This is a genomic window from Streptomyces sp. NPDC006529 (genome assembly GCF_040611795.1).
Classification (GTDB): Bacteria; Actinomycetota; Actinomycetes; order Streptomycetales; family Streptomycetaceae; genus Streptomyces.
The window spans coordinates 1-82,456 of sequence record NZ_JBEXPB010000030.1; the positions used below are offsets into that span (position 1 = coordinate 1).

Annotated in this window: 72 protein-coding genes, 1 tRNA gene, 2 pseudogenes and 2 riboswitches; of the genes and pseudogenes, 43 read left to right on the forward strand and 32 right to left on the reverse strand. The window is 74.2% G+C overall.

Annotated elements, in window-relative coordinates; translation table 11 throughout:
• Positions 1-225 precede the first annotated feature (225 nt).
• The 3 genes from ABZY31_RS20725 (at position 226) to ABZY31_RS20735 (ending at position 3,728) form a co-directional block, all read left to right on the forward strand.
• Entirely contained in the window at positions 226-1,833 is a 1,608-nt protein-coding gene (locus ABZY31_RS20725; protein ID WP_356412566.1) for a peptide-N4-asparagine amidase, read from the forward strand.
• Positions 1,834-1,981: 148 nt separating this feature from the next.
• Positions 1,982-3,112, forward strand: coding sequence for a sensor histidine kinase (locus tag ABZY31_RS20730; RefSeq protein WP_356412449.1), 1,131 nt, complete (start codon positions 1,982-1,984; stop codon positions 3,110-3,112).
• 10 nt (positions 3,113-3,122) lie between these two features.
• Positions 3,123-3,728, forward strand: a complete 606-nt coding sequence (locus ABZY31_RS20735; protein ID WP_356412451.1) for a response regulator transcription factor — start codon at positions 3,123-3,125, stop codon at positions 3,726-3,728.
• A 21-nt stretch (positions 3,729-3,749) separates the two neighbouring features.
• On the opposite strand, the gene ABZY31_RS20740 is transcribed toward ABZY31_RS20735, so the two are convergent.
• Both ABZY31_RS20740 and ABZY31_RS20745 read right to left on the reverse strand, forming a co-directional pair.
• Positions 3,750-4,532, reverse strand: coding sequence for a crotonase/enoyl-CoA hydratase family protein (locus ABZY31_RS20740; RefSeq protein ID WP_356412453.1), 783 nt, complete (start codon positions 4,530-4,532; stop codon positions 3,750-3,752).
• Positions 4,533-4,548: 16 nt separating this feature from the next.
• Positions 4,549-5,529 (reverse strand): EamA family transporter, encoded by a 981-nt coding sequence (locus tag ABZY31_RS20745; RefSeq protein WP_356412455.1) that lies wholly within the window; start codon positions 5,527-5,529, stop codon positions 4,549-4,551.
• A gap of 29 nt (positions 5,530-5,558) precedes the next feature.
• Between ABZY31_RS20745 and ABZY31_RS20750 the strand changes: the two genes are divergently transcribed.
• The 4 genes from ABZY31_RS20750 (at position 5,559) to ABZY31_RS20765 (ending at position 9,422) form a co-directional block, all read left to right on the forward strand.
• The gene (locus ABZY31_RS20750; RefSeq protein WP_356412457.1) at positions 5,559-7,196 is read left to right on the forward strand and encodes a PLP-dependent aminotransferase family protein; all 1,638 of its coding nucleotides are present in this window, start codon (positions 5,559-5,561) and stop codon (positions 7,194-7,196) included.
• 153 nt (positions 7,197-7,349) lie between these two features.
• The gene (locus tag ABZY31_RS20755; RefSeq protein WP_356412459.1) at positions 7,350-7,826 is read left to right on the forward strand and encodes an LAETG motif-containing sortase-dependent surface protein; all 477 of its coding nucleotides are present in this window, start codon (positions 7,350-7,352) and stop codon (positions 7,824-7,826) included.
• A 28-nt stretch (positions 7,827-7,854) separates the two neighbouring features.
• The gene (locus ABZY31_RS20760; protein WP_356412461.1) at positions 7,855-8,598 is read left to right on the forward strand and encodes a SigE family RNA polymerase sigma factor; all 744 of its coding nucleotides are present in this window, start codon (positions 7,855-7,857) and stop codon (positions 8,596-8,598) included.
• Positions 8,595-9,422, forward strand: coding sequence for a hypothetical protein (locus tag ABZY31_RS20765; RefSeq protein ID WP_356412463.1), 828 nt, complete (start codon positions 8,595-8,597; stop codon positions 9,420-9,422). Before ABZY31_RS20760 ends, ABZY31_RS20765 begins: the two co-directional genes overlap by 4 nt.
• On the opposite strand, the gene ABZY31_RS20770 is transcribed toward ABZY31_RS20765, so the two are convergent.
• Positions 9,400-9,855, reverse strand: a complete 456-nt coding sequence (locus ABZY31_RS20770; protein WP_356412465.1) for a MarR family transcriptional regulator — start codon at positions 9,853-9,855, stop codon at positions 9,400-9,402. The two genes, ABZY31_RS20765 and ABZY31_RS20770, sit on opposite strands and share 23 nt — an antisense overlap.
• Before the next feature lie 206 nt (positions 9,856-10,061).
• Between ABZY31_RS20770 and ABZY31_RS20775 the strand changes: the two genes are divergently transcribed.
• Together ABZY31_RS20775 and ABZY31_RS20780 are read left to right on the forward strand one after the other, a co-directional pair.
• Positions 10,062-11,279 (forward strand): MFS transporter, encoded by a 1,218-nt coding sequence (locus ABZY31_RS20775; RefSeq protein ID WP_356412467.1) that lies wholly within the window; start codon positions 10,062-10,064, stop codon positions 11,277-11,279.
• A 42-nt stretch (positions 11,280-11,321) separates the two neighbouring features.
• Complete coding sequence (locus tag ABZY31_RS20780; protein WP_356412568.1) at positions 11,322-12,965, forward strand: glycoside hydrolase family 20 protein; 1,644 nt, start codon at positions 11,322-11,324, stop codon at positions 12,963-12,965.
• 49 nt (positions 12,966-13,014) lie between these two features.
• Here the strand turns inward: ABZY31_RS20780 and ABZY31_RS20785 are convergent, their stop codons facing one another.
• Entirely contained in the window at positions 13,015-13,797 is a 783-nt protein-coding gene (locus tag ABZY31_RS20785; RefSeq protein WP_356412469.1) for a LysM peptidoglycan-binding domain-containing protein, read from the reverse strand.
• 4 nt (positions 13,798-13,801) lie between these two features.
• A riboswitch (cyclic di-AMP (ydaO/yuaA leader) is annotated at positions 13,802-14,047 on the reverse strand.
• A 455-nt stretch (positions 14,048-14,502) separates the two neighbouring features.
• On the opposite strand from ABZY31_RS20785, the gene ABZY31_RS20790 reads away from it, so the two are divergent.
• From ABZY31_RS20790 to ABZY31_RS20805, 4 genes are all read left to right on the forward strand, one after another.
• Positions 14,503-15,588: an S-(hydroxymethyl)mycothiol dehydrogenase gene (locus tag ABZY31_RS20790; protein ID WP_356412470.1), complete on the forward strand. Its 1,086-nt coding sequence runs from the start codon at positions 14,503-14,505 to the stop codon at positions 15,586-15,588.
• A gap of 200 nt (positions 15,589-15,788) precedes the next feature.
• Positions 15,789-17,105 (forward strand): alpha/beta fold hydrolase, encoded by a 1,317-nt coding sequence (locus ABZY31_RS20795; protein ID WP_356412472.1) that lies wholly within the window; start codon positions 15,789-15,791, stop codon positions 17,103-17,105.
• Between the two features lie 102 nt (positions 17,106-17,207).
• Entirely contained in the window at positions 17,208-17,963 is a 756-nt protein-coding gene (locus ABZY31_RS20800; protein WP_356412474.1) for a PIG-L deacetylase family protein, read from the forward strand.
• Positions 17,964-18,026: 63 nt separating this feature from the next.
• Complete coding sequence (locus ABZY31_RS20805; protein ID WP_356412476.1) at positions 18,027-18,860, forward strand: enoyl-CoA hydratase/isomerase family protein; 834 nt, start codon at positions 18,027-18,029, stop codon at positions 18,858-18,860.
• Between the two features lie 43 nt (positions 18,861-18,903).
• On the opposite strand, the gene ABZY31_RS20810 is transcribed toward ABZY31_RS20805, so the two are convergent.
• On the reverse strand, positions 18,904-19,899 hold the full coding sequence (locus ABZY31_RS20810; RefSeq protein WP_356412478.1) for an SDR family oxidoreductase: 996 nt from the start codon (positions 19,897-19,899) through the stop codon (positions 18,904-18,906).
• 166 nt (positions 19,900-20,065) lie between these two features.
• On the opposite strand from ABZY31_RS20810, the gene ABZY31_RS20815 reads away from it, so the two are divergent.
• Genes ABZY31_RS20815 through ABZY31_RS20825 form a run of 3 tightly spaced genes read left to right on the forward strand, consistent with a single transcriptional unit; the run spans position 20,066 to position 23,324 of the window.
• Positions 20,066-21,040: an NADPH:quinone oxidoreductase family protein gene (locus tag ABZY31_RS20815; RefSeq protein ID WP_356412480.1), complete on the forward strand. Its 975-nt coding sequence runs from the start codon at positions 20,066-20,068 to the stop codon at positions 21,038-21,040.
• A complete protein-coding gene (locus ABZY31_RS20820; protein WP_356412481.1) occupies positions 21,037-22,218 on the forward strand; it encodes an acyl-CoA dehydrogenase family protein in 1,182 nt (393 codons plus the stop codon). The genes ABZY31_RS20815 and ABZY31_RS20820 overlap by 4 nt, the downstream gene beginning before the upstream one ends.
• Positions 22,215-23,324: an acyl-CoA dehydrogenase family protein gene (locus tag ABZY31_RS20825; protein WP_356412483.1), complete on the forward strand. Its 1,110-nt coding sequence runs from the start codon at positions 22,215-22,217 to the stop codon at positions 23,322-23,324. The genes ABZY31_RS20820 and ABZY31_RS20825 overlap by 4 nt, the downstream gene beginning before the upstream one ends.
• A 230-nt stretch (positions 23,325-23,554) precedes the next feature.
• Here the strand turns inward: ABZY31_RS20825 and ABZY31_RS20830 are convergent, their stop codons facing one another.
• Positions 23,555-24,484 (reverse strand): LysR family transcriptional regulator, encoded by a 930-nt coding sequence (locus ABZY31_RS20830; protein WP_356412485.1) that lies wholly within the window; start codon positions 24,482-24,484, stop codon positions 23,555-23,557.
• A gap of 323 nt (positions 24,485-24,807) precedes the next feature.
• Here ABZY31_RS20830 and ABZY31_RS20835 point away from each other — a divergent pair, with 323 nt between their 5' ends.
• The gene (locus ABZY31_RS20835; protein ID WP_356412569.1) at positions 24,808-25,311 is read left to right on the forward strand and encodes a DUF6817 domain-containing protein; all 504 of its coding nucleotides are present in this window, start codon (positions 24,808-24,810) and stop codon (positions 25,309-25,311) included.
• Between the two features lie 52 nt (positions 25,312-25,363).
• A complete protein-coding gene (locus ABZY31_RS20840) occupies positions 25,364-26,260 on the forward strand; it encodes an NAD(P)H-binding protein (RefSeq protein ID WP_356412486.1) in 897 nt (298 codons plus the stop codon).
• A 34-nt stretch (positions 26,261-26,294) separates the two neighbouring features.
• Here the strand turns inward: ABZY31_RS20840 and ABZY31_RS20845 are convergent, their stop codons facing one another.
• Positions 26,295-27,389 carry a DUF5954 family protein gene (locus ABZY31_RS20845; protein ID WP_356412488.1) on the reverse strand — a complete coding sequence of 365 codons (1,095 nt, stop codon included), beginning with the start codon at positions 27,387-27,389 and terminating at the stop codon, positions 26,295-26,297.
• An 82-nt stretch (positions 27,390-27,471) separates the two neighbouring features.
• Positions 27,472-27,810: a MerR family transcriptional regulator gene (locus tag ABZY31_RS20850; RefSeq protein ID WP_356412489.1), complete on the reverse strand. Its 339-nt coding sequence runs from the start codon at positions 27,808-27,810 to the stop codon at positions 27,472-27,474.
• Between the two features lie 646 nt (positions 27,811-28,456).
• On the opposite strand from ABZY31_RS20850, the gene ABZY31_RS20855 reads away from it, so the two are divergent.
• From ABZY31_RS20855 to ABZY31_RS20875, 5 genes and pseudogenes are all read left to right on the forward strand, one after another.
• Positions 28,457-29,050: a GNAT family N-acetyltransferase gene (locus ABZY31_RS20855; protein ID WP_356412490.1), complete on the forward strand. Its 594-nt coding sequence runs from the start codon at positions 28,457-28,459 to the stop codon at positions 29,048-29,050.
• A 157-nt stretch (positions 29,051-29,207) separates the two neighbouring features.
• Positions 29,208-30,611: pseudogene (locus ABZY31_RS20860) on the forward strand (family 2B encapsulin nanocompartment shell protein); the annotation flags it as partial.
• A gap of 558 nt (positions 30,612-31,169) precedes the next feature.
• Positions 31,170-32,054: an AraC family transcriptional regulator gene (locus ABZY31_RS20865; protein ID WP_356412491.1), complete on the forward strand. Its 885-nt coding sequence runs from the start codon at positions 31,170-31,172 to the stop codon at positions 32,052-32,054.
• 96 nt (positions 32,055-32,150) lie between these two features.
• Positions 32,151-32,273: a hypothetical protein gene (locus ABZY31_RS20870; RefSeq protein WP_356412493.1), complete on the forward strand. Its 123-nt coding sequence runs from the start codon at positions 32,151-32,153 to the stop codon at positions 32,271-32,273.
• A 112-nt stretch (positions 32,274-32,385) separates the two neighbouring features.
• Positions 32,386-33,213, forward strand: coding sequence for a DUF6042 family protein (locus ABZY31_RS20875; protein ID WP_356412495.1), 828 nt, complete (start codon positions 32,386-32,388; stop codon positions 33,211-33,213).
• 37 nt (positions 33,214-33,250) lie between these two features.
• On the opposite strand, the gene ABZY31_RS20880 is transcribed toward ABZY31_RS20875, so the two are convergent.
• Positions 33,251-33,685, reverse strand: coding sequence for a MarR family transcriptional regulator (locus ABZY31_RS20880; RefSeq protein WP_356412496.1), 435 nt, complete (start codon positions 33,683-33,685; stop codon positions 33,251-33,253).
• Complete coding sequence (locus ABZY31_RS20885; RefSeq protein WP_356412498.1) at positions 33,682-34,104, reverse strand: SRPBCC family protein; 423 nt, start codon at positions 34,102-34,104, stop codon at positions 33,682-33,684. Before ABZY31_RS20885 ends, ABZY31_RS20880 begins: the two co-directional genes overlap by 4 nt.
• Positions 34,105-34,265: 161 nt before the next feature.
• On the opposite strand from ABZY31_RS20885, the gene ABZY31_RS20890 reads away from it, so the two are divergent.
• A complete protein-coding gene (locus ABZY31_RS20890; RefSeq protein WP_356412500.1) occupies positions 34,266-34,640 on the forward strand; it encodes a tyrosinase family oxidase copper chaperone in 375 nt (124 codons plus the stop codon).
• Positions 34,641-34,705: 65 nt separating this feature from the next.
• Positions 34,706-35,572 carry a tyrosinase family protein gene (locus ABZY31_RS20895; RefSeq protein ID WP_356412502.1) on the forward strand — a complete coding sequence of 289 codons (867 nt, stop codon included), beginning with the start codon at positions 34,706-34,708 and terminating at the stop codon, positions 35,570-35,572.
• A 99-nt stretch (positions 35,573-35,671) separates the two neighbouring features.
• Here ABZY31_RS20895 and ABZY31_RS20900 read toward each other — a convergent pair whose 3' ends face one another.
• Both ABZY31_RS20900 and ABZY31_RS20905 read right to left on the reverse strand, forming a co-directional pair.
• A complete protein-coding gene (locus tag ABZY31_RS20900) occupies positions 35,672-35,953 on the reverse strand; it encodes a chaplin (RefSeq protein WP_356412504.1) in 282 nt (93 codons plus the stop codon).
• Between the two features lie 114 nt (positions 35,954-36,067).
• A complete protein-coding gene (locus tag ABZY31_RS20905; RefSeq protein WP_356412506.1) occupies positions 36,068-36,388 on the reverse strand; it encodes a hypothetical protein in 321 nt (106 codons plus the stop codon).
• A 159-nt stretch (positions 36,389-36,547) separates the two neighbouring features.
• Between ABZY31_RS20905 and ABZY31_RS20910 the strand changes: the two genes are divergently transcribed.
• A complete protein-coding gene (locus ABZY31_RS20910) occupies positions 36,548-38,020 on the forward strand; it encodes a carboxylesterase family protein (RefSeq protein WP_356412507.1) in 1,473 nt (490 codons plus the stop codon).
• Here ABZY31_RS20910 and ABZY31_RS20915 read toward each other — a convergent pair.
• Positions 37,998-39,332, reverse strand: a complete 1,335-nt coding sequence (locus ABZY31_RS20915; protein WP_356412509.1) for an alpha/beta hydrolase-fold protein — start codon at positions 39,330-39,332, stop codon at positions 37,998-38,000. The genes ABZY31_RS20910 and ABZY31_RS20915 overlap by 23 nt on opposite strands.
• Before the next feature lie 258 nt (positions 39,333-39,590).
• On the opposite strand from ABZY31_RS20915, the gene ABZY31_RS20920 reads away from it, so the two are divergent.
• Genes ABZY31_RS20920 through ABZY31_RS20930 form a run of 3 tightly spaced genes read left to right on the forward strand, consistent with a single transcriptional unit; the run spans position 39,591 to position 42,878 of the window.
• Complete coding sequence (locus tag ABZY31_RS20920; RefSeq protein ID WP_356412511.1) at positions 39,591-40,481, forward strand: alkaline phosphatase family protein; 891 nt, start codon at positions 39,591-39,593, stop codon at positions 40,479-40,481.
• Between the two features lie 2 nt (positions 40,482-40,483).
• Positions 40,484-41,821 carry an MFS transporter gene (locus tag ABZY31_RS20925; RefSeq protein ID WP_356412513.1) on the forward strand — a complete coding sequence of 446 codons (1,338 nt, stop codon included), beginning with the start codon at positions 40,484-40,486 and terminating at the stop codon, positions 41,819-41,821.
• Between the two features lie 28 nt (positions 41,822-41,849).
• Positions 41,850-42,878, forward strand: coding sequence for a TolB-like translocation protein (locus tag ABZY31_RS20930; protein WP_356412515.1), 1,029 nt, complete (start codon positions 41,850-41,852; stop codon positions 42,876-42,878).
• 40 nt (positions 42,879-42,918) lie between these two features.
• Here the strand turns inward: ABZY31_RS20930 and ABZY31_RS20935 are convergent, their stop codons facing one another.
• Positions 42,919-43,611 carry a GNAT family protein gene (locus ABZY31_RS20935; protein ID WP_356412517.1) on the reverse strand — a complete coding sequence of 231 codons (693 nt, stop codon included), beginning with the start codon at positions 43,609-43,611 and terminating at the stop codon, positions 42,919-42,921.
• A 336-nt stretch (positions 43,612-43,947) separates the two neighbouring features.
• On the opposite strand from ABZY31_RS20935, the gene ABZY31_RS20940 reads away from it, so the two are divergent.
• From ABZY31_RS20940 to ABZY31_RS20950, 3 genes are all read left to right on the forward strand, one after another.
• Positions 43,948-45,201, forward strand: a complete 1,254-nt coding sequence (locus ABZY31_RS20940) for an MFS transporter (RefSeq protein ID WP_356412519.1) — start codon at positions 43,948-43,950, stop codon at positions 45,199-45,201.
• A 73-nt stretch (positions 45,202-45,274) separates the two neighbouring features.
• Positions 45,275-46,339 carry an SIS domain-containing protein gene (locus ABZY31_RS20945; protein ID WP_356412521.1) on the forward strand — a complete coding sequence of 355 codons (1,065 nt, stop codon included), beginning with the start codon at positions 45,275-45,277 and terminating at the stop codon, positions 46,337-46,339.
• Between the two features lie 88 nt (positions 46,340-46,427).
• Positions 46,428-47,102: a (2Fe-2S)-binding protein gene (locus tag ABZY31_RS20950; RefSeq protein ID WP_356412523.1), complete on the forward strand. Its 675-nt coding sequence runs from the start codon at positions 46,428-46,430 to the stop codon at positions 47,100-47,102.
• 72 nt (positions 47,103-47,174) lie between these two features.
• On the opposite strand, the gene ABZY31_RS20955 is transcribed toward ABZY31_RS20950, so the two are convergent.
• A complete protein-coding gene (locus ABZY31_RS20955) occupies positions 47,175-48,932 on the reverse strand; it encodes a S8 family serine peptidase (RefSeq protein ID WP_356412525.1) in 1,758 nt (585 codons plus the stop codon).
• A gap of 278 nt (positions 48,933-49,210) precedes the next feature.
• Positions 49,211-50,608 carry a cation:dicarboxylase symporter family transporter gene (locus tag ABZY31_RS20960; protein ID WP_356412526.1) on the reverse strand — a complete coding sequence of 466 codons (1,398 nt, stop codon included), beginning with the start codon at positions 50,606-50,608 and terminating at the stop codon, positions 49,211-49,213.
• 105 nt (positions 50,609-50,713) lie between these two features.
• Between ABZY31_RS20960 and ABZY31_RS20965 the strand changes: the two genes are divergently transcribed.
• Both ABZY31_RS20965 and ABZY31_RS20970 read left to right on the forward strand, forming a co-directional pair.
• The gene (locus ABZY31_RS20965) at positions 50,714-52,324 is read left to right on the forward strand and encodes a sensor histidine kinase (RefSeq protein ID WP_356412528.1); all 1,611 of its coding nucleotides are present in this window, start codon (positions 50,714-50,716) and stop codon (positions 52,322-52,324) included.
• Entirely contained in the window at positions 52,321-53,049 is a 729-nt protein-coding gene (locus ABZY31_RS20970; RefSeq protein ID WP_356412530.1) for a response regulator, read from the forward strand. The genes ABZY31_RS20965 and ABZY31_RS20970 overlap by 4 nt, the downstream gene beginning before the upstream one ends.
• Here ABZY31_RS20970 and ABZY31_RS20975 read toward each other — a convergent pair.
• Positions 53,016-53,852: a tyrosinase family protein gene (locus ABZY31_RS20975; protein ID WP_356412531.1), complete on the reverse strand. Its 837-nt coding sequence runs from the start codon at positions 53,850-53,852 to the stop codon at positions 53,016-53,018. The genes ABZY31_RS20970 and ABZY31_RS20975 overlap by 34 nt on opposite strands.
• On the reverse strand, positions 53,852-54,241 hold the full coding sequence (locus tag ABZY31_RS20980; RefSeq protein WP_356412533.1) for a tyrosinase family oxidase copper chaperone: 390 nt from the start codon (positions 54,239-54,241) through the stop codon (positions 53,852-53,854). The genes ABZY31_RS20975 and ABZY31_RS20980 overlap by 1 nt, the downstream gene beginning before the upstream one ends.
• A gap of 302 nt (positions 54,242-54,543) precedes the next feature.
• Here ABZY31_RS20980 and ABZY31_RS20985 point away from each other — a divergent pair, with 302 nt between their 5' ends.
• Together ABZY31_RS20985 and ABZY31_RS20990 are read left to right on the forward strand one after the other, a co-directional pair.
• Positions 54,544-55,962, forward strand: coding sequence for a glutamate decarboxylase (locus tag ABZY31_RS20985; protein WP_356412535.1), 1,419 nt, complete (start codon positions 54,544-54,546; stop codon positions 55,960-55,962).
• Between the two features lie 146 nt (positions 55,963-56,108).
• Positions 56,109-57,059 (forward strand): DUF1906 domain-containing protein, encoded by a 951-nt coding sequence (locus ABZY31_RS20990; protein WP_356412536.1) that lies wholly within the window; start codon positions 56,109-56,111, stop codon positions 57,057-57,059.
• Positions 57,060-57,086: 27 nt separating this feature from the next.
• On the opposite strand, the gene ABZY31_RS20995 is transcribed toward ABZY31_RS20990, so the two are convergent.
• The 5 genes from ABZY31_RS20995 to ABZY31_RS21015 all read right to left on the reverse strand — a co-directional run bounded on the left by ABZY31_RS20995 (position 57,087) and on the right by ABZY31_RS21015 (position 65,093).
• Positions 57,087-58,157: a S41 family peptidase gene (locus ABZY31_RS20995; protein ID WP_356412538.1), complete on the reverse strand. Its 1,071-nt coding sequence runs from the start codon at positions 58,155-58,157 to the stop codon at positions 57,087-57,089.
• A 174-nt stretch (positions 58,158-58,331) separates the two neighbouring features.
• On the reverse strand, positions 58,332-60,836 hold the full coding sequence (locus ABZY31_RS21000) for a Helicase associated domain protein (protein WP_356412539.1): 2,505 nt from the start codon (positions 60,834-60,836) through the stop codon (positions 58,332-58,334).
• Between the two features lie 244 nt (positions 60,837-61,080).
• A complete protein-coding gene (locus ABZY31_RS21005; RefSeq protein ID WP_356412541.1) occupies positions 61,081-62,715 on the reverse strand; it encodes a sigma-70 family RNA polymerase sigma factor in 1,635 nt (544 codons plus the stop codon).
• A gap of 256 nt (positions 62,716-62,971) precedes the next feature.
• Positions 62,972-64,303, reverse strand: coding sequence for a glycoside hydrolase family 18 protein (locus ABZY31_RS21010; RefSeq protein ID WP_356412543.1), 1,332 nt, complete (start codon positions 64,301-64,303; stop codon positions 62,972-62,974).
• 193 nt (positions 64,304-64,496) lie between these two features.
• Entirely contained in the window at positions 64,497-65,093 is a 597-nt protein-coding gene (locus ABZY31_RS21015; RefSeq protein ID WP_356412545.1) for a hypothetical protein, read from the reverse strand.
• A 142-nt stretch (positions 65,094-65,235) separates the two neighbouring features.
• Here ABZY31_RS21015 and ABZY31_RS21020 point away from each other — a divergent pair.
• From ABZY31_RS21020 to ABZY31_RS21035, 4 genes are all read left to right on the forward strand, one after another.
• Positions 65,236-65,308: transfer RNA gene (locus ABZY31_RS21020), tRNA-Trp, on the forward strand.
• A 96-nt stretch (positions 65,309-65,404) separates the two neighbouring features.
• Positions 65,405-65,535: riboswitch (cobalamin riboswitch) on the forward strand.
• Positions 65,536-65,571: 36 nt separating this feature from the next.
• A complete protein-coding gene (locus tag ABZY31_RS21025; RefSeq protein WP_356412547.1) occupies positions 65,572-66,600 on the forward strand; it encodes an ABC transporter substrate-binding protein in 1,029 nt (342 codons plus the stop codon).
• Positions 66,597-67,625 carry an iron ABC transporter permease gene (locus ABZY31_RS21030; RefSeq protein ID WP_356412548.1) on the forward strand — a complete coding sequence of 343 codons (1,029 nt, stop codon included), beginning with the start codon at positions 66,597-66,599 and terminating at the stop codon, positions 67,623-67,625. The genes ABZY31_RS21025 and ABZY31_RS21030 overlap by 4 nt, the downstream gene beginning before the upstream one ends.
• Entirely contained in the window at positions 67,622-68,410 is a 789-nt protein-coding gene (locus ABZY31_RS21035; RefSeq protein ID WP_356412550.1) for an ABC transporter ATP-binding protein, read from the forward strand. Before ABZY31_RS21030 ends, ABZY31_RS21035 begins: the two co-directional genes overlap by 4 nt.
• Before the next feature lie 55 nt (positions 68,411-68,465).
• Here the strand turns inward: ABZY31_RS21035 and ABZY31_RS21040 are convergent, their stop codons facing one another.
• Positions 68,466-68,861, reverse strand: coding sequence for a VOC family protein (locus ABZY31_RS21040; protein WP_356412552.1), 396 nt, complete (start codon positions 68,859-68,861; stop codon positions 68,466-68,468).
• A gap of 302 nt (positions 68,862-69,163) precedes the next feature.
• On the opposite strand from ABZY31_RS21040, the gene ABZY31_RS21045 reads away from it, so the two are divergent.
• Positions 69,164-69,724 carry a DUF3291 domain-containing protein gene (locus ABZY31_RS21045; RefSeq protein WP_356412554.1) on the forward strand — a complete coding sequence of 187 codons (561 nt, stop codon included), beginning with the start codon at positions 69,164-69,166 and terminating at the stop codon, positions 69,722-69,724.
• A gap of 17 nt (positions 69,725-69,741) precedes the next feature.
• Here the strand turns inward: ABZY31_RS21045 and ABZY31_RS21050 are convergent, their stop codons facing one another.
• The 5 genes from ABZY31_RS21050 to ABZY31_RS21070 all read right to left on the reverse strand — a co-directional run bounded on the left by ABZY31_RS21050 (position 69,742) and on the right by ABZY31_RS21070 (position 77,049).
• Positions 69,742-71,376 carry a N,N-dimethylformamidase beta subunit family domain-containing protein gene (locus ABZY31_RS21050; RefSeq protein ID WP_356412555.1) on the reverse strand — a complete coding sequence of 545 codons (1,635 nt, stop codon included), beginning with the start codon at positions 71,374-71,376 and terminating at the stop codon, positions 69,742-69,744.
• 76 nt (positions 71,377-71,452) lie between these two features.
• Positions 71,453-73,846 carry a polysaccharide lyase 8 family protein gene (locus ABZY31_RS21055; RefSeq protein ID WP_356412557.1) on the reverse strand — a complete coding sequence of 798 codons (2,394 nt, stop codon included), beginning with the start codon at positions 73,844-73,846 and terminating at the stop codon, positions 71,453-71,455.
• Positions 73,847-73,916: 70 nt separating this feature from the next.
• Positions 73,917-74,750, reverse strand: coding sequence for a sugar phosphate isomerase/epimerase family protein (locus ABZY31_RS21060; RefSeq protein WP_356412559.1), 834 nt, complete (start codon positions 74,748-74,750; stop codon positions 73,917-73,919).
• Positions 74,747-75,901 carry a dihydrodipicolinate synthase family protein gene (locus ABZY31_RS21065; RefSeq protein WP_356412560.1) on the reverse strand — a complete coding sequence of 385 codons (1,155 nt, stop codon included), beginning with the start codon at positions 75,899-75,901 and terminating at the stop codon, positions 74,747-74,749. Before ABZY31_RS21065 ends, ABZY31_RS21060 begins: the two co-directional genes overlap by 4 nt.
• Positions 75,898-77,049, reverse strand: a complete 1,152-nt coding sequence (locus ABZY31_RS21070) for a Gfo/Idh/MocA family oxidoreductase (RefSeq protein ID WP_356412562.1) — start codon at positions 77,047-77,049, stop codon at positions 75,898-75,900. The genes ABZY31_RS21065 and ABZY31_RS21070 overlap by 4 nt, the downstream gene beginning before the upstream one ends.
• A 185-nt stretch (positions 77,050-77,234) precedes the next feature.
• On the opposite strand from ABZY31_RS21070, the gene ABZY31_RS21075 reads away from it, so the two are divergent.
• Together ABZY31_RS21075 and ABZY31_RS21080 are read left to right on the forward strand one after the other, a co-directional pair.
• Entirely contained in the window at positions 77,235-78,311 is a 1,077-nt protein-coding gene (locus ABZY31_RS21075; protein WP_356412563.1) for a LacI family DNA-binding transcriptional regulator, read from the forward strand.
• A complete protein-coding gene (locus tag ABZY31_RS21080) occupies positions 78,308-79,117 on the forward strand; it encodes a sugar phosphate isomerase/epimerase family protein (protein ID WP_356412565.1) in 810 nt (269 codons plus the stop codon). The genes ABZY31_RS21075 and ABZY31_RS21080 overlap by 4 nt, the downstream gene beginning before the upstream one ends.
• Here ABZY31_RS21080 and ABZY31_RS21085 read toward each other — a convergent pair.
• The 3 genes and pseudogenes from ABZY31_RS21085 to ABZY31_RS21095 form a co-directional block, all read right to left on the reverse strand.
• Complete coding sequence (locus tag ABZY31_RS21085; RefSeq protein WP_356412571.1) at positions 79,105-80,103, reverse strand: hydroxyacid dehydrogenase; 999 nt, start codon at positions 80,101-80,103, stop codon at positions 79,105-79,107. The two genes, ABZY31_RS21080 and ABZY31_RS21085, sit on opposite strands and share 13 nt — an antisense overlap.
• Positions 80,104-80,129: 26 nt before the next feature.
• Positions 80,130-81,005, reverse strand: a complete 876-nt coding sequence (locus ABZY31_RS21090) for a carbohydrate ABC transporter permease (protein ID WP_356412573.1) — start codon at positions 81,003-81,005, stop codon at positions 80,130-80,132.
• A gap of 129 nt (positions 81,006-81,134) precedes the next feature.
• Positions 81,135-81,851, reverse strand: a pseudogene (locus tag ABZY31_RS21095) (sugar ABC transporter permease); the annotation flags it as partial.
• Positions 81,852-82,456 lie beyond the last annotated feature (605 nt).

Sequence of the window (82,456 nt, forward strand, 5' to 3'; positions counted from 1 at the left end):
CGGCGGGCCTCGGCCTCGGCCGGTTCCCGCCGCCGCTCGGCTCCGGGCCCCGGCCGCAACTCGCGCCCTCCCAGCCGCGGGCCCGCCGCCAGGCGACCGGCGGGAATGCGCCAGCGGGGCGTTGCGGGCCTGGCGGCACCGGCCCGGCGCGGGCTTGACTTCGCGGTCATGAGACGACACACGATCGCGGGCGCGCTCGGCGCCCTCGTGCTCGCCGCGACCGCGCTGACCGGCGCGGGTCCGGCCGCCGCCGCGCCGGATGCCGCCACCCCGGCCGCCGCCGCACCGGCCACCCCGGCTCCGGTGGCCCGGGCGGCCGCCACCCCGCCCGCCGAGTTCGGCAGCGACTGGCACGATCCGCTCACCGCCGCCCCGCCCGTCGCGAAACCGGCCACGCGCTCCTGCGAAGTCACCCTCGTCGAGGCCCAGTTCCGCGACTTCACGCCGTACCGGGGGAGTTACGCGCCCCCCGCCGGCTGCGGCGCCTCCTGGAGCAAGGTGGTGCTCCGCCTCGACGGCAAGGTCAAGGGGCGCCAGTTCGACCGGCTCGGCCATCTCTCCGTCGGCGGCGTCGAGATCCTGCGCACCTCCACCCCCGAGCCCTCGCCCGACGGCATCGCCTGGTCCGTGGAGAAGGACGTCACCCGCTACAGCCCCACCCTGCGCGCCGCGCAGCCGGTCGAGATGCTCATCGGCAACGTCGTCGACGACACCTACACCGGGGTCATCGACGTCAAGGTGACGCTCACCTTCTACGCCGCCGAGCACGGCCGGGGCCGCCCGGCCGCCGAGGTCCCCGACCGGGTCCTCCCGCTCACCTCCCCGACGCTGACCACCCCGCGCAACACCGAGCGGATCCTGGCCGAGGTCTACGCCACCGGATCGGGCGGCGGCTGCGAGGAATTCTGGTACCTGGCCACCCCGGACGCCGCCCCGTACTCCTGCAAGGCGGCCGAAGGGCCCTACCGCGAGATCCGCATCGCCGTGGACGGCCAACTCGCGGGCATCGCGGCCCCGTTCCCCACCGTGTGGACCGGCGGCTGGTCGAACCCCTTCCTCTGGTACGTCACCCCCGCGCCCCGCGCCTTCGACGTGCAGCCCGTCGTCTACGACCTCACCCCCTTCGCCGGCCTCCTCAACGACGGCCGCGCGCACCGCGTGGAGGTCTCCGTCGCCGGAGTGCCCGCCGGGCAGAGCGGCTGGAGCACGCCCGCGAACGTGCTGCTCTGGCAGGACCCGGGCCGCCAGGTCGTCACCGGCGCGCTGACCCGTAGCGAGCAGAGCGAACCGGCCAACTCCAGCGTCTACACGCCGGGTCCGCAGCACCGCGTCGACACCACGGCCGGACACCGGCTCACCGTCAGCGGATACCTGAACACCTCGCACGGCCGCGTCACGACCACCATCAGCCGCACCCTGGCCAACACCTCCGTCCACCGCTGGACCGACGGGGAGAACCAGGACGCCCTCGTCGCCGACTGGTCGGACGACGAGAGCGTCACCAGCGGCCGCACCACCACCAGCACCCGGCGCGCCTACGGCATGAACGGCGAGACCACCCTCGGCGCCGACGGGCGGCTGCGCACCGTCATCTCCCTCGGCGACCGGGCCGACACGGCCGCCGTGCGCGACGACGCCGCCCGGCTGTCCTGGTCCCGGCTGGACGACCGCTACACCGGCGACGCCTCCTACACGGCCGGCGTGCCGCGCGAACAGCGCCACGCGGTCGGCACCAGCAGCGAGCGCTACCGGCTCACCGGTTCCGGCGGCTGCTACGACCGCACGGTGACCAGCGTCCAGGGGACCCTCACCCAGGACCTGCGCCGCTGCTGACCCGCCACCGCGGGCCCGGGCCGCCTCCCCGCGCCCGGGTCCGCCTCCCCACGCGGGGGAGGCGCCGGGCGGCCGTGACATTCGTACCGCCCGGGTGCGTACGGGCGGCTCTGCCGCCGGGGCGGCCCCGGTCCCTACGGTGGGGGGCATGACGACGACAGCCCCGCCCGCCACCGACTGCGAACGCGGCCCGATGGGCGCGCCGAACGGCTTCACCCTGCTGCCCTGGCTGCTCATGGGCATGGGCGCGGTGTCCAACCTCTTCCAGGGGCGGACACCGCAGCCGTGGATCGGCGCCCTGGGCGTGCTGGTGTTCAACTCCCTCTACATCAGCGTGGTGTTCCGCGCCTTCGTCCCCCGCAAACGGGAGGCCTTGAGCACCCGGATCAGCCTGGCCGCGCTGGGCGCGGTGACCCTCGCCCTGGCCCTCGCCTACGGCGGCAACTGGCTGCTCTTCTTCCCGCTGCTGGGTCTGGCCACCGGGGCGGTGGTCCGCGGCCGCCGCGTCACCCCGGTGATGCTCGGCCTCAGCCTGGTGGCCGGCGCGGTCGCCTGGCGGCACGAGGGGTGGGGCGGGGTCAGCGGCATCCTCTACGGCACCTTCCTCTCCGGGATGGTGACCGCCGCGATCCTCGCCCTGTCCGAGACCGTGGCCGAGCTGCGCGAGACCCGGCAGGAGCTGGCGCGCGGCGCGGTGGAGCAGGAGCGGCTGCGCTTCTCCCGGGACCTGCACGACCTGCTCGGGCACACCCTGTCGGTGATCGTGGTGAAGTCCGAGGCGGCCCGCCGGATCGCCCCGCGCGACATGGACGCGGCCGTGGCGCAGATCGTGGACATCGAGTCGATCGGACGGCAGGCGCTCGTGGAGATCCGGGAGGCCGTCACCGGTTACCGCGAGTCGAGCCTGGCGGAGGAGCTGGACCGGGCCCGCGCCGCGCTCACCGCGGCCGGGATCGAGCCCGCCGTCCACCGGTCCGGGCCGCCGCTGACCCCGCGGGCCGAGGCCCTGCTGGGCTGGGTGGTCCGCGAGTCGGTCACCAACGCGGTCCGGCACAGCGGCGCGGCGCACTGCTCGATCGAGGTGACCGGCGGCGCGGAACGGGCCCGCGTGGTGATCGCGGACGACGGGGGCGGCGTAGGCTCGGCGGCGCCCGGCAGCGGGCTCACCGGACTGGCCGAGCGCCTCGCGGCGGCGGGCGGGACCCTGCGCAGCGGTCCGCAGCCGCGCGGGGGGTTCCGGGTCGTCGCCGAACTCCCGGTCGACGAGAGCACGGGCTGAGGAGGACGCGATGATCAAGGTCTTGCTGGCCGAGGACCAGGGGATGATGCGGGGCGCCCTGGCGCTGCTGCTCGGGCTGGAGGAGGACATCGAGGTCGTGGCCCAGGTCGCGGCCGGTAACGAGATCCTGCCCGCGGCCCTGGCCGCCCGGCCCGACGTGGCCCTCCTCGACATCGAACTCCCCGGTCTCAGCGGCCTCGACGCCGCCGCCGAACTGCGCACCCGCTGCCCCGGCACCCGGGTGCTGATCCTGACCACCTTCGCCCGCCCCGGCTACCTGCGCCGGGCGATGGAGGCGGGGGCCGGCGGCTTCCTCGTCAAGGACGGCCCCGTGGAGGAGCTGGCCGCCGCGATCCGGCGGGTGCTGGCGGGGGAGACGGTCGTCGACCCCGCGCTCGCCGCGGCCGCCCTGAGCGCGGGCCCGAACCCGCTGACTCCGCGCGAACGCGACGTCCTGACCGCGGCCGCCGACGGCGCGACCGTCTCCGACATCGCGGCGAGGCTGCACCTGTCGGAGTCGACGGTGCGCAACTACCTGTCCGCGGCCATCGGAAAGACCGGCACCCGCAACCGCATGGAAGCCGTCCGCGCCGCCCGCCGCCAGGGCTGGCTGTAACTACCCTGCCGCGACCGCGGTTCAGGCGCCGAACGAGCCGTGACGGCCCGCGCCCCCGGTGAAGCGGGCCGCGCCGGCGAGGGTTTCGCCGGTGGTCAGCGGAACGAGGCCGTGGCGGAACTCCCCGGCGAGGGCTTCCGGTTCGGGAAGGCCGTGCTGCTCCAGCACCGACAGCCGGTCGTGCCGCAGGCACAGCTGCGGGAACGCGGCGATCTCGCGGGCGAGGGATTCCGCCGCCTCGCGTGAACGGCCCGCCGGAACCAGGCGGTTGACGAGCCCGATGGCGTGCGCCTCGGCCGCCGGTACGGCGCGTCCGGTGAGGATCAGGTCCATCGCCCGGCTCTCGCCGATCAGCCGGGGGAGGCGGACCGTACCGCCGTCGATCAGGGGCACGCCCCAGCGGCGGCAGAACACGCCGAAGACCGCGTCCTCCTCGGCGACCCGCAGGTCCGCCCAGAGGGCCAGTTCCAGCCCGCCCGCCACCGCGTGCCCGGCGACCGCCGCGATCACGGGCTTGCTCAGCCGCATCCGAGTGGGACCCATCGGTCCGTCCCCCTCGGCCTCGGCCCGGTTGCCGCGTCCGGTGCCGATGGCCTTGAGGTCGGCGCCCGCGCAGAAGGTACCGCCCTCGCCCCACAGCACCGCGACCGCGGCGTCCGGATCCGCCTCGAAGGTGCGGAAGGCCGCGGCCAGCCGCTCGGCGGTGGGCCCGTCCACGGCGTTGCGGGCCCCGGGCCGCGAGAGGACCACCGTGAAGACGGGCCCGTCGCGTTCGATCCGTACCGCTGCGTTCGCGTCCTCCACCGTGCACCCCTTTGGCTCAGCCGCCCGAAGGGGCCCATTGTGCCGAGTCCGGCGCGGACCGCGGTACGGGCCCGCCCGCCGGACGCAGGCCGAGCGCCAGGCCGACGAGCACCACCGCCAGCCCGGCCCACACGGCCGCTCCCGGCGGGCCGCCGCCCGTGACCGCGCCGCCGGCCGCGGCCGCGAGCGGGGCCACGCCGGTCAGCAACCCGGCCCGTCCGGCGCCGACGGCGGCCACCGTCGAGTACCAGAGCACGAAGGCCGCGGCCGTGACCAGCAGGGCCAGGTACCCGACGGCCGCCCACTGCCGGGGTCCCAGGGCGGCCGCGGAGGACGCCGGTTCCGTGGCCGCCGCGAGGACCAGGAACATCACCGCGCCGAGCCACACCGAGTGCACGGACACGCCCCATGCGCCGTGCCGCCGCAGCACCGGCACCGCCAGCAGGGTGAACCCGGCCTCGCAGGCCAGCGCGAGCGCCGCCCACGCCACTCCGGCCGCGTCGGTCCGCCCCGTCCCCTCCACGAGCACCGCTCCCGCCACCACGACCGGCGCGGCCAACAGGACCCGGCGGCTCGGCCGTTGGCGTTCCAGCACCGGACCGATCACCCCGAGGAGGACGGGTACGCAGGCCACCGCCACGGCGATGACGGCGGGTTCCGCGTGCGCGACCCCGCGCACGACGGCGATGTTGAACACGACCAGCCCGGTGGCCGCGATCCCGGCCAGCCACAGCCACTCCCGCCCGCGCGGCCGCACCAGCCGCACCCCGGCCGCCCGCGCCAGCGCCAGCAGGATCAGGGAGGCGGCGGCGTAGCGGACGGCCTGGGCGGTGAAGAGGGGCGCGTCGGTGAGTGTGGCGGAGACGTTGACGCTGGTGCCGACCAGCGCCATGCCGAGCACGCCCGGGCCGAGCGAGCGGACGGCGGAGCGGGCGCCGGCAGGAGGACCGGTGGGGGAAGGGAGGACGGCCGGGGCCGGGCGGGAGGTGGTGGTCATGGTGTCCACTGTGTGCCGACAATGGACCCATGAGCAGGTCCAAAGACACCGAGATCCAGAGGTCCAAAACCGGGGACGCAGACCCGGTGGCGCCCCTGGGCTCCGTTCCCTCGGCCTCATCCGCTCCCTCCTTCCCCTCCGTCCCCTCCGCCCTCGGCTCCGACTTCCTCCAGCTCGACATCGGCCAGGCGCCGCCGGGCGGCCGCACCGCATGGCTGGCCGACCGTCTCCGCGCGGCGATCGCGGACGGCCGCCTGCCCGTGGGCAGCCGCCTCCCGGCGAGCCGGGTGCTGGCCGAGGAGCTGCGCGTCGCGCGCGGCGTCGTGACCGAGGCCTACCAGCGCCTCGCCGAGGCCGGTCAGGTGGCGGGCCGGGGCCGCCTCGGCACCACGGTCGTGGCCGCCCCGCCGCCGCCCGGATCCGCGCCGGGCACGGCCGCCGCCGAGGCCCGGGGGCAGGCACCGGGCGCGGCGGCGCGGGCCCTGTTCGGCTCCGGGGCGCGGGCGGGGGCGGTCGACGCGCTCCGGGCCGCCCCCTGCCGGATCGACCTCTCGCCCGGCGTCCCCGACCTCGCGGCCTTCCCGCGCGCCGCCTGGCTGCGGGCCGAGCGCGCCGTCCTGGGAAGCCTGCCGCCGTCCGGCTTCGGCTACGGGGATGCCCGGGGCGCCCCGGCCCTGCGGACCGCGGTCGCCGACTGGCTCGCCCGCAGCCGGGGGATCAGGGCCGACCCCGGCGAGGTGGTCGTCGTAGCGGGGGTGGCCCAGGCGCTGGGCCTGCTCGGGGCCGTGCTCCGGGCGCGGGCGGTGGACCGGATCGCCGTGGAGGACCCCGGCTCGCTCGGGACCCGGCAGCAACTGGAGTACGGCGGGCTCACCACCGTCCCCGTGCCGGTGGACGAGGGCGGCCTGCGCGTGGACGCCCTGCGGGCCACCGGCGCGAAGGCGGTCCTGCTGACCCCGGCCCACCAGTTCCCGACCGGGGTGGTGCTGGACGGCGAGCGCCGCCGTGCCCTGCTGGGCTGGGCCGCCGAGGAGGACGGGCTGATCATCGAGGACGACTACGACGCCGAGCACCGCTACGACCGCGCCCCCGTCCCCGCGCTGCGCTCGCTGCTGGCCGAACGGGTCTGCTACGCGGGCAGCGTCTCCAAGCTCCTCGCCCCCGCGCTCCGGGTGGGCTGGCTCCTCGTCCCGCCGCGCCTCCACGAGGCCGTCGTCACCGCCAAGCGCAACGCCGACCTCGGCAACGCGGTCCTTCCCCAGCTCGTCCTGGCCCACCTCATGGCGTCGGGGGAGCTGGAACGCCACCTGCGGTTCGTCCGCCGGCGCCACCGCGCGCGCCGTGACGCGATGCTGCGGGCCATCGGCGCGCACCTGCCGGGGGCGCGGGTGCACGGCGCCGCGGCCGGACTGCACCTGACGGTCACCTTCGGGGGTCCGGGCGCGCCCCGGGGAGGGGGCGGCGCCGACGTCCGGTTCTCGGACACCGACCTCGCCGCCGCCGCGCTGGACGCGGGGGTCAAGGCGCATCCGCTGTCCTGGCACCGGCTGCTGCCCGGTCCGCCCGGTCTGGTGCTGGGCTACGCGGCGGGCCCCGCGAGCGAGATCGAGGAGGGGATCGCCGTACTGGGGACCGCCCTGCGCCGCGTCGCCTCACCCGGCTCCTGACCGCCGCCGGGAGCTGCCTCGTACCCCTGCAGCCTGCGACGGAAGACCCGGGAAAAGTTTTTCGCGCACCCCGGCAACCTCGGCGGGGGTCGCGCGTCGTGCGGGGGTGAAGGGCGAAATTCCGCGCCCTCCGTCCGACCGTGGAGAACCACCTTGAAGATCGTCAAGCACGCTTCCGGCTCCGCCGCACGTCCCCTCGCCCCGGCCGTGCGCCGCGCGGCCCTCGCCGTCGCCGCCGCGGGGGCTCTGGTTTCCCTGGCCGCCCCCGCGTACGCCGCCGGTGTGGCCACGCCCTCGTCCAGCGCTGCGCCGAGCGTCGCCCCGAGCGCCGGCGCGGGCGCCGGTTCCACCGCCACCCCGAGCAGCTCCCCCAGCGTCCGTCCGAGCGGCCCGGCCACCCCCGGCCCCGCGGAGCCCAGCTCCTCCCCGTCGGTGGCGGTCCCGGGCTCCGCTCCGTCCGCTTCCGCCGGCGTGCAGCAGCCCTCCGCCGCACCCTCCGCGCCCACCGCTCCGGAGCTCGCGCATACTGGCGGGAACCCGGCCACCATCGCCCTGGGCGCGGGCGCCGCGGCGCTGCTCATCGCGGGCGGCGGCACCCTGTACGCCGTACGGCGCCGCGCCGGCCACTGACGTGCTCCACCCGAGGAACGCCCTGCTCATGCCGTACCCCGCCGCGCTGCGGCCCGCACCACACGTACGCCTCGTCCTGCCCGGCTCCGGCCGGGCGGGGCGGGGCGCCCGCTTCCTGCGCGCCCTGCGTGCCCTGCGCGGGCCGGCCGGGTGGCTCGTCCGCGACGAGGCCGGCCGGGGGCGGGCGGTGGCGGGCCGGGCCCGCCCGCCGAGGGCGTCCGCGGGTGCCTACGCGGCCCCGTTCGCCGACGGGTTCACCGGCGCCGACGGCGATGCCTTCGAGCGGCCGCCCACGGTCACCGAGCTGTACCACGCGCACCGGCTGCGGATGGTCCGCCTGGCCGTGCTCCTCGTGGACGATCCGGCCACCGCCGAGGACGTGGTCCAGGACGCCTTCACGGCCCTGTACCGGCGCCACGGCGAGCACATCACCGAGATAGACAACGCCCTCGGCTACCTCCGGACGGCCGTGGTCAACACGGCCCGTTCCGTACTGCGGCGCCGGCGCACGGTCCGCGCCTGGACCCCGCCGGCCGAGGCCGACGTACCGTCCGCAGAGGAGTACGTGGTCCTCGACGAGGAACACCGCGAAGTACTGGCCGCCCTCGGCCACTTGACCCCGCGCCGCCGCGAGGTGCTCGTGCTGCGGTACTGGGCCGACCTGAGCGAGGCGGAGATAGCAGCCACCCTCGGGATCAGCCGGGGCGCGGTGAAGTCGACCGCGAGCCGCGCCCTGGACGCGCTGGAGCGCATCCTGGAAGGCCGGATATGACCACCCCCACCCCGTTCCCCCTGCCCCGGGCCTCCACCCCCGCCGGCTCCGACGGCTCCGGCCGCACCGACGGCGCGGCGTTCCGCGACGGCGCGTCGGGCAACGGCGCGTTCGAGAGCGGTGCGTTCGACGGCGGCGCGTTCGACGCGGGCACCGCCCGTCCCGCCACCGGCGCCGGCCGCCCCGGCCACGCCTTCGCCCCCGGCCCCGCCGCCCGAACGAGCGGACCGTACGGGATCGTGCCCGGCTCCGACTCCGGCTCCGGCGGCTTCGGCGGCGGTGGGGACGACGGGGACGGAGGAGAGGGCCGGGACGGCGAGCGGCCCGTCGAGCGGCGGCTGCGGGCGGCGCTGTCGGCGCGCGCCGAGCAGGTCACCGTGCGCGGGCTGCGGCCCGCCGATCCCCCCGGCCCGCACCTGCGGCGGCTGCCGTCCCTGCCGCTGCGCCGGTTCGCGCTGCCGCTGGCCGGGCTGGCCGCGGCCGCGGCGGTCGCGGTCGGGTACGTCGCCCTCGCGCCCGATCAGAGCCCGCGTCCCGTGCCCCCCGCGTCCCCGCCCCCGCTGCCCGCGTCACCGCGGCCGACCCCTTCGCCCGAAGGGGTGGAGCGGTCCCCGGAGCCCTCGGTCGCCCCCTCGGCGAGTCCGTCCGCCGGCGCGTCCACCGCGGCGCCCCGGACCCCGTCGGCCTCCCGGAGCACCCCGTCGAACCAGCCGTCCCGCCCGCCCGCCACGGCCGGCGGCCCCGGATCGGTCCCCTCCGGCTCCGGTTCCCCCACCCCGCAGGGCTCCACGTCCCCGAGTCTCAGCGCGCCGCCGGGCCGGTGACGGCCGCGACCAGCGGCGCGAGGTCCGGGTGCGCGGCGGCCGCGTCCAGGGCCTCGCGCAGCGCGGTGTCATTCGTCGGCCGGGCGGCCGCCAGCAGGGCCAGCCCCGCCTCGGTGACGTCGGTGTAGATGCCCCGGCGGTCCGTGTCGCAGAGGTAGCGGCTGAGCAGTCCGCGGTCTTCGAGGCGGGTGACCAGGCGCGTGGTCGCGCTCTGGCTGAGCACCACCGAGTCGGCGACCTGGTGCATGCGCAGGTGCCCGCCGGGCCCGTTGTGCTGGCGGCTGAGGACGTCGAGGAGCGAGTACTCGCGGACGCTGAGCCCGTGGCCCGCCTGGAGGGCCCGTTCGATGTGGGTCTCGATCCTGCCGTGCAGCAGGGAGAGGGCGCACCAGCCCTGGGAGAGGGCGGTCGGGGCGCCGTCCGTGGCGGTCATGGGTCCTCCTCGCGTCACGCGCGGGACACGCGCACCCCTTCAGGATAGGACACATCCGCGATAGCCCGCGCTTGCAACTATCCCGCGTGTGCAATTAATGTGGACGCTCGTAAGGCGCTGCGGCAACGGCTTCGTCCCGGGCTCCCCGGGTGGCTGCGTGCCGCGCCTCCCCCCACACACAGTGCACCGCCGAAGGGTTTCTCCTCATGCCACTCGCCCTGCTCGCCCTCGCCATCGGGGCCTTCGGGATCGGCACCACCGAGTTCGTGATCATGGGCCTGCTGCCCGAGGTCGCCGCCGGTTACGGCGTCTCGATCCCCACCGCCGGATTCCTGGTCACCGGGTACGCCCTCGGGGTCGTCCTCGGCGCGCCGCTGATGACCGTCCTCGGCACCCGCGTGCCCCGCAAGCGCATGCTGATGCTGCTCATGGGCCTCTTCGTCGCGGGCAACCTGCTCTCCGCCCTCGCTCCCGCCTTCGGGGTCATGCTCGCCGGCCGGGTGCTCGCCTCCCTCGCCCACGGCGCGTTCTTCGGCATCGGCGCCGTCGTCGCCGCGGAACTGGTCGCCCCGGAGAAGAAGGCGGGCGCGATCGCGATGATGTTCACCGGGCTCACCGTCGCCAACGTCGTCGGCGTCCCGCTCGGCACCCTGGTCGGCCAGCACCTCGGCTGGCGGGTCACCTTCGTCATCGTGGCCGGTCTCGGCGTCCTCGGCCTGCTGGGGATCGCCCGGCTCGTCCCCGACCTGCCGCGCCCCGAGGGCGTCCGGTTGCGGCACGAGCTGGCCGCCTTCCGCAACGTCCAGGTGCTGCTCGCCATGGCGATGACCGTGCTCGGCTTCGGCGGGGTCTTCGCCGCGATCACCTACATCACCCCGATGATGACGCACGTCGCGGGCTACGCCGACACCTCCGTCACCTGGCTGCTCGTCCTCTTCGGGCTCGGCATGGTGGGCGGGAACCTGCTCGGCGGCCGGTTCGCCGACCGCCGCCTGATGCCGATGCTCTACGCGACGCTGGGCGCGCTGGCGCTCGTCCTGGCCCTGTTCACCGTGACCGCCCACCACAAGGCCGCCGCCGCGCTCACCATCTTCCTGATCGGCGCCCTCGGCTTCGCCACGGTGCCGCCGCTCCAGAAGCGGGTGCTCGACCAGGCCGCGGGCGCCCCCACCCTGGCCTCCGCCGTGAACATCGGCGCCTTCAACCTCGGCAACGCCCTCGCCGCCTGGCTCGGCGGGCTCGTCATCGCGGGCGGCCTGGGCTGGACCGCCCCCAACTGGGTCGGCGCCGCCCTCGCCGCCTCCGCGCTGGTCCTCGCCCTCGTCTCCGGCGCCCTGGAGCGGCGCACCGCCCGGGCCGGCCGGCTGGTCGCGGCGGGCGGCGCCGCCGGCGAGCGCGAGGAAGCACCGCTCCGAGTCGCGTAGTGCGCCGCCCGGTGGGAGCTTGGTGGGGGATGTGAGGTGACCATGGGGCGAACCGGGAAGATACGCACCGCCGCGACGGCCGTGGCCGTCGCGGCGGCCACGCTCGCGGCCGGAGGCTGTACGTCGGCCCCCGCGAGCGGCCGTACGGACGGCCCCGCGGCCGCCAGCTCACCGGCCGTCCCGGGCAGCCCCGACCCGTCGGCGTCCAGCGCCCGCGCCCCCTCACCGAGCCGCAGCTACCCCCTGTCCACCGCGCCGCGGACGATCCCGGCCGTCCGCACCTTCGAAGCGGCGCGCGGCCCCGGCTGGAAGCCCGCCCCGCAGGCACGGGTCGTCGTCGCCCGCGCCGACGCGGCCGCCCTCGGCGACGAGGGGAAGATGCTCGCCCGCGACCTGGAGCTGGGCTACGCCGAGGACGGCGGCCCGCTCCGGCCCGGCGACGTGGAACTCGCTCTCGACAAGGCCCCCGCGAGCGGCGCCAAGGCCGCCCCGGAGTCCTACACCCTCACGGTGCGGGGCGGCGGCGTCCGCATCACCGGGCCCGACGACGCCGGGGTCTTCTACGGCACGCGCACCCTCGAACAGGCCGTCCGCGGCGCCGGATCCATCGGCGAGGGAACGGTCAAGGACGCGCCGGACCGCCCGCAGCGCGGCCTGAACCTCGACATAGCCCGCAAGAACTTCACCGCGCCGTGGATCGAGGACCGGCTGCGCGAGATGGCCGACCTCAAGCTCAACCAGCTGGGCCTGCACTTCTCCGACGACCAGGCCTTCCGCATCGCTTCCGTCAGCCACCCCGAGATCGTCTCCGACCCGCACCTCAGCCAGGCCGAGGTGCGCGCCATCGTGGCCCTCGCCCGGAGCCTGCACATCGAGGTCGTCCCCGAGATCGACTCGCCCGGACACCTGGGCGCCGTCCTGCGCGCCCACCCCGCCCTCCAGCTGCGCGACGCGGCCGGGCGGGCCGTCAAGGGCGCCGTGGACATCTCCGACCCGGCGTCCGCGCGGCTCGTCGACGAACTGCTGCGCGAATACCTGCCGCTCTTCCCCGGCGCGCGCTGGCACGTCGGCGCCGACGAGTACCAGGCGCTGGTCGTCAAGGACCCGCAGGCCTCCTTCCCGCAGCTCGCGGCGGCCGCCCGGAATCGGTACGGCGCCGGGGCGCGCGTCTTCGACCTGGCCACCGGCTGGCTGAACGACCGCGCGGCCGTGGTCCGCGCCGCCGGCCGGCAGCCCAAGGCGTGGAACGACGGCTTCTTCACCGGGGGCGCGGCCACCGCCGCGCGGGACGTCGAGGTGGAGTACTGGACGGGCAAGGAGATCGGCGCCCGCCCGCCCCTGGAGTACCTGCGCGAGGGCCGGCCCGTGGTCAACCTCAACGACGAGTACCTGTACTACGTCCTCGGCGAGCCCAACGACTTCACCTACCCGACCGGCCGGCGGATCTACGAACAGTGGACCCCGCTCGTGCTGCGCGGCACCGAGGCCGTGCCCGCCCGCTACGCCGACCGGATCCTGGGCGCCCGGCTCGCCGTCTGGTGCGACCTGGCCGGATCGCAGACCCAGGCGCAGGTCGCCGCCGGGATCCGGCTGCCGCTGGCCGCCCTCGCCCAGAAGGTCTGGGACCCGCGGCCGCCCGGGCCGACGTGGAGTCAGTTCACCGCGCTGGCCGACCGCCTGAGGTGAAGCGGGATCCCGGGACCGGCCCGCGCGGCGTGCTCCGCCCGGGGTCCGCTCAGTAGGCGCCGTTGACGTTGTCGATCGAACCGTAGCGGGCGGCCGCGTAGTTGCAGGCGGCGGTGATGTTCGCGACCGGGTCGTAGGAGTCGGACGACGTGCCGGGCACGTGGTAGGCCCTGAAGGTGGGGTCGATGACCTGGAGGAGGCCCTTCGAGGGAATGCCCGCGGCCGCGTTGGAGTCCCAGTTGTTGATGGCGAGCGGGTTGCCCGAGGACTCGCGCAGCACGTTGCGGTGAATTCCGTCGTAGGTTCCGGGAATTCCGTGCTGGGCCATGATCTCCAGCGACTGGCGGATCCACCCGTCGAGGTTGTTGGCGTACAGGGTGGTGGGCCGTGCGGAACGGTCGGCGCGGGCGGGCGCGGCCGTGGTATTGCGCTTGGCGACCAGGGTCGTGGCGGTGGCCTTGGCCGATCCCGAACTCGCCTTTGCGGCCCCGCCGATCGTCAGCTTGGTTCCCGGGCGGATGACGGACGGGTCGCTGCCGATCACCGAGCGGTTGTCCGCGTACAGCTTCTTCCAGCCGCCGCTCACGGAATGCGTTTGCGCGATCTTGGAAAGGGTGTCGCCGGGCACCACGGAATAGACCGTGGGCGCGGCGGCCTTCGTCGCGGCCGTGGAAGCGGTGGGCGCCTTGGCGGCCGCGGCCGGCTGAGCGGCCTCCGCCCCGGAGGCGCTGATCAGCGGGAGGGCGAGGGCGAAACCGCCGGTGCCCGCGACGGCGACCAGACGGGCCACCCGGCTGTTCTTGGGACGGCGGTGCTTGCCCGATGCGGACATGGCGCATTCCTCTCCGTCGCCTGCGAGGTGAGCTGTCGGGTTCGGACGGGAGCTGTCCGGCCGCACCGCGGCACGCGTGTTCCGGACATGCCTCGGGCATGACGAAGGCGTGCGTGCCGGTGGTGCGACTTCACCCCGAGCCGGTCCGGATTCATGATCCGGACCGGCGGCCTACCTGGTTCCCCCGCTCCTGCCGTACGTGAAGTGGGATGGGTTTCCGGGTGGCGGCAGGATTCGGCGTTCCACCTGGATTGCGGTGACCGTAAACGAAGAGGGAGGGCGGGAACAAGGGGCGAATTCCGCGTGGTGATCGTCTTATCGGTACCGGTCCGCGGAATGCGTCACACCCGTACGGGTCATGGATCCCGAATTTCATTGCTGGGCCCGGAATTGAGACTTCCGGATCTTTTATGGGTGGCGGCGGTCCGGCCTGTTCCGCGTGACTCACATCACCGCCGGAGCGCCCGTTCCGCATTCAAGGGCAAATCACCCCTAGCTGCCTCTAAAGGTGTTTCTCGCACCTCCACCGGCCGCGCCGCCTCCGGCAGTTCCGCGCACCCGGGCGGCGCTTCCGGCGTCCGCGGGACCCCGGCGTGCGGTTCCGGGGCGCCGTCGGCCGCCCGAAGTGTGCCGGTGGCCCCGACGGGAGGCTCCCGCCGTGTACGTTCGCAGCACGGGACGGATCACAGGAGAGCGGGGTATGACGTGACGCATCGCGTACGAGGGGTCATCGCACGGAGCAAGGGCGCGCCGGTGGAGACGACAACGATCCTCGTGCCCGACCCGGGGCCGGGCGAGGCGCTCGTCCAGGTCCAGGCCTGCGGGGTCTGCCACACCGACCTGCACTACCGGGAGGGCGGCATCAACGACGCCTTCCCCTTCCTCCTCGGCCACGAGGCCGCCGGAGTGGTGGAGGCCGTCGGCCCCGATGTCACCGGCGTCGCCCCTGGCGACTTCGTGATCCTCAACTGGCGCGCCGTGTGCGGCCGCTGCCGCGCCTGCAAGCGCGGGCGCCCCTGGTACTGCTTCGACACCCACAACGCCACCCAGTCCATGACCCTGGAGGACGGCACTCCGCTCTCCCCGGCGCTGGGCATCGGAGCCTTCGCCGAGAAGACCCTGGTCGCCGCCGGCCAGTGCACCAAGGTGGACCCGGCGGCCTCGGCCGCCGCCGCCGGACTGCTGGGCTGCGGGGTGATGGCGGGCCTCGGCGCGGCCCTCAACACCGGGAACGTCGGCCGCGGCGACTCGGTGGCCGTCATCGGCTGCGGCGGCGTGGGCAACGCGGCCGTCGCCGGGGCCCGGCTCGCCGGTGCGGGCCGGATCATCGCGGTGGACCTGGACGACCGCAAGCTGGAACAGGCCAGGGGGCTGGGCGCCACCCACACCGTCAACGGCCGTACCGAGGACGTGGTCAAGGCGGTCCAGGCGCTGACCGGCGGCAACGGAGCGGACGTGGTCATCGACGCCGTCGGCCGCCCCGAGACCTACCGGCAGGCGTTCTACGCCCGCGACCTGGCCGGCACCGTGGTGCTGGTCGGCGTCCCCACCCCGGAGATGGCCCTCGAACTCCCGCTGCTCGACGTCTTCGGCCGCGGCGGCGCCCTCAAGTCCTCCTGGTACGGGGACTGCCTGCCCGAGCGGGACTTCCCGCTGTTGATCGACCTCTACCTCCAGGGCCGCCTCGACCTCGACGCGTTCGTCTCCGAGACCATCGCGCTCGACGACGTGGAGGAAGCCTTCGCCCGCATGGAACGCGGCGAAGTCCTCCGCTCGGTCGTCCTCTTCTGACCACAAGCCCCGGGCCACCCCCCGGCCCGGGGCCCGCCGTCGGCCCAAGGCGCGCCACATCAGCCCCGCCGACGGACCACGGCGCCGCGATGTCAGCCCCGCCGGCGTTTGAGGCGCCGCCGGAGGCAGCACCGGGCCCGCACGGCCCGCACCGGAACCCACCGCACCGGAACCCACCGCACCCGACCCTTGGATCGTCCGTGACCCACAGCCACAGCCCCAGCTACCGCCAGCCCGGCGTAGTCCTGACCGACCACCGCTTCACGGTCCCGCTGGACCACGACCGCCCGGACGGCGAGCGCATCGAGCTGTACGCCCGCGAGGCCGTGGCGACGGGCAAGGACCCGGCCACGCTGCCCTGGCTGCTCTACCTGGAGGGCGGCCCCGGCTTCGGTGCCCGCCGCTTCACCGGCCGCCAGGCCTGGCTGGACCGGGCCCTGACCGAGTTCCGCGTCCTCCTCCTGGACCAGCGCGGCACCGGCCGTTCCACCCCCGCGAACCGCCAGACCCTCCCGCTGCGCGGCGGCCCCGCCGAACAGGCCGACTACCTCGCCCACTTCCGCGCCGACGCGATCGTCCGCGACTGCGAAGCCATCCGCCCCGCCCTCACCGGCGGCGCACCCTGGACCGTACTCGGCCAGAGCTTCGGCGGGTTCTGCGTCACCCACTACCTCGGCGCCGCGCCCGAGGGGCTCAGCGCCGCGCTGATCACCGGCGGCCTGCCGTCCCTCGACGCCACCGCCGACGAGGTCTATGCCACGGCGGTCCCGCGCGTCGAGCGCAAGAACCTGGCGCACTACGCCCGTTACCCGATGGACGTCGAACGCGCCCGCGCCATCGCCGCCCACCTCGCCGAGCACCCCACCGAACTCCCCGGCGGCCACCCGCTCACCCCCGAGGCCTTCCAGTCCCTGGGGATCCTCCTCGGCGGCGGTGACGGCAGCCACCAGCTGCACTACCTCCTGGAGGACGCCTTCGTCCCCACCCCCGCGGGACCCGCCCTCTCCGACGCCTTCCTGGACGGCGTCCGGCCGCTGCTGTCCTTCGCCGGGCACCCGCTGTACGCGCTCCTGCACGAGGCGATCTACGCCCAGGACCCGGCCGCCCCCACCGCCTGGGCCGCCGAACGGGTGCGCGCTGCGGACTCCCGCTTCGACGCCGCCAAGACCCTGGCCGGGGACGAGCCGCTCCTCTTCACCGGCGAGAGCATCCACCCCTGGCACTTCACCACGGACCCGGCCCTGGCCCCGCTCCGCGCGACCGCGGAGGCCCTCGCGGCCCGCACCGGCTGGCAGCCCCTCTACGACCCGGCGCGCCTCGCGGCGAACGAGGTGCCGGTGGCGGCGGCCGTCTACCACGACGACATGTACGTCGACACGGCCCACTCGCTGGCCACCGCCCGGGCCGTTCGCGGCCTGCGCACCTGGGTGACGGACGAGTTCGAGCACGACGGGGTCCGCGCGGGCGGCCCCCGGGTCCTGGACCGCCTGCTCGCCCTGGTCCGCGACGAGGTCTGAGCCGCCGGGCGACGGCGCGGCGGTCCACCCGGCCCGCCGTGCCGTCCCCGGGTATGGCAGGTCGGCGTCCGTCCGCCGGGCCCGTCGCCTATCGTGCGCCCCATGACCGATGCACCGAATCAGCTGGAACCGATGCCCACCGACTGGCAGCGCGCGCTGGCCGTCGTCGCCCATCCGGACGATCTGGAATACGGCGGGGCGGCCGCGGTCGCGGACTGGACGGACGGCGGCCGGGAGGTCGTCTACGTACTGGCCACGCGCGGCGAGGCGGGGATCGACGGGCTCGGACCCGCGCAGTGCGCCCCGCTGCGCGAGGCCGAGCAGCGCGCGAGCGCGGCCGTCGTCGGCGTGCGTTCCGTGGAGTTCCTGGACCACCGCGACGGAGTGATCGAGTACGGTCTCGGCCTGCGCCGCGACATCGCGGCCGCGATCCGCCGCCACCGCCCCGAACTGGTCGTCACGCTGAACCACCGGGACACCTGGGGCGGCGAGGGCGGCGGCGGGTACTGGAACACCCCCGACCACCGGGCGGTCGGCCGGGCCACCCTGGACGCCGCCGGTGACGCGGGCAACCGCTGGATCTTCCCCGAACTCCTCACCGAGCAGGGCCTGGAGCCCTGGAACGGGGTGCGCTGGGTGGCGGTGGCCGGCACCGCCACGCCCACGCACGCGGTGGACGCGGGCCCGGGCTTCGAGCGGTCGGTCGCGTCCCTGCTGGAGCACCGCGCGTACATCGAGGGCCTGACGGACGAGGACCCCGAGACCTACGTGCGCGGCTTCCTGACCGCGAACGCCGAGCGGGTGGCGCCCCGGTTCGGCGGCCGGCCCGCCGTGGCGTTCGAGGTCTTCCCGCGCTGACCCTTCCCCCGCCCTCACTCCACCCCTATCCTGACGCATCGTCAGATCCGAGGGGGGCTGGGCGTGATCGACACGGTGTCCACGGAGATCCGGGAGGGTGAGGAACGGATCCGTCTGGAGGTCGCGGACGGACTCGCGGTCCTCACCCTGTGCCGTCCCGGGAAGCTGAACGGCTGGAGCTGGGAGTCCACCCGCCAGCTCGGCCTGCTCGCCGACCGGATCCGCTTCGACGGCTCCGTGCGGGCGGTGCTCTTGCGCGCCGAGGGGCGGGCCTTCTGTGCGGGCATCGACGTCACCGCCCCCGGCGGAGCCTTCACCGCCACCTCGCCCGCCGAACGGACCCGTGACTACTACGAGGGTGTCCGCTGGGCGCACGAGCGCTTCGCCGTGTTCGCCCGGCTCCCGCAGCCCGTGGTCGCCGCCGTCCAGGGCTACTGCCTCGGCTTCGGCTTCGAGCTGGCCCTGATGGCGGACATCCGGGTCGCCGCGGACGACGCCGTCTTCGCGCTGCCGGAGGCCTCGCTGGGCGTGGCGGTGGACGCGGGCGGCGACCTGCGCATCGCCCGCGAGGCCGGGGCGGGCTGGGCGAAGACGCTCGCGCTGACCGGCCGCCGGATCGACGCGGCGACGGCCGAGCGGCTGCACCTGGTCCAACGGGTGACCACCCGCGTGGACCTGGATGCCGAGGCGCGGGCCCTGGCGGTGGAGATCGCGGCCAACGCCCCGCTCGCGGTCCAGGGCATCAAGCGGGCGATCGACGCCTACGCCGACGCGAACCTGCCGGGCGCCCTGGACCGGGTGGCGATGACCGCGGCCCTGACCCTGACCTCGGAGGACTGTCGCGAGGGCTACACCGCGAAGGCCGCCCGCCGCACCCCGCGCTTCGAAGGGCGCTGAACCGCCCCCGTCCCCGTCCCCGTCCCCGCCCCCGCCGCGCCGTTCACGCCTCGAAGGGCCCGCGGCCCAGCTGCTCGCGGACCGGGACCACCCCCGGGGCGACCACGGAGCGGCGCTGCCAGTTCGCGCCGTCCACCACCAGCGTGTGCCCGGTGACGAAGCGGGCGTAGGGCGAGGCCAGGAAGGTCGCCGCCCAGCCAAGCTCACGGGGCCGGCCGACCCGCAGCGCGGGCTGGCGGGCGTCCTCGGCCCCGGAGCCCGCTGGGTCGAGGCCGCCCCGGATGTCCTCGGTCATGTCCTCGTGCGGGAAGAGGCCCGGCACCAGGCCGTTGATCCGTATCCCGTACGGTCCCCACTCGACCGCCAGGGTCTCCACCAGGTTCTTCACCCCCGCCTTGGCGGCCGCGCTGTGCGCGAAGCCGGGGCCGCCCGTCCAGGCGTAGGAGGCGCCGATGCTGACGATCGACCCGGGCGTACCCGCGGCCAGGTGCCGGCGGCCGAACTCGCGGGTCATGAACCAGGTGCCCGTCAGGGTGATGTCGACCACCGCCCGCCAGGCATTGGGGGAGAGGTCCTCCGCCGGGCAGGGGAAATTGGCCGCCGCGTTGTTGACGAGCACGTCGGGCAGGCCGAGCGCGGCCTCGGCGGCGTCGAAGACCTCCGCGACCCGCTCCGGGTCCCGGATGTCACACACGGCCGCCCTCACCCGGCCCGCCCCGGGGACGGCCGCCAGCTCCTCGCGCGCCGCCTCCAGCCGCTCCGCGCGGCGGCTTGCGATCACCAGGTCCGCGCCGAGCCGGGCGAACTCGGCGGCGATCGCCTTGCCCAGCCCGCTGCCGCCGCCGGTGACCAGGACCACCTGACCGGCGTACGTCCCGGGCGCGAGCGCGGCGGCGCCGAGGGGCGGCGGCCCGGGCAGGCCACCGGGCGGGGGCGGCTTGCGCGGGGAAGGTGACGCGGCTCGTGCGGCCCGTGTGGCAGGGGGCGTCGGGGTGGCGGGCGCGGGCCGTCCGGCCGGGGGGTTCTCGGGGAGCTGCATGGGGCATCGATAGCGCGCCCGGGCTCAGATCACCAGGGGCGCGCAGCGGTTGGCGGCGGTCCGGAGGAACTGGTTCCCCAACGGCCCGCATGGGTTCCCAACACGGCAAGCGACCGCTTAGTATGCCCGCGGAGCGTGGTTCCCCGACGGCGGCTGGAGGCCCCGGATGCAGGCATGGCGAGTACATACCCCGGGTGAGCCCCGTGAGGCCATGCGCCTCGAAGAGATTCCCGAACCGGTGCCCGGCGAGGGCCAGGTGAAGCTCAAGGTGCTCGCGGCCAACGTCAACTTCCCCGACGCCCTGCTCTGCCGGGGCCAGTACCAGATCCGGCCGCCGCTGCCCTTCACCCCCGGCGTCGAGATCTGCGGCGAGACCGAGGACGGCCGCCGCGTCATCGCCAACCCGGCCCTCCCGCACGGCGGTTTCGCCACCCACGTCCTCGCCGACGCGCGCGCCCTGCTGCCCGCGCCCGACAGCCTCGACGACGCCGAGGCCGCGGCCCTGCACATCGGCTACCAGACCGGCTGGTTCGGCCTCCACCGCCGGGCCCGGCTCCAGCCCGGCGAGACGCTCCTCGTGCACGCCGCCGCCGGGGGCGTCGGCAGCGCCGCCGTCCAGCTCGGCAAGGCCGCCGGAGCCACCGTCATCGGCGTCGTCGGCGGCAAGGCCAAAGCGGCCGCCGCCGAGGAACTCGGCTGCGACCTGGTCATCGACCGCCACACCGAGGACCTGGTCGCCCGGGTCAAGGAGTTCACCGGCGGCCGGGGCGCCGACGTCGTCTACGACCCGGTCGGCGGCGACGCCTACACCGCCTCCGCCAAATGCGTCGCCTTCGAGGGCCGGATCCTGGTCGTCGGCTTCGCGAGCGGCACCATCCCGGCCCCCGCCCTCAACCACGCCCTCGTCAAGAACTACGCCATTGTCGGCCTCCACTGGGGCCTGTACGCGAGCAGGGAACCGGCGGCCGTCCTCGCCTGCCACACCGAACTCACCCGCCTCGCGGCCGACGGCGCCATCAAACCCCTCGTCAGCGAACGGGTCCCGCTCGCCGGAGCCGCCGACGCCGTCCAGCGCCTCGCCGACGGCACCACCACCGGCCGCCTGGTCGTCGTACCGGCCCTGGACGGAGGTGCCCGGTGACCACCGCCGACGACGTCCTCGACCGCACCCGCGCGCTGCTCGCCGCCCACCCGCCCGCCGACACCCCCCGCACCGACTTCCTGCGCGCCCGCTTCGACGCCGGGCTCGCCTGGGTGCACTACCCCGAGGGCCTCGGCGGCCTCGGCGCCCCGCGCGCCCTCCAGGTGGTCGTGGACGCCGAACTCGAAGCCGCCGGAGCCCCCGACAACGACCCGCGCCGCATCGGCATCGGACTCGGCATGGCCGCGCCCACCCTCCTCGCCTACGGCACCGACGAGCAGAAGCGCCGCTTCCTGCGCCCCCTGTGGGTGGGGGAGGAGGTCTGGTGCCAGCTGTTCAGCGAGCCCGGCGCCGGATCGGACCTCGCCGCGCTCGGCACCCGCGCGGTGCGCGACGGCGACGACTGGATCGTCGACGGCCAGAAGGTGTGGACCTCCAGCGCGCACACTGCCCGCTGGGCCATCCTGATCGCCCGCACCGACCCCGCCGTGCCCAAGCACAAGGGCATCACCTACTTCCTGTGCGACATGAGCGCCCCCGGCGTCGAGGTCCGGCCGCTGCGCCAGATCACGGGCGAAGCCGAGTTCAACGAGGTCTTCCTCACCGGCGTACGGATCCCCGACGCCCACCGCCTCGGCGAGGTCGGCCAGGGCTGGGAGGTCGCCCGCACCACCCTCATGAACGAACGCGTCTCCATCGGCGGCATGCGGATCCCGCGCGAGGGCGGCATGATCGCGCCCGTCGCCGCCGCCTGGCGCGAACGCCCCGCACTGCGCACCCACGCCCTGCACCAGCGGCTGCTGGGCCTGTGGGTCGAGGCCGAGGTGGCCCGCCTCACCGGTGAACGGCTGCGCCAGCAGCTCGCCGCCGGGGCACCCGGACCCGAGGGCTCGGGCATGAAGCTCACCTTCGCCCGCCTCAACCAGGAGATCAGCGGCCTGGAGGTGGAACTCCTCGGCGAAGAGGGCCTCTTGTACGAGGACTGGACCATGCGCCGCCCCGAACTGGTCGACTTCACCGGCCGCGACGCCGGATACCGCTACCTGCGCGCCAAGGGCAACAGCATCGAGGGCGGGACCAGCGAGGTCCTCCTCAACGTCGTCGCCGAACGCGTCCTGGGCCTGCCCCCCGAGCCGCGCGACGACAAGGACCTCGCCTGGAAGGACCTGGCCCGATGACCTCCACCCCCGACCTCCTCTACTCCGACACCGAGGAAGAACTGCGCTCGGCGGTACGGGCGCTGCTCGCCGACCGCTGCGCCCCCGCGGCCCTCCTCGGGCGCCTGGAAAGCGGCAGCCCCCACGACCCTGAGCTCTGGTCCACCCTCGCCTCGGGCATCGGCGCCGCCGGACTGCTGGTGCCGGAGAAGCTCGGCGGGCAGGGGGCGAGCCACCGCGAGGCCGCCGTCGTCCTGGAGGAACTGGGCCGGGCCGTCGCCCCCGTCCCCTACCTGACCAGCTCCGTCCTGGCGACCGCGATCCTGCTGGAGTGCGACTGCCAGCACCCCGCCGTGGCCGGGCTGCTCGCCGAGCTGGCATCGGGTACCCGCGTGTGCGTCCCGGTCCTGCCGCTCACCCTCGCCCCCGGAGCGCCGCCCGTCGCCGTGCGGGACGCCGGGGACGGGGTGCTCGGCGGCACGGTCACCGCGGTCGCCGACGCGGCCGCCGCCGACGTGCTGCTGGTCCTCGCCGACACCGGGCTGTACGCCGTTCCCGCCGAGCAGGCCCGGATCGACCCGCAGGTCCCGCTCGACCTGACCCGGCCGCTGGCCGCCGTCACCCTGGAGGGGGCGCGCGGCACCCGGCTCGCGGATCCCGCCGGCGCCCGCGCCGCGATCGCGGGGGCGCTGCTCGCCGGCGCGGGCCTGCTGGCCTCGGAGCAGCTCGGGCTCGCGCAGTGGTGCCTGGAGGAGACCGTGGCCCACGTCCGCACCCGGCACCAGTTCAACCGGCCCATCGGCTCGTTCCAAGCCCTCAAGCACCGCCTAGCGCAGCTGTGGCTGGACGTCGCCTCGGCCCGGGCGGTGGCCCGCGCCGCCGCCGACGCCCTGGCGGCCTCGGCCCCGGACGCACCCCTGGCCGTGGCCGTCGCCCAGGCCTACTGCTCGGGCGTCGCCGTCCGGGCCGCCGAGGAGTGCGTCCAGCTGCACGGCGGCATCGGCATGACCTGGGAACACCCCGCGCACCTCTACCTCAAACGCGCCAAGGCCGACTCCCTGGCCCTCGGCACCGCGGGCCACCACCGGGCCCTGGTGGCCGAGTTCGCCGAACTCCCGGCGCCCTGAGGGCATCCGTACGGCCGTCGCGAACGCACCGGGCGGGAACGGCCGAGCGGGAGCGTCATGCTGGATGAGGCGATGGCGGCCGGTAGCGGCCCGGCCCCGGGGCCGCGCAGCCGGCCCGGACGCGCACACCGCGCCGGTCCGGGCGGCCGGTGCCTGACGGCAACCGGCCGCGCGCCCGCCCGCCTTGCCGCCTGCGTCGCCGGGAACAATGAGCCCCGGCCCCCGGCCGCTCACCCGGGCTCGGGGTCCTCGCCGGGCCGGACGGGGGCGTCCCGCGCGCCGCAGCCGCGGGCCACGGCGTCGGCGAAGACCCGGGCGAGCGGGGTCAGCGCGTCCCAGCGACGCACGGCCCAGCCGACCGGGAGCGGCGGCAGGTCGGGCAGCGGGACCAGGCGCAGGGGACCGTCCCCCGGGATCCGCCACCCTGCCAGGGCGGGCACGACGGCGTGACCGAGACCGAGTTCGGCCAGGAGCAGCGCGGTGTCCCAGTCGGCGACGCCGGTGTCGGAGCCGCCGCGGACACCCAGCTCGGCGAGCGCGGCGTCCAGGCGCGCCCCCGAGGTGGAGTTGGGGGGGAGCCGGATGAGACTGCTGCCGGCGAGATCGGCCGGGCCGGCGTACGGTCGGCCCGCGAGCGGGTCGTCGGCGCGGACGGCCAGCACCCAGGGCAGCGCGACGACGGGGCGCTGCTCGATGCCGCGCACGGGGCCGTCGATCGTGACCCAGGCGAGGTCGAGGTTTCCGGCGGTGAGGGCGTCGAAACAGCTGCGGCTCGACGTTTCCGTCCGGAACTCCAGACTGACCTTCGGGTAGCGCTGCCGGAAGGCGACGATCGCCTCGGACATGAAGTGCCGCACCGTGGTGCCGCCCGTGGTGACGCGGACGGAGCCGCTCTCGCCGTGGGCGAGGTCCGCGATGCGCCGCAGCGCCAGATCCAGGCCGGCGATGCCGTCCGAGGCGGCGTCGCACAGGACGCGCCCCGCGTGCGTCGGCACCACCCCGCGCGGCTGGCGCTCCAGCAGGGCCACACCGGCCTCCCGCTCCAGCCGCTTCACGTGCTGGCTCACCGCCGACTGGGTCCGCTCCAGTTGGCGGGCGACGGCGCTGAGGCTGCCCGCCCGGCACACGGCCACGAAGACGCGCAGGTCGTCCAGAGTCATGTCGCCCACGCTAACCTTCCCACCAACTCCCCAGCCAGAGCTGGGACATGGCGAGAAAATCATAGGATTGACTGGGGTCCGCCGTTTCAGGAGGATCGTGTGCAGGGCCCAGGCGGCAACCCGTCCGGCGCTTCCGCCGGGTCCGGACCAGAGGCGGAGGCACGGACGGGTGTCGACCTCTGCCGTCGAGGGACCGAAAGGACCGCCCCGTGCCCGCACCCCCTGCCACCGGTTCAGTGCCCGACCCCGCGCCCGGTCCAGCACCCGGCTCCCGGCCCGCTGCCGCCCGCGGCGACACGGTCACCGACCGGGCCGTTTCGCTCCTGTACGAACGGGGGGCCGCGGACATCGCCCACCCCGGCGGCACCCTCCTCGCCCACCTCCAGCGCGTCCGCGCCCGGCTCGCCCGGTGGGACGCCCGTCCGGCCCTCCAGCTGGCGGGCCTGTGCCACGCCTGCTACGGGACCGACGGATTCCCCACCGCCCTGCTGAGCCTTGAGCGCCGCACGGTGCTCGCCGAGGTGATCGGCGCCGAGGCCGAAGCCCTCGTCCACCTCTACGCGTCGTGCGACCGGCATGCCACGTATCCGACGCTCGCGGAGCCCGGTGGCGCCTTCCGCGACCGGTTCACCGGAGGCCTCCACGTCCCGTCGGCGCAGCAGCGGCGCGACGTCGCCGAGCTGACGGCCGCCAACGAACTCGACCTCGCCGACATCGACCCCGTCTTCCGGGGGCAGGCGCGCATCGGACTGCTCATCCTGTTCACCCGACTGCGGCCGCTGCTGAGCGGTCCTGCCCGGGCGGACTGCCGCAGCCTGCTCGAATGACCGGACGCGGGCGGCGCGTAAAGGGACCGCCCGTACCGAACGAGAGGACGCCATGCAGATCGCCGTCACCACTCCGACCGGCAATGTCGGCCGGCACGTCGTCACCACGCTGATCCGCGCCGGGATCCGGCCGCGCGTGCTGCTGCGCGACCCCGGCCGGCTCGCCCCCGGGATCCGCGGGGAAGTGGACGCCGTGCGGGTCGACCAGTACGACCCGGAGGCGGTCGCGGCCGCCACCCGCGCGGTGGACGCCCTGTTCTGGGTCGACCCGACCACCGGGAGCCAGGACCCCCTCGCCGACTACGCGCGCGCCACCGCCGCCGTGGTCCGCGCCGTCAGGGAGAACTGCATCGGCCGTGTCGTCTTCCAGAGCAGCATCGGGGCGGAGAAACGGCACGGCGCGGGTGAGATCGATGGCCTGGCGCACACCGAGACCGCGCTGGACGCGGCCGCCGCCGACACGGGCACCGACGTCACCCATCTGCGCTGCGGCTACTTCTTCACCAATCTGGAGCTGCAGCTCGACGCCCTGCGGACGGGCACCCTCCCGGTGATCCTTCCGCTGGACCAGCCCATGGCCTGGGTCGCTCCCCGCGACATCGCCGAGGTCGCCGCCACCCGCCTGCTCTCTCCCGGCTGGTCGGGACGTACCGTGCAGGCGGTCCACGGCCCCGCCGACCTCACCTGGGAGCAGGTCGCCGACATCCTCACCACCGCCACCGGCCGGCCGATCGGCGTGGAACGGATCACCGACGAGGCCATGCGCACCCGGCTCCGCGGGACCGGGATGACCGACGGCCTGGTCGAGGCCGTCATGGGCATGTCGACGGGTCTGCGCGAAGGATTCGTACCCGAGCAGCGCCGCACCGTCCGGACCACCACCCCGACCTCCCTGGCCGCCTGGGCCCACGCCCACCTGCGCCACCGGCTCGCCGACGCCCCGGGATGATGCGCGCGCCGGGTCGCGGAGGGGCCCGGCGGGTTCACTCCTCGGGAACGACGTTGCCGTCCTCGTCGAGGGCCAGGTGGATCCGGGTCGGTTCCTGGCTGTTGACGTCGGAGGGGCGCGGTCCCTCGGGCCCGTCGGGACCCCAGCGCAGCAGACGCCGGGTGCGGGCGATCTGGTACACCGTCCCCTGGAACTCCAGCCGGTTCACGCGCCCGGCACGCAGCGCGTCGGCGGCCTCGGCGTATGCGGCCAGCTCACCGTTGCGCGCGCCGGGAACGGTGCCCGCCCCGGCGTCCCGGGTCTCGGTACGGGCGTCCGCGCTCGTGTCGGCGTCGAGGGGGATGAGCCCGCGCATCCGCGGCCACGCCCAGGTCAGGGTGAAGTCCATGGACTTGCGGGCTTCGTGCGCGCTGACGTGCGGACCGCTGACCGGTTCCCAGTGCCGGGCGCTCGTCCGTTCCACGACGGTGAAGGTAGGCGGCAGCACCAGAACGTCCGGGTGGCTCTCCAGGGCCCGCCGCGAGTCGGCGAGCACCGCTTCGGGAAACCGCGTTCCGCTGTAGCGCAGACCGCGCAGGGCCAGCTGTTCCCCGGCCCGGGTCGGCGGAACCGGCTCGTCCGGGTCGAGGACCAGGGCGTCGTCGATCTCCGGCCCCTGCGCCCCGCGGACCCAGTCGGGAACCAGTGGCTCCGGGTCGGTCGGGCGCGGTTGCTCGATCCCGTCGGGGCCCGAGCCCGCGTACTCCTCGGCCCGCACGACCCGGTACCGGGTCCCGGCCACGTCGAGGTCGTCGACCCGCTCGGTCTCCAGCCGGGCCACCGCCGCGAGCAGTGCCCGCCGCTCCGCCCGGTCCTTCGCCTCGTCCTTCGCGCGGAACCACAGCTTCGAGTTCAGACTGTCGCGCGCGATCTGCGGGCACGGCTCCATGATCGCGACGACCACGTGCCACCGACCCGCATCACCCGGATACTGCGCCGCCACCCCGAAGAGCGGCCCGCGCACGACCACCTCGCCGACCTGGGCCGCCGCGTCCACCGCGTCGGCCTCCATCGCGGCCTCCACCGGCTCGACCGGTACCCGCACCACGATCGGCCGCCCCGCGCTCCGCCCCGCATCCCCATGCTCCATGCCCCCATCCTGGCGACCGGAGCCCCGCACCGCTGCCGATTCGGGGATCCCTCCCCCTCACGGGCCGCGGCGGAGGGGACCGTCAGACCGCGGCCGGGGGCTGCGCCACCTCGCCGGCGCGGCGGTATTCGGCGTTCAGGCGCTGTGCTTCTTCCAGCTGGTCTTCCAGGATGACGATCCGGCACGCGGCCTCGACCGGGGTGCCCTGGTCGACGAGTTCCCGCGCGCGGGCGGCGATGCGCAGCTGGTAGCGGGAGTAGCGCCGGTGCCCGCCCTCGGAGCGCAGCGGGGTGATGAGCCGGGCTTCGCCGATGGCACGCAGGAACCCCTGGGTGGTTCCGAGCATGGCGGCCGCCCGGCCCATGGTGTAGGCGGGGTAGTCGTCGTCATCGAGCCGGCCGAACGAGTCGTTTGCCGTCATTTGCACCTCTCTGTGGAACGCGTGGAGGGGCCTTGGTGCCATACGGCACCAAGGCCCCGAAGGAACTGCTACACCATCTGCCGGCCTCAGTCCTGCGCCGGCCTTCTGTTTCCGCGGGTCCGGTCGGCATGCGGCCGGAGGCGCGGGGATCGCGGTTGCTTGACCGGAGACCACCTCACTATCGATGTCCTGCGGTACCCGGACTCAATGGTTCCGCCCGGGCGATCCTGATGGCGCTCTGCTCCTCCGTTCTTCCCTCTGGGTCGATCACTTGCCTTGCTGAACTGCGTACTGCGGGTCCTGCTCTGCGTCCGGTACGCGCGTCCGCAGCCGACGCCTTTACCGGACCACTGCTCTCGGCGGCCCCTGATCACCGCGGGCCACCCGGTCCGGTCGTCAGTCCCGTCGCCGTCCTGCACAAGCCCTGGCTTCGAAACTCCACCACCGCACCGCTCTGCACACTGCGTGTCCTGCAAGAACTACTGAACTACTGCAACTACGTGCCCGGCAGTTCGTCTCTCCGGGCCTTGGTCGATCTCGGCTACGAGAGAAACCATAACCACGTCGCAACGCAATGTCTACTCCGTCGAGCATAGATTTCTGCGTGTCCATCGGTGAGCTAATCGGCCTGGCTAGGCTGCAGACCATGAACGGGACGACGGACAGCGGTGCGGCGGGCGATCTCCGGCTCTTCGACGCGGGGGAGGTGGCCGCCGATCCGGAGCTCCGGCCCGCGTTCGCGGCGTCGGCCCACCGGATCCTGGCCGACCTGGTCCGCGGCGGTGCGGCGCTCGGCTGGGTCGAACCCCCCTCGCCGGACGAGGTGGCCGGACTCCTCGACCGCGTCATCGCCGCCGCCCACGCGGGGGACGCGTCCCTGCGCGCCGCGTACGCCGGCCGCCGCCTGGCCGGGTTCGGCTACTGGACGCGCTACGCCCGCCCCACCCATCGCCCGCACGCCGACCTGGAGAAGGTCGCGGTGGAGGCCGCCGCGCACGGCCGCGGCATCGGCCGGGCGCTGACGGGCGCCCTGATCGCCGACGCGGACCGGGCGGGGATCGAGGTCCTCACCCTGGACGCCCGCGGCGACAACGGCAGCGCCCTGCACCTCTACCACTCGCTCGGTTTCAGCGAGTACGGCCGGCTGCCCGACTTCGTCGCCGTCGGGCGGCGCCGCTACGACAAGGTCTTCTGCATGCTGGATTTGCGCCGGCACCGGGAATCGCCGCCGGTGGGGTGACGTCCCGGGCGTTCAAACCCGACGCGGGACAAGATCGCCGCTTCGAGGTAAATGTCACCTGGTTCGCGAGGGCGAGTGCGCGGTGTGCCCTCGCCGAGGGCGACCGCGCATCCGGGACGCCGATCGCCGCCTCGCGCACACCAAGAAGATCCCGCCGATGACCGTTGACACCAGCCCGGACGCCCAGGTGGAGCCGCCTCGACAAGCCGGCCTGGGCACGGCGGACGCCCGTGATCTCGCCACCACGACCAAGTCCGCCCCGCAGATGCAGGAGATCACCTCCCGCTGGCTGCTGCGGATGCTCCCCTGGGTGGAGACCAAGGGTGGCACCTACCGGGTGAACCGCCGGCTGAGCTACGCCGTCGGCGACGGCCGCGTCGAATTCGTCCAGGACGGCGGGAGCGTGCGCGTGATCCCCCGTGAACTGGGGGAGCGGGCCCTGCTGAAGGGCTTCGACGACCTGGCGGTGCTGACCGCGCTCGCCGACCGGTGCGTCCAGCGCGACTTCCGGTCCGGCGAGGTCCTGGTCGAGCGGGGCGCCGCCGCGGAGCAGGTCCACCTCATCGCCCACGGCCGGGTCTCCCAGACCTCCGTCGGCACATACGGCGACGAGGTGGCCGTCGCGGTCCTCGCCGACGGCGAGCAGTTCGGCGAGGACGCCCTGCTGGACGCCGACGCCCGCTGGGACTGCACGGTCACCGCCGAGACCGCGGGCACCCTGCTCACCCTGTCCCGCGCCGACTTCGCCGCCGCACTGTCCGGCTCGCCGGACCTGCGGGCCCACGTCCGCCGGTTCAGCACGCTTCCCTCGCAGCGGCAGAACAAGCACGGCGAGGCCGAGATCGCGATGTCCGCCGGCCACACCGGCGAGGCCGAGCTGCCCGGCACCTTCGTGGACTACGAACTGCACCGGCGCGAGGACGAACTCTTCCTCGCGCAGACCGTGCTGCGGGTCCACACCCGGGTCGCCGACCTCTACAACGAGCCGATGGACCAGACCGGGGAGCAACTCCGGCTCACGATCGAGGCGCTGCGCGAGCGCCAGGAGCACGAGCTCATCAACAACGGGGAGTTCGGCCTGCTCCACAACGCCTCCTTCAAGCAGCGGATCCAGACCCACTCCGGGCCGCCCGCCCCGGACGACCTCGACGACGTGCTCTGCCGCCGGCGCGGTTCCACGTTCTTCCTCGCCCACCCCCGGACCATCGCGGCGGTGGGCCGGGAGTTCAACGCCCGCGGGCTCTACCCGGACCACGTCGACCTCGGCGGACAGCAGGTTCCGGCCTGGCGCGGGGTCCTGATCCTGCCCTGCAGCAAGATCCCCATCACCAAGGAGAACACCAGCTCGATCCTCTGCATGCGCACCGGCGAGGACAACCAGGGCGTCATCGGCCTGACGCAGACCGGGCTGCCGGAGGAGTACGAGCCGGGCCTGTCCGTGCGCTTCATGGGCATCGACGAGCGGTCGATCATCTCCTACCTGGTCACCACCTACTACTCCGCCGCGATCCTGGTGCCCGACGCGCTCGGCGTGCTGGAGAACGTACAGATCGCGCGCAGGCCGACTGAGTCCTTCCGTCCAGGCGTACCCGGATTCCGGGCAGCCCGCCCACCCCACCAAGGAGCCACGGATGCCCGAGCCCGGGCCTCCCCCGCTGCGGCCGAGCCCGCCGACCGCCGCGACGCACTTCGGCGCCCACGTCCTCGCAGGTGCCCACGCCCCCGCCCTTGCCCCGCCCGAGGCCCCCGCGCCGCCGCCGCCCTCCACCGCCCCCTGCCCGGCCCGCCCTCCGCCCTGGAACGGGTCCTGCGCGGCCCGAGCGGGCTGGGGACGGCGGGCCTGCGCCTCACCCCGCGCCGGGAGCCCGTGGCGCCGCCGGTCCCCCCGTCCGCCGCGGATCCCGATCCGGCGCCGCTCCCCGGACCGGCGGCGGGCCGACCCGTCCCCGGGCTCTACCACCACCCCGTGGCGGAGCCGGACGCGGCCGACCGCGTCTGACGGACCGGTCGAGCCCACCGCCGCCGCGAGCCGCCGGGCCGGCCCCCGGCGGGCCCGGCGGCCGGGCACACCGCCGGGCGGTCCCTCTGGGATGCTGGGGCGGAGCGGAGGGGGTGGGGCATGCCGCTGGTCGGAAGCGCGGGCGTGGCCGGTCGGGGCGTCGAGGTGACCCGGGTGGGTGCGGGCGAGCGGTGGCGGGTGACCCGGCCGTGGCCCGCCCGCCTGCGCCCGATCGTGCACAGCTACGCGGGGTACGGGGAGGTGGCGGCCTCGCCCTCGCCCTACCGGGTGCGGCTGGTGCCCACCGGCCGGGCGGTCGTGGTGATCAGCCTGGGGGAGCCCTTCGCCCACATCCGCAGGCTCGGGGACGCGGGCCCGTCCAGCCGGGTGACCGGCTCGCTCGTCGCGGGGCTGGAGAACGGGCCCCGGGTGTGCGACCACCCCGGTGGCCAGGAGGCGATCCGGCTCGAACTGACCCCCCTGGGCGCCTTCCGGCTGTTCGCCATGCCGATGAGCGAACTGACCGACCGGGTCGTCGAACTGCGCGACGTCCTCGGCCCCGGGGCCGCGGTGCTGGTGGAACGGCTGGCCGCCGCCCGCGACTGGGGCGCCCGGTTCGACCTGCTGGACCACGCGCTGTCGGCCCGGCTCGACACCGGCCCGCTACCCGCACCCGAGGTGGGCCATGCCTGGCGGCTGCTGTCGCGAGCCGGGGGAGCGGTCCCGGTCCGCCGCATCGCGGCCGAAGTGGGCTGGAGCCAGGGGCACTTGACCCGCCGCTTCACCGAACAGGTGGGCCTGACGCCCAAGATGTCCGGCCGGGTGCTGCGCTTCCACCGGGCCGTGCGGCTCCTCACGCACGACGCGGCGCCGCCCGTCGAGGTGAGCGCCGCCTGCGGCTTCTACGACCAGGCGCACCTGAACCGCGAATTCCGCGCCCTGGCCGGGACCACCCCGGGGCGGGTGGCGGCCGTCGGTCTGGCGGAGGGCGCGCTGGCCCTCTGAGAGCGGCGAGGTCGATTTTGTCCAAGCCAGGCCCCGCGACCGTCGATAGTGTCCCCGTCGTAGCCGACCGGCAATCCGACCAGGGGGACGTTCTCGATGGAAGACCTGCTGCGCATCCTCGTGTCCGGCGCGCTCGCCGGCGGCCTGATCGGCCTGGTGGGGGCCCTCAGCCGGCGCAACCGCAACCGCCGCGAGGGCGGCGGACCGGACGGCCGCTGACGCCGTACCGCTCCTGACGGCCGAGTGGTCCGGGTCATCGCACGGTTGACCGGCACTCCGGAGCTCCCTCGTCGTTTACCCGGTAGTACGACGAGCTACGAGCGGAGACCGCATGCCTGCCCGCACCACCCCCGCGCACGCGCCCGACGGGTCCCTGTCCCTGCACCCCGACTGGTTCACGAGCTGCTGGACCCTCGTCCTGCCGCCGCGCCACCAGGCGATGGTGCTCGCCATGCTGTTCGCGACGGCGATGCGCCGGCGGGCGGAGGGGAGCCTCGACGACATCGCCTTCCAGGTCCTCGGCGACCGGGACCGGCAGCGGAAGTACCGCCTCGGCGACGACGGACTGGACTCGCCGCTGCTGTGGCTCGACCAGGAGGGCGTGGAGCTCGCGGAGAGCCCCGAGGAGGCGGCGCGGATCACGGCGGCCGCCGCCGCGCACCGGCAGTGGTTCGAGGAGGCGCTGCGCTCCCTGCCCCACCCCGCGCCCTCGACCGTCCGCGACCTGGCGGCCGTCATGCAACGCCTCGGCCTCGCGCGGGAGTCCGAGGGGCGCTGGTCGGTGCCCGACGAGCTGCCCCGCCCGGACGACGTGCTCCCGCTGCCCGCCGACCTGCTGGAGCGCATCCGGCGGATCCGTCGCCACGACGGCGTCGCACCGGCCGAGCAGGCGCTGCTCGCCCACTTCACCGACACCCTGCGCCGGCCGGAGCGGGTGTCCACCTCGTTGCAGCGGCTGGAGCGGGCCACCGGCCTTCCGGCGGACCGGATCCGGGAAGCCCTCGACCACCTCGCCGACGAGCAGGGCGACCTCGCGATGTACCGGGGCGATCCGCCGGCGCCGGTCGCCGCGCGGAACCTGCCGGCCCACGCCCGCTTCCAGATCGTCGTGGACTGGCGCAGCGTCGCGGAGGACCGCATCCAGGTGGTCCGTGCCTGAACCGCCGCCCGGGGCGCGGCCGTACGGCCGCGCCCGCCTACGGCGTCCCGTCCGGACGGGCGAGCCGGCCCAGCAGGGCGAGGGTGTCGGCCAGCGGGACCGGCCGGAAGAAGCGGGCGTCGGCCTCCTCGACGGCGGCCATCGCCCGCGGGGCCAGTTCGGCGCCGGCGTCCGTGACGCGCAGCCGCTTGGCGCGGGTGTCGTCCGGGTCGACCTCGCGGGCGATCAGGTTCTTCTGCTCCAGCGTGCGCAGCACCTGCGAGGTCATCTTCACGTCGGTGCCCGCCTGCCGGGCCAGGGCCTGCTGGTTGGGGTGCTCGCCCTGGCCGTTCATCCAGTAGGTGCAGGCGAGCAGGACGAACTGGACGTGTGTCAGGCCCAGCGGGGCCAGGGCCGCCGCGATGCCGCGCTGCCAGCGCAGCGTGGTGTGCCAGAGCAGGAATCCGGGGCTCTCGCCGGGCTGCACGGTCATCGGCTCCGGGCGGCGAGGGCGGTGAGCGCGGCCATCGTCTCCGGCCAGTCGGCGGTGATGCCGGGGCCGATCTGCGGGCCGACCTCGTCGGCGCCCGTACCGGTGATCTCCATGCGGTAGACGATACGGGTCCGTCCCCCGGGCAGCGGGGCGAGGGTGTGCGCGGTGCGCAGGACGAGTCCGCCCATGCGGGCCTCGTCGGTGAAGGACGTGCCGGGGACCAGGTCGGTGACGCGCAGTTCGATGGGGGAGTCACCGGGAGGGGTCATCGTGATCCCGGCGCCGACGGCGAAGGGGCCCTCGAAGTCGATCCGCTCTATCTCGCCGTTCCAGGTGCCCCAGTTCGGTACGTCGGCCCACAGCGCCCAGATCGCCTCGGCGGGGGCGTCGGTCTCCACGGCGTGCTCGTAGTCCCACATGGCGGTTCTCCTCGGTCATCGTGCGGGGCTTTTCATCTGTGTACAGACTATCCACGCGCAGACTATCTGTCCAGCAGGGTGCGCGATCGGCGGTACGCGGTGACCTCGTCCGCCGCGCGGCGTTAGACCCCGTAGCGCTGCCACCGAACGAGGGAGAACGCATGCACGCGGCCACCGGCCCGACCGCCCCACCGACCCGCCGTACGGCGCTGCGCACCGTCTTCACGGCCGCCGTGCTCGCCGTCACCGGGGCCGCCCTGACCCCCGTGCTGCGCGCCCGGCGTCCCCGGCAGACGCTGACCCCGGCCCCGCTCACGGAGGAGACGTACCGCGGGCGGCACATCGCCATCGGCCGGGGCGGGATCCGCATCGACGGCCGGCCCCTGCACGTCATGCGCCGCGCCGACGGCAGCTACCTCAGCGGGGTCAACCACTTCGAGTCCTTCGCGACGCCGCTGGAACTGGCCCGGGCGGCGGTCGACGAGCTGGGGACCGCCCGGCTGGCCCTCGCGGCGGGCGCCCCGCACCACGGCTGACGCCCGTCGCGTCCGGACCGTACGGCCGCACCCGACGGGACAAGGGGACAGGGGAGGAAACCCGCGTGTACACCCGGCAGAACCAGAAGAACCTCACCAGCGCGCAGAAGAAGCGGTTCACGGCCGCCGTGCTGGAGCTCAAGCGCAACGGGACCTACGACGCCTTCGTGCGCACCCACGACAAGTACTTCGTGCCGGACCGGGACCGCAAACTCCGGGTCGGTCACATGTCGCCGTCGTTCTTCCCGTGGCACCGCCGCTACCTGCTGGAGTTCGAGAAGCAGCTGCGGACGCTCGACTCCGGCGTCTCCATCCCGTACTGGGACTGGACCACCGACAACAGCCCCGTCTCCTCCCTCTGGGCGGAGGACTTCCTCGGCGGCACCGGCCGGGACGGCGACCGCCAGGTGATGACCGGCCCCTTCGCCCACGCGCGCGGCAACTGGACGGTCACCGTCGGCGTCACCGAGTCCCGCTTCCTGACCCGAAACCTCGGCCGCCCGCAGAACCCCATCAGCCTCCCCACCGCCGCCGAACTGCAGACGGCGCTCGACGACCCGGTCTACGACTCGGACCCCTGGGACTCCACCGCGCGGGCGGGCGGCTTCCGCAACAAGCTGGAGGGCTGGGCCGCGCCCAAGAGCGAGCGCTGGCGCAACCACAACAAGGTCCACCAGTGGGTCGGCGGACACATGACGGGCGGCACGGCCCCCAACGACCCGGTGTTCTGGCTGCACCACGCCTTCGTCGACCTCGTCTGGGACCGCTGGCAGCAGCGCCACCCCACCTCCGGCTACCTGCCGGCGACCCCGCCGCCGCAGTACGACCTCCAGCACGGCCGGGTGATCGCCCTGGACGAGCCGATGCCGCCCTGGGGGGTCACGCCGCGCGAGATGCTCGGGCACGGCGGCCTCTACCGCTACGAGACCTGACGGGCCCGCCGCGCCGGCGGGCGCGGAGCGCGAAAGGAAGGCCCCCGCCGAACGGCGGGGGCCTTCCTCACGGAACAGCGGTCATGCGGTGGGCAGCGGTCAGCCGCCGTAGCCACCCTGGCTGTGGTGGTCGCCGCCGCCCGACGCGTTGACGCAGGTGTTGCCGAACGCCGGGTTCAGCAGGGCGATCACGTTGACGGTGTTGCCGCAGACGTTCACGGGAACGTGGACCGGAACCTGGAGCAGGTTGCCCGAGAGGACACCGGGGGAGCCGACCGCCGCACCGTGCGCTCCGGCATCGGCCGCGGCCAGACCGGCGCCGGCGGCCAGGGCGCTACCGGCGGCAGCGGTGACGACGAGTGCCTTCGCGATACGCGACATCAAGATCTCCTAGTAAGGAACGGGGCGCCGCAGAGTCTGCGGCATTTGACATGGCGTACAACGCCGCGGCCGCCCCGGAGTCACGGCCGCTGCGTCCACCTGGTGGGGTCGGGACTACCCGGACAGCCGTACGGAGGCGAAATAGACGGTTACGGGCGCGCTCGTCCCCGGCAGGACGTAGGCGGCCGGTTCGCCCTTGCAGCCCGGTTCCCGGTACAGCGCGGCCCGCAGCCGGGTCTGGTTCACCACGCCCCGCGAACCGCCGCCCTCCGCCGCGTGGCACCCCGCGCGCGCCGGGAGCGCGTGGGCCTTGTCGTCCTGGCCGATGTACTGGAAGTCCGTGCCGGCGGCCGTGGCCGTGCCCGCGGCTCCCGCCGCCGCGGCCAGCAGCAGCACCGGCCCGATGGCCGCTTGGATGGTGTGGTGGATGCGCATGGAGGTCTCGCCCCTCGGGGAACGTACGGAACGTGTGGAACGGCCGGTGCGGGTGCACCCGTCCGGGGTCCAACCCGCCCGCACCCGCTCCGGGTCACGCCTTGTCACCCGTAGGTGGACGTGCGACCGTGCGCCCAGGAGCGGATACAGGAGGACGCGATGAGCGCATCGGGAGCCCGCCCCAGGGCCACGACCGGGCACGGAGTGCTCGAAGGGCGGTCCGAGGGCCGCGTCTCGGTCTTCCGCGGCATCCCCTACGCCGCCGCGCCCGTCGGCGCCCTGCGCTTCGCCGCGCCCGCGCCCCCGCGCGGCTGGGACGGCGTACGGGACGCGGGGGCGTACGGTCCGACCGCACCCAAAGTGCCCTACCCGCAGCGGTTCGCGGCGCTCCTCGCCGACCCCGACATCCCCGGTGACGACTGCCTCAACCTCAACGTCTGGACGCCCGCCGGTCCCGGGGAGCGGCTGCCCGTCATGGTGTGGCTGCACGGCGGCGCCCTCACCCGCGGATCGGGCGCCGTGCCCGTCTACGACGGCTCCGCCTTCGCCCGCGACGGAGTGGTCCTGGTCACGGCCAACTACCGGCTCGGCGTACTCGGGTACGGCCTCTTCCCCGACGCGCCCGCCAACCGGGGCCTGCTGGACCAGATCGCGGCCCTGGAATGGGTGCGGGACAACATCGCACAATTCGGCGGCGACCCCGGCCGGGTCACGGTCTTCGGGGAATCGGCGGGGGCCATCAGCGCGGGCGCCCTGCTCGCCGCGCCCCGCGCCGCCGGCCTCTTCGCGCAGGCGGTCCTGCAGAGCGGCGCCCCCGAGGTCTTCCCCCGCGACCGGGTCCGGCCGATGGTCCGCCGGATGGCCTCGCTGCTCAAGGTGCCCGCCACCGCCAAGGCCTTCGCCGAGGTGGACCCGGACGCCCTGCTCGCCGCCCAGGCCGCCGTGCTGCGCCGCTCCGGACCGCTGCTCGGCGGCCCCGCCTTCTTCCTCGTCACCGACCCGGACACGCTGCCCGAGGACCCCCTCGACGCGGTCGTGGACGGCCGCGCGGCGCGGAAGATACCCCTGCTGGTGGGCTGGACCGCGCAGGAGCACCGGCTGTGGCTCGCCCCCAGCGGGGCCATGCGGCTCTTCGACCAGCTCGGCCCGCTGGCCGTGGCGCTGGCCCGGCACCGCAGCGGCAAGGACCGGCTCGCCGTGCGGGAGCTGCGCGAGGCGCTGCCCGGGGTGAGCCCGGCGGACCTGGTGGGCCGGCTGCTGACCGACCAGCTGCTGCGCGATCCGCTGCGCCGGCTGGCGGGAGCCGGGCGCGGGGCGCCGAGCTACCTCTACGAGTTCGGCTGGCCCTCCGGCCTGCCCGGGCTCGGTGCCTGCCACGCGCTGGAGCTGGGCTTCGTGTTCGACACCCTCGACGTGCCGGAGAGCGCCTGGCTGACCGGTCCGGACGCGCCGCAGGCGCTCGCCGACGAGATGCACGCGGCCTGGGTGCGCTTCGCGGTGACCGGCAGCCCGGGCTGGCAGCCCTGGGACGGCAGCGGCCCGCCGAGGACGTTCGGCGGGCCGGACCACGAAGGGGAAGGGGGAGGGGCGGTGGCGCGGCGGGGAGCCGCTACTCCACTGGTCCTTCCATGACCTTGCTGATGTACTGGATCGGGCCCTCGCCCATGTTCGGCACGTAGGTCTTGGCGTTGTGCTGGCCGCCCGGGATGACGCGCAGGCTCGTGTGGATCGGGCCCTTGGTGTAGTTCGCGATGAACTTCTGCACGTCCGGCAGGGTCTTCTTGTTGCTCTCGTTGTCACCGACCTGGAAGGCCAGGTAGACGTCCGGGCCCTTCTTCGCGATGAGCTCCTTGGCCAGCAGTTCCGGGTTGTTCGCGGCCTTCTCCTGCTCGTGCCCCTTCCAGAGCAGCGAGTCGGGAACGACGTCCGGGCCGGAGGCGATCACGGCCTTGAACTTCTCCGGGTACTTCAGCACCGCCTTGAGGCCCGCGAAGCCTCCGGTGGAGGAACCCATGAAGGCCCAGCCGTCACGGGACTTGATGGTGCGGAAGTTCTCGCGCATCAGGTCCGGGACGTCGTCGGTGAGCCAGGTGCCCATCTTGGGCTGACCCGGAATGTCGGATCCGTCCCAGTAGGTACCGTTGTCGTCGGGCGCCGGGTTCAGTACGGGCATGGCCAGGATGAAGGGCTTGCCCTTGCCCTCCGCCGACCACTTGCCGATGCTCTTCTGGAGGCCGAGGTCGGTGCCCATCCAGTAGTTGTTCGGGTATCCGGCACCGCCGGGCAGGGCGATCATCACCGGGAAGCCGCTCTTGGCGTACTTCGGGTCGAAGTACTCCTTCGGGGCCCAGACCCAGACCTTGCCCTTGAAGCCGGACTTCTTGCCCGTGATGGTGGTCACGGCCACGTGCGTGCCGTCGTCCAGCGTCATCGAGTTGGCGAACTCGGCCTTGGGGCCCGTCGGCATCAACGCCTTGGCGTTGGGCGCCTGCTGCGTGCCGCCCGCCTGGCCGCCCGCGTCGGGCTTGCCGAAGGACACCGCGGTGCCCTTGTCCGTGAAGGGGGGTATCTCGAAGTACGTCATCGCGCCCGCCGCGACGGCCGCGAGCGCGAGCACGCAAACGCCGCCGATGACCCAGCGCTTGACGCGCGACGGGCGGCGCTCCTCCTGCGCGTCCGGGGCCACGTGGCCGCAGGTCGGGCACAGTTCACCGGGCTGCACGCCGCGGTGGCGGTCCTGGCCCTGCTGCCCCGGGTACGGGCCCTGGCCGGGACCCGGCCCCTGGTACTGCCCCTGGCCCTGCCCGGCGTACTGCTCCTGCCGCGGGAACTGCTGGCGCGGCAGCGGCTGCGTGTGCTGCTGCTGGTAGGGCCCGTCGGATCGCTGCCCCTCCGGCGGGTACGGCTGGTACGGCTGGTACGGCCCGTCGGGCGAATACGACATGTGCGGGGCTCTCCGGCTGTCTGCGGCCCCGCGGCGGCGGGGGTGGTCTTCTTCCGTTCGAAGGATGAACGACAGAGCCCTCAGGTTCCTAATTTTCCATTTTCTTTGTCTCCTCCAGGGCACCTTCTTACCCGGCACCGAGCGTGCAGCGCGCGTTCTCCTTCCGTTGGTCCGCGCTCTCTGGCCCCTGCACATGCCCATCGGTATGGTGCGTCCGCGCCGCCCCCAGAACACCCCCCATCAGCCGGAGGTATCCCCGTGTTCGGCCTGCCCTCGTCACGGCCCCGCCGCACCACCGCCCTCGCGTCCGCGATCGGCCTCACCGCCGCCTTCGCCGCCCTGTGGACCTCGCTCGGCACGGCCCAGCCCGCTCACGCGGCGTCGCTGCCCGCCCCGGACCACGTCGTCGTCGTGGTGTTCGAGAACCACGCCTACAACCAGGTCATCGGCAGCTCCAGCGCCCCCTACATCAACTCGCTCAAGTCGGGCGGTGCCAGCCTGAGCCAGTCGTTCGGCGTCACCCACCCCAGCCAACCCAACTACATGCAGCTCTTCTCGGGCTCCCACCAGGGCGTCACCGACGACAGCTGCTACACCCCCGGCTTCAGCTCCGCCCCCAACCTGGCCTCCGAGCTGATAGCCGCCGGCAAGACCTGGGGCAGCTACAACGAGACCCTCCCCAGCCAGGGCTCCACCACGTGCAGCAGCGGCAAGTACGCCCGCAAGCACAACCCCTGGTTCGCCTTCTCCAACGTGCCCACCAGCACCGCCAAGACCATGGCCCAGTTCCCGACGGACTACACCACCCTGCCCAAGGTCTCCTTCGTCGTCCCGAACCTGTGCAGCGACATGCACGACTGCTCGGTCGGCACCGGTGACACCTGGCTCAAGAACAACCTCAAGGCCTACGCCGACTGGGCCAAGACCCACAACAGCCTCCTCGTCGTCACCTTCGACGAGGACAACCGGCTCGCGGGCAACAAGATCCCGACCGTGCTCTACGGCCAGCCCGTGGTCCCCGGTTCCACCTCCGCCACCACCTACAACCACTACGACGTACTGCGCACCCTGGAGGGCCTGGCGGGCCTGACCACCCACGCCGGGAACGCCGCCACCGCCCATGAGATCACCGGGATCTGGGCCGGCTGACGATGTACGTTGCGGACAGCCGCGGCACCCCCGCGCCCGCCGTGACCAGCGCACCGGCCGTCGCCCCGGGCACCCGCCCGGGGCGGCGCGCCGCGCTCGCCCCCACGGTCCTCGCCCTCGGCACGGTCAGCCTGATCACCGACGTCTCCTCGGAGATGGTCGCGGCCGTCCTGCCCCTCTACCTCGTCGCCGGACTCGGCCTCTCCCCGCTCGGCTTCGGCCTGCTCGACGGCCTCTACAACGGGGTCGGCGCCCTGGTCCGGCTTACCGGCGGCCACCTCGGCGACCGCTTCCACCGCCACAAGCTGCTCGCCGGACTGGGCTACGGCCTCTCCGCGCTCTGCAAGCCGCTGCTCCTCCTCGCGCACACCCTCCCCGCCATCGGCGCGGTCCTCGCGCTCGACCGGACCGGCAAAGGCCTGCGCACCGCCCCGCGCGACGCCCTGATCTCGCTGGCGAGCACCCCCGAGAACCGGGGCCGGGCTTTCGGCGCCCACCGGGCCATGGACACCGCCGGCGCGCTGATCGGTCCGGTGCTCGCCTTCGTGATCCTGCGCGGAGCCGCCGACGGCTACGACGCCGTCTTCACCGTCAGCTCCTGCGTCGCCGCCCTCGGCGTCCTCGTCCTGGTGCTCTTCGTGCCCCGCGGTACGGATGCCCGCGGCACGGACATCCGCGGTACGGACGCGGGCGCCGGGGACACCAAGGCCGCCGCGCGCCCCTCGCTGCGCGCCTCCGTCCACCTGCTGCGCCGCCCCGCGCTGCGCCGGATCGGCCTCTGCGCCCTGCTGCTGGGCCTGTGCACGGTCAGCGACGCCTTCGTCTTCCTGCTGCTCCAGCGCACCACCGGGATCGCCGACCGCTGGTTCGCCCTGCTGCCGCTCGGCACCGCCGCCGCGTTCTTCCTGCTCGCCGTGCCGCTGGGCCGGCTCGCCGACCGGATCGGCCGCCGTCGTGTCTTCCTCGGCGGACACCTGGCCCTGCTGCTGGCCTACGGGCTGCTGCTGGCCGGAGCCGGCGGGGCCGCCCTGCCCTACGCGGTGCTCCTGCTGCACGGCGGGTTCTACGCCGCCACCGACGGCGTCCTGATGGCCGCCGCCGCGGGCACCGTGCCCGAGGAGCACCGCGGCGCGGGACTCGCCCTCGTCCAGACCGGCCAGGCACTCGCCCGCTTCGTCTGCTCCCTCGCCTTCGGCGCCGCCTGGACCGCCTGGGGCGCCCGGCCCGCACTGACCACCGCCGCCGTCCTGCTCGCCCTCGCCACCGCCGTGTGCGCCCGCCTGCGCCCCGACGAGGGACCCGACGCCGGAGCGGACCCCGCCGTCACGGCCCCGCACTGACGCGTCCCCACCCGAAAGGCCCCCACCCATGACCCTCCAGCGCCGGATCCTGATCCTGCTCACCGCCGTGCTCCTCCTCGCGGGGATCGGGGTGGTCTCCGTCGTGCGGGCCTCCTCCCGCGCCGAGGAGAAGAACCGGGAACAGGCCGGTGGCCCGCGGGTCACCCCGGGCCACGTCGCGCTGACCCCCGGCGACGGCGGGCGCCGGATCGTGTTCCGCAACATGGCCTGGGGGCCGCACCGCGACGAACTGGCCACCGTGCCCGCCGGCCGGCCGGACGGCGAACGCACCGCCTCCGGCGTCTCCTGCCTGCGCTTCCACGCCGCGGCGGGCACCGGGATCTGCCTGCGCCAGGTCAAGGGCGGGGTGCAGGACGGCTACACGGCGGTGGTGCTCGACGCGCACCTCAAGGAGGTCTCCAGCCGTCCGCTCGCCGGGATACCGACGCGCGCCCGGGTCTCGCCCGGCGGGCACCTGGTGGCCTGGACGGTCTTCGTCGGCGGGGACTCGTACGCCGGGACCGACTTCTCCACCCGCACCTCGGTCCTCGACCTGCGCACCGGAAGGTACGACGCCTCCCTGGAGGACTTCACGATCCGCAAGGACGGCCGGACCTACCGGGCGGCCGACGTGAACTTCTGGGGCGTGACCTTCGCGGCCGACGAGCGGACCTTCTACGCGACCCTCGCCACCGGCGGCGCGACCCACCTGGTCCGCGGCGACCTCGTGGAGCGCACCCTCACCACGGTCCGCGAGAACGTCGAGTGCCCCTCGCTCTCACCCGACGGCGCCCGGATCGTCTTCAAGAAGCGCGTTGCGGGAGCCCCCGCCGACGCGCCGTGGCGGCTCTACGCCCTGGATCTGGCCTCCGGGGCCGAAACCCCGCTCGCCGAGACCCGGAGCGTCGACGACCAGGCCGTGTGGACGGACGACCACACGGTGGTCTACTCCCTGCCCGGCGACTTCGGCGCCGACCTGTACGCGGTACCGGCCGACGGCAGCGGCGCCCCCGCCCGGCTCATGCCCTCGGCCCTCGCCCCGGCCTTCCTCGGCTGAACGCCGACGAGGAAGGCCGGAGCGGGGGACCGCGGGCCGCTCAGGCCGGGACCAGCGATTCGGCGGCCCGGCGGGAGCGGCGCGGGCGCCGCCCCCGGATCCGCAGCTCGATGACGGAGCGCACGGCCGGCCACTCCTCGTCCAGCACCGAGTAGAAAGCGGTGCTGCGCACCGCTCCGTCCAGCCCCCGGGAATGGGCCCGCCGGACCCCTTCGCAGGTCAGCCCGAGTTTCTCCATGGCGGCGCGGGAGCGGGTGTTGCGGGCGTCGGCGCGCAGTGAGATCCGGCGGACCCCCCAGGTCTCGAAGGCATGGCGGAGCATGAGGAGCTTCGCCTCGGTGTTGATGCCGGTTCCCTGGGCACCCGGCGACAGCCAGGTGTTCCCGATCTCCGCGGCATCGGGGATCGCCGTGGCCGGGTCGCCGTACGGGACTCCCGGCACAGCGGGCCACACCAGGGGGCCCTGCCAGTAGTCGAGCTCCAGGAACCGGGTCGATCCGACCACCCGTCCGTCGGTGGCTCTGACCACCGCGAAGGGGAGCGATCGACCCGCCGCCTGATCGGCGAGGGCGCGGTCGATGTACTCGTGGGACGCCTGCAGCCCGTGGGGCACGGGAGTGAAAGCGTAAGTCGTACGATCCTCGGCCCCGGCCACGGCCAGGGCCTCGGTGTGGCGGGGGGCGAGGGGCTCGAGCCGCACGGTGCGGCCCGCGAGGAGTACGGGTACGGGCACGGAGCCTTCGGTCCTTCTAGGCGGTGGGGTGGTGGCACAGCATGCGCTCGTGACGTCACCCCCCGCGCAAAACGCGAGTGAAAGGCAACGGGCTGTCAGGTGAACGCGAGTGGCTCAATGTAACTCCTCGAAGTCCGCATATGAACCCCCCTTTCGGCAACGGCGCGACACCGATTTCGGACGGCCCGCGCGGCGGTCCCGGAGCACCCGGATTCCGGCTCCGCCGACGCCCCCGGCACCCCAAACCACCGGGGCTGTTGGCGCCGGCAAAAGGCTCACCGGCACTACCGCCACCTGCGGCCTTCGTCCGGCCCGGACGCCTGCTGAAATGGTCGGATGAGGATACGGATCCTGCCGCCGCCGGGCGCGCCGCGCCGCCTGGCCGCCGCCCAGCTGAGCAATTCCGTCGGTGACGGTGCCTACTACGTGTGTTCGGCGCTCTACTTCACCCGAGTGGTCGGTCTGTCGCCCGCGCAGATCGGCCTCGGTCTCACCGTCGCCTGGGCCGTCGGCTCGGTGGCGGGCGTACCCATCGGCGCCCTCGCCGACCGGCGGGGCCCCCGCGGCACCTCGGTGCTGCTGGCCCTGGCCACCGCCGCCGCGGTCGCCTCCTTCCTGCTGATCTCCTCCTTCTGGCCGTTCCTGCTCGCCGCCTGCGTGTACGCGACCGCCCAGTGCGGGCTCGCCGCGGCCCGCCAGGCACTGCTCGCCGGGCTGGTGGCTCCGCAGGAGCGCACCGGGGTCCTGGCCCACCTCCAGTCGATGCTCAACGGCGGCCTGGCACTGGGCGCGGCCATCGGCGGGCTCGCGCTGAGCGCCGACACCGGCCCGGCGTACCGGCTGGTCTTCGTCCTGGACGCGGTGAGCTTCCTGGTCTGCGCCGGGGTGCTGCTGCGGCTGCCCCCGGTGGCACCGCTGCCGGGGCGCGGGGCCGGAGAGCCGCGGCTCGCGGTGCTCCGGGACCGCCCGTACGCGCTGGTCACGCTGCTGAACGCGGTGCTGCTGCTGCGGATGCCGCTGCTGAGCCTCGCCATCCCGCTGTGGATCGTGGAGCGCACGCACGCGCCGGGCTGGCTGGTGTCGGCGCTGTTCGTGCTGAACACCGTGGCCGTGATGCTGTTCCAGGTCCGCATGGCGCGTCCGGTGGGCGATCTGGGCAGCGCGCGGACCGCCGTGCGGAACTCGGGTCTGGTGATGGCCGCCTCCTGCGTCGCCTTCGCGCTCTCGGCGCTGCCCGCCGGTGCCTGGGCGGCGGCCGCCCTGCTCGTCCTCGGCGCGGTGCTCCAGGTGCACGCCGAGATGCGCCAGTCCGCCGGGTCCTGGCAGATCAGCTTCTCGCTGGCCCCGCCCGAGCGGATCGGCCAGTACCAGGGCTTCTTCGGCACCGGGGTGCCGGTGGCGCGGACCCTGGGGCCGCTGCTGCTGACCTCGCTGCTCCTGCTGTGGGGGATCCCGGGCTGGCTGCTGCTGGGCGCGGTGCTGCTGGCGGCCTCCTGGGCGATGGGCCCGGCGGTGCGCTGGGCGTCGGCCTCCGCCGAGCGGGCCGGCGCGGGCGCGCCCGCCGTCGTACGGGCCGCGTCCACGAGCTGACGCGAGTGCCGCGTCGCGGGCCCGCGGAACCGGTAGCGTCGCCGGTCTTGCCCCCGAGAGCAGCGGAGCACACATGACGTCCGGATCCCGCATCACCTTCCTGGAGGGCCAGGCCGGCCAGGGAGCCGCGCTGGAGCGCATCGCCGACCGCGTCCGCACCCGGCTGGCGGGCCCCGGAACGACCGCCCTGCGCACCGCCCGCCGCCCGCTGTTCACCGGCATCGGCGCCTCCTACGCGGCCCTCGCCGCCCCGGTGCGGCAGCTGCGCGCGTCCGGAGTGGTCACCCAGCGGGTGCTCGCCAGCGAGATCGAGCGCGGCACCACCGGATTCGACACCGACTGCCTGATCGCCGTCTCCCAGGGCGGCCGCAGCTGCGAGACCGTCGCGGCCCTGCGCAGCGCGGCCCCCGGCATCACGCGGACAGCGCTGCTGAACGTCGCCGCCTCGCCGCTGGGCACCCTCGCCGACCTCACCGTCGACCTCGGCAACGAGCCCGACTCCTACGCCTCCACCATCGGCTACACCGGCACGGTCGTGGCCCTCGACCTGGTCGCGGGAGCGATCGCAGGGCGCCCCGCGGCCGACGACCCCTGGCACCGGATCGCCGAGCGGAGCGCCGCCGTCCACGGGCAGGCCGCCGAGGTCATCGCGGGGCTGCGGGAGCGCGGCGCCCGCTGCGTCGCCGCCGACGCGGTGGCCGCCGGGGCCTCCCGGGCCTCCGCCGAGGAAGGCGCGCTCCTGCTGCGCGAGGTCGTACGGATGACGGCGGCCGCGTCGGCCACCCGCAACTACCTGCACGGCGGGATGGAGTCGGCGGGCAACACCCTGCACCTCGTCTTCGGGGACGGACGCGAGATCGAACTGGCCCGCACCCTGGCCGGGGCCGGCCACCTGACCCTGCTGGTCACCACCGCGGAGGCCGCGGAGGCCGCGGAGGCGGCCGTCGTCCGGCTGCCGCGGTGCGCGGACGCTGCCCGGGTGGTCCTGGAGACCGTGGTCGTCCAGGAACTGGTGGCCCAGCTCAGCGCGGAACGCGGCCTGCCGATCGAGTCCTTCGTCTTCGCGAACGACGACACCAAGGAAGGCGGGCTGGACGGGGCCCAATTCGGCGGGGCCGCCCGCTCCCCGGTGCGCTGAGCAGGTCCCCCTGCCCGGGCGAAACGGGGCGGACGGAGGCCGGTGACCCCGCTCCCGGGCGCCGTCCCGGGCCTGCGATCATCGGGCCATGGACCTGGACGACGTACTGCGGCGGCTGGCCTCCGTCGGGCCGTTCTTCACCGCACCGTCCGCCGCGGAGCCGCCCGGGCCGGGGTTCCGGCCGCTGTCGCAGCTGTACGGCGAGCGGCTCGGGGAGTACGTCGGTGAGGTGGGCCGCCGCATGGGCACCGGCCCCGGCCGGGTGGCCGCCTCCACCGCGCAGCTCGGCATCGCCTCCCGGCTGTGGTCCCTCGGGCTCGGCTGCGCGGCGCTGACCGGGCGGGTGCCGGACCTGGCCCCCGACCGGGTGTGGTGGCGACTGCCGGAGGCGGGGTCGCTGGAGCTGTGGCTGCCCCGTCCGGCGGACCTGCCGGGGGAGGAGCTCGGGGCCACGGTGCTCGGGAACCTCGCCGTTCTGGACGCGGGGCTCCGCTCCCGCTTCGCGCTCTCGCCTCAGGTGCTGCGCGGCAATGCCGCCTCCGGCCTGGTCGGGGCCCTGCGGGTGCTGATCGACCGGGTTCCGGCGGGCGGCGCCGTGGCCCTGGCCGCGGCGCTGCTGGCCGACGGCGGGCCGCTGGGCCGCACCGGCACCTTCGTGCACGAGGAGGGCCTCGGCGTGGCCTTCGTACGGCGCAGCTGCTGCCTCTACTACAAGGCGCCCGGCGGCGGTCTGTGCGGAGACTGCGTGCTGCGCACCAGGTAGGGGGCGAAACGAACGGGGCCACCGGGGAGCGGTCGCGCTGCTCCCCGATGGCCCCGACGACGGGCCGGACCCCTAGAAGGTGAGGTTCCAGGCGTCGATCTTGCCGGTATCGGCGTTGGCGTTGTCGTTCACACGGAGCTTCCAGACGCCGCCCGCGACCTCCGGGGAGGCGTCCACGGTGAAGGTCTGGATGATGTTGTCCGTGCCGCCGCCCGCCCGGTTGGACAGGGTGTAGACGCTTCCGTCGGGTGCGACCAGGTCGACCTTCAGGTCACCGATGTAGGTGTGCTTGATGTCCACGCCCACCTTGAGGGTGGCCGGCGCGTTGCCGCTCACCCCGCTGACGGTGATCGGGCTCTCCACGGTCGCGTTGTCGTTGATCGCGAAGTCCGCGGTGTTCTCGAAGTACTTGCCGGTCGGCGGAGTGGAGCCGCCGACCGCCTTCAGCGCGTCGACCTGGCCCTCGCCGAAGAAGGCGTTGTTGGCGGTGGTCCCGGTGCAGCGGCTGTCGGAGGGGCAGGGCACGTCGTTGGCCTGGGTGGCCAGCTTGTCGCGCAACTGGGCCGGCGTGATGCCCGGGTTGGCGCTCGCGAGGAGTGCGGCGACGCCCACGACGTGCGGAGTGGCCATCGACGTACCGCTCTTGGTGCCGTACTTGCCGCCCGGCAGGGTGGAGTAGACGTCGCTGCCCGGGGCCGCGACGTCGATGACGCCCGCGCCGAAGTTGGAGAACGAGGCCTTCGTGGTGCCCGTGCCGTTCGCCGCGACCGTGACCACGCCAGGGAGTTCGGTCGGGATGTCGAGGCAGGCGTTGGTGATGGTCCGGGTGGTCGGCGTCGAGTCGTTCGGGCTCGCCGAGTCCGTGGTCTTGTGGGCGAGGTCGTAGTTCTCGTTGCCCGCCGCGGCGACCTGGAGCGAGCCCTTGCCCTCGGCGTACTCCTGGGCGCGCTTGACGCCCTCGATGATGGCGGCCTGGTCGATGTTGTCGGGGCAGTTGAACTGCCACGGGTCCGTGTAGTAGCTGTTGTTGGTGACCTTGAAGCCGTGGTCACCGGCCCAGACGAAGCCGCAGATGGTGTTCTCGGCGAAGAAGAACGAGTTGCCCGGCTCGGCGACGCGGACCGCGGAGATCTTCACACCGGGTGCCACGCCGACGACGCCCTTGCCGTTCTTGGCGGCGGCGATGGTGCCCGCGACGTGCGTGCCGTGGGTGTCCACGTCACGCCAGGCGCCGGCGCGGGTGTCCGGCTTGCCGTAGGCGCAGGAGACGGAGTCGGCCGCGTTGAAGTTCGGCGCCAGGTCCTGGTGCTGGTCGTCCACACCGGTGTCCAGGATGCCGACCTTCACGGAGGCCGAACCGGGGTTGACGGCCCAGGCCTGGTCCGCCTTGATCTGGCTCATGTCCGCGCGGACGGGCTCGCCGGTGCCGGTCGCCGACTGCGCCGGGTTGGCGGGCAGGGCCGGGTTGTAGGCGTCGGCCGGAACGTCCGAGGTCCGGGTGGCGCCGACCTTCTGGACGCCGCTGACCCCGCGCATCGTGGACGCGAAGGAGGCGGACGCCGAGTGGGCCACGATCACGCCGATGGCGTCGAAGTTCGAGAACACCGTGCCGCCGTTGGCCGCCACGGCCGAGCGGACGGCCGAGCTGTCACCGGGAGCGGTGATCACGAGGTAGGCACGGGTGCCGGCAGCCCAGGTCGCACTCTGGGAAGCCGGGGCCGCGGCCCGGGGAGCCGGGGCGGGGGCCCCGGACGAGGTCACGGGAGCCGTGCCGGCGAGCGCGGCGGGGGCTCCGAAGGTCAGTGCGGCGCCGAGGGCGGCGGCCAGCACGAGGGTACGTCGAGGTCGGCTGGATATGTGGGGTATCAATGCGTCCTCCGAAGGGCCCGGTGGTGCTGGTGGTACCTACCGGGCCGTACGAAACGAGTGGTGGACGCAAGATGTCAGACGCGTGCCCCTCTGCGGAAGTACCTTTCACCGCACGCCGGTTCTCGGATGGGTGGCTGAAAATCGCCTATCAGCCCGGGGTGTCGGCGCCGACCGGGCGGGGCACCGTGGGGGGAGAGCCCCGCCCGGCCGGTCCGGCGCGCGTACCGGCGTGTGCCGTTCTAGACCGGTACGCCGTCCTTGCCCCCGGCCGGCTGCCCGGGCATCGGCGCGGACCGCGCGTCCTCGTGGCCCGCGTCGCCGCCGCCCTGCGGGGCCTCGCCGCCGTGCCCGTCGTCCGTCAGCGTCGCCTCGTCGAACGGCAGCCGCCCGGCGAGGACTTCGGTGGCCCGGCCGCGGTCGAACTCCTTGGTCCAGGTCCCGATCAGTACGGTCGCCACCGCGTTCCCCGCGAAGTTCGTCAGCGCCCGCGCCTCGCTCATGAACCGGTCGATGCCCACGATCAGGCCGACGCCGTCGACCAGTTCGGGCCGGTGCGACTGGAGGCCGCCCGCCAGGGTGGCCAGGCCGGCGCCGGTCACCCCGGCGGCCCCCTTCGAGGCGATGATCATGAACAGCAGCAGCGAGATCTGCTCGCCCAGCGCCAACGGCTTGCCCATCGCCTCCGCGATGAAGAGCGAGGACATCGTCAGGTAGATCGCGGTGCCGTCCAGGTTGAAGGAGTACCCCGTCGGCACCGTGATCCCGACCACCGGCCGGGACACGCCCAGGTGCTCCATCTTCGCGATCAGCCGCGGCAGCGCCGACTCCGAGGAGGAGGTGGACAGGATGAGCAGGAACTCGCGGCCCAAGTAGCGCAGCAGGGCGAAGACGCTGACGCCCGTGCACAGCCGCAGGAGGGTGCCGAGGACCACGATCACGAAGAGCAGGCAGGTGGTGTAGAAGCCGATCATGATGACCGCGAGGGACTTCAGCGCGTCGACGCCGGTCGCGCCGACCACCGCCGCCATCGCCCCGAACGCGCCCACCGGCGCCGCCCACATGATCATCGCGAGCACCCGGAAGACCAGCTTCTGCAGGTGCCCGACCCCGCGCAGCACCGGCTCGCCCGCCGTCCCCAGCGCTTGCAGCGCGAACCCGCACAGCAGCGCCACCAGCAGCGTCTGGAGCACCTCGCCCCCGGTGAAGGCCGACACCATCGTCTTGGGAATGATCCCCAGCAGGAACTCGGTGGTGTCCTGAGCCCCGCCCGCCTTCGCCTGCGCCTCGCCCGCGCCCCGCACGGCCTCGGTCAGGTGCAGCCCGCTGCCCGGCTCCAGCAGGTTGCCCACCAGCAGCCCGATGGCGAGGGCGACCGTGGACATCACCATGAAGTACCCGAGCGCGAGCCCGCCGACGGCGCCCACCTTGGCGGCCTTGCGGACCGAGCCGATGCCCAGCACGATCGTGCAGAAGATCACCGGCGAGATCATCATCTTGATCAGATTCACGAAGCCCGTGCCCAGCGGCTTCAGCTCGACCGCAGTGCCGGGCGCGGCCAGGCCCGTCACGATGCCGAGCACCACCGCGATGATGACCGCGATGTAGAGATAATGGGTTCTGTCGCGCCTGGCGGCCACGTCGCCTCCTGAAGATGAATACGTCCCGCGCCGACCATCGCCCAGCCTGTGACCCCGGTCACCCTTGCGTTCATTGAGTTCACGGCCGGGTGCACACTGAGCGTCATGTTCCGTTTCCCCCGTCCGCGCAGCCTCGCGGGTCAGCTCTTCGCCATGCAGGTGGTGCTGGTCGCGCTGGTCGTCGCCGGCTGCGCGGTCTTCGCGTACGCCACCGCGCGCCGCCAGGCCGAGGAGGCGGCCGGGCGCCAGGCGGGCGCGGCGGCCCGCGCGGTCGCGGACTCGCCCTCCGTGCGGGAGGCGGTCAGCGGGGCCGACCCCTCCGCCGCGCTCCAGCCCTACGCGGAGCGGGTGCGCGCCGACACGGGCGTCGACTTCGTGACGATCATGTCCCCGGACGGACGCCGCTGGACCCACCCCGATCCGCGCCGGATCGGCGAGCGCTTCCTGGGCAACACGGCGGCCGCCCTGCGTGGCGAGACCTTCAGCGAGACCTACACCGGCACCCTCGGCCCGTCCATCCGGGTGGTCACCCCGGTCACCGCCGACGGCCGGGTGATCGCCCTGGTCAGCGCGGGGATCACGGTCCGCGCCATCAGCGACCGGCTCGGCGGCCAGCTGGCCGCCCTCGTCTGGGTCGCGGCCGGCGCCCTGGCGCTCGGCGGCGCGGGCACGTACGTCGTCAACGCCCGGCTGCGCCGCCACACCCACGGCATGAACGCGGCCGAGCTGAGCCGGATGCACGACTACCACCAGGCGGCCCTGCACGCCGTCCGCGAAGGCCTGCTGATGCTCGACGGGCAGCGCAGGGTCACCCTCATCAACGACGCGGCCCGCGAACTCCTCGGCCTGCGCGGCGAGGTGCGGGGGCGGGGCGTGGACGCGCTCGGCCTGCCCGCACCGCTGACCGGAGCCCTGCTCGCCGACCGCCCCCGGGTCGACGAGGTGCACCTGAGCGCCGACCGGGTCCTCGTCGTGAACAGCTCACCGGTGGCGGGCGGCGGCCGGCACGGCACCGTCGTCACCCTGCGTGACCACACCGACCTCCAGTCGCTGACCGGCGAGCTGGACCACGAGCGCGGTTTCACGGAGGCACTGCGCTCGCAGGCCCACGAGGCGGCCAACCGCCTGCACACCGTCGTGTCCCTGATCGAACTCGGCCGCACGGACGAGGCGGTGGACTTCGCGACCGCCGAACTGGAGCTGGCCCAGGCCCTCACCGACGAGGTGGTCACCGCCGTGGGCGAACCCGTCCTGGTCGCCCTGTTGCTGGGCAAGGCGGCCCAGGCGCACGAACGCGGCGTCGAACTCGTGGTCACGCACGACAGCGCACCGCCGGCCGCCGCGGCCGGCGTGCCCCCGGCCCGGGACCTGGTCACGGTGCTGGGCAACCTCATCGACAACGCCGTGGACGCCCTGACGGGCACCGCCGGAGGGCGGGTCCGGGTGACCGTCCGCGCCGCCGACGGGGAACTGCTGCTGCGCGTCGCCGACAACGGGCCCGGACTGCCCGCCGGCGCCGACGTGTTCCGGCGCGGCTGGTCGGGCAAGGGGGCGGGGCGCGGCCTCGGCCTCGCGCTGGTGCGCCAGGCCGCGCACCGGCACGGCGGCAGCGTGAGCGCCGCCGATGTGCCGGGCGAGGGCGCGGAGTTCACCGTACGGCTGCCGCTCGCACCGCTCGTGCCGCATTCGCCGCAGGACCCGGGGGTGCGGGGATGAGCGACGAGGACGCGCGGGTGCGGGTGCGGGTGCTGGTGGTCGAGGACGACCCCGTCGCCGCCGCCGCGCACGCCCTGTACGTCGGCCGGGTGCCCGGCTTCACCGCCGTCGGCGCGGTCCACACGCTGTCGGCGGCGACCCGCGCCCTGGAGCGGACCCGGGTCGACCTGCTGCTGCTCGACCTCGGCCTGCCCGACGGCAACGGACTGCGCTTCGCGCGCGGTCTGCGCGCCGCCGGGCACCCGGTGGACGTGATCGTCGTGACCTCGGCGCGCGACCTGGCGGTGGTCCGCGAGAGCGTCTCGCTGGGGGTGGTGCAGTACGTGCTGAAGCCCTTCGCCTTCCCGACCCTGCGCGAACGGCTGCTGCGCTACGCCGAGTTCCGCGGCGCCGCCGGCGAGGCGGCGGGACAGGACGACGTGGACCGGGCGCTCGCCACACTGCGGGCGCCCCGGCCCGCCGAGCTGCCCAAGGGCCTGAGCGCGCCCACCCTGGACCGGCTCGCCGCGCTGCTGCGGGCGGCCCCCGAGGGGCTGACGGCGGCCGCGGCGGCCGCGGCGGCGGGCACCTCCCGGATCACCGCCCGGCGCTACCTGGAGCACCTGGTGGACACCGGGCGGGCGGCCCGCACGCCCCGGTACGGCCAGGTCGGCCGCCCCGAACTGCACTACCGCTGGCTGGCCTCCGACGATCAGGGCGCGACGGGCTCCACGTCGAAGGTGTAGAACTTCCGGTGGTCGAGCATGTCCGCGGGGGTCACGTCGTTCCACGGCCGCATCGTGTCGTGCAGGTCCACCACGTCCGGGGTGCCCGCGGCGGGCAGGTAGGGCGACCGCGGGTGCCGGGCCTGCCACTCGGCCCAGAGCTTGTCGATGTAGGCGTGGTGCATCCAGAACACCGGGTCGTTGGGCGAGGCCCCGGTGCCCATCTGGCCGCCCACCCACACGTGCACGCGGTTGTGCAGGTTGGGGCCGCGCCAGCCTTCCAGGTGGTTGCGGAAGCCGCTGGAGGAACTGTTCCACGGCGCCGAGTCGTAGACGGACAGGGCCAGTACGGACTCCACCTCGGCCTTCGTCGGCAGCTCGGCCACGCCGGTGCCGAGCGCGCGGCGCAGGTACTCGCGCCCGTCGACGCGGACGGCGAGCGGCCACTTCCCGGCGGAGTGGGCGAAGGGGCCGTCCATGACCTGCCCGTCGCGCGCCCGGCCGGTGCCGCCGAGGAAGTCGGCGGCCCACAGCGAGGAGCGGGGGGTGCGGTCGGTGGTCCAGTCCCAGTAGGGGAGGGCGACGGCCGGGTCGATCCGCTGCAGGGCCGTCTCGAACTCGATGAGGAAGCGGCGGTGCCAGGGCAGGAAGGAGGGGGAACGGTGGCCCACCCGGTCACCGCTGTCCGTGTCGCCCATGATGAAGCCGTTGTGGGTGGTGACGAACCGGTCGTAGCCGCCGGTGCGCTTGAGTTCGACCAGCGCCGAGGTGAAGGCGCGCTTCTCGGCGGGGGTCAGGGTCGCCTGGTTCTTGCGCACGGTCATCACATGCCGCCCATCGGGACGAGGACGGCGCCCTGGAGTTCGCGCACGGCGGCGCGGGCGAGGGAGGGCAGGTCGGGGAAGGTCTCGTAGTGGTTGACGACGCTGATCCAGCTGGAGTCGGCGTTGCGCATCACGTGGAGTTCGGCGCCGTCTATCCGGACGGTCGGGAGGCCGGGGGAGTGGTGGCCGCCGTGGTGGTCCCCGCCCTGGGCGGGGGTTATCCGGATCCGGCGGCCCTGGTAGACCTCGTCGAGGGTGTCGCCCGCGCGGGGTGCGGGCACGGTCGCGATGGCGGGCAGGGTGGCTGCGTGCGCGGTGGCGGCGAGGCCGAGCAGGGTGAGTGCGCCGGCAGAGGTCCCGAGGACCCGGCGGCGGCTGATCTGGTTCATGGGACGAAGGATGATCATGGGCGCGCCGGCCGCTCAACCGGTTGGCCGTGATCAGGACATCTGCCGATAAGTTGCGCAGAAAACCATATGGGGGATCTTCCCGTACGTGCGGGATCCGCAGGCCCGAACGAGAAGATCGCCCGTTCCGACCCTAGGTGAGCGCAAGTTCTTCTGGCATATGTGACGACTATGTGGAGGGTCACACTGCGGAGTCGACCGGAAGCGTTCGGTCGAACCGCTCTGCGTGCGCCGTCCCGCCCGCCTCCCGGCCGCTCCGCATGGGGCGCCCGTATAGTCCCGATATGGCACTTCATGAGATGAAGGACCCGCCCACCGGAGCGCCCCGCACGGGGGACGACCACACCGACGACGTCGCCACGGACGTGTTCGCGTCCCCGCTCAGCGGCCAGGTGCTGCCCAAGTACCGGATGCCGCAAGAGCACTCGCCGACCGAGGTCGTCTACTCGCTGCTCCACAACGAGCTGCTCCTGGACGGCAACGCGGCCCAGAACCTGGCCACCTTCTGCACCACCTGGTCGGACGACGGCGTGCGCCGCCTGATGGGCGAGTGCATCGACAAGAACATGATCGACAAGGACGAGTACCCGCAGACCGCCGAGATCGAGGCGCGCTGCGTCAACATCCTCGCCGACCTGTGGAACGCCCCGCCCGGAGGCGCCGCGACCGGCTGCTCCACCACCGGCTCCAGCGAGGCCGCGATGCTCGGCGGCCTCGCCCTCAAATGGCGCTGGCGCGCCCGCCGCCGCGCCGAGGGCAAACCGGCCGACCGCCCGAACCTGGTGTGCGGACCGGTTCAGATCTGCTGGGAGAAGTTCGCCCGGTACTTCGACGTGGAACTGCGCCAGGTGCCGCTGGAACCCGGCGCCACCGGCCTGCGCCCCCACCAGCTCGCCGCGTACGTCGACGAGAACACCATCGGCGTCGTCGCCATCCTCGGCGTCACCTACACCTGCGACTACGAGCCGGTCGCCGAGATCGCCGCCGAACTCGACCGGATCCAGGCCGAGCACGGCTGGGACGTCCCCGTCCACGTCGACGCGGCCAGCGGCGGCTTCGTCGCCCCCTTCCTGCACCCCGACGTCGTCTGGGACTTCCGGCTGCCCCGCGTGGCCTCCGTCAACACCTCAGGCCACAAGTACGGACTCGCGCCGCTGGGCGTCGGCTGGATCGTCTGGCGCACCGCCGACCTGCTCCCCGCGGAACTCGTCTTCACGGTGGACTACCTCGGCGGCGACATGCCGACCTTCGCCCTCAACTTCTCCCGCCCCGGCGGCGAGATCATCGCCCAGTACTACCTCTTCCTGCGGCTGGGCCGCGGCGGCTACCGGCGCGTCCAGCAGGCCTGCGCCGACACCGCCGGCTACCTGGCCCGCCAGATCCGCGGCATGGGCCCCTTCACCCTCCTGTACGACGGCCAGGGCGGCCTGCCCGCCGTCTGCTACGCCCTCACCGACCCGGGAGCGAGCGGCTTCACCCTGTACGACCTCTCCGACCGGCTGCGGATGCGGGGCTGGCAGGTGCCGTCCTACCCGCTGCCCGCCGACCGCGGCGAGACGGTCGTGCAGCGCGTGCTGATCCGGCACGGGGTGACCCGCGATCAGATCGCCCTGCTGGTGGGGGACCTGCGCCGGGCCGTGGAGCACCTGACGAAGGCGCCGCCGACCGCCGCCCCCACCCCGCAACCGGGCTTCCACCACTGACGCACCGCCGACGCGCACCGGGCACGCGCAGGCCGGGCGCGGTCGCCACCGGCGGACCGGCCGGCGCCGCCGCGCACGGATGAACTTCGCCGCCGCCCGGCGCGGGCTGCGCCGGGGGCGGGGCCGGGGCACGGACCGTGGGACACATGATCCGACCCCCCGTGCGCGGCGCCCGCAGCGCCCGCGGTGGCGTGCCCCCCGTCCGCGTCACCGCGCTCACCGCCCTCGCCGTCGCCCTCGTGCTCTGCGGCCCGGGGGCGGCTCCGGCCGGGGCGCGCGGCGGCCCGGGGGCGTCGCCCGGCCCCGCCGCGCCCCGGGCCCTGACCCCGCGGGTGCTGCCCGACCGCGGGCCGCCCCGGCGGGCCCCCGAGGTGTTCCGGGGCGAAGGCTACGACGCCTGCACGGCGCCCTCGGAGGCGGCCATGCGGGCCTGGTGGGACCACAGCCCGTACGGGGCCGTCGGCATCTACACCAGCGGCAGCCAGCGGCACTGCGCGCAGCCGCGGCTCACCGCCGAGTGGGTCCGCCGGGTGCAGGCCATGGGCTGGCGGCTGGTCCCGGTCCACATCGGACGGCAGGCGCCGTGCACGGCGTACGCGCACAAGCCCCGCAGGATCGATCCGGCGCGGGCGGTCGAACAGGGCCGCGAGGAGGCCGCCGAGGCGCTGGCCAGACTGCGGGCGCTGGGCCTCGGCGACGGCGCGCCGGTGTACCTGGACATCGAGGCCTACCGCTCCGCCGACCCGGGCTGCGCGCGGGCGGTGGTCGACTTCGCCAGCGGCTGGACCCAGCGCCTGCACCGGGCCGGGCACCGCGCCGGGTACTACTCCAGCCTCGGCTCCGGCCTCGCCGACCTGGCCGCCGCGGCCCGGTCCGGCACCTCGCCGCTGCCGGACGCGGTCTGGTACGCCCGCTGGGACCACCGAGCGGACACCGCCGACAGCGGCGCGCTGGCCGCCGGGCTGTGGCCGGGCCACCGGCGGATCCACCAGTACCGAGGCAACGTGCGCGAGACCCACGGCGGGGTGACCCTCACCATCGACCGCAACCTCCTCGACGCCCCGGTCGCGGCCGCGCCCACCCGCAGGCACGGCTGACCGGCCGCCCGGGTGTCCCCGCGGAGGTCAGGGCCGGCGGCAGGTGCCCTGCCCGGCCAGCCACCGGGCGGCGGCCTTGACCACCTCGTCGCGGTCCGTACCGATGTCGGCGCGGGAGGCGGGCACTTCCTCATCGGGCGGGATCGCCCCGTCGTAGGTCCGGCCGGTGCGGTCGGCGTCCAGCTCCGTGGTGAGGTTGATGACCGCGCCGTCGGAGAGCGGGAAACCGTCGTTGCCCGTGGGCACGCCGTAGGTGCTCGTTCCGAAGGTCCGGGTGTCCGGGCGCCCCTTGAAGGCGATGAGGAGGGCCTCCGCCGCACTGGCGGTGCCGCCGTCGGTCAGCACGGCGACCGGGGGGTCCGGCGTCCCGAGCGGATCGGCTGGCCCCCAGGGCGATTCCTCACCGTTGAGACGCGGCCTGCGGTTCTCGACGGACCACGGCGTGGCGGCGCCGTCCGCGGTGACGAACGCGCCCACCTTCCCCTCACCGAGCAGCGGTGCGGCGACGGCGAACATCGGCCAGACGTTGCCGCCGGTGTTCTGCCGCAGGTCGAGCATCCAGCCGCAGGCCCCGCCTTCCCGCTCCGCCTCCCCGACCGCCGCACGGCCCTGGCGCACGTAGCGGTCCAGGGTCTCGTCGGCCCCGCCCACGGCCGGCAGCGCGAGGTACCCCACCGCGCCGGGGAGGCGGCGGCCGGTCAGACCGGTGAACGTGTCCTCGGTCCGCTGCCGGGAGATGGCCGCCTCCGTGCCGGTCAGGAACGTGCTGTGGTGGTCCCCGAGTTCCGCGAGCGCCTCCGTGATCACGGCGTAGGTGTCCGACGCGGTGCGCGCCCCCTCGGCCCGGGCGAAGGCCGTGCGCCGCAGGCGCGGCCAGTCGACCTGGTTCCGGCGCACGGAACGGGCCTCCATCACGTCCAGCGCGGCGGCGAGGTAGGCCCGCGCGCTCTGCGGCGCCTGCCGGCCGGCGGAACCGGACGTGCTCCAGCCGTCCCCGGCCAGGAGCAGGACGACCGCCAGGAACACCGGGGCGGCGCGCCAGCGGCGTACCGCGGACCGCACGCCGGTCCACCGTGGCGAGGACCTCGTCGGGGTCATGCCGGACCGCCTCCCTGGGCTGCGCGTACGGCGGGCGGACGCCCGGCACGGCGACGGTCCACGTACACCCGGTTGCTGCGGGGGACCCGCCGGAAGATCATCTTCGCGAGCGAACCGCCCCGGCACAAGGGTCGGCGCCCCCTCGGCGGTGCGCCGACGGCCCGGGCCCGGCGGTCAGGAGGCCCAGCGCATCCCCAGTTCCGACAGGGCCGCGCGCCGCTCCGGGCTCAGGGCGGCCGCCCGGGAGCGCTGGTTGGCGATCCAGGACCCCAGCCGGAGCTGCTCACCGCCCAGGGGCTCCACATGGGTGCGCGGCACGCGCAGGTGGCCCTCCCGTTCCCGGAAGCGGCGGGCGGCGGCCAGGTTCGCCGCCCACGCGTCGGCGTGCGCCCGGCGCGGCCGGGGGCGTTCGGACTCCTCGGCCGGACCCGTCCCCAGCGTGTGCTCCAGCAGCCACCGCTGCGCGCCGGTCAGCCGGTCCCAGCCCAGGCGCTGCGTCCGCAGCCACTGCCCCAGGTCCTCGCCCTGGACGAACGCCTCGCCGGGGCCCGTCGGCAGTGTCCCGCCCGCCTCCAGCCGCATGCGGGTCAGCCGGTAGGCCCGCTGCCAGGAGATGTCCCAGTCCGGACACCACCCCGGATCGATGTCGTCCAGGGCCTCGCGGCGCTCCGGCGACAGGGCGCCCGGGCCTTCGCGGCGGGCCGCGGCGCGCTGGTTCTTGACCCAGACGCCGACCGGGTGCCCCTCCCAGGTCGCCTCCACCGGCGGCAGCAGGTGGCCGTGCGCCGCGGCCCACGCGCGGGCCGCCGACAGCCCCTCCTCGAAGGCCACGTCGAAGGCGCTCCACACCATCCCTAGCGCGTCCAGTTCCGCCGTCCGCTGCCGGCCCAGCGCGCCCCGGCGGTACGCGCGGCGGGCGTCCGAGATCCACTGCCCGAGCGGGAACCGGGCGAGCCCGGGCGGCCAGCCCTCCCCGCCCGACGGCGCCTTGAACCCGAAGGGCACCTTCAGGTCCCCGGCCGCGGCCGCGTAGACGGCGGCGGCCGCCAGCCCGCGCCGCCAGTGCTCGTGCTCGGGGTGCAGCACCCGCAGCCGGACGAAGGCGGCCAGCAGCGCCGGATCGCGGGGCGTGGAGAAGCTCAGCAGGGCCCGGGCCGCCGCGCCGGGAGCGCCCGGCGCTCCGGCCGCCGCCGGGGGCGCGGGCGTCCGGCTCGGCCGCTGCGGCTGGGCCAGCGACTCCACCAGCCTGCTGTCGTGCGCCCGCAGCGCCTCCAGGAGCCGCGCCAGGCTCCCGTACGCCCGCGAGGTCAGCATCGTCTCCGGCGTCTCGCCCGGCTCCAGCAGGACCGGCACCACCAGCGAGGCGACCTTCCCCTCCCCGGGCCGGATCCGCAGCGCCCGGCCCACGGCCTGCACGAGGTCCGGCATCGAGTCGCGCACGTCGGCCCAGAACACGGAGTCGCACTCTTTGGTGTCGACGCCCTCGCCCAGCACCCGGACACTGCCGAGGAACGCCTTCTCCGCGATCCGGTCGGCCGCGAAGGCGTCCAGGACCCGCCGCCGGTGCGCCGCCGGGTGCTGCCCGCCCAGCCAGTCCGCCCACACCGTGCGCGGGTACACCGGACGGGGCGCCCGACTGGTCATCCGCAGCCGGGCCGCGACCGCGGGCAGGCCCGCCGCGAACGCCTCGGCCTCCCGGGTCAGGTGGTGGAAGACCAGGGTCCGCCGGAAGCCCTGCTCGGCGGCCGCCTTGACCAGCGCGGTCTGGAGCGCGGCCAGCCGGGCGCCGCGCACCGCGTCGGAGCGCCCTTCCGGGCCGAGCAGCACCGCCGCCTGGAACTCCGGGTCGCTGACGTCCACGCAGACCACCTGGTACGGCGCGCAGATGCCCCGGTCGATGGCCTCGGACAGGGACAGCGTGTGGCAGCGCGCGCCGAACGGGCCGTCCGGATCGTCCTCCATCGAGGCGACCAGCGCCCCGCCCGGCGCCCGGCCGCCGGCGCTCCGCGGCCCGGAGGCGGCCCCGGAACCGGCGGGGCCCTGCGGCCCCTCCGCTTCCTCGGACCCCCCGAAGGCGGGGGAGACGCGCAGGTCACCGGTGGTCTCGGGGTCCTGCCAGATTCGGGGCGTGGCGGTCATGTACAGCCGGCGGACCGCCGGGATCCGCGCGTTGTCGTGCACCACCGCCCACGGCTTGCCGATCCGCCCGGACGTGCGGTGGGCCTCGTCGACCACGACCAGGTCCCAGGCCGGCAGCCCGGCCAGGTGGGCCCGTTCGACGATGCCGAGGCCGAGGGAGGCGTAGGTGGCGAAGACCGTCACCCGTGACACCGGGCGGCACCATGCGGCGATCCGCTCCGGATCGGTGGTGCTGGGCACGCCCGCCTCCGGCCCGCGCAGCGAGCACACGGCGAGGAAGCGACCGGTACGGCCGCCGTCGCGCCAGGCGGCGACGCTCTGCACGAGCAGGTCGAGCGAGGGCACCAGCACCAGTACGCGCCCGGCCCCCAGCGCCTCGGCGGAGCGGACGGCCACCAGCGACTTCCCGGATCCGGTGGCCATGATCACCTGGGTGCGCAGCCCGGCCTCCGGGGGCTGCCCGCCCGGGGGCAGCTCCAGCGCCCGCACGACGGCGTCGACGGCCTCGCGCTGATGCGGACGCAGGACCTTCCTCGCCATCCGGTGTACTCCGCTCGCCCCGTCTGATCAGCCCATTCGGCTCCTGTCACTATCCTGCCCCGAAATTGAAGCATTCAGGGCCGGCGCGGGGTGTGTCATCGAGCGGTCCTTGAGCGGACGGCCGCGCTCCGGCCGGGCGGCGCTGCGCGGACGCGGGCGGCGCCCCGTGCCGCGGGACGCTCTGGGACGCGGCGAGCGCGTCCCGCCGGCGCCGGCCGGGGAGCGTCAGGGCTGCTGCGGAACGTCAGCGGGCGCCGAAGTCCTGGGTCCACCACGGGCCGCCCGCCCCCTGGCGGACGCCGACCCCGAGGTCCTTGAACGAGCAGTTGAGGATGTTCGCGCGGTGCCCCGGGCTCTTCATCCAGGAGTCCATGACGGAGGCGGGCGTCTGCTGGCCCATCGCGATGTTCTCGCCGTACGTCGACCAGCGGTACCCGGCGGCGGTGATCCGCTTGCCCGGGTCGGCGCCGTCGGGGTTGCTGTGCGCGAAGAAGTCCCGGTCCGCCATGTCGTCCGAGTGGTCCTGCGCGGCGGCGCGCAGCTGCGCGTCGTCCTTGACCGGGCCGCAGCCCGCGGCCGCGCGCTCCTGGTTGACCAGCGCGATCACCTGGGCCACGGTCCCCTGCGGCGCGGCGGCCGCCGGACGCGGAGCCGAGGATTTCGGGGTCGGCTTCGCGCTCGCGCTCGCCGAGGCCGAAGCCGATGCGGAGGCCGAGGCGGAAGCGGAGGAGGACGCCGACGCCGAGGGAGAGGGCGAGGCGGACGCAGAGGCGGAAGCCGACGGAGAACCCGAAGCGGAGGCGGAGGGGACGACCGCCCCCGTCGTGGAGAGCGCGGCCAGCGGCGCGCCGGGAGCGGCGGCGGTCGTCCCGGTCTCGCCCGAGCCGGGCAGCGCGCCCCCGAGGTACAGCGCCCCACCACCGGCCATACAGGCAACGACCACACCGCCCGCGATGACCCTGCGGCGCGTGCGCCGCCGCTTGCGGGACGCACCGCGGCCCGCGTCATGGCGCGCACCGGCCGCGTGCGCCCCCGGGCCCTTCGCGGCGCCGGGGGAGGGAGCGTCGTACGCGAACGCGGCCGCAGCCGTGCTCGCCTGGCGGACCGCGGCCAGCACCGCCGCCGACACGGGGACCAGCGCCAGCCCGGCCAGCAGCCCCTCCGCCGGGACGAGGCCGTTCCACAGGCCCGCGCAGCGCACGCACTCCCGCGCGTGCCGTGCTATTCGCTTGCGCCACAGCGCCGACGGCAGCCCGTCCCAGCCGGCCGCCACGGCGCGCAGGGCCTCACACGGCGGCTGGGCGTCCAGCGCCCGCTCGACCACCCGCGCGGACTCCAGCTGCGCCTTCATCCGCTGCACGCGGACCGCGGTGTGCTGCGGGGACAGCTCCAGCGCCGCCGCGACCTCCGCTCGGGTGAGTTCCCCCGCGCACTCCAGCCACCACAGCGACAGCAGCGCCCGGTCGTCCGGCTCCAGCCAGCGCGTGGCCCGTGCCGTCTCGCGCCGCTGCCCGGTGAGGTTCAGCTGGACGACGGTCAGGTCCACGAAATCGGCGCCGGGGTCGGCCAGTTCCCGCGCCGCCTCCAGCCCGCTCGCGTCGGGTCCGGTGCTGCGGGCCTGCCAGTGCGCCCGTACCCGGTTCATCGCGATCGCCACCAGCCACGACCGGAAGCTCTCGTCGGAGCGCAGCCCGCCCAGGCCGTCGAGGGCGCGCAGCATGGTGTCCTGGACCACGTCGTCCACGTCCACGGAGCCGTTCAGGGCCCGGCCGACGATGTTGTAGACGAGCGGCAGGTGCGCGCCGACGAGTTCGTCCTGCGCCCCCGGATCGCCCGCGCGGGCGGCCGACACCAGCGCTGCGATGTGCTGAGTACTCATGTGATGATCCCTGTCCGTACCGGCGGTCGATGGTGCCCAATACCTGGGAGACCGCCGAGCGGGGCCCCGATAACACTTATCGGTGAGCACTCTCTCGCACAAGGGGGCGGGGGGCGCACGGGGGGCCGATGGAAGGGGCCGACGGAGGGACCCCGGGGCCGGCCGCGCGGCCGGTCGGGGGACCCCCTCCCGGGGCGGGGGCCGGTGCCGGACGGGTGTCGGTTCGCGCCACCCGGGGCCCCCGCCGGCCGTCGGGTCAGTGGCCGCGCAGCCCCCGGTCCACGGCCGTCATCAGCTCGCCGTCCGCCGTGTCGCCGTCCAGCGACCAGAACATCGCGCCGCCGAGGCCGTGCTCGCGGATGTACGCCGTCTTGGTGCGCAGCACCTGCGGGTCGTCGTAGGTCCACAGCGTCGTGCCGTCGAAGAGCCACGCGCTGCCCGCCCGGCGGTCCCGGTGCAGGGTGTACGCGCCGGAGTCGGCCAGTTTCCTCAGCGCCTTGTAGTCCTCGTACCCGGCGGACCACGTCGCGGGCGCCGGGCCCGTCGCCGGGCGGCCCATGCCGTCGCCGCCGCCGGTGACCCCGGTCCAGCCCTGACCGTAGAACGGCATGCCCATGACCAACTTGCCCGCGGGTGCCCCGCGCCGCAGCCACGCGTCCACCGTCCCGTCGACGCTGAAGTCGTTCCGCGCGTACAGGGCCGACTGCTGGGCGGTGGTCTTCTCGCCGGAGACGTGGAAGTCGTAACCCTGGAGCGTGACGAAGTCCAGGTTCCGCATGATCTTCGGGACCTCGAAGCCCGCGTCGATCTTGGCGGGGGCGGTCGGGACGAAGGCGGTCAGCTGGTACTTCTTCTTCTGGGTCCGCCCGTAGGCGTCGAGCTGGGTACGGAACTCCTGGACCAGCGCCGTGAAGTTGCGCCTGTCCTCCGGGCGGTGGGTGGTGTCGGTGTCCCCGGCCGACCCCGGCCACTCCCAGTCGAGGTCGATCCCGTCGAAGAGGCCCGCGGCCGCGCCCGCGCCGCCGCGGGCACCGTCCTGCGGCAGATTGCCCTTGATGTAGAGGTCGATGCAGGACGCGACGAGCGCCTTGCGCGAGGCGGGGGTCCGGGCGGCGTCCGAGAAGTGCGTGGACCAGCTCCAACCGCCCAGGGAAATCTGTGCCTTGAGGCCCGGATGCCGGGCCTTCAGCTCGCGCAGCTGGTTGAAATTGCCGGCGAGCGGCTGGTCCCAGGTGTCGGCCACGCCGTCGACCGAGCCCGCGGCGTCGAGCGGACGGCCGTAGTCCGCCCAGGCGTCGGCCTCGCCGGGGACGTTGCCGGTGAAGCACGTGCCGTCCGCGCCGATGTTGCCGAAGGCGTAGTTGACGTGGGTGAGCTTGGCGGCGGCGCCGCTCGTTTCGAGGTTCTTGACCTGGAAGTCGCGTCCGTAGACGCCCCATTGGGTGAAGTATCCGACGCGGTGGTAGGCGCGTCCGTGACCGGAGCCGCCCTCGGAAGGGGCGGTGGCGGCTCCTGCGGCGGGCGCGACGGCCGCCAGGAGGGACAGGGAACAGGCGGCGGCCAGCCTGCCGAGCGTACTGCGGCGCATGGGCTTCCTTTGCGGATGCGGGGAGTGGTGCTCCTGAGCCGTGCTGTGCGCGTGCTGTGCATCCGGAAGCTATTGGTCTGGACCAGGGCGGTCAAGGGGGCGGGCGGCCGATGTGGTCAAGGGTGCGGGTGGCGGACGTGTCACGGGGGCAGGTGTCGTACGTGCCGCGGGGTCGGGCGGCCGACGGTCCGGCTCAGGACAGGCTCCACTGGCCGATGTCGTCGGCGGACCCGCTGTTCAGTGCGAACTGCACGGCCGAGGCGCGGGCGTCCTGCGGCAGTTCGAAGGTGACGCAGCCGGTGGCGGAGTCGCCGGGCGCCAGGGACCGTCCTTCGGTGAACTCGGCCCCGGCCGTCGTCGGCAACGCCACGCCGGAATAGCGCTCACCGTCGGCGTCCAGGAGGTACGAGCCGCTGCGCGGCGGGTCGGCGTAGGCGGCCGTACCGGTGTTGAGCAGGCGGAACTCGACCGCGACGAGGCGCCCGGCCGGATCCCGCAGGGCGTGCGCGGCGCGCGGGGCCGCCGGGTCGGTCACGGCGACGAGGGTGACGTCGAGCAGCTCGCCCGGGCGGTTGCCGCGGAGCGAGATGGTCTCGCCGGTGGGGTCGGTGGCGGTCGTCGCCACGGGCCCGCTGACGGTGGTTGCCCCGGGCCCGGCGGCGGCCGTCGCCATGGGGCCGGCGGCCGTCGTCGCGGGTCCGACGGCCGTCGTCCCCGGCCCGGCGCCGAGACCGAGCAGGACCGGTACGGCGAGCGCGAGGGTGGCCAGGGGGGACCGGAGACGGCGCACGGCGGGACCTCCTCGGGCACGGGACACCTCCACCATCCGTCTCCTCCTCCCGCCCCGCCACCCGCGCGGTTCCCACGGGCCCGACCACATCGTGGAAGTGATTGGATCATCCGCCCGCCGCGTGCGAAGCTGGTGTCACCGGAGGGGCGTAGCTCAGTTGGTAGAGCGTTGGTCTCCAAAACCAAATGCCGTAGGTTCGAGTCCTGCCGCCCCTGCACGAAGAAGATCCGCCACAGCCCAGGTGGGAGCCCGCTCCCCCTGGGCTTTCGCGTGGTGCCGACGCGCCCCGCCGATGGCCCGGGCGCGGCCGGTCTGGCAGACTCGGCCGGGTTACCCGGGCGGCGCGGACCAGGAAACCGGTGTGAAACCGGTACGGTCCCGCCACTGTGACCGGGCCCTCGCGGCCCGGGAGTCAGACACTGACGCGCCGCCTCTTCACTTCGACCAGGGGACGAGGATCCCCCGGAGAGGCTTCGCCATGCCGCGTTTCCGCGCCGCCCTGCGCGCGCTCAGCCCGCTCGCCGCCCTGGCGCTCCTGATACCGCTCGCCGCCTGCGCCGCCACCCCGGACGAAGGGGCCCGCGACGGCGTCGCGCCGGACGGAACCACCCGGTCGGCGGCCGCCCCCGGGAGCGGGGGATTCCCGTACACCGTGACCAACTGCGGTGTGACGACGACGTACAAGGCCCCGCCCCGCCGCGCCGTCGCCATGAACCAGCACGCCACCGAATTGCTGCTCGCCCTCGGCCTCGGGGACCGGATGGCGGGCACCGCCTACCTCGACGACGCCGTCCTGCCCGCCTACCGGCCGGCCTACGACAAGATCAAGGTGCTGGCGAAGGAGTACCCCTCGAAGGAGCTGCTCCTCGGCGCCGACCCCGACTTCGTCTACGGCGGCTACTCCAGCGCCTTCGACGCCGCGCAGGGCCGCGACCGCGCCGCGTTGGGCAAGAGCGGCATCAACACCCGGCTCAGCGTGGAGTACTGCACCCCGGGACCGGTCCGGTTCGAGCAGCTGAAGACCGAGATCACCGAAGTCGCCCGCACCTTCGGCGTGCCCGAGCGGGGCGCGAGGCTGATCGAGGACGAGCAGCGCCGCATCGACGCGGTGACCGCCCGCGTCAAGGACAAGGCGCGCCCGAACGTCTTCGTCTACGACTCCGGCGAGGCCGCCGCCTTCACCTCGGGCGGCAACGGCATCGGCAACGAGATCGTCTCCCTCGCGGGCGGAAGGAACGTGTTCGCCGACCTCAAGGACACCTTCGGCGACGTGTCCTGGGAGAAGGTCATCGAACGCGAGCCCGACACCGTGCTGATCTACGACTACGGCGGGACGAGCGTCGAAGCGAAGAAGCAGCGTCTGGTGAACGATCCGGCCCTCGCGCGGGTTCCCGCGATCAGGGACCGCCGTTTCGTCGTCCTTCCGCTGTCCTCCGCCGTCCTCGGGGTCCGCGTCGCCGACGCCGTCACATCCCTGGCCGGCCAGCTGCACCCCGACGCCGCGTGACGGCGGACCGCCGCCGGGCCCCCCTCGTCCTCGTCCTCCTCGCCCTCGCGCTGGTCGGCGGCGCGGTGGCGGGCCTGGCCCTGGGGCCGGTGCGGATCGCTCCCGGCCGGGTGCTGGACATCGTCCTGGCCGGACCGCGTCCCGGCGCCTTCGCCTCCATCGTGTGGGACGTGCGGATGCCGCGCGTGCTGCTCGCCATGGCCGTCGGAGCCGGGCTGGCCGTCACGGGCGCCGTGCTGCAGGCCCTCGTACGCAACCAGCTGGCCGATCCGTTCCTGCTCGGCGCGTCCTCCGGCGCCTCGGCGGGCGCCGTGGCCGTCATCGTGCTCGGCCTCGGGGCGGGCGTCGCGACCAGTGTCACCCTGCCCCTCGCCGCCTTCGCCGGGTCGCTCGGCGCCCTCGTCACGGTGTACGCCCTCGCCCGGCGCGGCGGCGCCATGACCACCGGGCGGCTGATCCTCGCCGGCGTCGCGGTCCAGTACGTGCTCTCCGCGCTGACCAGCCTCGCTCTGGTCCTCTCGGCCCGGGCGGAGCAGGTCCGGTCCATCCTCTTCTGGACGCTCGGCGGTCTCGGCGGGGCGCGCTGGGACCAACTGGCCGTGGCCGCCGTGGTCCTGGCGGTGGGGACCGGACTGCTGCTCGCCCTCGCCCGACCGCTCGACCTGCTGCTCGCGGGGGAGGAGGACGCGCGCACCCTGGGACTCGACACCGGACGCTTCCGGGCCGCCGCCTTCGTGCTGGCCTCCCTCGTCATCGGGGTGCTGGTCGCCTTCAGCGGCGCGATCGGGTTCGTCGGGCTGATGGTTCCCCATGCGGCCCGGATGGTCGTGGGAGCCGGGCACCGGGCACTGCTGCCGGTGGCCGCGCTGGGCGGGGCCGTGTTCCTGACGCTGGCCGACCTGGTCGCCCGTACCGCCGCCGCGCCCGAGGAGATACCGGTCGGCGTCGTCACCGCGCTGATCGGCGGGCCGTTCTTCCTGTGGATGCTGCGGCGTTCCGGCCGCTCCGAGGGGGTGGCCGGATGACGGCGCCGGTGACCTCCGCGCCGCTGGAACTGCGGGCCGAGGCCGTACGTTACGAGGTCGACGGGAACACCCTGCTGCGCGGCATCGACCTCACCGCCCGCCCCGGTGAGACGGTCGGCGTGGTCGGTCCCAACGGCAGCGGCAAGACCACCTTGCTGCGCTGCGTCTACGGCACCTTGCGGCCCACCGCAGGCCGGGTGCTCCTGGACGGCGTGGACGCGGCCACGCTGGGCGTCAAGGAGCGGGCCCGGCGGGTGGCGGTCGTGCCGCAGGACGCGAGCGGCACCTTCGGGCTGACCGTGCGCGAGGTGGTGGCCATGGGGCGTGGTCCGCACAAGCGGTTCTGGGAACAGGACGGGCCGGCTGACGCCCGGCGCGTCACCGCAGCGCTGGCGACGGTCGGCGCCGAGGCCCTGGCCGCCCGCCGCTTCGACGAACTGTCCGGCGGCGAGCGCCAGCGTGCGCTGGTGGCCCGCGCCCTCGTCCAGGACCCCGCCCTGCTCGCGCTCGACGAGCCCACCAACCACCTCGACATCCGCTACCAGTTGGACGTCCTCCGCCTGGTCCGGGACCTGCCCGCCACGGCCTTACTGGTCCTGCACGACCTGAACCTCGCCGCGTCCTTCTGCGACCGGCTGTACGTCCTGGACGCGGGCCGCGCGGTGGCCTCGGGGCCGCCGGGCGAGGTGTTGACGGAGGAACTCCTGGCCGAGGTGTACGGCGTGCGCACGCGCATCCAGGTCCACCCGACGACGGGGGCGCCGCACATCGTCTATCTGCCGTGAGCGGGCGGTCCGGGCGGGTCCGGGGACGGCCGTCCCCGGACCGGCCCGGCGCGGTTTACTTCGGGGTCGCGCCGCTGCCGTAGGGGCGGGTGATGATTTCCATTCCGTGCCCGGACGGGTCCAGGAAGTACAGGCCCCGGCCCCCGTCGTTGCGGTTGATCTCGCCGGGCTGCTTCTGCATCGGATCGGCGAAGTACGGGACGCCTGCGGCCTGGATCCGCGCGAAGGACGCGTCGAACTCCGCCTCGGAGATCAGGAAGGCGTAGTGCTGAGGGGTGACGGTCCCGGACGGGACGGTGGCGAAGTCCAGCGTGACGCCGTTGGCGGTGTCGACGGGGATGAAGGGTCCCCACGCGGTGCCGACTTCGAGTCCGAGGACGTGCGCCAGGAACTGCGCCGACTCCCGGCCGTCCCGGGAATGGATGATGGTGTGGTTCAACTCGACCGACATGGGTGAATGCCTCCGTAAGGCACCTCACGGTCACCTCCATGCCTCACCCGGACGGTGACCGGCACGCGATGACGTGAACACGATCCTAGACGGTCGGCGCCGCGAAGCGCGGACGGCCCGAGCACCGAAGGCCGCCCAGCCGGTGCGGGAGGCCACTTGGAGCGGCGAAACGCAACTTCGACAGGTCCGGCCCAGGCGGTTACCTTCACCTGGTCGCGGCGATCGCCCACGGTTGCGCAGGAGTTCCCCGTCCGGCGATCCCCGTCCCCCACATCAAGCGGCCCGTCCCCAAGGAGAGACGCATGCCCCGTCTTGCCCTGTACACCTTCGGCGTCCTGACCTCACCGCTCGCCGATCCCGGACCTCTCACCCGTGCGTTCTACGACAGTGGTGAGGCCGTCTACCGGACGATCAGCCAGTACCCCGGATACCTCGCGCACGCCGAAGCGGCAGAAGGCGGCGGCCGGGGCGCGCTCTTCGACGCGGACTGGGGTGCGTGGGGAGAGTTCGTTGTACCGGCCTGGTACGGCAAGGGCCGCACGGCGGAGACCACCGCCCTGGCGGCGACCCTGTCCCTCTGGACCGATCTGCGCCCCGCCTTCGAAGCCATCTACACCGGTCCGCACCGCGAGGCGCTGAACAGGCGCCACGACTGGTTCGAGAGGACGGGACACCCGAATTACGCGTTCTGGTGGACCTCCGACGATGTGACACCCACCTGGCAGGACGGGGTTTCCAGGCTGGAACACCTCCACACCCACGGCCCGGCGCCGCACGCCTTCACCTTCCGGCACTCGTTCACCCCGGAGGGGACTCCGTGCACGCTCACGGGCACCGGCCCGCAGAGCGACCTGGCGCGCTGAGTCGCCGGTCGGCGCGATCACGCACCGCCGTACACCGCCTTGACGTTGTCCCGGGCCGGATGCGTCCGGCCGGCCGGGCCCGCCGCGAACACCCGCAGCAGGTTCTCCGTCACCCGGGTCGTCAGCGCCCCGGCGCGCGCGTCCAGCCCGTGGTTGGCGCCGCCGCGCCCGTCACCCTTCGCGTCGAGGGCCTCGACCCAGCGCATCGTCCCGGTGGCGAACACGCCGGCGCCGCTCGGGGTCGTGTAGTAGGCGGTGTCCTGGTGACTGGGCCGGCCCTCGCACACCACGGGGGAGTGGGCCAGTATCTCGATCGGCCGGGGCGTCGGGAAACCGGTGCTGACCTTGTCGTACTCCACTCCCACCAGGTGCGGGAAACGGTCGGTGGGCTTCACGCCCGTGCCCTCGAAGAGCCAGTGCCCCGGGTTGGTCACCACGTACGGGGCGTCCACCGGGTAGCCGTCGTAGATCACGCCCAGCAGCGAACTCTCGGGGTCCGCCCCGGGCGCGGAACGGAAGTCCACGGTGGCCGGGTGACCCCGGGTGAAGCCCGGGTCCTGAGCGTAGGACGTCTTGTAGCAGACGACGGTGCGGTCCGGGCCGAGGTCGCTCTCCTCCAGGCGGATGCGGCGGTAGCAGCAGTTCGCGCCGAGTATCGCGATGTTGCTCCCCGCGTCCCGGGCCGCCGTGATGTGCGCGCGCTGCTCGGGGGACCAGTACTCGTCGTGCCCGAGCGAGACGACCGTCGTGGCCCCCTCCAGCAGGCGCTTCTCGCGGGCCACGTCGGTGGTCGTGGTGTAGGCGAGGGGTATGCCGAGCCGCTCGGCCAGGGCGATCAGCGGGGCCTCGTAGACCAGGAACAGCCCCGCGCCGTCGTCGTACTCGTACGGCCGGTCGAAGGTCACCGACAGGGAACGGGAGGCGAAGCCGCCGCTCGGGCCGTCGTAACTGCTGTACCCGCCCCACTTGTTGTACGCCTGCCAGGTCGCCACCGCGTTGACGATGACGGTGCGGCCCTTGGTCGTGGCCGACCGCACGGTGACCGGGACGAACCGCTGGCCCTCGCCGCCCTGCGCGTCCAGGCGCAGCAGGTAGCTGCCCTCCGGCCAGTCCTTGGTCTCGACGGTGGTGGTCCGCGCCCACCGGGCCCGCACCATCCGCGTGCCCTGCTCCACCGAGGCCTCGGGCTGACGGGCACCGGTGATGGCCTGCGACCGCCACACCAGACGCGCCCGCGCTCCGCCGTACCAGCCCATCCGGTAGGCGGAGACGGTGAACCGGGGTGCCGTGGTCGACACGTGGAGCCCGAACGACTCGCCCGCGAGGACGCTCACCCGGTCGGCGAAGCCCTCGATCGCCCGCGCGGGTCCCGCCTTGGTCACGGCCCAGTCGGCGTTGCCCGGCCGCGCGTTCTCGGCCTTGACGTCGAAGGCGTGCGCCCCCGCCGTCCCCCCGGAACCGGCGGAACCCGACGGCTTCGGGCCGGCGCCCGGCGCACGGTCCCCGCCCGGGCCGTCGGCGGAGTCCGCGCCCTGCGCGCAGCCCGCCACAGCGGCGCCGAGTCCGGCCACTGTGGCCGCGCCCGTCGCGATCGCGAGGAACCGTCGCCTGCCCGCTCCTTCGCCGTGCCCGGCGATGTGCTGCTGATCCATGTAGGGCACGGTATGTCACCCGTTCGGGTGTGTTCGAACCGGGCAGGACGACGTGTTCTCGCGCCCCCCCGGTCCCTCAGCCCAGACGCACCACCACCTCCTCGGCGGCCCCCGCCGAGCGGGTGAGATCGGCGAACTCCAGCCGCAACACGGCGCCGGGGACGGCCGACACCACTCCCGCGGACCGGGAGAGGACCCCGGTGACGGGCCGGTGCCACACCACGGTCAAGGCGGTCCGGGTCCGGGACGGATCGCAGACCCGGACCCTCGCCGTCCCGTCCGCCCTTTCCCGGATGGTCACCGAGCACGGTCCGCCCGCCTCCACCGGACCGGCCGTCCCCGCCTGCCAGAGGTTCACCCCGGTGAATCCCAGGGACGGGACGCGCACGCCCTGCGCCACCTCCGAGTTGGCCAGGACGGTCAGCCAGCCGGGGGCGGCGGCCCGCGCCGCGGTCTGTACCGGCGTGGCGCCCGGGAGTATCTGGTGGACGTACGACCCCGCGGTGGGATCGGTTCCGTGGTCGTACCAGAGGGTCAGGTAGCGGCGCGTCAGTACGCTGGTGGAACCGCTCCGGTTCACGTCGCTCCACCGTCCGCTGCGCTGCTCCCGCAAGGCCCGGAACGCGCCCGCCCCCGACATGACGTACCCGCCGAACCCCGCGATGTGGGCCCAGCCCGGCGAGGGGAAGGCCGCGGACCAGCCCGGGTTCGCCGGCTGGACCGCGCCACCGATCGTCAGTGCGTGCGTACCGGAGGGCCCGAGATTGCGGTTGTCGATGACGGTCTCGACGACGGCGCCGTCCGTAGCCCGGATCCCCGCGCCCAGGCACACGATCGTGTCGGCCAGGAAGAACCAGGACAGGCGGGCGGTGAGAGTGCTGGACAGCCCCCGCAGGTGCTGGCCCACCGAGGCGAACTCCCCGTCCGTGGAGCCGCCCACCCACACCGCGTCCGGTCGGGAGGCCCCCCAGTCGCCCCCCGCGCCGTCGGCCAGCACCTTGCGCGAGACGGTGGTCCCGGGCAGCCGGTAGGGGTCCACGGTCGGCCAGAAGGCATCGGCGTACTGCCCGTTCCCGTACGTGGCGCCCCACCAGGAGAGCATTCCGCTGCCGGTGTGCCAGCCGCGCAGGTTCTCCCCGTTGCCCGTCTCGTAGTGGGCGATGCGCCGCGAGGCCATGGAGAGGGACGCCGCCCAGTCGGGCCGCCGGTGCGTGGCCCGGTCCATCGCGCCGAACACCCGGTGGCCGACCGGCTCCGGCGCGGCCAGGACCGCGGGGTCCTCCGCGACCGCGGCCAGCCGGATCAAGGAAGCCAGGGGCAGGGACTCGTCGGCGAGCGGGCGGCTGTAGTAATCGCGCGCCATCCACCCCTTCACCAGCGCCCGCCAGCGGGCCCGCTCGGCGGCGCTCGCTCCCTCGCCGAGCAGCACGATCCCGGCGAGCACCGCGTGGCCCCGGGCGTGGTCGTCCTGCCGCACCTGCCGGACGTCCGCCGCGGCCAGACCCCGGCTGATCGCCCGGCCGGAGACGCAGTCCATCATCAGGCCGTTGTAGAGGAAGGGGGCCCACGCCCGCTCCACCGCGTCGAAGACGATCTGCGCCCCGGGATCGGTCAGGGCCCAGGGCGTCCCCTTCAACACCCCGGCCAGCATGCCCAGGCCGCCGAGCAGCACCGCACCGTACGTGCCCGTGTACGGCACCCAGGAGTGCTGGACGAACGACCCGTCGCGGTACAGACCGTCCCCAGCGGTCACGTAGGGGAAGACCGGCGCGAGGGCGTCCCGGGCCAGGGCGATCTTGGCCGACTGCTTCCCGACCACGCCGCGCACCGCCAGCACCCGGCACAGATCCACCCGGTTCGCGCCGGTACTCGTCCCGCTGTACGCACCGACCGCGCTGTCCGGCACGAAGTGGTCCACAGCCGCGCAGAAATCGGCGATCCGCTCCGCCGACAACTGCTCGTACAGCAGCACGCACAGGTCCAGCAGCGCCTGCGGTGCACCGATCTGCCAGCAGTACCAGTTGCCGTACGGCGCCCGTCCCGCGTGGTAGGCCTGGGCGTGGAGGTGGTCCAGTCCGGTGAGCAGTGCCGTACGCAGGGCCGCCGAGCCCGTCAACCCCGTCCCGGGCCGGACGTAGGCCTCCGCCATGGTCCGCAGCCGGTAGTAGCTCTGCATCAGCATCTCGGGGTCCGTGGAGAACCCGAGGTCGGGCCAGAGCGAACCGGGACCCGGTGCCATGGCGGCCATCCAGCCCCCGGTCATGTCGCCGAGCGCGGCCAGCCGGGAGCGGAACGGCTCGGCCGCGATGTCGGGATCACCGCCCAGGACGAGGCCGCGCCACACCGCCCGCATGCCGTCGTGGACATCCCCCGCCGCGTCGGCGGCCGCCCGTCCGGCGGGCGCCCCGAGGAGGAACGCACCGCCGCCCGCGGTGGAGAGGAAGGCACGCCGACTCCATGAATCCGTCATCGCCAAATCCTTTCGGTCCGTGGAACAACCGAATCGCCGAATCGCCGTTCCAGGGCCATCGGCCGATCGGTCACTCGACATGGGCGCGGTAGCGCTCGATCACCTCCCGCAGCACCTCCGCGCCGTCCCGGGCCCACAGACCCGGCTGGAAGATCTCCACCTCGACCGCCCCCCGGTAACCCGCCGCGTCGGTCAGCTCGCGGAAGGACCTCAGGTCGATGCTTCCGTCGCCGAGCTGCCCACGCCCCAGCAGCACGCCCTCGGGGAGCGGCGTGACCCAGTCCGCCACCTGCACGGACACGATCCGCCCGCCATCACCCGCCCTGCGCAGCTCGGCGGGGAGCCGCTCGTCCCACCACACGTGGTAGGCGTCCGCCACCACCCCCACCTGCTCGGCGGGGAACAGCTCGGCGAGGTCGAGCGCTTGGCCGAGGGTGGACACCACACAGCGGTCCGAGGCGAACATCGGATGCAGCGGCTCGATGCCCAGCCGCACCCCGTGGGCGGCCGCCCACGGCGCCAGCTCACTCAGGACCGAGGCGATCCGCTCCCGCGCCCCCACCAGGTCCCGGTCCCCGTCGGGCAGCCCGCCCGACACCAGCACCAGCACGTCGGCGCCCAGTTCCGCCGCCTCCACCACGGCCCGGCGGTTGTCGTCGAGCGCGGCCGCCCGTTCCCCGGGTGCGGCGGCGGTGAAGAACCCGCCGCGACACAGCGAACTGACCCGGATCCCGGCGTCCGCGACGAGCTTCGCGGTCTCCCGCACCCCGAAGGCCCGTACCGGATCGCGCCACAACCCGACCGCCATCACCCCCGCGGCGGCGCATCCGGTCACCAGCTCGGGCACCGACCACTGGCGGATCGTCTCCTGATTGAGGCTCAGCCGAGCCGGCGCCCCCGTCACGACGCCACCCCGTGGACCGCCAGGAGACGGCGCATCCGGCGCTCCGCCCGCTCCGGATCCGGGAACAGACCCAGCAGATCGGCCCCCTCGTAGGCGGTGGCCAGATGGGGGAGGGAGCGGGCCGACTGGAGCCCGCCCAGCATCGTGAAGTGGTCCTGGTGCCCGGCCAGCCAGGCCAGGAAGACCACCCCGGTCTTGTAGTAGCGCGTCGGTCGGGCGAACACGTGCCGCGCCAGGCCCACCGTGCGGTCCAGCAGTGTCCGGAACCGCACCGGATCTCCCTCGTCGAGGGCCGAGGCGGCCCGGGCGGCAAGGGGGGCGATCGGGTCGAAGATTCCCAGCAGCGCGTCACTCGCGCCGTGCTCGTCTCCCTCGATCAGTTCCGGATAGTGGTAGTCGTCGCCCGTGTAGCAGCGCACCCCGGCGGGCAGCCGCCGCCGGATGTCCACTTCGCGGCCGGCGTCCAGCAGGGACACCTTGATGCCGTCCACCTTCTCCGGATGCTCGGCGATGAGCTTCAGAAAGACGTCGGTCGCGTCGTCCAGGTCCTGGTGCCCCCAGTAGCCGGTCAGCTCGGGGTCGAACATGGGGCCCAGCCAGTGCAGGACCACCGGCCGGGCGCTCTGGCGCAAGAGCCTCCCGTACACCTCCAGGTAGTCCTCCGGACCTCGGGCCGCGGCGGCGAGGGCCCGCGAGGCCATCAGGACGGCCGGGGCGCCGCACGCCTCGACGTGGGCCAGCTGTTCCTCATAGGCGGCGGTGATCACGGCGAGGGTGTGCCTGCCCGGGGGAAGCTGGTCGGTACCCGCCCCGCAGACGATCCGGCCCCCCACCGCCAGGGCGTCCGCTGCGGAGCGGCGGATCAACTCCGCGGCGGTGGGCCAGTCGAGCCCCATCCCGCGCTGCGCGGTGTCCATCGCCTCGGCCACCCCGAGTCCCTGGGCCCACAACCGATGTCGGAAGGCGAGCGTGCTCCCCCAGTCGACCGCGGGCGGGCCCACTGCGCAGGCGGCCAGTGGATCGGCGACCACATGTGCGGCGGAGTAGAACCGGCGGCTGCGGGCCGGGAGGAAGGCGAGCGGTTCCAACGGGTCGGCGCAGGGCTCGTAGACGCGGAGCCCGCCGTCCGCCGAGGGCAGTCGGATGCTCACAGCGCCACCTCCGGAACCGGCAGCCGCCGGCCCTCCGCCGAGGAGCGCAGGCCCAGCTCGGCGAGCTGCACCCCCCGCGCTCCGGCGAGCAGGTCCCACTGCCAGGGCTCGTCCCGCACGACGTGTCTGAGGAAGAGTTCCCACTGCGCCTTGAACCCGTTGTCCCAGGACGTGTTGTCCGGAACCTCCTGCCACTGGGCCCGGAACGGCTCGGTCTGCGGCAGGTCCGGATTCCAGACGGGTTTGGGGGTCGCCGCCCGGTGCTGGACGCGGCAGTCGCGCAGACCCGCCACCGCCGAACCGTGGGTACCGTCCACCTGGAACTCCAGCAGCTCGTCCCGGTGGACCCGCACCGCCCACGAGGAGTTGATCTGGGCGACGGCTCCGCCCTTCAGCTCGAAGATGCCGTAGGCCGCGTCGTCCGCCGTGGCCTCGTAGGGCTTGCCGTCCTCGTCCCAGCGGCGGCCGATGTGCGTGCGGGTGAGTGCCTGCACCGTGCGGACCGGCCCGAAGAGTTCGTGCAGCAGGTACTCCCAGTGGGGGAACATGTCGGCGACGATGCCGCCGCCGTCCTGCGCGCGGTAGTTCCAGGAGGGCCGCTGGGAGGGCTGCCAGTCCCCTTCGAAGACCCAATAGCCGAACTCGCCCCGCACCGAGAGGACCTCACCGAAGAAGCCGCCGTCGATCAGCCTCTTCAGCTTCAGCAGCCCGGGCAGGAACAGCTTGTCCTGGACCACGCCGTGCTTGACCCCTGCGGACGCGGCGAGCCGGGCCAGCCGCAGGGACGACGCGAAGGTGAGCGCGGTCGGCTTCTCGCAGTAGACGTGCTTGCCCGCGGTGATGGCCTCGGCCAGAGCCGCCTCGCGGGCGCTGGTGACCTGGGCGTCGAAGTAGATCTCCACCTCGGGATCGGCGAGGACGGCAGCGAGGTCCGTGCTCACGTGCTCCAGGCCGTGCCGCTCGGCGAGGGTGCGCAGCGCCGCCTCCCGGCGGCCCACCAGCACCGGCTCGGGCCAGAGCACGGTGCCGTCGCCCAGGTCCAGCCCTCCCTGCTCGCGCAGCGCGAGCAGAGAACGGACCAGATGCTGGCGGTACCCCATCCGCCCCGTCACGCCGTTCATGGCGATCTTGATCGTCCTGCGCTCCATGGTGACCTCCTTCTCCGTGCTGCCGGTGCTTGATAGAAAGCGCTTTCACTTCGTTCAGGCTAGAGCTGTGGATCTGACCACGGCAAGACTCTTTCGGGTGATAGAAAGCGCTTTCTAAATTTGCGATTATGAAGCTCCACACACCGGACCGAACGAGGTCCGGGCAGCACGGAAGGGGCCAAGTGATGGCGGTGACTCTGGCAGAGGTCGCGGACCACGCGGGCGTATCGCCCGCGACGGTCTCGCGCGTACTCAACGGCGGATACCCCGTGGCGGGCGGCACCCGGACCCGGGTGGAGCGGGCGATCGAGGAACTCGGCTATGTGGCCAACGGTCCGGCGCGCGCCCTCGCGGCGGCCACCTCCGACCTGGTCGGCGTCCTCGTCCATGACGTGGCCGACAGCTTCTTCGGTATCCTCGCCGGTTCGCTGCAGAGCGCGCTCGGCCCGCAGAGCGGCCACCCCGGGGGCCGGCGGCTCGCCGTGGTCTGCAACACCGAAGGCGAGCCCGCCGCCGAACTGGCCTACCTGACCCTGCTCGAAGGCCAGCGGGCCGGGGGCGTCGTGCTCACCGGCGGCGCCGCGGAGGAGCCCGAGCACACCGCGGCGCTGACCGCCCGCGTCACCCGGATCGCTTCCACCGGCGTCCCGGTGGTGTTGTGCGGCCGCCCTCCGCTGCCCGTTCCGGCGGCGCTGCCCGTCGCCACCGTCATGTTCGACGACCACGGCGGCGCGTTCCGCCTCGCGGAACACCTGCTGAGCCTGGGACACCGTCGGATCGCCTACGTCGCGGGGCCGCCCGGTCTCAGCACCACCCGCGAACGCCTCGCCGGACACCGCGCCGCCCTGCACCGCCAGGATCCCGCCCTGGCCAGGGCCTGCGCTCCACTGACCGTCCACGCGAGCTTCGACCGCTCCGCCGGCTATGACGCCACCTGCGAACTCCTGCGCCGTGGGGCGTCCTTCACCGCAGTCGTCGCCGCCAACGACACGGTCGCGACCGGAGTCGCCGCGGCCCTGCGGGAGGAGGGGATACGGATCCCCGAGGACGTGTCCGTGGCAGGCTTCGACGACCTGCCCTTCTGCGTGGACACGGCCCCGGCCCTCACCACGGTGCGGGTGCCGCTGCGGGACGCGGGCACGCTCGCCGCGCAGCTGGTCACGGGACGCCGACTGCCCCCGCCCGGCGGCATCACCACCCTGTCCACCGAACTGATGGTGCGCGGCTCCACCGCGCCCCCACCCATCGGGAGCCGGTCATGAAGTACGCCTTCTCCACGCTCGGCATGCCGGGCACCCCGCTCGCGGAGGCCGCGGCCCTTGCCGCCGCCCACGGATACGACGGGGTGGAACTCCGCGCCCATCCCGAGGAGTCCCTCCACAGCGGCTCCCCGGCCACCGACCGGACCGCCGCGGTCCGGGCCTTCGCCGCCGCCGGGGTCGGCATCCTCACCGTCGCCGGCTACGCCCGGGTCGCGGCCGAGGGGCCCGACGAACCGGTCCTCGACGAACTGCGGGGGCTGACCGCCCTCGCCGTCGACCTCGGTGCCCCCTACGTCCGGGTCTTCCCCGGCGGGGGAGACCGGGAACCTTCCGCAGCGGATGCGACGGCGGTGCGCCGACTCGCCGCCGTCGCACCGTTCGCCGAGCGGGAGGGAGTCCGGATCCTCCTGGAGACCCACGACTCCCACCGCACGGGGGCCGACGCCGCCCGGGTACTGGGCCGTGTCGGGCATCCCGGCGCGGGCGTCCTCTGGGACGTACTGCACACCTGGCTCGGCGGCGAGAGCCCGGCCCGGTCGGCCCGGGAACTGACCGGCCACCTGGGCTACATACAGGTGAAGGACGTGGCATCGGCTGCGGACCTGACCCCGCTGAGCCTGGGGTGCGGGACGCTCCCGCTGGCCGAGGCGGTGGCCGCGGCGCCGCCCGGGGGCTGGCTGTGCTGGGAGTACGAGAGACGCTGGTACCCCGGCGCACAAGAGCTGCCTGGCCTGCTCACCTCGGGCCGGGAGCACCTGGCCGGGCTGGTGCGGGCGGCGCGGAAGGAGGCGGCTCACGCCGAGTAGGCCAGTCGGCCCGGATCGACGGCGTAGCGGAAACCGGCACCGCGGGCGTACCGCTCCAACTCCTCGATGGCCGTGGCCGCCAGACGGTCCAGCTCCCCGCCCAGCGAACCGGCCACATGGGGGGTGAGGAGCACGTTCGGCAGGTTGAACAGGGGGGAGGCGCTGGGCAGGACTTCCGGTTCGGTGTGATCCAGCACGGCGTGCAGGCGGCCGGAGACCAGTTCCTCGGTCAGCGCCGCGGTGTCGACCAGGGCGCCGCGGGCGGTGTTGATCAGCGTGGCGCCGTCCCGCATCAGGGCGAGCCGGGGACCGTCGAGCAGGTGGCGGGTCCGGGGGAGCGCGGGGGCATGGAGGCTGACCACGTCACTGCGGGACAGCAGTTCGTCCAGGGCGACGGACTCCGCGCCCATCGCCTCCAGCTCGGCAGCGTCTGCGTACGGATCGTGGACGAGCACCCGCAGGTCGAAGGGGCGCAGCAGCTCCAGCACCCGCCGCCCGATCAGGGAGGCCCCGACCAGGCCGACCGTACGGCGGTAGTTGCCCACGGCCGGATAGCGGCTCAGCAGGTCGATCGGGCCGCGCGTGGTCCGGTAGAGGTGAGCCGATTCCAACACGCGCTTGTTGGCGAAGAGGATCGCGGCGAGCGTGTACTCGGCGACGGGCACCGCGTTGGCCGCGGCCGCGCTGGACACGAGCAGCCCGCGTTCCCAGCAGGCCTCGGTGACGTGGTGTTTGACGCTGCCGGCCGCGTGGACCACCGCGCGCAGTCGGGGCATCCGCTCCAGGGCCGCCGCGTCCAGCGGCGGACAGCCCCAGCCGGTGAGCAGCACCTCGGTGGCGTCGAGCCGGTGACCGGCCAGGGCGGCGGGGTCGGTGAGGTCGGTGGCGTCGGTGAGAAGGAGGTCGGGGTCCACATCGGCGATCCGGTGGAGTTCGGACACGGTGCGCGGATCGCTCAGGACGGCGGCGCGGGTGCCGGGGCTCATGGCGAGGAGGGTGACGGGACGGTGGATCACTTGACGGCTCCCGCTGTGAGACCCGAGCGCCAGAAGCGCTGGAGACCGAGGAAGGCCAGGACCAGCGGGACGACGGCGACGAGCGAACCGGTGATGACGAGGGGGTACAGCTCCGGCTGCTGGTAGACGCTGCGGTTCCACATGAACAGGCCGAGGCTGACGGGGTAGAGGCGCTCGTCGTTCAGCATGGTCAGCGCGCCGTAGAAGTTGTTCCAGATGGCCGTGAAGGTGAACAGGAAGATGGTCACAAACCCGGGCCAGAGCATCGGGAACGACACGTGGGTGAAGACGCGCAGTTCACTCGCGCCGTCCATCCGGGCGGCGGCGAGCACCTCGTCGGGGACGTAGCCCTCGGCGAACACCCGGGCCAGGTACACCCCGAAGGGGTTGACGAGGGCGGGGACCAGATAGGCCCAGTAGGTGTTGACGGCCCCGGCGGCCGAAGCGATGAGGTAAAGGGGGAGTTGGAGCACGGTCGCGGGTACCAGGACACCGGCGAGGACGACGCCGAAGAGCCGTTCCTTGTGCCGGAAGTCGTAGGCGTGGAAGGCATACCCGCAGGCCACGCTCATGAGGGCGGACACCACGGAGCCGATCACGGTGTAGAGGAGGCTGTTGCCGAGCCAGCGGCCGAAGATGCCGTCGTTGTACGAGAAGACATCGCGGAGGTTGGCGAGGAGGTGGAAGGCGCCGAAGGCGTAGGGATCGGTGGCGAAGAGGTCGCGCCGGTTCTTGGTGGCGGCCACGACCAGCCAGGCGAGGGGCATCAGGGTGTAGGCGGCGACCAGCAGCAAAGCGGCGTTGACGGCGGCTTTGGAGAGGAGGCCGGAGGGACCGCGCCGCACCGCGGGCCGGGTGAGCGTGTGGGTCATGCGGCCCTCCAGCGGTTGCCGAGCTTGGTGACGACGTACGAGGCGGCTCCCGCGACCAGGGGCGAGGAGCAGGGCGGCCGCCGCGGCGAGGCCGTAGTCGTGGCTCTTGAACGCGGCGCTGAAGATGTACATCGTCGGGGACCAGGATTCGCCCATTTCGTTGGCCCGGAGTTGCAGCAACTGGGGTGCGTCGAAGAGCTGCACCGCGCCGACGCAGGTGAACAGCACGGTGAGGACGAGGGTGGGCCGGATGCTCGGCACCTTGACCTGGAGCGCGGTGCGGATGGCTCCGGCGCCGTCCATGGTGGCGGCCTCCAGGGTCTCCCGGGGTACGGCCTGGAGCCCGGCGAAAAAGATGATCATGTTGTAGCCCATCCACTGCCAGGCCGAGATGTTGACGACGGACAGCAGGGCCTCGTCGCGGCCGAAGAAGTTCCAGGAGAGTCCGGCGCCGTCGAGGACGTCCAGCACCGGGCTCATACCGGGGGTGTAGAGGTACAGCCAGATCACGGCGGCGATCAGGCCGGGGACGGCGTGCGGCAGGTAGAAGGCGATCTGGAAGAACCGTTTGGCGCGGGCGAGGGTGGAGTCCAGCAGGAGGGCGAGGAGCAGGGCGCCGCCGACCATGACCGGGACGTAGAGCAGGCAGTAGACGGCGACATGGCGGAAGGAGGCCAGGAAGAGGGGATCGCCGAGGGCGTTGGTGTAGTTCCCGATTCCGCTGAACACGCGCTGCGTGCCGCCGAAGCCGAGACCGGACTGCTCGTCGTGGAAGAGGCTCAACCAGGCGGCGTACCCGATGGGGGCCACGGTGACGAGGGCGAAGAGGAGGAAGAAGGGAGCCATGAAGAGCACGGGGGCCGATACCGTGCCGGGCAGGCGGCTGCCCTTGGCTCGGCGTTGCGAACCGGCCCCCGTGCCGGTGGCTTCGCCGGTGCTGGTGGTGGGCTTCGCGCCGGAGGCGTTGCCCGGGCCGGGACTGGTCCGCAGTCCGTCCGCCAGCTCGGGGCAGTTGGCGAGGCGGGGCCCGGTGCCGTAGGCGGTGGCGGGCTGCGTGGCTGGGGCGTCGCCCGTGGGACTGGTTTCCGTCGCGGCAGCCAGCCCAGGGCCGTCGACGAGATCTGGGCCGCCGCCGAGGCCGGCAAAAGTGCGAGGCTCGGCCCCCGAGCCTGCGCCGGGTGCCGTGCCGGGGCCACGGCCGAACCCCACGCCGAAGGCGTTGACCGCGCCGGGGGTGCATCTCGTAGCGGCGGCCGGCTCGGGGGCGTCGAGGAGCCCGGGGCTGTCGCCGAGGCCGGGCTCAGTGCCGGACCCGGGCTCAGTGCCGGACCCGGGCCCAGGGCCGGACCCGGGCCACGTGCCGGCCTCCGGCCCGGTGCCGGACCCGGGCCCAGGGCCGGACCTGGGCCACGTGCCGGCCTCCGGCCCGGTGCCGGACCCGGGCTCAGTGC

Bases quoted from the DNA above. Each gene is read 5' to 3' on its own strand.
- ABZY31_RS20730 (WP_356412449.1), top strand. From the start codon at position 1,982: ATGACGACGACAGCCCCGCCCGCCACCGACTGCGAACGCGGCCCGATG.
- ABZY31_RS20735 (WP_356412451.1), top strand. From the start codon at position 3,123: ATGATCAAGGTCTTGCTGGCCGAGGACCAGGGGATGATGCGGGGCGCC.
- ABZY31_RS20745 (WP_356412455.1), bottom strand. From the start codon at position 5,529: ATGACCACCACCTCCCGCCCGGCCCCGGCCGTCCTCCCTTCCCCCACC.
- ABZY31_RS20750 (WP_356412457.1), top strand. From the start codon at position 5,559: ATGAGCAGGTCCAAAGACACCGAGATCCAGAGGTCCAAAACCGGGGAC.
- ABZY31_RS20760 (WP_356412461.1), top strand. From the start codon at position 7,855: ATGCCGTACCCCGCCGCGCTGCGGCCCGCACCACACGTACGCCTCGTC.
- ABZY31_RS20765 (WP_356412463.1), top strand. From the start codon at position 8,595: ATGACCACCCCCACCCCGTTCCCCCTGCCCCGGGCCTCCACCCCCGCC.
- ABZY31_RS20770 (WP_356412465.1), bottom strand. From the start codon at position 9,855: ATGACCGCCACGGACGGCGCCCCGACCGCCCTCTCCCAGGGCTGGTGC.
- ABZY31_RS20775 (WP_356412467.1), top strand. From the start codon at position 10,062: ATGCCACTCGCCCTGCTCGCCCTCGCCATCGGGGCCTTCGGGATCGGC.
- ABZY31_RS20780 (WP_356412568.1), top strand. From the start codon at position 11,322: ATGGGGCGAACCGGGAAGATACGCACCGCCGCGACGGCCGTGGCCGTC.
- ABZY31_RS20785 (WP_356412469.1), bottom strand. From the start codon at position 13,797: ATGTCCGCATCGGGCAAGCACCGCCGTCCCAAGAACAGCCGGGTGGCC.
- ABZY31_RS20800 (WP_356412474.1), top strand. From the start codon at position 17,208: ATGACCGATGCACCGAATCAGCTGGAACCGATGCCCACCGACTGGCAG.
- ABZY31_RS20810 (WP_356412478.1), bottom strand. From the start codon at position 19,899: ATGCAGCTCCCCGAGAACCCCCCGGCCGGACGGCCCGCGCCCGCCACC.
- ABZY31_RS20815 (WP_356412480.1), top strand. From the start codon at position 20,066: ATGCAGGCATGGCGAGTACATACCCCGGGTGAGCCCCGTGAGGCCATG.
- ABZY31_RS20825 (WP_356412483.1), top strand. From the start codon at position 22,215: ATGACCTCCACCCCCGACCTCCTCTACTCCGACACCGAGGAAGAACTG.
- ABZY31_RS20830 (WP_356412485.1), bottom strand. From the start codon at position 24,484: ATGACTCTGGACGACCTGCGCGTCTTCGTGGCCGTGTGCCGGGCGGGC.
- ABZY31_RS20840 (WP_356412486.1), top strand. From the start codon at position 25,364: ATGCAGATCGCCGTCACCACTCCGACCGGCAATGTCGGCCGGCACGTC.
- ABZY31_RS20845 (WP_356412488.1), bottom strand. From the start codon at position 27,389: ATGGAGCATGGGGATGCGGGGCGGAGCGCGGGGCGGCCGATCGTGGTG.
- ABZY31_RS20850 (WP_356412489.1), bottom strand. From the start codon at position 27,810: ATGACGGCAAACGACTCGTTCGGCCGGCTCGATGACGACGACTACCCC.
- ABZY31_RS20855 (WP_356412490.1), top strand. From the start codon at position 28,457: ATGAACGGGACGACGGACAGCGGTGCGGCGGGCGATCTCCGGCTCTTC.
- ABZY31_RS20865 (WP_356412491.1), top strand. From the start codon at position 31,170: ATGCCGCTGGTCGGAAGCGCGGGCGTGGCCGGTCGGGGCGTCGAGGTG.
- ABZY31_RS20870 (WP_356412493.1), top strand. From the start codon at position 32,151: ATGGAAGACCTGCTGCGCATCCTCGTGTCCGGCGCGCTCGCCGGCGGC.
- ABZY31_RS20875 (WP_356412495.1), top strand. From the start codon at position 32,386: ATGCCTGCCCGCACCACCCCCGCGCACGCGCCCGACGGGTCCCTGTCC.
- ABZY31_RS20880 (WP_356412496.1), bottom strand. From the start codon at position 33,685: ATGACCGTGCAGCCCGGCGAGAGCCCCGGATTCCTGCTCTGGCACACC.
- ABZY31_RS20885 (WP_356412498.1), bottom strand. From the start codon at position 34,104: ATGTGGGACTACGAGCACGCCGTGGAGACCGACGCCCCCGCCGAGGCG.
- ABZY31_RS20890 (WP_356412500.1), top strand. From the start codon at position 34,266: ATGCACGCGGCCACCGGCCCGACCGCCCCACCGACCCGCCGTACGGCG.
- ABZY31_RS20900 (WP_356412504.1), bottom strand. From the start codon at position 35,953: ATGTCGCGTATCGCGAAGGCACTCGTCGTCACCGCTGCCGCCGGTAGC.
- ABZY31_RS20905 (WP_356412506.1), bottom strand. From the start codon at position 36,388: ATGCGCATCCACCACACCATCCAAGCGGCCATCGGGCCGGTGCTGCTG.
- ABZY31_RS20910 (WP_356412507.1), top strand. From the start codon at position 36,548: ATGAGCGCATCGGGAGCCCGCCCCAGGGCCACGACCGGGCACGGAGTG.
- ABZY31_RS20915 (WP_356412509.1), bottom strand. From the start codon at position 39,332: ATGTCGTATTCGCCCGACGGGCCGTACCAGCCGTACCAGCCGTACCCG.
- ABZY31_RS20925 (WP_356412513.1), top strand. From the start codon at position 40,484: ATGTACGTTGCGGACAGCCGCGGCACCCCCGCGCCCGCCGTGACCAGC.
- ABZY31_RS20930 (WP_356412515.1), top strand. From the start codon at position 41,850: ATGACCCTCCAGCGCCGGATCCTGATCCTGCTCACCGCCGTGCTCCTC.
- ABZY31_RS20940 (WP_356412519.1), top strand. From the start codon at position 43,948: ATGAGGATACGGATCCTGCCGCCGCCGGGCGCGCCGCGCCGCCTGGCC.
- ABZY31_RS20945 (WP_356412521.1), top strand. From the start codon at position 45,275: ATGACGTCCGGATCCCGCATCACCTTCCTGGAGGGCCAGGCCGGCCAG.
- ABZY31_RS20950 (WP_356412523.1), top strand. From the start codon at position 46,428: ATGGACCTGGACGACGTACTGCGGCGGCTGGCCTCCGTCGGGCCGTTC.
- ABZY31_RS20965 (WP_356412528.1), top strand. From the start codon at position 50,714: ATGTTCCGTTTCCCCCGTCCGCGCAGCCTCGCGGGTCAGCTCTTCGCC.
- ABZY31_RS20970 (WP_356412530.1), top strand. From the start codon at position 52,321: ATGAGCGACGAGGACGCGCGGGTGCGGGTGCGGGTGCTGGTGGTCGAG.
- ABZY31_RS20975 (WP_356412531.1), bottom strand. From the start codon at position 53,852: ATGACCGTGCGCAAGAACCAGGCGACCCTGACCCCCGCCGAGAAGCGC.
- ABZY31_RS20980 (WP_356412533.1), bottom strand. From the start codon at position 54,241: ATGAACCAGATCAGCCGCCGCCGGGTCCTCGGGACCTCTGCCGGCGCA.
- ABZY31_RS20985 (WP_356412535.1), top strand. From the start codon at position 54,544: ATGGCACTTCATGAGATGAAGGACCCGCCCACCGGAGCGCCCCGCACG.
- ABZY31_RS20990 (WP_356412536.1), top strand. From the start codon at position 56,109: ATGATCCGACCCCCCGTGCGCGGCGCCCGCAGCGCCCGCGGTGGCGTG.
- ABZY31_RS20995 (WP_356412538.1), bottom strand. From the start codon at position 58,157: ATGACCCCGACGAGGTCCTCGCCACGGTGGACCGGCGTGCGGTCCGCG.
- ABZY31_RS21000 (WP_356412539.1), bottom strand. From the start codon at position 60,836: ATGGCGAGGAAGGTCCTGCGTCCGCATCAGCGCGAGGCCGTCGACGCC.
- ABZY31_RS21005 (WP_356412541.1), bottom strand. From the start codon at position 62,715: ATGAGTACTCAGCACATCGCAGCGCTGGTGTCGGCCGCCCGCGCGGGC.
- ABZY31_RS21010 (WP_356412543.1), bottom strand. From the start codon at position 64,303: ATGCGCCGCAGTACGCTCGGCAGGCTGGCCGCCGCCTGTTCCCTGTCC.
- ABZY31_RS21025 (WP_356412547.1), top strand. From the start codon at position 65,572: ATGCCGCGTTTCCGCGCCGCCCTGCGCGCGCTCAGCCCGCTCGCCGCC.
- ABZY31_RS21035 (WP_356412550.1), top strand. From the start codon at position 67,622: ATGACGGCGCCGGTGACCTCCGCGCCGCTGGAACTGCGGGCCGAGGCC.
- ABZY31_RS21040 (WP_356412552.1), bottom strand. From the start codon at position 68,861: ATGTCGGTCGAGTTGAACCACACCATCATCCATTCCCGGGACGGCCGG.
- ABZY31_RS21045 (WP_356412554.1), top strand. From the start codon at position 69,164: ATGCCCCGTCTTGCCCTGTACACCTTCGGCGTCCTGACCTCACCGCTC.
- ABZY31_RS21050 (WP_356412555.1), bottom strand. From the start codon at position 71,376: ATGGATCAGCAGCACATCGCCGGGCACGGCGAAGGAGCGGGCAGGCGA.
- ABZY31_RS21055 (WP_356412557.1), bottom strand. From the start codon at position 73,846: ATGACGGATTCATGGAGTCGGCGTGCCTTCCTCTCCACCGCGGGCGGC.
- ABZY31_RS21070 (WP_356412562.1), bottom strand. From the start codon at position 77,049: ATGGAGCGCAGGACGATCAAGATCGCCATGAACGGCGTGACGGGGCGG.
- ABZY31_RS21075 (WP_356412563.1), top strand. From the start codon at position 77,235: ATGGCGGTGACTCTGGCAGAGGTCGCGGACCACGCGGGCGTATCGCCC.
- ABZY31_RS21080 (WP_356412565.1), top strand. From the start codon at position 78,308: ATGAAGTACGCCTTCTCCACGCTCGGCATGCCGGGCACCCCGCTCGCG.
- ABZY31_RS21085 (WP_356412571.1), bottom strand. From the start codon at position 80,103: ATGAGCCCCGGCACCCGCGCCGCCGTCCTGAGCGATCCGCGCACCGTG.
- ABZY31_RS21090 (WP_356412573.1), bottom strand. From the start codon at position 81,005: ATGACCCACACGCTCACCCGGCCCGCGGTGCGGCGCGGTCCCTCCGGC.